Annotated in this window: 105 protein-coding genes, 9 tRNA genes and 1 other RNA gene (2 of these 115 running past the window's edge); 31 read left to right on the plus strand and 84 right to left on the minus strand. The window is 69.4% G+C overall.

Features of this window, described 5'->3' with window-relative positions:
• The 7 genes from rnc to rpoE form a co-directional block, all read right to left on the minus strand.
• Window positions 1-202, minus strand: partial view of a ribonuclease III gene (gene rnc / locus ASE43_RS16750; protein WP_057161279.1) — the beginning only. The gene continues 476 nt to the left of window position 1, outside the view; only the first 202 of its 678 coding nucleotides appear in the window; it begins with the start codon at window positions 200-202; its stop codon lies beyond the left edge, outside the window.
• Window positions 180-563 carry a DUF4845 domain-containing protein gene (locus ASE43_RS16755; RefSeq protein ID WP_057161280.1) on the minus strand — a complete coding sequence of 128 codons (384 nt, stop codon included), beginning with the start codon at window positions 561-563 and terminating at the stop codon, window positions 180-182. The genes rnc and ASE43_RS16755 overlap by 23 nt, the downstream gene beginning before the upstream one ends.
• Window positions 564-627: 64 nt before the next feature.
• The gene (lepB, locus tag ASE43_RS16760) at window positions 628-1,413 is read right to left on the minus strand and encodes a signal peptidase I (RefSeq protein WP_056173480.1); all 786 of its coding nucleotides are present in this window, start codon (window positions 1,411-1,413) and stop codon (window positions 628-630) included.
• Window positions 1,414-1,518: 105 nt separating this feature from the next.
• The gene (gene lepA, locus ASE43_RS16765; RefSeq protein ID WP_056173477.1) at window positions 1,519-3,312 is read right to left on the minus strand and encodes a translation elongation factor 4; all 1,794 of its coding nucleotides are present in this window, start codon (window positions 3,310-3,312) and stop codon (window positions 1,519-1,521) included.
• Between the two features lie 106 nt (window positions 3,313-3,418).
• Complete coding sequence (locus tag ASE43_RS16770) at window positions 3,419-4,933, minus strand: DegQ family serine endoprotease (protein WP_057161281.1); 1,515 nt, start codon at window positions 4,931-4,933, stop codon at window positions 3,419-3,421.
• 142 nt (window positions 4,934-5,075) lie between these two features.
• A complete protein-coding gene (locus ASE43_RS16775; RefSeq protein WP_057161282.1) occupies window positions 5,076-5,942 on the minus strand; it encodes a sigma-E factor negative regulatory protein in 867 nt (288 codons plus the stop codon).
• Window position 5,943: 1 nt separating this feature from the next.
• Complete coding sequence (gene rpoE / locus ASE43_RS16780) at window positions 5,944-6,546, minus strand: RNA polymerase sigma factor RpoE (RefSeq protein WP_056173469.1); 603 nt, start codon at window positions 6,544-6,546, stop codon at window positions 5,944-5,946.
• A gap of 240 nt (window positions 6,547-6,786) precedes the next feature.
• Between rpoE and ASE43_RS16785 the strand changes: the two genes are divergently transcribed.
• Window positions 6,787-8,838: a 3-hydroxyacyl-CoA dehydrogenase NAD-binding domain-containing protein gene (locus ASE43_RS16785; protein WP_057161283.1), complete on the plus strand. Its 2,052-nt coding sequence runs from the start codon at window positions 6,787-6,789 to the stop codon at window positions 8,836-8,838.
• A gap of 614 nt (window positions 8,839-9,452) precedes the next feature.
• Here the strand turns inward: ASE43_RS16785 and ASE43_RS16790 are convergent.
• The 13 genes from ASE43_RS16790 to ASE43_RS16850 all read right to left on the minus strand — a co-directional run bounded on the left by ASE43_RS16790 (window position 9,453) and on the right by ASE43_RS16850 (window position 20,708).
• On the minus strand, window positions 9,453-9,818 hold the full coding sequence (locus ASE43_RS16790) for a PilZ domain-containing protein (RefSeq protein ID WP_055909722.1): 366 nt from the start codon (window positions 9,816-9,818) through the stop codon (window positions 9,453-9,455).
• Window positions 9,815-10,789, minus strand: coding sequence for a DNA polymerase III subunit delta' (locus ASE43_RS16795; protein ID WP_056173464.1), 975 nt, complete (start codon window positions 10,787-10,789; stop codon window positions 9,815-9,817). Before ASE43_RS16795 ends, ASE43_RS16790 begins: the two co-directional genes overlap by 4 nt.
• Window positions 10,786-11,424: a dTMP kinase gene (gene tmk, locus ASE43_RS16800; RefSeq protein WP_057161284.1), complete on the minus strand. Its 639-nt coding sequence runs from the start codon at window positions 11,422-11,424 to the stop codon at window positions 10,786-10,788. Before tmk ends, ASE43_RS16795 begins: the two co-directional genes overlap by 4 nt.
• The gene (gene mltG, locus ASE43_RS16805) at window positions 11,421-12,566 is read right to left on the minus strand and encodes an endolytic transglycosylase MltG (protein WP_057161285.1); all 1,146 of its coding nucleotides are present in this window, start codon (window positions 12,564-12,566) and stop codon (window positions 11,421-11,423) included. The genes tmk and mltG overlap by 4 nt, the downstream gene beginning before the upstream one ends.
• Window positions 12,563-13,405 (minus strand): aminodeoxychorismate lyase, encoded by an 843-nt coding sequence (gene pabC / locus ASE43_RS16810; RefSeq protein WP_057161286.1) that lies wholly within the window; start codon window positions 13,403-13,405, stop codon window positions 12,563-12,565. Before pabC ends, mltG begins: the two co-directional genes overlap by 4 nt.
• Window positions 13,402-14,757 carry an aminodeoxychorismate synthase component I gene (locus ASE43_RS16815; protein WP_057161287.1) on the minus strand — a complete coding sequence of 452 codons (1,356 nt, stop codon included), beginning with the start codon at window positions 14,755-14,757 and terminating at the stop codon, window positions 13,402-13,404. The genes pabC and ASE43_RS16815 overlap by 4 nt, the downstream gene beginning before the upstream one ends.
• Window positions 14,758-14,950: 193 nt before the next feature.
• Entirely contained in the window at window positions 14,951-16,189 is a 1,239-nt protein-coding gene (fabF, locus tag ASE43_RS16820) for a beta-ketoacyl-ACP synthase II (RefSeq protein ID WP_056173449.1), read from the minus strand.
• Window positions 16,190-16,351: 162 nt separating this feature from the next.
• Window positions 16,352-16,591 carry an acyl carrier protein gene (acpP, locus tag ASE43_RS16825; RefSeq protein WP_031373652.1) on the minus strand — a complete coding sequence of 80 codons (240 nt, stop codon included), beginning with the start codon at window positions 16,589-16,591 and terminating at the stop codon, window positions 16,352-16,354.
• 117 nt (window positions 16,592-16,708) lie between these two features.
• Window positions 16,709-17,455, minus strand: a complete 747-nt coding sequence (fabG, locus tag ASE43_RS16830) for a 3-oxoacyl-ACP reductase FabG (protein ID WP_056173446.1) — start codon at window positions 17,453-17,455, stop codon at window positions 16,709-16,711.
• 108 nt (window positions 17,456-17,563) lie between these two features.
• Entirely contained in the window at window positions 17,564-18,511 is a 948-nt protein-coding gene (gene fabD / locus ASE43_RS16835) for an ACP S-malonyltransferase (protein ID WP_057161514.1), read from the minus strand.
• 188 nt (window positions 18,512-18,699) lie between these two features.
• A complete protein-coding gene (locus ASE43_RS16840) occupies window positions 18,700-19,695 on the minus strand; it encodes a beta-ketoacyl-ACP synthase III (RefSeq protein ID WP_056173443.1) in 996 nt (331 codons plus the stop codon).
• A gap of 205 nt (window positions 19,696-19,900) precedes the next feature.
• Window positions 19,901-20,095: a 50S ribosomal protein L32 gene (rpmF, locus tag ASE43_RS16845; protein ID WP_056173439.1), complete on the minus strand. Its 195-nt coding sequence runs from the start codon at window positions 20,093-20,095 to the stop codon at window positions 19,901-19,903.
• A gap of 85 nt (window positions 20,096-20,180) precedes the next feature.
• Window positions 20,181-20,708 (minus strand): YceD family protein, encoded by a 528-nt coding sequence (locus ASE43_RS16850; protein ID WP_056173437.1) that lies wholly within the window; start codon window positions 20,706-20,708, stop codon window positions 20,181-20,183.
• A 126-nt stretch (window positions 20,709-20,834) separates the two neighbouring features.
• Here ASE43_RS16850 and ASE43_RS16855 point away from each other — a divergent pair, with 126 nt between their 5' ends.
• From ASE43_RS16855 to ASE43_RS16865, 3 genes are all read left to right on the plus strand, one after another.
• Entirely contained in the window at window positions 20,835-21,200 is a 366-nt protein-coding gene (locus ASE43_RS16855) for a hypothetical protein (protein WP_056173434.1), read from the plus strand.
• 11 nt (window positions 21,201-21,211) lie between these two features.
• Entirely contained in the window at window positions 21,212-21,805 is a 594-nt protein-coding gene (locus tag ASE43_RS16860) for a nucleoside triphosphate pyrophosphatase (RefSeq protein ID WP_057161288.1), read from the plus strand.
• Window positions 21,806-21,899: 94 nt separating this feature from the next.
• Window positions 21,900-22,418 (plus strand): tetratricopeptide repeat protein, encoded by a 519-nt coding sequence (locus tag ASE43_RS16865; protein ID WP_056173428.1) that lies wholly within the window; start codon window positions 21,900-21,902, stop codon window positions 22,416-22,418.
• Window positions 22,419-22,464: 46 nt separating this feature from the next.
• Here the strand turns inward: ASE43_RS16865 and ASE43_RS16870 are convergent, their stop codons facing one another.
• The gene (locus ASE43_RS16870) at window positions 22,465-24,297 is read right to left on the minus strand and encodes a glycosyltransferase family 39 protein (RefSeq protein ID WP_057161290.1); all 1,833 of its coding nucleotides are present in this window, start codon (window positions 24,295-24,297) and stop codon (window positions 22,465-22,467) included.
• 241 nt (window positions 24,298-24,538) lie between these two features.
• On the opposite strand from ASE43_RS16870, the gene ASE43_RS16875 reads away from it, so the two are divergent.
• From ASE43_RS16875 to ASE43_RS16890, 4 genes are read left to right on the plus strand one after another with little or no spacing between them, the layout of a single operon-like run.
• Window positions 24,539-25,465: an AAA family ATPase gene (locus ASE43_RS16875; protein WP_162250600.1), complete on the plus strand. Its 927-nt coding sequence runs from the start codon at window positions 24,539-24,541 to the stop codon at window positions 25,463-25,465.
• 5 nt (window positions 25,466-25,470) lie between these two features.
• On the plus strand, window positions 25,471-26,436 hold the full coding sequence (locus ASE43_RS16880) for a DUF58 domain-containing protein (protein ID WP_057161291.1): 966 nt from the start codon (window positions 25,471-25,473) through the stop codon (window positions 26,434-26,436).
• Window positions 26,429-28,408 (plus strand): DUF3488 and transglutaminase-like domain-containing protein, encoded by a 1,980-nt coding sequence (locus tag ASE43_RS16885; RefSeq protein WP_057161292.1) that lies wholly within the window; start codon window positions 26,429-26,431, stop codon window positions 28,406-28,408. The genes ASE43_RS16880 and ASE43_RS16885 overlap by 8 nt, the downstream gene beginning before the upstream one ends.
• Window positions 28,405-28,905, plus strand: a complete 501-nt coding sequence (locus tag ASE43_RS16890; RefSeq protein ID WP_056173413.1) for a Slp family lipoprotein — start codon at window positions 28,405-28,407, stop codon at window positions 28,903-28,905. Before ASE43_RS16885 ends, ASE43_RS16890 begins: the two co-directional genes overlap by 4 nt.
• A 240-nt stretch (window positions 28,906-29,145) precedes the next feature.
• On the opposite strand, the gene ASE43_RS16895 is transcribed toward ASE43_RS16890, so the two are convergent.
• The 5 genes from ASE43_RS16895 to dnaX form a co-directional block, all read right to left on the minus strand.
• Complete coding sequence (locus ASE43_RS16895; RefSeq protein WP_056173411.1) at window positions 29,146-29,499, minus strand: histidine triad nucleotide-binding protein; 354 nt, start codon at window positions 29,497-29,499, stop codon at window positions 29,146-29,148.
• Between the two features lie 115 nt (window positions 29,500-29,614).
• The gene (recR, locus tag ASE43_RS16900; RefSeq protein WP_057161293.1) at window positions 29,615-30,211 is read right to left on the minus strand and encodes a recombination mediator RecR; all 597 of its coding nucleotides are present in this window, start codon (window positions 30,209-30,211) and stop codon (window positions 29,615-29,617) included.
• Between the two features lie 10 nt (window positions 30,212-30,221).
• Window positions 30,222-30,458: a hypothetical protein gene (locus ASE43_RS16905; RefSeq protein WP_056173406.1), complete on the minus strand. Its 237-nt coding sequence runs from the start codon at window positions 30,456-30,458 to the stop codon at window positions 30,222-30,224.
• Between the two features lie 19 nt (window positions 30,459-30,477).
• Window positions 30,478-30,798: a YbaB/EbfC family nucleoid-associated protein gene (locus ASE43_RS16910; RefSeq protein ID WP_056173402.1), complete on the minus strand. Its 321-nt coding sequence runs from the start codon at window positions 30,796-30,798 to the stop codon at window positions 30,478-30,480.
• An 89-nt stretch (window positions 30,799-30,887) separates the two neighbouring features.
• On the minus strand, window positions 30,888-32,789 hold the full coding sequence (gene dnaX / locus ASE43_RS16915; protein ID WP_057161294.1) for a DNA polymerase III subunit gamma/tau: 1,902 nt from the start codon (window positions 32,787-32,789) through the stop codon (window positions 30,888-30,890).
• Between the two features lie 221 nt (window positions 32,790-33,010).
• Here dnaX and ASE43_RS16920 point away from each other — a divergent pair.
• Both ASE43_RS16920 and ffs read left to right on the plus strand, forming a co-directional pair.
• Window positions 33,011-33,103: transfer RNA gene (locus tag ASE43_RS16920), tRNA-Ser, on the plus strand.
• Between the two features lie 81 nt (window positions 33,104-33,184).
• An RNA gene (gene ffs / locus ASE43_RS21405) (signal recognition particle sRNA small type) lies at window positions 33,185-33,281 on the plus strand.
• A gap of 575 nt (window positions 33,282-33,856) precedes the next feature.
• Here the strand turns inward: ffs and ASE43_RS16925 are convergent.
• The 6 genes from ASE43_RS16925 to ASE43_RS16950 all read right to left on the minus strand — a co-directional run bounded on the left by ASE43_RS16925 (window position 33,857) and on the right by ASE43_RS16950 (window position 37,653).
• A complete protein-coding gene (locus ASE43_RS16925) occupies window positions 33,857-34,288 on the minus strand; it encodes a molybdenum cofactor biosynthesis protein MoaE (RefSeq protein WP_057161295.1) in 432 nt (143 codons plus the stop codon).
• Window positions 34,289-34,291: 3 nt separating this feature from the next.
• The gene (locus ASE43_RS16930; protein ID WP_056173394.1) at window positions 34,292-34,534 is read right to left on the minus strand and encodes a MoaD/ThiS family protein; all 243 of its coding nucleotides are present in this window, start codon (window positions 34,532-34,534) and stop codon (window positions 34,292-34,294) included.
• Window positions 34,531-35,043, minus strand: a complete 513-nt coding sequence (gene moaC, locus ASE43_RS16935; protein WP_057161296.1) for a cyclic pyranopterin monophosphate synthase MoaC — start codon at window positions 35,041-35,043, stop codon at window positions 34,531-34,533. Before moaC ends, ASE43_RS16930 begins: the two co-directional genes overlap by 4 nt.
• A 74-nt stretch (window positions 35,044-35,117) precedes the next feature.
• Window positions 35,118-36,122, minus strand: a complete 1,005-nt coding sequence (gene moaA, locus ASE43_RS16940) for a GTP 3',8-cyclase MoaA (protein WP_157500080.1) — start codon at window positions 36,120-36,122, stop codon at window positions 35,118-35,120.
• A 23-nt stretch (window positions 36,123-36,145) separates the two neighbouring features.
• A complete protein-coding gene (locus ASE43_RS16945; protein WP_057161298.1) occupies window positions 36,146-36,904 on the minus strand; it encodes an MBL fold metallo-hydrolase in 759 nt (252 codons plus the stop codon).
• The gene (locus ASE43_RS16950; protein WP_056173383.1) at window positions 36,904-37,653 is read right to left on the minus strand and encodes a 3-deoxy-D-manno-octulosonic acid kinase; all 750 of its coding nucleotides are present in this window, start codon (window positions 37,651-37,653) and stop codon (window positions 36,904-36,906) included. Before ASE43_RS16950 ends, ASE43_RS16945 begins: the two co-directional genes overlap by 1 nt.
• A gap of 22 nt (window positions 37,654-37,675) precedes the next feature.
• On the opposite strand from ASE43_RS16950, the gene ASE43_RS16955 reads away from it, so the two are divergent.
• Complete coding sequence (locus tag ASE43_RS16955) at window positions 37,676-38,740, plus strand: glycosyltransferase family 9 protein (RefSeq protein ID WP_057161299.1); 1,065 nt, start codon at window positions 37,676-37,678, stop codon at window positions 38,738-38,740.
• Between the two features lie 251 nt (window positions 38,741-38,991).
• Here ASE43_RS16955 and ASE43_RS16960 read toward each other — a convergent pair whose 3' ends face one another.
• From ASE43_RS16960 to ASE43_RS16970, 3 genes are all read right to left on the minus strand, one after another.
• Complete coding sequence (locus tag ASE43_RS16960; protein ID WP_157489220.1) at window positions 38,992-40,002, minus strand: hypothetical protein; 1,011 nt, start codon at window positions 40,000-40,002, stop codon at window positions 38,992-38,994.
• Window positions 40,003-40,376: 374 nt separating this feature from the next.
• Window positions 40,377-41,045 carry a hypothetical protein gene (locus ASE43_RS16965; protein ID WP_056173375.1) on the minus strand — a complete coding sequence of 223 codons (669 nt, stop codon included), beginning with the start codon at window positions 41,043-41,045 and terminating at the stop codon, window positions 40,377-40,379.
• A gap of 13 nt (window positions 41,046-41,058) precedes the next feature.
• Window positions 41,059-41,469: a DUF6165 family protein gene (locus tag ASE43_RS16970; protein WP_056173372.1), complete on the minus strand. Its 411-nt coding sequence runs from the start codon at window positions 41,467-41,469 to the stop codon at window positions 41,059-41,061.
• Window positions 41,470-41,566: 97 nt separating this feature from the next.
• On the opposite strand from ASE43_RS16970, the gene ASE43_RS16975 reads away from it, so the two are divergent.
• A tRNA-Ser gene (locus ASE43_RS16975) sits at window positions 41,567-41,657 on the plus strand.
• A gap of 270 nt (window positions 41,658-41,927) precedes the next feature.
• Window positions 41,928-42,632: a PP2C family serine/threonine-protein phosphatase gene (locus ASE43_RS16980; RefSeq protein ID WP_056173368.1), complete on the plus strand. Its 705-nt coding sequence runs from the start codon at window positions 41,928-41,930 to the stop codon at window positions 42,630-42,632.
• Window positions 42,633-42,932: 300 nt separating this feature from the next.
• Here ASE43_RS16980 and dnaQ read toward each other — a convergent pair whose 3' ends face one another.
• From dnaQ to ASE43_RS16995, 3 genes are read right to left on the minus strand one after another with little or no spacing between them, the layout of a single operon-like run.
• The gene (gene dnaQ / locus ASE43_RS16985) at window positions 42,933-43,652 is read right to left on the minus strand and encodes a DNA polymerase III subunit epsilon (RefSeq protein ID WP_056173365.1); all 720 of its coding nucleotides are present in this window, start codon (window positions 43,650-43,652) and stop codon (window positions 42,933-42,935) included.
• A 19-nt stretch (window positions 43,653-43,671) separates the two neighbouring features.
• Complete coding sequence (gene rnhA / locus ASE43_RS16990) at window positions 43,672-44,130, minus strand: ribonuclease HI (RefSeq protein WP_235567166.1); 459 nt, start codon at window positions 44,128-44,130, stop codon at window positions 43,672-43,674.
• Between the two features lie 44 nt (window positions 44,131-44,174).
• Complete coding sequence (locus tag ASE43_RS16995; RefSeq protein ID WP_162250599.1) at window positions 44,175-44,876, minus strand: methyltransferase domain-containing protein; 702 nt, start codon at window positions 44,874-44,876, stop codon at window positions 44,175-44,177.
• 122 nt (window positions 44,877-44,998) lie between these two features.
• On the opposite strand from ASE43_RS16995, the gene gloB reads away from it, so the two are divergent.
• From gloB to ASE43_RS17010, 3 genes are all read left to right on the plus strand, one after another.
• The gene (gene gloB / locus ASE43_RS17000; RefSeq protein ID WP_057161300.1) at window positions 44,999-45,778 is read left to right on the plus strand and encodes a hydroxyacylglutathione hydrolase; all 780 of its coding nucleotides are present in this window, start codon (window positions 44,999-45,001) and stop codon (window positions 45,776-45,778) included.
• Window positions 45,775-46,995: a lytic transglycosylase domain-containing protein gene (locus tag ASE43_RS17005; RefSeq protein WP_057161301.1), complete on the plus strand. Its 1,221-nt coding sequence runs from the start codon at window positions 45,775-45,777 to the stop codon at window positions 46,993-46,995. Before gloB ends, ASE43_RS17005 begins: the two co-directional genes overlap by 4 nt.
• Before the next feature lie 127 nt (window positions 46,996-47,122).
• Entirely contained in the window at window positions 47,123-47,914 is a 792-nt protein-coding gene (locus ASE43_RS17010; protein WP_057161302.1) for an enoyl-ACP reductase, read from the plus strand.
• Window positions 47,915-48,856: 942 nt separating this feature from the next.
• Here ASE43_RS17010 and ASE43_RS17015 read toward each other — a convergent pair.
• The 15 genes from ASE43_RS17015 to ASE43_RS17085 all read right to left on the minus strand — a co-directional run bounded on the left by ASE43_RS17015 (window position 48,857) and on the right by ASE43_RS17085 (window position 63,420).
• Window positions 48,857-50,848, minus strand: a complete 1,992-nt coding sequence (locus ASE43_RS17015) for a peptidylprolyl isomerase (RefSeq protein ID WP_056173348.1) — start codon at window positions 50,846-50,848, stop codon at window positions 48,857-48,859.
• A 196-nt stretch (window positions 50,849-51,044) separates the two neighbouring features.
• Window positions 51,045-51,121, minus strand: a tRNA-Asp gene (locus ASE43_RS17020).
• 80 nt (window positions 51,122-51,201) lie between these two features.
• A tRNA-Val gene (locus tag ASE43_RS17025) sits at window positions 51,202-51,276 on the minus strand.
• An 11-nt stretch (window positions 51,277-51,287) separates the two neighbouring features.
• The gene (locus ASE43_RS17030; RefSeq protein ID WP_056173345.1) at window positions 51,288-51,560 is read right to left on the minus strand and encodes an HU family DNA-binding protein; all 273 of its coding nucleotides are present in this window, start codon (window positions 51,558-51,560) and stop codon (window positions 51,288-51,290) included.
• Between the two features lie 221 nt (window positions 51,561-51,781).
• Window positions 51,782-54,214, minus strand: coding sequence for an endopeptidase La (lon, locus tag ASE43_RS17035; RefSeq protein WP_057161303.1), 2,433 nt, complete (start codon window positions 54,212-54,214; stop codon window positions 51,782-51,784).
• A 247-nt stretch (window positions 54,215-54,461) separates the two neighbouring features.
• Window positions 54,462-55,754: an ATP-dependent Clp protease ATP-binding subunit ClpX gene (gene clpX, locus ASE43_RS17040; RefSeq protein WP_056173339.1), complete on the minus strand. Its 1,293-nt coding sequence runs from the start codon at window positions 55,752-55,754 to the stop codon at window positions 54,462-54,464.
• 186 nt (window positions 55,755-55,940) lie between these two features.
• Window positions 55,941-56,567 carry an ATP-dependent Clp endopeptidase proteolytic subunit ClpP gene (gene clpP, locus ASE43_RS17045; protein ID WP_056173335.1) on the minus strand — a complete coding sequence of 209 codons (627 nt, stop codon included), beginning with the start codon at window positions 56,565-56,567 and terminating at the stop codon, window positions 55,941-55,943.
• Between the two features lie 166 nt (window positions 56,568-56,733).
• Window positions 56,734-58,032 (minus strand): trigger factor, encoded by a 1,299-nt coding sequence (gene tig, locus ASE43_RS17050; RefSeq protein WP_056173332.1) that lies wholly within the window; start codon window positions 58,030-58,032, stop codon window positions 56,734-56,736.
• Window positions 58,033-58,203: 171 nt separating this feature from the next.
• Window positions 58,204-58,833 carry an alpha-ketoglutarate-dependent dioxygenase AlkB gene (locus ASE43_RS17055; RefSeq protein ID WP_057161304.1) on the minus strand — a complete coding sequence of 210 codons (630 nt, stop codon included), beginning with the start codon at window positions 58,831-58,833 and terminating at the stop codon, window positions 58,204-58,206.
• A gap of 35 nt (window positions 58,834-58,868) precedes the next feature.
• Window positions 58,869-58,954, minus strand: a tRNA-Leu gene (locus ASE43_RS17060).
• Window positions 58,955-59,043: 89 nt separating this feature from the next.
• Complete coding sequence (locus ASE43_RS17065; RefSeq protein WP_157500027.1) at window positions 59,044-59,358, minus strand: DUF2845 domain-containing protein; 315 nt, start codon at window positions 59,356-59,358, stop codon at window positions 59,044-59,046.
• Between the two features lie 194 nt (window positions 59,359-59,552).
• Window positions 59,553-60,389 (minus strand): methyltransferase domain-containing protein, encoded by an 837-nt coding sequence (locus tag ASE43_RS17070; protein ID WP_057161306.1) that lies wholly within the window; start codon window positions 60,387-60,389, stop codon window positions 59,553-59,555.
• A 70-nt stretch (window positions 60,390-60,459) separates the two neighbouring features.
• On the minus strand, window positions 60,460-61,713 hold the full coding sequence (locus tag ASE43_RS17075; RefSeq protein ID WP_057161307.1) for an MBL fold metallo-hydrolase: 1,254 nt from the start codon (window positions 61,711-61,713) through the stop codon (window positions 60,460-60,462).
• Window positions 61,706-62,404 carry an NAD-dependent epimerase/dehydratase family protein gene (locus ASE43_RS17080; RefSeq protein ID WP_057161308.1) on the minus strand — a complete coding sequence of 233 codons (699 nt, stop codon included), beginning with the start codon at window positions 62,402-62,404 and terminating at the stop codon, window positions 61,706-61,708. The genes ASE43_RS17075 and ASE43_RS17080 overlap by 8 nt, the downstream gene beginning before the upstream one ends.
• Entirely contained in the window at window positions 62,401-63,420 is a 1,020-nt protein-coding gene (locus ASE43_RS17085; protein ID WP_057161309.1) for an NAD-dependent epimerase/dehydratase family protein, read from the minus strand. Before ASE43_RS17085 ends, ASE43_RS17080 begins: the two co-directional genes overlap by 4 nt.
• Before the next feature lie 140 nt (window positions 63,421-63,560).
• On the opposite strand from ASE43_RS17085, the gene ASE43_RS17090 reads away from it, so the two are divergent.
• Entirely contained in the window at window positions 63,561-64,160 is a 600-nt protein-coding gene (locus ASE43_RS17090) for a TetR/AcrR family transcriptional regulator (protein ID WP_200956280.1), read from the plus strand.
• A 95-nt stretch (window positions 64,161-64,255) separates the two neighbouring features.
• On the opposite strand, the gene ASE43_RS17095 is transcribed toward ASE43_RS17090, so the two are convergent.
• The 10 genes from ASE43_RS17095 to ASE43_RS17140 all read right to left on the minus strand — a co-directional run bounded on the left by ASE43_RS17095 (window position 64,256) and on the right by ASE43_RS17140 (window position 70,551).
• Window positions 64,256-64,873, minus strand: a complete 618-nt coding sequence (locus ASE43_RS17095) for a hypothetical protein (protein WP_057161311.1) — start codon at window positions 64,871-64,873, stop codon at window positions 64,256-64,258.
• A gap of 212 nt (window positions 64,874-65,085) precedes the next feature.
• On the minus strand, window positions 65,086-65,721 hold the full coding sequence (locus ASE43_RS17100) for a GNAT family N-acetyltransferase (protein ID WP_057161312.1): 636 nt from the start codon (window positions 65,719-65,721) through the stop codon (window positions 65,086-65,088).
• Window positions 65,722-65,898: 177 nt separating this feature from the next.
• Window positions 65,899-66,354, minus strand: a complete 456-nt coding sequence (locus ASE43_RS17105) for a hypothetical protein (protein WP_157500029.1) — start codon at window positions 66,352-66,354, stop codon at window positions 65,899-65,901.
• Between the two features lie 124 nt (window positions 66,355-66,478).
• Entirely contained in the window at window positions 66,479-66,994 is a 516-nt protein-coding gene (locus ASE43_RS17110) for an HIT family protein (protein WP_057161314.1), read from the minus strand.
• 126 nt (window positions 66,995-67,120) lie between these two features.
• Complete coding sequence (locus ASE43_RS17115; RefSeq protein ID WP_057161315.1) at window positions 67,121-69,205, minus strand: alkaline phosphatase D family protein; 2,085 nt, start codon at window positions 69,203-69,205, stop codon at window positions 67,121-67,123.
• Window positions 69,206-69,646: 441 nt separating this feature from the next.
• Window positions 69,647-69,946 carry a hypothetical protein gene (locus ASE43_RS17120; protein WP_157500031.1) on the minus strand — a complete coding sequence of 100 codons (300 nt, stop codon included), beginning with the start codon at window positions 69,944-69,946 and terminating at the stop codon, window positions 69,647-69,649.
• Between the two features lie 168 nt (window positions 69,947-70,114).
• Window positions 70,115-70,190: transfer RNA gene (locus ASE43_RS17125), tRNA-Lys, on the minus strand.
• Between the two features lie 50 nt (window positions 70,191-70,240).
• A tRNA-His gene (locus ASE43_RS17130) sits at window positions 70,241-70,317 on the minus strand.
• 39 nt (window positions 70,318-70,356) lie between these two features.
• Window positions 70,357-70,433 (minus strand) — tRNA-Arg (locus tag ASE43_RS17135).
• 41 nt (window positions 70,434-70,474) lie between these two features.
• Window positions 70,475-70,551: transfer RNA gene (locus ASE43_RS17140), tRNA-Pro, on the minus strand.
• A 155-nt stretch (window positions 70,552-70,706) separates the two neighbouring features.
• On the opposite strand from ASE43_RS17140, the gene ASE43_RS17145 reads away from it, so the two are divergent.
• Window positions 70,707-71,465, plus strand: a complete 759-nt coding sequence (locus tag ASE43_RS17145) for a Bax inhibitor-1/YccA family protein (protein ID WP_056173284.1) — start codon at window positions 70,707-70,709, stop codon at window positions 71,463-71,465.
• A 64-nt stretch (window positions 71,466-71,529) separates the two neighbouring features.
• Here ASE43_RS17145 and ASE43_RS17150 read toward each other — a convergent pair whose 3' ends face one another.
• The 4 genes from ASE43_RS17150 to grxC form a co-directional block, all read right to left on the minus strand.
• The gene (locus ASE43_RS17150; protein WP_056173281.1) at window positions 71,530-72,873 is read right to left on the minus strand and encodes a Na+/H+ antiporter NhaC family protein; all 1,344 of its coding nucleotides are present in this window, start codon (window positions 72,871-72,873) and stop codon (window positions 71,530-71,532) included.
• 425 nt (window positions 72,874-73,298) lie between these two features.
• The gene (locus ASE43_RS17155; RefSeq protein WP_057161317.1) at window positions 73,299-74,312 is read right to left on the minus strand and encodes an isocitrate dehydrogenase; all 1,014 of its coding nucleotides are present in this window, start codon (window positions 74,310-74,312) and stop codon (window positions 73,299-73,301) included.
• A gap of 253 nt (window positions 74,313-74,565) precedes the next feature.
• Window positions 74,566-74,901: a carboxymuconolactone decarboxylase family protein gene (locus ASE43_RS17160; protein ID WP_223621702.1), complete on the minus strand. Its 336-nt coding sequence runs from the start codon at window positions 74,899-74,901 to the stop codon at window positions 74,566-74,568.
• Window positions 74,902-75,093: 192 nt separating this feature from the next.
• Window positions 75,094-75,381: a glutaredoxin 3 gene (gene grxC / locus ASE43_RS17165; RefSeq protein WP_056173270.1), complete on the minus strand. Its 288-nt coding sequence runs from the start codon at window positions 75,379-75,381 to the stop codon at window positions 75,094-75,096.
• Window positions 75,382-75,611: 230 nt separating this feature from the next.
• On the opposite strand from grxC, the gene ASE43_RS17170 reads away from it, so the two are divergent.
• The 7 genes from ASE43_RS17170 to ASE43_RS21935 all read left to right on the plus strand — a co-directional run bounded on the left by ASE43_RS17170 (window position 75,612) and on the right by ASE43_RS21935 (window position 84,114).
• Entirely contained in the window at window positions 75,612-77,255 is a 1,644-nt protein-coding gene (locus tag ASE43_RS17170) for a M48 family metalloprotease (RefSeq protein ID WP_057161318.1), read from the plus strand.
• 194 nt (window positions 77,256-77,449) lie between these two features.
• Complete coding sequence (phoB, locus tag ASE43_RS17175; RefSeq protein ID WP_055909545.1) at window positions 77,450-78,157, plus strand: phosphate regulon transcriptional regulator PhoB; 708 nt, start codon at window positions 77,450-77,452, stop codon at window positions 78,155-78,157.
• Window positions 78,158-78,168: 11 nt separating this feature from the next.
• Window positions 78,169-79,518 carry a phosphate regulon sensor histidine kinase PhoR gene (gene phoR, locus ASE43_RS17180; protein WP_056176400.1) on the plus strand — a complete coding sequence of 450 codons (1,350 nt, stop codon included), beginning with the start codon at window positions 78,169-78,171 and terminating at the stop codon, window positions 79,516-79,518.
• Between the two features lie 40 nt (window positions 79,519-79,558).
• Window positions 79,559-81,658 carry a polyphosphate kinase 1 gene (gene ppk1, locus ASE43_RS17185; protein ID WP_056173265.1) on the plus strand — a complete coding sequence of 700 codons (2,100 nt, stop codon included), beginning with the start codon at window positions 79,559-79,561 and terminating at the stop codon, window positions 81,656-81,658.
• Window positions 81,655-83,184 carry an exopolyphosphatase gene (ppx, locus tag ASE43_RS17190; protein WP_056173262.1) on the plus strand — a complete coding sequence of 510 codons (1,530 nt, stop codon included), beginning with the start codon at window positions 81,655-81,657 and terminating at the stop codon, window positions 83,182-83,184. Before ppk1 ends, ppx begins: the two co-directional genes overlap by 4 nt.
• A 96-nt stretch (window positions 83,185-83,280) precedes the next feature.
• A complete protein-coding gene (locus ASE43_RS17195; RefSeq protein WP_057161319.1) occupies window positions 83,281-83,661 on the plus strand; it encodes a hypothetical protein in 381 nt (126 codons plus the stop codon).
• Between the two features lie 240 nt (window positions 83,662-83,901).
• Complete coding sequence (locus ASE43_RS21935; RefSeq protein ID WP_157498902.1) at window positions 83,902-84,114, plus strand: hypothetical protein; 213 nt, start codon at window positions 83,902-83,904, stop codon at window positions 84,112-84,114.
• A 48-nt stretch (window positions 84,115-84,162) separates the two neighbouring features.
• Here ASE43_RS21935 and mdoH read toward each other — a convergent pair whose 3' ends face one another.
• From mdoH to ASE43_RS17230, 6 genes are all read right to left on the minus strand, one after another.
• Window positions 84,163-86,067, minus strand: a complete 1,905-nt coding sequence (gene mdoH, locus ASE43_RS17205; RefSeq protein ID WP_057161321.1) for a glucans biosynthesis glucosyltransferase MdoH — start codon at window positions 86,065-86,067, stop codon at window positions 84,163-84,165.
• The gene (locus ASE43_RS17210) at window positions 86,064-87,584 is read right to left on the minus strand and encodes a glucan biosynthesis protein G (protein WP_057161322.1); all 1,521 of its coding nucleotides are present in this window, start codon (window positions 87,582-87,584) and stop codon (window positions 86,064-86,066) included. The genes mdoH and ASE43_RS17210 overlap by 4 nt, the downstream gene beginning before the upstream one ends.
• Before the next feature lie 457 nt (window positions 87,585-88,041).
• A complete protein-coding gene (locus ASE43_RS17215) occupies window positions 88,042-90,207 on the minus strand; it encodes a prolyl oligopeptidase family serine peptidase (RefSeq protein ID WP_082607350.1) in 2,166 nt (721 codons plus the stop codon).
• Between the two features lie 82 nt (window positions 90,208-90,289).
• The gene (locus tag ASE43_RS17220) at window positions 90,290-92,107 is read right to left on the minus strand and encodes a hypothetical protein (protein ID WP_057161324.1); all 1,818 of its coding nucleotides are present in this window, start codon (window positions 92,105-92,107) and stop codon (window positions 90,290-90,292) included.
• 28 nt (window positions 92,108-92,135) lie between these two features.
• A complete protein-coding gene (locus ASE43_RS17225; RefSeq protein ID WP_057161325.1) occupies window positions 92,136-93,065 on the minus strand; it encodes an ABC transporter ATP-binding protein in 930 nt (309 codons plus the stop codon).
• 36 nt (window positions 93,066-93,101) lie between these two features.
• A complete protein-coding gene (locus ASE43_RS17230; protein ID WP_056173241.1) occupies window positions 93,102-93,512 on the minus strand; it encodes a GntR family transcriptional regulator in 411 nt (136 codons plus the stop codon).
• A 194-nt stretch (window positions 93,513-93,706) separates the two neighbouring features.
• Between ASE43_RS17230 and ASE43_RS17235 the strand changes: the two genes are divergently transcribed.
• Window positions 93,707-94,888 (plus strand): glycosyltransferase family 1 protein, encoded by a 1,182-nt coding sequence (locus tag ASE43_RS17235; protein WP_057161326.1) that lies wholly within the window; start codon window positions 93,707-93,709, stop codon window positions 94,886-94,888.
• A 5-nt stretch (window positions 94,889-94,893) separates the two neighbouring features.
• A complete protein-coding gene (locus tag ASE43_RS17240) occupies window positions 94,894-95,436 on the plus strand; it encodes a phosphatase PAP2 family protein (RefSeq protein ID WP_157500085.1) in 543 nt (180 codons plus the stop codon).
• Window positions 95,437-95,575: 139 nt separating this feature from the next.
• On the opposite strand, the gene ASE43_RS17245 is transcribed toward ASE43_RS17240, so the two are convergent.
• The 5 genes from ASE43_RS17245 to creB form a co-directional block, all read right to left on the minus strand.
• On the minus strand, window positions 95,576-96,460 hold the full coding sequence (locus ASE43_RS17245; protein WP_057161328.1) for a carbon-nitrogen hydrolase family protein: 885 nt from the start codon (window positions 96,458-96,460) through the stop codon (window positions 95,576-95,578).
• On the minus strand, window positions 96,457-97,065 hold the full coding sequence (locus ASE43_RS17250) for a GNAT family N-acetyltransferase (protein ID WP_057161329.1): 609 nt from the start codon (window positions 97,063-97,065) through the stop codon (window positions 96,457-96,459). Before ASE43_RS17250 ends, ASE43_RS17245 begins: the two co-directional genes overlap by 4 nt.
• Before the next feature lie 127 nt (window positions 97,066-97,192).
• On the minus strand, window positions 97,193-98,569 hold the full coding sequence (gene creD / locus ASE43_RS17255; protein ID WP_057161330.1) for a cell envelope integrity protein CreD: 1,377 nt from the start codon (window positions 98,567-98,569) through the stop codon (window positions 97,193-97,195).
• 185 nt (window positions 98,570-98,754) lie between these two features.
• Window positions 98,755-100,203 carry a two-component system sensor histidine kinase CreC gene (gene creC, locus ASE43_RS17260; RefSeq protein WP_057161331.1) on the minus strand — a complete coding sequence of 483 codons (1,449 nt, stop codon included), beginning with the start codon at window positions 100,201-100,203 and terminating at the stop codon, window positions 98,755-98,757.
• A gap of 9 nt (window positions 100,204-100,212) precedes the next feature.
• Window positions 100,213-100,890, minus strand: coding sequence for a two-component system response regulator CreB (gene creB, locus ASE43_RS17265; protein WP_057161332.1), 678 nt, complete (start codon window positions 100,888-100,890; stop codon window positions 100,213-100,215).
• Window positions 100,891-101,059: 169 nt separating this feature from the next.
• Here creB and rlmJ point away from each other — a divergent pair, with 169 nt between their 5' ends.
• On the plus strand, window positions 101,060-101,923 hold the full coding sequence (gene rlmJ / locus ASE43_RS17270; RefSeq protein WP_057161333.1) for a 23S rRNA (adenine(2030)-N(6))-methyltransferase RlmJ: 864 nt from the start codon (window positions 101,060-101,062) through the stop codon (window positions 101,921-101,923).
• A 19-nt stretch (window positions 101,924-101,942) separates the two neighbouring features.
• Here the strand turns inward: rlmJ and ASE43_RS17275 are convergent, their stop codons facing one another.
• The 4 genes from ASE43_RS17275 to ASE43_RS17290 all read right to left on the minus strand — a co-directional run bounded on the left by ASE43_RS17275 (window position 101,943) and on the right by ASE43_RS17290 (window position 104,835).
• Complete coding sequence (locus ASE43_RS17275; RefSeq protein WP_057161334.1) at window positions 101,943-102,389, minus strand: GNAT family N-acetyltransferase; 447 nt, start codon at window positions 102,387-102,389, stop codon at window positions 101,943-101,945.
• Window positions 102,389-103,369: a DUF1963 domain-containing protein gene (locus tag ASE43_RS17280; protein WP_057161335.1), complete on the minus strand. Its 981-nt coding sequence runs from the start codon at window positions 103,367-103,369 to the stop codon at window positions 102,389-102,391. Before ASE43_RS17280 ends, ASE43_RS17275 begins: the two co-directional genes overlap by 1 nt.
• A 109-nt stretch (window positions 103,370-103,478) precedes the next feature.
• The gene (locus ASE43_RS17285) at window positions 103,479-104,393 is read right to left on the minus strand and encodes a cation diffusion facilitator family transporter (protein ID WP_057161336.1); all 915 of its coding nucleotides are present in this window, start codon (window positions 104,391-104,393) and stop codon (window positions 103,479-103,481) included.
• Between the two features lie 91 nt (window positions 104,394-104,484).
• On the minus strand, window positions 104,485-104,835 hold the full coding sequence (locus tag ASE43_RS17290) for an MmcQ/YjbR family DNA-binding protein (RefSeq protein ID WP_056173206.1): 351 nt from the start codon (window positions 104,833-104,835) through the stop codon (window positions 104,485-104,487).
• 50 nt (window positions 104,836-104,885) lie between these two features.
• Between ASE43_RS17290 and ASE43_RS17295 the strand changes: the two genes are divergently transcribed.
• Window positions 104,886-105,440 carry a GNAT family N-acetyltransferase gene (locus ASE43_RS17295; RefSeq protein ID WP_056173204.1) on the plus strand — a complete coding sequence of 185 codons (555 nt, stop codon included), beginning with the start codon at window positions 104,886-104,888 and terminating at the stop codon, window positions 105,438-105,440.
• A gap of 156 nt (window positions 105,441-105,596) precedes the next feature.
• Window positions 105,597-106,646: a class I SAM-dependent methyltransferase gene (locus ASE43_RS17300; RefSeq protein ID WP_056173199.1), complete on the plus strand. Its 1,050-nt coding sequence runs from the start codon at window positions 105,597-105,599 to the stop codon at window positions 106,644-106,646.
• Between the two features lie 65 nt (window positions 106,647-106,711).
• Here ASE43_RS17300 and ASE43_RS17305 read toward each other — a convergent pair whose 3' ends face one another.
• Entirely contained in the window at window positions 106,712-107,137 is a 426-nt protein-coding gene (locus ASE43_RS17305; protein ID WP_056173195.1) for an organic hydroperoxide resistance protein, read from the minus strand.
• Between the two features lie 126 nt (window positions 107,138-107,263).
• Window positions 107,264-107,737, minus strand: a complete 474-nt coding sequence (locus ASE43_RS17310; protein ID WP_056173191.1) for a MarR family transcriptional regulator — start codon at window positions 107,735-107,737, stop codon at window positions 107,264-107,266.
• 572 nt (window positions 107,738-108,309) lie between these two features.
• On the opposite strand from ASE43_RS17310, the gene mfd reads away from it, so the two are divergent.
• Window positions 108,310-110,800: the 5' portion of a transcription-repair coupling factor gene (gene mfd / locus ASE43_RS17315; RefSeq protein ID WP_057161337.1), read on the plus strand. 974 nt of this gene lie beyond the right edge of the window; only the first 2,491 of its 3,465 coding nucleotides appear in the window; it begins with the start codon at window positions 108,310-108,312; the stop codon falls past the right edge of the window.

Here is a 110,800-nt window from a genome sequence, read left to right on the forward strand (position 1 = left end):
CACGCGTGAGCGCGCCCTCGTCGGCCTGCGGCCAACGCACGTACAGGGCTTCGGCGACGATCAGATTGACCAGCGAGTCGCCGAGGAACTCCAGCCGCTCGTTATGCGGCGCACCGGCGCTGCGATGGGTCAGGGCCTGCTCGAGCAGGCCCGGATTCGCGAACCGGTGTTCGATGCGATCAGTCGGCGGCACCGCTACCACGACGTAGATCCTGCTGGGCTTCGAAATGGCCGACCACGTCGAGGTTGGCGATCAGCGGGCGGCGCACTTCGTAGTTCACCAGGATTTCGTAGCCCGAATCCTTGCGCTGGATCTTCACGTGCTCGTCCTTCACGTTGTCGGCATAGCTCACGTACAGCCGGCGGAAGAACAGCTTCTTGATCTTGACCGGATCCTGATCGGAGATGCCCGGCTCGGCGGCCAGACCGGTCAAGGCGCGCTTGACGCCGTAGTACTCGGTGTACATCGGGATCAACTTCATGCCCATGTAGACGAATACACCGACCACCGCCAGCACGATGACGAACCCGATCAGGGTCATGCCGCTCTGATTACGCTTCATCCGATCATCCCCCGTCGTAAGACGCGATTTGTTGATTGTCACCCTACCGCGACGGCGGGTGCCGTCACGGAATACTGTTGCCGATACGCGAGAAATCCACGCCCCCATCGACGTTCATCCAGATCAGGAACGCCTTGCCCCTCAGGTTCCGCTCCGGCAGGAAACCCCAGTATCGGCTGTCCTCGCTATTATCACGATTGTCGCCCATCACAAAATAGTGACCGGCCGGAACCACCCAATCGCCCTCTCCTTGATCGAGCAACGGCAAATTGGTCCGCTCCAGGACGCGGTGCTCGCGCCCGAGCAGATTCTCCGCCAGTTCCTGCGAGCCCGTCATCTCGGTGCCGTTGCCGTGCCCCTCGTAGGTGCCGATCGGGGTGTACTTCAGGACCTCGCCGTTCACCGTCACCTGATTGTCGTGATAGCTCACGCGGTCGCCGGGCAGGCCGACCACGCGCTTGATCCAGTCCTGCTCGGGGTGGTGCGGCGGCTTGAACACGACCACGTCGCCGCGCTTGGGCTCGCCCAGCGACACGACCTTCTGGTTGCTGATCGGCAGGCGCAGGCCGTAGGTGAACTTGTTGACCAGGATGAAATCGCCGGTCAGCAGGGTCGGCATCATCGAGTTCGAGGGAATCCGGAACGGCTCGGCGATGAAGCTGCGCAGCACCAGCACCACCAACAGCACCGGAAAGAAGGCCTTGGAGTAGTCGACCAGGACCGGCTCCTTGCCGTCGTCCAGCAAGCCCTCGCGCGCGGCGCGGCGCTTGGCCAGGAACAGTTTGTCGAGCAGCCAGACGGCGCCCGAGAACAACGTCAGCGATACCAGTGCGATTTCAAACCAGCGCATGCAAGCTCCTTCGGAGCGGGGATTCGGGATTAGGGATTGGAGCTTGGGATAGCCGGGAAACGTGCACTCGGCCGTATCCCGAATCCCGAATCTCGAATCCCGGCTTCATTTGTTGTCCACCTGCAATACCGCCAGGAACGCTTCCTGCGGAATCTCCACGCGCCCCACCTGCTTCATGCGCTTCTTGCCCTCTTTCTGCTTCTCGAGGAGCTTCTTCTTACGGCTGATGTCGCCGCCGTAGCACTTGGCCAGCACGTTCTTGCGCATCGCCTTGACCGTGCTGCGGGCGATGATCTGCGAGCCGACCGCGGCCTGGATGGCGACGTCGAACATCTGGCGTGGAATCAGTTCGCGCATCTTTTCGGAGATCTCGCGGCCGCGGCGATCGGCGTGGGCGCGGTGGGTGATGATGCTGAGCGCGTCGACCTTGTCGCCGTTGATCAGCGTGTCCACGCGCACGAACGGACCGGCCTGGAAGCGCAGGAACTGGTAGTCCAGCGAGGCGTAGCCGCGCGAGACCGACTTGAGGCGGTCGAAGAAGTCCAGCACCACCTCGGCCATCGGCAGCTCGTAGCTGATCTGGACCTGGTTGCCCATGTAGGTGATGCCGATCTGGCTGCCGCGCTTTTCCTCGCACAAGGTGATCACGTTGCCGACGTAGTCCGGCGGCGTGAGGATGTTGGCGCGGATGATCGGCTCGCGGATCTCCTCGATCATGTTGACCTGAGGCAGCTTGGCCGGATTGTCCAGCGGCATGGTGGTGCCGTCGGTCTTGAGCACTTCGTAGATCACCGTCGGCGCGGTGCTGATCAGGTTGAGGTCGTACTCGCGCTCCAGGCGCTCCTGCACGATCTCCATGTGCAGCATGCCCAGGAAGCCGCAGCGGAAGCCGAAGCCCATGGCCTCGGAGCTTTCCGGCTCGAAGCGCAGCGCGGCGTCGTTGAGGCGCAGCTTCTCCAGCGCCTCGCGCAGGTCCGGGTAGTCCTCGGCGTCGACCGGGAACAGGCCGGCGAACACGCGCGGCTGCATCTCCTGGAAGCCCGGCAGCGGCTTGCTGGCCGGATCGGAGGCCAGAGTCAGGGTGTCGCCGACCGGCGCGCCGTGCACGTCCTTGATGCTGGCGTTGATCCAGCCCACTTCGCCGGCGCCCAGCTTGGGCAGATCCTTGCGCTTGGGCGTGAACACGCCGACCTTGTCGACCAGGTGGGTGCGGCCGGTCGACATCACCAGGATCTTGCTGCCCGGCACGATCTCGCCCTGCATGACCCGCACCAGCGAGACCACGCCCAGGTAGTTGTCGAACCAGGAGTCGATGATCAGCGCCTGCAGCTTGTCGGTGTCGCGCGGCTTCGGCGGCGGGATGCGATGCACGATCGCTTCCAGCACGTCGACCACGTTGAGGCCGGTCTTGGCGCTGATCGCGACCGCGTCCTCGGCGTCGATGCCGATCACCGCCTCGATCTCGGCCTTGGCGCGCGCGATGTCGGCGGTGGGCAGGTCGATCTTGTTGAGCACGGGCACCACTTCCAGGCCCTGCTCGACCGCGGTGTAGCAGTTGGCGACCGACTGCGCTTCCACGCCCTGGGCGGCGTCCACCACCAGCAGCGCGCCTTCGCAGGCGGCCAGCGAGCGGCTGACTTCGTAGCTGAAGTCGACGTGGCCGGGGGTGTCGATGAAATTGAGCTGGTAGACCTGACCGTCCTTCGCCTTGTAGGGCAAGGACACGGACTGCGCCTTGATGGTGATGCCGCGCTCGCGCTCGATCGGGTTGGAATCGAGCACCTGCGCTTCCATCTCGCGCGCCTCCAGGCCTCCGCAGAGCTGGATGATGCGGTCGGCCAGGGTCGATTTGCCGTGGTCGACGTGAGCGATGATGGAGAAGTTTCTGATCTGCTGCATGCGGGACGGCGCGAAGCTCACCGGTTCCAGAGAGTTAACGGGAGATTATCGCATACCGCGCCGTACCCATGCCCCGCGCCCGCCCCAGGGCGGGCGCGTGCCCACCTCAGCCGGCTTTCGCCTCGGCGGTGACCGCGATGAACTGGGTCGCCGCGCCGCGGCGCACCAGCAGCATCACGGTGTCGCCCGGACGCACCCCGGCCAGCTCGCGGTTCAGCGCCGAGGCGCTGCCGACTGCGGTGCGGCCGACCGACAGCACCACGTCGCCCGGGCGCAGCCCGGCCTCGCCCGCGGCCTCGCCCGGCGTCTGCACCAGCACGCCCTCGCCCGCCTTCAGGCCCAGGCGCTGGCGCGCGTTCGCGGCCAAATCCTGGCCGACCAGGCCCAGCGCGTTGCTGCCGCCTCGGCCCGGGGCCGCGGCGCTGTCGTCGTTGGCGGCCGGACCGGGCGCGCCGGCGACCTCGGCGCCCAGGGCGCCCAGCACCACTTGCTCGGTCAGGACCTTGCCGCCGCGGTTGATCTCCAACTTGACCTTGGCCCCCGGCGCCAGTGCGCCGATCAGCGGCGGCAGGTCGCTGGAGGTGTTCACCGGGCGGTCGTTGACCGCCAGGATCACGTCGCCGAGCTGGATCCCAGCCTTCTCGGCCGCGCCGCCGGCCTGCACGCTGTTGACCAGGGCGCCGCGCGAATCCGACAGGCCCAGGCCCTTGGCGCTTTCAGAGGTGATCGCTTGCACGCCCACGCCGAGCAGGCCGCGCTGGACCTTGCCGGTCGCGCGCAGCTGTTCGGCCGAGTTCATCGCCACGTCGATCGGGATCGCGAAACTCACGCCCATGTAGCCGCCGGAGTTGGAGAAGATCTGCGAATTGATGCCGACCACCTCGCCGCTGGTGTTGAGCAGCGGGCCGCCGGAGTTGCCCTGGTTGATGGCGACGTCGGTCTGGATGAAGGGCACGTACTGCTGGTCGGCGTAGGGATTCATACGGCCGACCGCGCTGACGATGCCGGCGGTGACCGAGTGATCCAGGCCGAACGGCGAACCGATCGCGATCACCCACTGCCCGGGCTTGGTCAGGCTGGCGTTGGCCAGGCGCAGGAACGGCAGGCTCTTGGCGTCGATCTTGAGCAGGGCTACGTCGGACTGCTCGTCGCTGCCGACCACCTTGGCGGTGAACTCGCGGCGATCGGACAAGGTGACCTTGACCGTGTCGGCGCCGTCGACCACGTGATGGTTGGTGAGCACATAACCGTCCTGCGAAATCAGGAAGCCGGTGCCCAGCGAATTGCCGCCGCCGCGCGGACCGCGCGGGCCCTGCGGACCGCCCGGCATGTCGGGGCCGAAGAAGCGGCGGAAGATTTCCGGAATCTCCTCCTCGTTCGGCATCTGACCCTGGCCGCGGCTGGCACGGCGCGGCGCGATCTCGGCGCGCACGTTGACCACGGCCGGACCGACCCGCTGCACCAGGGCGGTGAAATCGGGCAGACCGCTGACCAGCGGCGCCGAAGGCGTCGCGGCCGGCGGCGGCGCGATCGGAGTGCTGGGAGTCTGCGCGGTGCAGGCGGCCGGCAGCAGGGCGACCAGGGCAGTGGTCAAGGCGATAGAGCGAAGCGGACGAGTCATGGAATCGGCCTCGAAGGTTGCGGAGATTTGGCCGCGCGGCCGCCGGGCCGCGCGTGATCGGGGGAACGACTGAGAGAGTGCGGGCGGATGCGCGGCGCGGCGAGTCAGGCACGCGGGCTTCGCGCTCCGCCGCCGCGGCCGCTTACGGCTGCGGCATCCGGCTTTCGGGTTCGGGCGCCGGCGGCGGCTGCACCGGCGCCGAGTCGGACGCGCTGGGCTCGAAGGGATAGAACGAACGCGCGCTGGCGCTGCTGCTGCCGTAGCTGGCGGTGAAGCCACCAGTGGCCGGATAGTTCGGCAACACCGCGCGTGGCCACGGCCGCGACGGCGCGTCGCTGTGCTGGGGCCGGAACGGATTGGCGGCGGCGCCGGCGCTGGCGCTGGCGGCCGCCACTTCGATCGCGGGCGCGGCGGCGACGGCCTGGGTCTGGGTTTGGCGACGCAGGGCGGCGCGCTGGGTCTGCCCGCGCGAGCTGCGGCGTTCGGCGATGCGGCGCGGCACTTCGGCCACCGCGACCGCGGCGGCACCGAGACCGGCGGCCTGCTGCTCGGGGCTCTGCGGCGACGGCGCGGCCGGTGCGCTGCCGGCATCGGCGCTGGCGACCTGGGTCTGCGGCGCGGCCGCATCGGGGGCGCTGTCGTTGGCGAACGGACGCGCCACGAACAGGGCCGCCACCGCCACCGAGGCGGCCAGGGCGCCGCCGATCCAGCCGCGACGGCTGGCCGGAGCGGCCGCGGGTGCGGCGGCCTGCGCGGTCGCGGCTTCGGCGGCGATCGCCGCGGCGACGCGGTCGGCGAAATCCGGCGCGGCGATGCCGGCGGCCTGCCCGCGCAGGGCATCGCCGCACAACTGCCAGCTGCCGCAGGCGCGGCGCCATTGGGCGTCATGGCTCAGGCGCTTGAGGGCGAAGCGGGCGGCATCGCCGTCGAGCTCGCCGTCGAACAGTGCGCTGAGGGCTTCGCGGTCGGTGGGAATGCCGTGCTCGTTGGAGGCTGCGTTGGACGTCATATCAGTGGGCGCGCTCGCGGGTGTCTTGGTTATCCAGCAGGGGCCGCAGCTCGATGTCGATCGCCTCGCGGGCGCGGAAGATCCGCGAACGCACGGTGCCGATCGGGCAGCCCATCTTCTGCGCGATTTCCTCGTAGCTCAGGCCGTCCACCTCGCGCAGGGTGATCGCGGCCCGCAGTTCCTCCGGCAGGGATTCGACCGCGTGCATCACCGTGCGTTCGATCTCCTGGCGCAGCAACTCGTGTTCCGGGGTGTCGCTGTCGCGCAAGCGGATGCCGGTCTCGAACTGTTCGGCGTCGCCGGCGTCGATGTCGTCGGTCGGCGGCCTGCGGTTCTGCGCGACGAGGTAATTCTTGGCGGTGTTCACGGCGATCCGGTGCAACCACGTATAGAACTGCGCATCGCCCCGGAAGTTCGGCAGCGCGCGGTAAGCGCGCAGGAAGGTTTCCTGGGCAACGTCCTGGCATTCGCTCCAGTCCGGTATGTAGCGCCCGATCAGCGCGGTGATCCGATGCTGGTACTTGCGCACCAGGGCATCGAAGGCCGTGCTATCGCCACGCTGGACACGCCTGACCAGCTCTTGGTCCAACTCATTCTCGGCCATGCCGCGCCGGCACTCCTGTCAGCTCGGCCGTGGCCGAACAATGGGACAACCCTGTCGGGAGAAAGTTCAATCACGATCATAAATGGGGCCGGGGCCGCGCCGGCGCAACCGCCAAGGGTCACGCCGCGGCGTGCGCCGGGGGCCGCTCGGAGCCGAGGCCTGGGAGCCGCCGATTTGACGGCGACGAAACAACCTCGGGATGATAGCGGGATATTCCATACCTGAACGGATGGTGCAGTCATGATGGCTGGCCTCGACGGACTTCGTTTCCAACATTGGCAGACCGAGCTGCGGGAGGACGGCATCCTGCTGCTGTCGTTCGACCGCGCCGGCTCGTCGGTCAACACCTTCGGACAGGACGTCCTGATCGAGCTCGACGCGCTGCTGGAGCGGCTGGCGCTGGACCCGCCCAAGGGCGTGGTGCTGCGTTCGGCCAAGGCCTCCGGCTTCATCGCCGGCGCCGACATCAAGGAATTCCAAACCTTCGACGAGAAGGGCACGGTCGGCGACGCGATCCGGCGCGGCCAGCAGGTGTTCCAGCGTCTGGCCGAACTGCCCTGCCCCACGGTCGCGGCGATCCACGGCTTCTGCATGGGCGGCGGCACCGAAATCTCGCTGGCCTGCCGCTACCGCGTCGCCAGCAGCGATCCCTCGACCCGGATCGGCCTGCCGGAAGTGAAGCTGGGCATCTACCCGGGCTGGGGCGGCAGCGTGCGCCTGCCGCGCCTGGTCGGCGCGCCGGCCGCGTTCGACATGATGCTCACCGGCCGCGCGCTGTCGGCATCGAACGCGCGCGCGATCGGCCTGGTCGACAAGGTGGTGGAAGCGCCGCTGCTGGTCGACGCCGCGGTCGCGCTGGCGCTCAAGGGCACCCAGCGTCCGTTCAAGCAGCGCTTCATGGGCTGGGCGACGAACAGCTGGCTGGCGCGCAAGATCCTGCCCGGCATGCTGACCAAGCAGGTCGCGCGCAAGGCGCGCAAGGAGCACTACCCCGCTCCGTACGCGCTGATCAACACCTGGGCGCGCAGCAGCGGCGGCGTGCAGGCGCGCCTGGCGGCCGAGCGCAAGTCGGTGGTCAAGCTGGCCTCCACCCCAACCGCGCGCAATTTGATCCGGGTGTTCTTCCTGCAGGAGCGGCTCAAGGGCCAGGGCGGCAAGGATCATGGGATTCAGCGCGTGCACGTGGTCGGCGCCGGCGTGATGGGCGGCGATATCGCGGCCTGGTCGGCCTACAAAGGCTTCGAAGTCACCCTGTCCGATCGCGAACAGCGTTTCATCGACGGCGCCCTGACCCGCGCCCAGGAGTTGTTCGCCAAGCGGGTCAAGGACGAGAGCAAGCGTCCGGCGGTGGCGGCGCGCTTGAAGGGCGACCTAGCCGGCGAAGGCGCGGCGCAGGCCGATCTGGTGATCGAAGCGATCATCGAGAAGCCCGAGGCCAAGCGCGAGCTCTACGATCAGGTCGAGCCGAAGATGAAGCCCGACGCGCTGCTGACCACCAACACCTCGTCGATCCCGCTGGTCGAACTGCGCGACCACATCCGCCGTCCGGCCCAGTTCGGCGGCCTGCACTATTTCAATCCGGTGGCGCTGATGCCGCTGGTCGAGATCATCCGCCACGACGCGATGGCGCCGGAGACGGAGCAGCGCCTGGCGGCGTTCTGCAAGGCCATCGACAAGCTGCCGGTGCCGGTGGCGGGTACGCCCGGCTTCCTGGTCAATCGCGTGCTGTTCCCGTACATGCTGGAAGCGGCGACCGCGTTCGCCGAGGGCATCCCGGGCCCCGCCATCGACAAGGTCGCGGTGAAGTTCGGCATGCCGATGGGGCCGATCGAACTGATCGACACCGTCGGCCTGGACGTGGCCGCGGGCGTGGGCGCGGAACTGGCGCCGTTCCTGGGCCTGAGCGTGCCGGCGGCGTTGAGCGGCGTGGAGCCGAACAAGCGCGGCAAGAAGGACGGCCAGGGCCTGTACAAGTGGGAAAACGGGCGCGCCCAGAAGCCCGAACTGCCCAAGGACTATCAGACCCCGTCGGACCTGGAGGATCGCCTGATTCTGCCGTTGGTCAACGAGGCGGTGGCCTGTCTGCACGATGGCGTGGTCAGCGATGCCGACCTGCTGGATGCGGGCGTGATCTTCGGCACCGGCTTCGCGCCGTTCCGCGGCGGCCCGATCCAGTACGTGCGCGAAACCGGCGCCGATGCGCTGCTGGAACGCCTGAAGATGCTGCACGCGCGCTACGGCGATCGCTTCGCGCCGCGGCCGGGTTGGGATTCGCCGGCGCTGCGTCCGTGAGGGGCGCGGCGCTGGCGTCAGCAGCCTGCGTTGCCGAGGCTGCCATGGCCCTCGCCGCACCGCGGCACAAACCCGAGTGGGCGCTTCACAGCATGCGCTGACCACCGCATTGACGCGGGCCGCTGTGGCGGCGCGACGGTACGGTTCGTCTTGGGCCCATCGCAGCGTACGAGCTGACGGCGCGAATTCGTAACCTCGCGCGCCCTCACCCCACCCCCTCTCCCGCCAGCGGGAGAGGGGCTGAAGGCGGCATCGAATAGGTCCCCTTTCCCGCTTGCGGGAGAGGGGCTGAAGGCGGCGTCGAATGGAGAGGGGCTGAAGGCGGCGTCGAATGGGTCCCCTCTCCCGCTTGCGGAGAGGGGCTGAAGGCGGCGTCGAATGGGTCCCCTCTCCCGCTTGCGGGAGAGGGCTAGGGTGAGGGATGAGCGCGAAGCGCGAATGCGCTTTATCCCGAACCTGGCCTTTGCGGTCGCGGTCCCGATTCAGGGGTATTCACACGCGGACGCACATCGCGGCCGGTGCCGCTCCCGGAGGAAACGGACCCTCGATGCGAATGAGGACTCACGGTCGCGGCTTGCGCCGCTCCTGCACGGAGCGGATGCAGAGACGACGCGTTACATCGTGTGGGTGGCGCGATCCGCGGTCAGCGAGCCGGCCAGCAAGGCTTCGATCTTGCCCTTCACCGCATCGCCTTCGGCGGTCTCGGCGAACTGCACGCCGATGCCGGCCGGGCGGTTGCCCTGGGCGCCGGTGGGCGTGACCCACACCACCTTGCCGGCCACCGGCAGGCGCTCGGTGGATTCGGGCAGGGTCAACAGCAGGAACACCTCGTCGCCGAGGAAGTAACGCTTGGGGGTGGCGACGAAAATGCCGCCGTACTTCAGGAACGGCATGTACGCGCCGTACAGCGCCGCCTTGTCCTTGATCGCCAACGACAGGATGCCCTGCCTGGCTGCGCCCGCGCCTGCCGCTCCGCTCATCCCCGATGTCCTCCAGCGGCCCGCGCGCCGTCGGGCGCGCGCCAAGCCATCAACAATTCGACTACCGCCAGGTCCGCGCGCACCGTCGTCCGCAACAGATCGCGGGTGCGATTGGCGCGATCGAACCAGGCCGCCAGACTGCGCGTTCGCACCGGGTCGGTCAAGCCGGAGGCTTCGGCCAGGGCGAGATCCGCAGCATGGCGCAGACGCAGCGCAGCGTGCTCGTCGCCGACCCAACGCGCGGCGATTTCCGAAGGCGAGGCGTCGCCGCGCGCGAGCTTGCTCAGATCGGCGGCGACGTCGCGACGCAGCTTCAGGCCGTCGCCCTGCAACCACTCGTGGGCCAGGCCCGGATGGCCGCGCGCGGCCTCCAGCGCTTCGCGCGCGGCGGTCTCGGCGTGGCCGGCGGCCTTCAGCCAGGCCAGCGCCTCGTCTTGCGGCGGCAAACGGAACTCCAGGCGTTGGCAGCGGCTGCGGATGGTCGCGCTCAGACGCAGCGGATGCGCGCTGACCAGCCACAGGTAGCGGCCGGGCACCGGCTCTTCCAAGGTCTTGAGCAAGGCGTTGCCGGCGGCGTTGTTGATGGCATCGGCCGGGTCCAGGATCGCGACCTGGGCGCCGCCGTACTGCGGCGTCAGCGACAGGCGCTCGGACAGGCTGCGGATCTGTTCGATCACGATCTCGGTGCGCAGGCGCGTGCCTTCCTTGTTCGGAATGAAGGACACGGTCTGGAAATCCGGATGGGTGCCCGCCGCGTACAGCAGGCAGCCGCGGCAATGCCCGCAGGGCTCGCCCTGCGCGTCGCGATCGCGGCACAACAGGCGCTGGGCCAGACGCTCGGCGACCGCGCGCTTGCCCAACTGGGCCGGGCCGCAGAACAGCAGCCCGTGGCCGAGGCGGCCGGCGTCGAGCGCGGCGGTGGCCTGCTCGTAGACCCGGCGCTGCCAGGGCGCGAACGCGGGCGCGCTCACGACTGCGCCTCGATCAATTGCCGCAAGCGCGCCACCGCCTGCGCGGCGACCGCATCGGCGGGCTGGCTGGCGTCGATCACATGGAAGCGATGCGCCTGCGCTTGCGCGCGCGCGCGATAGCCGGCGCGCACGCGCTCGAAGAAGTCCTCGCGCTCGGCTTCGATGCGATCGACAGCGCCGCGTCCGCGCGCGCGCTGCAGGCCGATCGCGACCGGCACGTCCAGCAGCAGCGTGAGCGCGGGCTCGATCCCGACCACGCGGCGTTCGAGTTCGGCGATGAACGCCGCGTCCAGACCCCGACCCTCGCCCTGGTAGGCGTAGCTGGCGTCGGTGAAACGGTCGCTGATCACCCAGGCGCCGCGGCGCAGCGCCGGCAACAGGGTTTCGCGCACGTGCTGGGCGCGGCCGGCGAACACCAGCAGCAGCTCGGCCTCGGGCGTGGCGGGTTCGTGATGGGGGTCCAACAGCAGGCCGCGGATCTGTTCGGCCAGCGGCGTGCCGCCGGGCTCGCGCGTGCACACGACTTCGACGCCGGTCGCTTCCAGCGCATCGCGCAGCGCGGCCAGCACGGTGGATTTGCCCGCGCCCTCGCCGCCCTCCAGGGTGATCAGGCGCGGCTGGACCTGCAGGCTCATCGGCGCGTGCTCTGCGCCGGCGTAGGCGGCGTGGGAGTGGGCGCGGTCTCGGCCTCTTGCGCTTCTTCCAGCACCGCCTTGCCCTCCTCGGGCTGGCCGCCGCGGCGCTGCGCGCGGTAGCGCTGCAGGTACAGACGTACGTTGGCTTGATGCTGGGCGTAGGTGGCCGCGAATAGGCTGCTGCCGCTGCCGTCGCCGGAGGCGACGAAGAACAGCGCGTCGCCGGGCGCCGGATTGGCGACCGCCTTGAGCGCGCCCGCGCCCGGCATCGCGATCGGCGTCGGCGGCAGGCCGGTGCGGGTGTAGGTGTTGTAAGGCGTGTCGGTCTGCAGGTCGCGCTTGCGGATGTTGCCGTCGTAGCCGGCGCCCAGGCCGTAGATCACGGTGGGGTCGGTTTCCAGCTTCATGCCCAGCTTGAGCCGGCGCTCGAACAGGCCGGCGATCTGCGGGCGCTCGGAGGCGATGCCGGTTTCCTTCTCGACGATCGAGGCCAGGATCAGCATTTCCTCGCGGCTCTTGAGCACGCTGTTCTTGTCGCGGCCTTCCCAGGCCGCATCGAGCGCCTTGTCCATGGCGTCGCAGGCGCGCTTGAGCACGTCCAGGTCGCTGTCGCCGCCGGTGTAGAGATAGGTCTCGGGCAGGAAGCGCCCTTCCGGATGCTGGCCCGGCCGGCCCAGCGCCTTCATCAGCGCCGCATCGTCGAGCTTGGCGGCTTCCTGCTTCAGGTCCTGCTTGCGCGCCAGCGCCGCGCGCAGATCGCGCAGGTTCCAACCCTCGATCACGGTGAAACGATGGCTGACCACGCGGCCGTCGCGCATCGCGATCAGCAGCTCGCGCGGCGTGGTGCCGGGCTCGAGCGCGTACTCGCCCACCTGCAGGCGGCCGGCGGCGCCCAGGTGCTTGGCCAATGCGCGCCACTCCAGCGCGTCGCCGCCGCTCACGCCGGCCTCGCGCAGCTTGCGCAGCACCACCGGCAGCGAGTCGCCGCGTTCGACGATCAGGCTTTGCCCGGCCTGCAGGCCGGACAGCGGAGCGTCGGCGAAGCGCACGTAGCGCTGGAACAGCCAGCCGCCCGCGACCACGGCGGCCAACACCAGCAGCAGGAAGAAACCGCCGACACGGCGCTTGGTTTTACGACTCACGACACCTCCGAGCCCGGCGGGGCTGCAGATTCGAATGCGGGATGCGACTCGGCCAGGCGGCGCTGCAGGCCGGCCACCGCGGGATGCGAGGGCCATACGCGCTCGCCCAGGCGGGCGACCGGCAGGATACCGCGCACGGCATTGCACAGGAAAACCGCGTCCGCGCTTTCCAGCGCGTCTTGCGACAGGGTCGCGGTTTCGGCCGCGGCTTCGCCCAGGATCGCCAGCACCTGCTCCCGGCACACCCCGGCGACGCCGCAGCGGTCCACGCTGGGCGTCCACCAGCGGCCCTCGCGCAGCACGAACAGGTTGGCCGCGGTCGCGCACACCACCGCGCCTTCGCCGTCGCGCATCAGGCCTTCATGGATCTCGGCGGCGTCCCATTCGGCGCGCGCCAGGACCTGCTCCAGGCGGTTGCAGTGCTTCAACCCGGCCAGCGCCGACGGCGTCGCCAAGCGAGTCTCGCACCAACGCAGACGCAGCCCCTCGGCCGGTGCCGGCGGCGGCAGCGGATGGGTGGACAGCAACCAGGTCGGCGGCGCATCGGTCGGCGGCGCGTACCCTCGCCCGCCCGCTCCCCGGCTCACGATCAGCTTCAGCACCGCATCGGCGCCGTCGAGCAGGCGCTCGGCCTCGGCGCGCACGTAGTCGGGACGCGGCAGCGGCAGGCGCAGGCGCGCCGCGCCGCGGTTCAAGCGCCGCCAGTGCGCGTCCCACCACGGCAGCTGGCCGCGATGCGCGCGCAGGGTTTCGAACAGGCCGTCGCCATAGGCGTAGCCGCGGTCCAGCAAGGGCAGCGCCTGCGCGGCTCGCTCGCCGACGTAGACGCGCGCGTTCATCCGGCCACGCCCAGCGCGCGCAGCATGCCGCGCGCCTTAGCGCGGGTCTCGTCTAGCTCGCGCTGCGGATCGGAGTCGGCGACGATGCCGGCGCCGGTGCGGAAACGTAGCTCTTGGCCTTCCAGCTCGGCGCTGCGGATCAGGATGTTGAGGTCGAGGTCGCCGTCGCGGTTGAGCCAGCCCATCGCGCCGGTGTAGACGCCGCGACCGCCGCCTTCGAGCTCGGCGATGATCTGCATGCAGCGCACCTTGGGGCAGCCGGTGATGGTGCCGCCCGGAAATACCGCACGGATGGTCTCGCCCGGGCTCGCGTCCGTGCGCAGGCGGCCGCGCACGTTGCTGACGATGTGGTGGACGTGGGCGTAGCTCTCGACCGTCATCAGTTCGTCGACTTCGACGCTGCCCGGTGTGCACACCCGGCCCAGGTCGTTGCGCTCCAGATCGATCAGCATCACGTGCTCGGCGCGCTCCTTGGGATGCCCGACCAGCTCGCGGATGCGCGCCAGGTCGTCGTCGCCGGCCACGCGCGGGCGGGTGCCGGCGATGGGCCGGGTCTCGACCACGTCGCCGCGCACCGATACCAGGCGCTCGGGCGAGGCGCTGACCACGGCCCAGTCGGGGCCGGCGAACAGGCCGGCGAACGGCGCAGGATTGTGCTGGCGCAGGCGCTGGAACAGGGCCGCGGGCGCCAGCGGCGCGTCGAAGCGCGCGCGCCAGCCGCGCGAGAGATTGACCTGGAATACGTCGCCGGCGAGCAGGTAGTCGAGCACGCGCGCAACGCCGTCGGTGTAGCGCTGCGGCGCGTCTTCCTCGATCGTCTGCGGCGGCTGCCATTCGGGCAACGGCGCCAGCGCGGCCACGCGCTCGATGTCGGCGACGATCGCATCGAGCATGTCCGCGTGATCGGTCTCGGCCAGCACGATGCAGTCGCCGCTGGCGCGGTCGCGCAGCAGCGCGGCCGGGCAGCGCAGGGCCAAGGCCACCGGCAGGCCGCCCGGCGCCGCCGGCAGGCGCAGCACCGGCTCGACCTGCGCGGCCAGCTCGTAGCCGAACAGCAGCGCCCAGCCGCCGCGGAACGGCCAGCGCGGCTCGTCGCGCGCGACCCGCTGGGCGCGCCAGTCGGCGTCGAGCGCGGACAGGAAATCGCCGGCGCGCGCGCCCCCGTCCTGGTCGCGCACGGTACCGTCGGGGTCCAGTTGCAGCGACGCGCCGTTAGCGGCCAGCAACAGGTCCCAGCGGCCCTGCGCGGTGCCGTCGGCGCTGGATTCCAGCAGCATGGGATAGCGCTGCGGCGCCAGGCGCTGCAGAGACAACAGATCGACGGTGGCGGGCAGCGCGCGGGTCAGCAGCATGATGGTCGAACCTTATACCGGCGCGGCGCGAGCGTGCGAGTGCGACGCGGAAGCGAACCGGCCGCGAGCGGCGATCCGCTCGCGGCGTCGTCGCGGCGCAAAGCCGATACGCGCGGAAATCCGGCGGGCGCGGCGACAGGTCCGGTGCAGAGGCGACCGGACCTCGCCGCGGCGAGCGCCGAGGGTGCGCGGATCAGATCCGCTTGAACACCAGGGTGCCGTTGGTGCCGCCGAAACCGAAACCGTTGGAGACGGTGACGTCGACCTTCTTCTCGCGCGCCACGTTGGGCACGTAGTCCAGGTCGCAACCCTCGCCCGGCTGGTCCAGGTTGATGGTCGGCGGGATGATGCCGTGGTGCAGCGCCAGCACCGAGTAGATCGCCTCGGCGCCGCCGGCCGCGCCCAGCAGGTGGCCGGTCATCGACTTGGTCGAGCTGACCATGGTCTTGTAGGCGTGGTCGCCGAGCGCGCGCTTGATCGCCAGGGTTTCGGCCAGATCGCCCAGCGGGGTCGAGGTGCCGTGGGCGTTGAGGTAGGCCACGTCCTCGGGATTGATCTTGGCGTCCTTGAACGCGGCCGCCATGCAGCGCGCCGGGCCTTCGCCGTTCTCGCTGGGCGCGGTCATGTGGAAGGCGTCGGAACTGGCGCCGAAACCGGCCAGCTCGCAGTAGATGCGCGCACCGCGCGCCTTGGCGCGCTCGTACTCCTCCAGCACCAGGATGCCGGCGCCGTCGCCGAGCACGAAGCCGTCGCGGTCCTTGTCCCAGGGGCGCGAGGCGCGGGTGGGATCGTCGTTGCGCGTCGACATCGCCTTCATCGAGCAGAAACCGCCGACCGAGGTCTGCGAGGCGCCGCGCTCGGCGCCGCCCGCGATCATCACGTCGGCGTCGCCGTACTGGATCATGCGCATCGCCATGCCAATGGAATGGTTGGAGGTGGCGCAGGCCGAGACGGCGGAGAAATTGGGGCCCTTGATGCCGGTCAGCAGCGAGACCTGGCCGGGCAGCATGTTGATGATGGTGCTGGGCACGTAGAACGGCGAGATCTTGCGCGGGCCGCCCTCGTGGTACTTGATGGTCTGCTCCTCGATGCCGAGCAGGCCGCCGATGCCCGAGCCGATCAGCGCGCCGATGCGCTCGGCGTTGGACTCGTCCACGACCAGGCCCGCGTCCTCCATCGCCATCATCGAGGCGGCGACGCCGTAATGGATGAACTCGTCCATCTTCTTGGCGTCCTTCGGACCGACCCACTTGCCGATGTCGAAGTCGCGGACTTCGCCGGCGATGCGGGTGGTGAAGTTGGACGCGTCGAACCAGGTGATCGGACCGATGCCGGAGCGGCCGTTGACGATGCCGTCCCAGTTGCTGGCCAGATCGTTGCCAAGCGGGGAAACGATGCCGAGGCCGGTGATCACTACGCGACGGTTGGACATGGAGCACTCCGTACTGTTGACGCGATTGTTGACGCGGGTTGCTGACGCTACGCCGGCGTATCCACCGGCCCTAAAAACGCGGGGCCGCAATGCGGCCCCGGTTTGGTTTTGCCGACGACGCCGGCGGTCCGCTCGCGCTGGCCGCCGCGCCGCCTACGCCGATTACGACTTGACGTGCGCCTTGACGTAATCGATCGCCTGCTGCACCGAGGTGATCTTCTCGGCCTCTTCGTCCGGGATCTCGCACTCGAATTCTTCTTCGAGCGCCATCACCAGCTCGACGGTGTCGAGCGAATCAGCGCCGAGGTCGTCGACGAACGAAGCGTTGTTGGTGACTTCTTCTTCCTTAACGCCAAGCTGTTCGACCACGATCTTCTTGACGCGTTCTTCGATGCTGCTCATGAGTTTGTGCTCCTCCCGTGAGGGGTTTTCGATGGAATAGTCTAATGGAATCGGGGGCGTTCGCGAGCATGCGCGAAACCCCTTTTGGTTCAATCGTTTACGCTTGGCAACGACGGCTCATGGCATGTACATGCCGCCGTTGACGTGCAGGGTCTCGCCGGTGATGTAGGCCGCGCTGGGGCCGGCCAGGAACGCCACCGCGCGGGCGATGTCGGCCGGTTCGCCGAAACGGCCCAGCGCGATCTGGCCGAGCATCGCGTTTTTCGCGTCCTCGGGCAGCGAGCGGGTCATGTCGGTGTCGATGAAGCCGGGCGCGACCACGTTGACGGTGATGCCGCGGCTGCCGATCTCGCGCGCCATCGACTTGCTGAAGGCGATGATGCCGGCCTTAGCCGCGGCGTAGTTGGCCTGGCCGGCGTTGCCGGTCACGCCGATCACCGAGGCGATATTGACGATGCGGCCCTTGCGCGCCTTCATCATCGCGCGCATCACCGCCTTGCTGGTGCGGAACACGCTGGTCAGGTTGGTGTCGAGGATGGCCTGCCAGTCCTCGTCCTTCATGCGCATCAGCAGGTTGTCGCGGGTGATGCCGGCGTTGTTGACCAGGATCGAGATCGCGCCGATGTCCTTGCCGATCGCGTCGATCACCGCCTCGATCGAGGCCGGGTCGGCGACGTCCAGGGTGCGGCCGTGGCCGCCGTGCGCGGCCAGGCGCTCGCCGATCGCGGCGGCGCCGGCGTCGCTGGTGGCGGTGCCGATCACGGTCGCGCCTTGCGCGGCCAGTTCGTCGGCGATCGCCGCGCCGATGCCGCGGCTGGCGCCGGTGACCAGGGCGATTTCGCCCGCTAGGGGTCCAGTGCTCATGTAGTGCTCCGTTTCTTTCTATTCGCTGCGGCGACGGTTCGGTGCGGCGTCGGCGCGATCATCGCCCGAAACGGGCGGAGCGCGCAGCCAGCCTGACCAGGATAGGGTTCAGGCCTGCGACCAGTCCGCCAAGGCGGCCTCGAAATCGCCGACCGTGCCCAGCGGGCGCGCGTCCAGCGACTTGTCGATGCGCTTGGCCAGGCCGCTGAGGACCTTGCCGGGGCCGCATTCGGCCACGCGCGTCGCGCCGCGCGCGGCCAGGGCCTGCACGCAGCCGGTCCACTGCACCGGCAGATAAAGCTGGCGCACCAGCGCGTCGCGGATCGCGTCGAGCTCGGCATGCGCCTGGGCGTCGACGTTCTGCACCACCGGCAGCGCGGGCTGGCGCCAGCTCAGGCCAGCCATCGCCTCGCCGAGGCGGTTGGCGGCGTCGCGCATCAGCGGGGTGTGCGAAGGCACGCTCACGGCCAGCTTGACCGCCTTGCGCACGCCGCGTTCGGCCAGCAGGGTCAGCGCGGCGTCGACCGCGGCGGCATGGCCGCCGATCACGATCTGGCCGGGCGAGTTGTAGTTCGCCGGCACCACCACGTCCTTGCCGGACACCGCGGCGCAGACTTCCTGCACCAGCGCGTCCTCGGCGCCGAGCACGGCGGCCATCGCACCGGTGCCCGCGGGCGCGGCGTCCTGCATGAACTGTCCGCGCAGGCGCACCAGATGGGCGGCGTCCTTCAGCGACAGCGCGCCGGCGGCGACCAGGGCGGTGTACTCGCCCAGGCTGTGGCCCGACAGCAGCGCCGGCTGCGCGCCGCCCTGGGTCTGCCACAGGCGCCACACCGCCACGCCCGCGGCGAGCAGCGCCGGCTGGGTGTATTCGGTGCGGTTGAGCATTTCTTCCGGACCGCCCTGGCTCAGCGCCCACAGGTCGGTCGCGGCGCCGTCGCTAGCCTCGGCAAAGGTTTCGCGGATCAGCGGATGCAGCTCGGACAGATCGGCGAGCATGCCCAGCGATTGCGAGCCCTGTCCGGGAAACACGAAAGCGAGGGAGTCGTGGCTCATCGAGTCGTGGCGCGAACGCCGGTCCAGTTCGTCAAGGACCGGCATGATACGAGGCAAACCGCGTCATCGTCTGTACTCGCGCGTATCGTGACGCATTGCGACAGTTTCCAAAGACGCGAATTCAGGCGCGAAAACGAACGCGCCCGGCAAGCCGGGCGCGTCGGATGAGGCGGCGAAGACCGAGCCGGTCAGTAGCGCAGCAGCGCCGAGCCCCAGGTGAAACCGCCGCCGAAGGCCTCCAGCAGCACCAGCTGGCCGCGCTGCACGCGGCCGTCGCGCACCGCTTCGTCCAGCGCCAGCGGCACCGAGCCCGAGGAGGTGTTGCCGTGCTTGTCGACGGTGACCACCACGCGCTCCATCGGCATGTCCAGGCGCTTGGCCGTGGCTTCGATAATGCGCAGGTTGGCCTGATGCGGAATCAGCCAGTCGATGTCGTGGCGGTCCAGGCCGTTGGCTTCCAGGGTCTCCTCGACCACCGAATCCAGCGCCTTGACCGCGTGCTTGAAGACCTCGTTGCCGGTCATCATCACCTTCACGCCGGCGTTGTGCTCTTCCGGCTTGAAGCCGACCGAGACGCCGACCGGGTTCCACAGCAGTTCCTTCTTGCCGCCGTCGGCGTGCAGATGGGTGCTGAGGATGCCGGTTTCGCTGTCGGCCTTGAGTACGACCGCGCCGGCGCCGTCGCCGAACAGCACGCAGGTGCCGCGGTCGCTCCAGTCGATCATGCGGGTCAGGGTTTCCGAGCCCACCACCAGCACGGTCTTGGCCGCGCCGGACTGGATGAACTTGTCCGCCACCGTCAACGCATAGACGAAGCCCGAGCAGGCGGCGTTGACGTCGAACGCGGGGCAGCCGTTGGCGCCCAGGCGGTGCTGCAACAGGCAGGCGGTGGACGGGAAAATCAGGTCGGGCGTGGTCGTGCCGAGCACGATCAGGTCCAGGTCCTGCGCGGCGACGCCGGCGGCTTCGAGCGCGCGCAGCGAGGCGTGGTAGGCCAGATCGCAGGTGGTTTCGCCTTCGGCGGCGACGTGGCGTTCGCGGATGCCGGTACGGGCCGCGATCCACTCGTCGCTGGTGTCGACCATCTTGGCGAGGTCGTCGTTGGTCAGGATCTTTTCCGGCAGATAGCTGCCGGTGCCCGCGACACGCGAATAGATCCGGTCTTGCTTGCGCTGCTCAGTCATCACCACTCCGCTGCGGAACCGTAGCCAGGCCCGATCGGGCCATTCCGCCAGACGCGCTGGCGGCGGAACCCCGCCGTGGCGGCCGCAGGTCCCGCGTGCTGGGTAAGCACGTGTTGGTTCCGCGCGCTATGACAGCGGCGGCCGGATCGGCGACGGCCCCGCGCGCCGCTGGTGCGTGCGCGCGGCGCGACGGGCGAAGCGAAGATTACTCTTCGTCGGCGACCTTGGACTGGGTGTTGATCACCTTCTTGCCGCGGTAGTAGCCGTCGGCGGTGACGTGGTGGCGGATGTGGGTCTCGCCGGTGGTCGGGTCGGTGGCCAGCTGCTTGCTGGTCAGCGCGTCATGGGCGCGGCGCTGGCCGCGGCGGGACGGGGAAACGCGGGACTTCTGGACAGCCATGGTCTTGCTCCAAGAGAAACTGTGGAAACTGAAACTGAGAGTTTGCGGTACTGCCCGGGCGCGTCTTGCGGAGCGCCGCGGTGGATCAGTTCGATTTGTTCTTCAACGCCGACAACGCCGCGAAGGGATGGGTGCGTTCCTGTTCGGCCTCGGTGGCCGGCCAGTCCCGCTCCATCGCTTCCGTGCCCGGAGCCATCGGCACCACCGGTACGGCGAGGATGAGTTCGTCCTCGACCAGTTCGATGGTCCGCAGCTGGCCGTCTTCCGGCATCAGCAGCGGTTCGTAACCCGGCGGCAGCCCGGCCTCGTCCGCTTCCTCGCGGATCAAGCCCAGGCGCTGCACGATCTGCACCGGCAGCAGGAACCGCTCCAGGCTGCGCTGGCATAGCAGCGGCAACGCCGTATCGATCTTCAACTCGACGTAGGGCACCTGCAGTTCGTCGTTGGCGAAATCCAACGAGAACGTCACGTCACCCTCGGTATCGAGCAGACTGTCCTGCAGCCGCTTGAACGACGACAACGGCACGCGCCCCTCGACGCCGCGCCTTGCGGCCACCAGGCGCCAGGCATCGAGTACTTCGGGCACCCGCCCGGCTGGCACGTCCGCTGACATAAGCCGCGGAATGTTAGAGACCCAACCCCCTGATGTCAAACCGGAAATCCAGGCCTGGCGGGGATTTGCCGCCGGCTGGGCCCTCGGGTCAGACTTCGGCTTTCCCTGCGTTCAGCCGACTCCGCCGTGACCACCACCCTGATCCTGCTTCTGGCCGCGCTGGCGGCCGCCGCCGTGGTCGCGTTCGGCCTGCGCCGCGGCTCCGGCCGCCACCAGCGCGCGGTGCGCGAGCTGCTGGACGCCGCCGATGCCCTGGAAGCCCGCCTGCGCACGGCCCGGGCCGAGATCGAGGCGGTCGCCGGCGACCTGACTCTGGACCCGGTCGGCGACGCCATGCGCGAAATGCTGCGCCAGCGCCTGTGGCTGCGCGACCACGGCAATTCGGCCAGCCCCGAGCAGCTGGCCGAGGTCCGGGCCTCGATCGACGCCGCGCGCGGCCGGATCGAGCAGCAGCTGTCGCAGATCGAGCGCGCGCGCGCGCCGCTGGCCTGAACGCGGCCGCCATGCCCGCCTCCCCGCCCCCGGCGCCGCTGGTGCTGGCCTCGACCTCGGTCTATCGGCGCGAGCTGCTGCAGCGCCTGCGCCTGCCCTTCGACTGCGAGCGCCCGCGGGTCGACGAGACCCCGCGCCCGGGCGAATCGCCGCTGGACCTGGCCCAGCGCCTGGCCCGGGCCAAGGCCGAGGAGGTCGCCGCGCGCAGGCCCGGGGCCTGGGCGCTGGGTTCGGACCAGGTCGCCGAGTTCGACGGCCGCCCGATCGGCAAGCCCGGCGACCGCGCCGGCGCGATCGCTCAGCTGGCGTCGATGTCGGGGCGCGAGGTGCGCTTCCTGACCGCGCTGAGCCTGGCCCGCGGCGGCCAGGCCACGCAGGGCGCCCTGGACGTCACCGTGGTGCGCTTCCGCGCACTGAGCCGCGCCGAAATCGAACGCTACGTCGACGCCGAGCAGCCCTACGACTGCGCCGGCAGCTTCAAATCCGAGGGACTGGGCATCAGCTTGTTCGACGCGATCGACAACCGCGACCCCAGCGCCCTGATCGGCCTGCCGCTGATCGAAACCGCTCGCCTGCTGCGCGTGGCCGGCTACGCCCTGCCCTAGTCCGGCACCGCTTCGACGCAAACGCAGCCACGCGCGCCTCACGGGCGAGCAGACCTTGGCTATGCTCGCGGCACTATCCAGGGGGAAAACCAGCATGAAGATTCGCACCGCAGCCGTCGCGGGAGTTTTGTTCGTCTCGGGTATCGCGGTGGGCACCGCCGCGCAGAAGGTCGCGGCGCCGTCCTACCGCGACAAGCCCAAGCCCGATGCCGCCATGGCCCTGCTGCAGACCGCCACCGCGCTGGCCGGCAAGGGCAGCTGGGAACGCATCGCGGTCGGCCGCGTCTACTACCTCGGCGGCCATAAGGCCGAAGGCCAGGCGCTGTTCGACCAAGTGCTGGCCGGCAAGCCCGAGGACACCGACTTCTACCGCATCGCCCGCGTCTATCGCGAGGCCGGCGAGTGGGACAAGGCCAAGGCGATGTTCGATCGCTTCCTGAGCGTGAACGACGGCGACGAAACCAAGCTGGCCGAGATCGGCGCGTATTACCTGATCCAGGGCGATCGCGCGGGCGCAGAACGTCTGTTCGACCGTTCGTTCAAGGCCAAGCCCGATCTGTGGGCCACGGTGGCCGCCGCCGGCGGTTATCTGGACGTCGCGCCGCAGGAGTGAGCGCACGCGCGTCGACGCGCGCGCAGCGCGTCGGCGCGGTTCCGACTCAGGGCGCCGCGTCGACCAGTTCGACCGGCTGCTCCGACCAGGTCTCGACGCTGCCGTCGCGCCCGCGCAGGCGCAGACCCAGCCAATGCCGGCCCGGCGCCACGCCCGCGTCCAGCGCGACCTGCGCGGTGAACCCCACCTGCGGCTGCCGCGGATCGCGCGAACGCGCCCAATAGGCCTGCACGTCCAGGCGTTCCAGGCCGTAGTGCGCCTGCGCGACCACGCGCCCGTCGAGGGTGACCTCGACGCTATCCAATCCGACCCCGTCCTTGAACGCCCAACCGCGCAGGTCGAAGCGGCGACCGATGCGCGCGCGCGATTCGGGCGTGTCGATCCAGGCCATCGCCGGCGTCGTGCACGCGCCCGTGCGCGGACGGTCCAGCGCGAACAGCAGGAACCGCTGGCGGCCATGATCGACGTTGAGCACTTGCGGCGGCGGCAGCGGCCCGACCATCGCGCACAAGGCCTGGTAGCGATCGAGCAGGTTCTTGTACTCGACCTCGCTGGCGCCCACCACCAGCAGCACCGGCGCATCGCCCCAGTCGGCGCGCCCCGCGCTGCTCAGGCCCCACAGTTGCAGCTGCGGCGCGCGGCCGTGCTTGTGATTGAGCGGATGATCGAGCACCGCGATGCGCGGATCGCGCAGGGCGAAACCCAGCTCGGCGGCGACCTTGAAGTTGTCGGCGATCAGGCGCGTGCCGGCCGGCATGCGCGCGCGTCGCGCGCGCACGCTCGCGGCCAGCTCGTCCCAACCGGCGAAGTTGCTCGGATACCACTTCTGCGCCGCGCTCAGCGCGCGCACCTGCGGCACCGACACCGCGACGTAGTAGCCCAGCATCGACAACAGGCCCAGCGCGGCCGCGATCCAGGTCAGGCGCCGCGCCCAGCGCGGCCACTGTGCCAGCAGCGCCGGCAACAAGGGCAGCAGTGCGAAATAGCCGGGCAAGGGCCAGTGGAAACTCACGCGCTCGGTGTCGGCGAAGAAACCCAGGGCGAAGAAACCCAACACCAGCAGACCGCCCAGCAGGGCGAAGTAGCGCGTCGCCTGCGCGTGGGCGCGATAACCGCGCTTGGCCGCCAGCATCAGCGCCAGGAACAGCGGCGGCGTGACCAGCAGAGCCTGGATCGCGACGAACCACAGGCCGTCGCCGTGGAAGGCCCAGGGATGGCGATCGACCAACTGGAAACGCAGGCCGGCCTCGGCGTTCTCGACGTTCCAGAACACCAGCGGCGCCCAGGCCGAAGCGCCGATTGCGATCGCGGTCAGGGTGCGCACGTCGCGCAAGGCGCGGCGGCCATCGGCCAACATCAGCAAAGCCAAGAAACCCACGCCGATCACGGCGATGAAACGGTAATGGCTGAGCGCGCCTATGCTCAGGCCGGCGGCCAGTTCCAGCGCGGTGGCGGCATCGACGCGACGCAGCAGGCGCGCACCCGCGTCCATGCACAGCAAGGTCGCCAGCGCCATCGCCGCGTCCGGCAAGGCCAGCAGGCCCAGCGTGCCGCCCAAGGGCAGCAGCAGCGCGAAACAGGCCGCCTGCCAGCCAGCGCGCATACCGTATTCGCGCGCGGCGATGCGTTGCACCAGCAAGGGCAGCAGCGCGGCGATCGCCAGGAACGGCGCGCGCAAAGCCAGGGTGTGTTCGCCGCCGATGGTGGTGCCCAGGCGCGCGAGCCAGGCGGTCAGACCGGGCAGGTCGGAATAGGCCGCGGCCGGATGCCGCCCTTCCCACCAATAGAAGGCCTCGTCCACGAACAAGGGCAGGCGCGCGGCGACCAGCAACTTGAGCGACAGGACCAGCGTCCACAAAACCCAAAAAGTGCGGCGCATCACAAGGTCCCGATGGACATCGACCTCGTTCGCATCCGCCTGGTTTGCAGCAAGCTGTTCCGCATCCCGCATCGACTCGCGACCTCGTTACACTCTGATGGACTCGACGCGGGCGGACGTGGCGCATAGGCGCCCTGCCCGTCGCGCACCGGACGCAGCGGCCGCAATGCGGCGCGCTCCGGATTTTCGACGCGATTCTCAGGAGACGAGCACGATGGCGGCATCCCCCACGACGGCATCCATGCTAACCGATGGCCTGCGCGACGCCCTCGATCGCGCGCAAGCGCAGGTCAACGGCCTGGTGCTGGGCAAGCCGCACGAAGTCCGGCTCGCGTTCGTGGCCCTGCTGTCGGACGGCCATCTGCTGATCGAGGACCTGCCCGGACTGGGCAAGACCACGCTCGCGCACGCCCTGGCCGCGACCTTGGGGCTGGAGTTCCAGCGCGTGCAGTTCACCTCCGACCTGTTGCCGGCCGACGTGGTCGGCGTGTCGGTGTTCGATCCGCAGGCGCGCAGTTTCCAGTTCCATCCGGGCCCGGTGTTCACGCAGGTATTGCTGGCCGACGAGATCAACCGCGCGCCGCCGCGCACCCAAAGCGCGTTGCTGGAGGCCATGGCCGAGCACCAGGTCACCGTCGACGGCACCACCCATGCCCTGCCCGATCCGTTCTTCGTGATCGCGACCCAGAACCCGGTCGACCTGGCCGGCACCTATCCGCTACCTGACTCGCAACTCGACCGCTTCTTATTGCGACTGGCGCTGGGCTACCCGGGCGAGGCCGCCGAACGCGACCTGCTGGCCGGCGCCAATCGCCGCGACCTGATCGCCCAGACCCTGCCGATCCTGGGCAGCGAGGACGTGATCGCGGCGCGCGGCGCGGTCAACGCGGTGCACGCCAGCGACGCTTTGATCGGCTATGTGCAGGCGCTGCTCGCGCGCAGCCGCCGCCATCCGGGCGTGCGCGTGGGCCTGTCGCCACGCGCCGGCCTGGCCCTGCTGCGCGCCGCGCGCGCCTACGCCCTGCTGCTGGGCCGCGCGCACGTGCTGCCCGAGGACGTGCAGGCGCTGTTCGCGCCGGTCGCCGCGCACCGCCTGGTCGCCGACGCCGATGCCGGACACGACGGCGCCCTGGCCAAGGCGATTCTGCACGCGGTGCCGGTGGACTGAGCGCGATGGCGGACCGTCCGCGCCCCGGCCTGCGCGCGCGCCTGCGCAAGTTCGCGCGACCGCGCGATCCGGAGGCCTTGCCGGCGACCTTCCACCGTGGCCGCGTGTACGTGCTGCCGACCGGCTTCGGCTTGTTCTTCGCGGTCGCGCTGATGTCGATGCTGCTGGGCGCGCTGAACTACAACAACAATCCCGCGCTGCTGCTCGCTCTGCTGCTGTCCGGCGCCGGGCTGGCCAGCCTGATCGCGGCGCAGATGCAGCTCACCGGCCTGAGCGTGGTCGCGATCGACGCCGAACCGATCGCCGCCGGCCAGCCGCTGCGCGTGCGCGTGCACGCCAAGGCGCCGCCCGAACGCGCGCGCCGCGGCCTGCGCGTGGACGACGACGGCGACAGCGATGCGCTAGCGCCGCTGGACCTGGACGCCGGCAGCGGCGAGGCCGAACTGAGCTTCGCGACGCGCCAGCGTGGCTGGTTTGAGCTGCCGCGCCTGCGCGTATCGACCACACGTCCGCTCGGCCTGGCGCGCGCCTGGGCCTACGTCTGGCCGGACGCGCCCTTGCTGGTGTATCCAGCCCCGGAACCGCACGGCCCTCCGCTGCCGACCGGCAGCGGCGATCAGATCCAGACCCGCCTGCATCCCAGCGGCGACGACGTCCATCACCTGCGCGGCTACCGTAGCGGCGACGCGCGTCGCGCGATCGCGTGGAAACCTTCGGCGCGGCGCGACGCGCTGCTGGTGCGCGAATACGAACAGCCGCTGGGCGCCGATGTGGTGCTGGACTGGCGCGCGGTGCTCGCGCTGGGCTACGAGGCGCGGATCGCGCGCCTGGCGCGTTGGGTCGACGAAGCCGAACGCGACGGCCGCCGCTATCGACTGATGCTGCCGGGGCAGCCCGAGCTGGGCCCCAGCAGCGGCGGCGCGCATCGTCATGCCTGCCTGCGCGCGCTCGCGCTGATGCCGCATGCCTAAGTCGAACTCGCCCTTGCTGGATTCGGGCAGCCGGGCCTGGACCCTGTCGACCGCGGCCGCGTGCATGCTGCCGCTGCTGTTGCAGCTCACGCCGCTGCTGGCCGCGCTGATCGCCGCCTGCGGCATCGCGATCGCGCTGCTGGCCTGGCGCCGCCCGCTCAACTTCGTGGTGCGCGCGCTGCTGGCGCTGGTGCTGATCGGCGCGGTGATGATGCAGATGAACTTCGGCATCGGCCGCGACACCGGCTGCGCGCTGCTTGCGGCGATGCTCGCGATCAAGCCCGCCGAGACCTCGACCCTGCGCGATGCGCGCAGCCTGATCGGCTTCGCCCTGTTCGCGCCGTTCGGTACCTTCCTGCTCGACCAGGGGCCCTTGTCGCTGGTGCTGGGCCTGATCGCGGCGCTGCTGGCGCTGGCGACGCTGCAACGCCTGGCCGAGTTCGAATCCGGCGAACGCGTGCGTCGGCTCGGCCATTGGCAGCGCCTGGCCGGGATCGCGCGCCTGGTCGCGATCGGCCTGCCGCTGGCGCTGGCGGCGTTCTGGCTGTTTCCGCGCCTGGGCACCCCATTGTGGGGCGTGCCCGACCGCTCGCTGAGCCGGCCCGGCCTGTCCGGCAGCATGACCCCGGGCGGCTGGGCCGAGTTGATGAACGACGAAACGCCGACCCTGCGCGTGCGTTTCAACGGCGCGGTGCCGCGACCCTCGCAGATGTACTGGCGCGGCCCGGTGCTGTGGGACTTCGACGGCCGCGAATGGACCCAGCCGCGGTGGTATCGCGGGCTACCGCCGGCCCAAACTCAACCGGGCGACGCGCGCTGGGACTACGAGATCGAACTCGAACCCACCGACGGCCGTCAGTTGGTCGCGCTGGACCTGCCGCTGGCGGCGCCGCCGGATACCCGGTTGTCGATCGATCACGGCTTGTTCACCGCGCGCCCGCTGACCGCGCTCAGCCGCTGGCGCCTGCGCTCGGCGCCGCCGCTGAGTTATCAGCCGCAGTTGCAAAGCGTGCTGCGCGAGGCTGCCCTGCGCCTACCCGAGGGCTACAACCCGCGCACCCGCACGCTCGCGCTGCGCTGGCGGCGCGAGCTGGGCAGCAACGACGCGGCGCTGGTGCAGCGCGCGCTGGACTGGGTCCATCGCGAATTCGCCTACACCCTGGACACGCCCCTGCCCGGGCGGCATGCGGTCGACGAATTCCTGTTCGACTACAAAGCCGGCTACTGCGAACACTTCAGCTCGTCCTTCGTGGTGCTGATGCGCAACGCCGGCATCCCGGCGCGCGTGGTCACCGGCTATGCCGGCGGCTATCGCAATCCGATCGGCGACTATTGGCTGGTACGACGCTCCGATGCGCACGCCTGGGCCGAAGTCTGGCTGCCGCAGCGCGGCTGGGTGCGGGTGGATCCGACCGCCGCGGTCGCGCCCGAGCGCGTCTACGACACCCTGGCCGACCGCGCCCCGGGCGCCAACCTGCTCGGCGGGCTCACGGCCACCCCGATCTTCAATCTCGGCGACTGGGCCCGGCGCGGTTGGAACGACTTCGTGCTCGGCTTCGACGCCAACCGCCAGCAGAACCTGCTGCGCCCCTTCGGCATCGACAGGCTCGACACGGGCCGCTTGGTAGCCTTGTTCGGCCTGGCGGCAGGCCTGACCCTGCTGTGGATGGTGTGGCTGAGCAGCCGTGGCCAGCGCGAACGCGACCCGGTCCTGCGCGCCTGGCATGCGCTGGGCCGCCGTTACGGTCGCCTGGGTCTGGCGCGCGAACCGCACGAGCCGGCCCAGGACTGGACCGACCGGGTGGCCCGCAGCCGACCGGACCTGGCCCCGGCGCTGGCGGCGCTCAGCCACCGTTTCGCCGATTGGCGGTACGCTGTTGCGGAACCCGGGCGGCGCGACGCCCGTGAGAAGCGCGAATTGATCAGGGCGCTGCGCGCGCATCGCCCGGGCCCTAATGGAGAAGGCCGATGAGCATCCGTCTTACCCCCCGCCTGGTCCTGCTGGCCGCGAGCGTCGGCCTGCTGGCCGCCTGCGCGACCCAGCCGCAACCGCTGCAGGGCGCGTTCAATCCGATCACACCGGCCGACGCCACCGCCAACGACAGCACCGGCGCGACCGTGCGCTGGGGCGGCCGCGTGGTCGAGGTCGACCCGCAGGCCAACCGCACCTGCTTCGTGATGATCTCCACCCGCCTGGGCAGCAGCGGACGCCCTTACTGGGCCAACGACGACATCGGCGGCCGCTTCCTGGCCTGCCGTACCGGCTTCTACGATCCGGCCTTGTTCGAGAAGAACCGCGAAGTGACCTTCACTGGTCGCATCAGCGGCTACGAGAACCGCCGCATCGGCCAGTACGACTACCGCTTCCCGATCGTCGACGCCGAAGTGGTCTACCTGTGGCCGGTGCGCGAACAGGTCGACGTGGTGATGACGCGTCCGGCGCCGTGGCCGTGGTGGGGTTGGTGGTGAACCCAGCCGCATCGCGCGGATAAGGAAAACGCCCGGGATTTCCGGGCGTTTTCGCTTGCGTCTTCGCACGATGTCCGCCGCCCAAGTCGCAGCGATGATCGCGTCCGCACGCACTGTGGAAGCGGCGTAAGCCGCGATTGAGCCCCAAACCACGACGCATGCCCGACACAGCGATCGCGGCTTGGGATCGAAACAAATCCCTGTCTGACGCCGCTCGCACAGAGCGCCAGGATCTTTCCGTCAGCGCGGCGTACCGAAGCGCCCAAGCTGGGCGCCGGCCAGCAGATGCAGGTGGATCTGGAACACGGTCTGGCCGCCGTCGCCGTTGCAGTTCATGACGATGCGGTAGCCGTCCTCTGCGAAACCTTCGCGCTGGGCGTACGCCGCCGCGGCATGCGCGAGGCGGCCGACCACTTCGGCCTGTTCGGGCTGCAGGTCGTTGAGGGTGGGCACGTGGGTCTTGGGCACGAACAGCACGTGCACCGGCGCCTGCGGAGCGATATCGCGGAACGCGATCAGGTCGTCGTCTTCGTAGACGATATCGGCGGGGATTTCGCGGCGGATGATCTTGCCGAAGATGGTGGGGTCGGTCATTGGGAGGCCGGGATTCGGGATTCGGGATTCGGGATTCGGGATTACGGTACACGGACCCGGTGGTTTTCGCTTCGGCTACGTCCAATCCCGAATCACTAATCCCGAATCCCGGCTCTCAACCCATCTCACTGCGGCTGCCGAACGCATGCGACAGGGTGCCGCGGTCGACGTATTCGAGTTCGCCGCCCAAGGGCACGCCATGCGCGAGCCGGCTGGGGCGCACGCCGTGCTGGCGCGCGAGCTGGGCCAGGTAGTGCGCGGTGGCCTCGCCTTCGACGGTGGGGTTGGTGGCGACGATCAGTTCCTGCACTTCGCCCTCGGCCAGGCGCGCGGCCAGGCCGTCCAGGCCGAGTTCGCGCGGACCGATGCCGTCGAGCGGACTGAGACGGCCCTGCAGCACGAAGTACAGGCCGCGGTAGCCGGTGGCCTGCTCGATCGCGAGACGGTCGGCGGGCGACTCCACCGCGCACAGCAGGTGGGCGTCGCGCGCGGCGCTGGCGCAGGTGGCGCAGACCTCGGTCTCGCTGAAGTCGCGGCAGCGGCTGCAATGGCCTACGTGTTCGATCGCCTCGGCAAGCGCGTTCGACAACCGCTGACCACCGGCGCGCTCGCGCTCGAGCACGTGGTAGGCCATGCGCTGGGCCGATTTCTGGCCCACGCCGGGCAGCACCCGGAAGGCCTCGATCAGTTGCTCCAGCAGCGCGCTGCTCATGCCGGCGAACTCACTCGGACGGCGTGAACGAAGTGCTGCGCGGCGTCGGCTCGCGATTCATCGCGCGCACGACGTTGAGGCAGACGATCGCGCCCAACAGCGGCAGCAGCCAGACGAAGGCCGACTGCAGGCCCTTCTGCGCGCCGGTCAGGTCCGGCTCGCGCCAGATCGCCCAGGTCGTGTACAGGTCCAGGCCGAGCAGGCCCGAGGCGATCAAGCCGGCGGTGATACCCAGATGCAGGTTCATGGAGATGCGTTCCGGCGACTCAGAACGGCATCTTCATGCCGGGCGGAATCGGCATGCCGGCGGTGGCGGCGGACATCTTGGCCTGCGATTCGGCGTTGACCTTGTTGACGGCGTCGTTGAACGCGGCCGCGACCAGATCCTCGGCCATTTCCGGATCGCTGAGCACGCTGGGATCGATGCGCACCTTGCGGCACTCCATGCGGCCGGTGATGGTCACGCTGACCATGCCGCCGCCGGCGTTGCCGGTGACTTCGATCTTGGCCAGTTCTTCCTGGGCGCGCTGCACGTTTTCCTGCATCTTCTGCGCTTGTTGCATGAGTTGGGCGATGTTGCCGCGCATGGTGGTCTACCTGTCTCGTGGTGATGGGGAACCGCGTCGCGCGCGGGCGCGACGCGATGACACTGGAATAGGGCCGGCCGGGGCCGTCCTCAAGCCTCGTCGAAGGGACGGATCGAATCCGGTACGACACGCGCGCCGTGCTGCGAGATCAGGCGCTGCACGTCGGGATCGTTCATGAACGCGTCCTCGGCCGAGGACTGGCGCTGATCGCGCGCGCGCTCGTTGCGCTCGCGCAGCGACTCGCTGGACTGGGCGGATTCGAAACGGATCTGCGGGGCCACGCCCAGGCGCGGCGCCAAGGCGTCGGCGACCATTTGGATCAGGGCCGGCGCGCGCAGGTGATCGTCGTCGGCGGACAGCGACAGGCGCAGCGCGCCGTCGGCGTAGGCGATGAAGCCGGCATGCTCGGCCAGCAAACGGGCCGGACCGCGCAGGCCGCTGCTGGCGACCAAGTCGTGCCAGGCCTCGGCATCGGCGATGCCGGCGCTGCCGCTGCGCGACGCAGCCGGCGCGGTGTACGCGGGTGCGGCGTCGCGCGCCGCGACCGGTTCCGGCGGCGCGGGCGGACGGCGCGGCGGTGCGACTGCCTCGGGCGGCTCCGCCCAGGGCACGTCGTTGCGCGCAACCGGTGCACTGGTCGCTTCGGCTCGCGACGCTTCGATGCGAGGCGCTTCAATTCGGGGCGCTTCTACCGGGGGCGCTTCTACTGGGCGCGCTTCCATTCGGGGCGCCTCCGTCCGCACCGGTTCGGCGCGCGAGGGGGGCGCGGGACGCTCGTCGAACGGCGACGCCGGCGGCGCGGCGCGTGTTCGCGGCTCGGCCAGGGCGGCGGCCGCCGCGGCGGCACCGGAGCCGCGCGCGCTCTCGCCCGCGCCGGACGCAGCGGGCGCAGCACCGCGCCCGTCCTCGCTGGCCGCGGGACGGAAGGCCAGCATGCGCAGCACGCTCATTTCGAAACCGGCGCGCGCGCTGGGCGCCAGCGGCAGATCGCGGCGGCCGTTGAGCGCCATCTGATACCACAACTGCACGACCTCGGGACGCAGCCGCGCGGCCAGCGCGTCGACGTCGACGCCGTCGGTCTCCATCGGCGCCTCGGGCACCAGCTGACGCACCTGTACGCGGTGCAGGGCCTCGCTCAAGGTGTCCAGCACCCCGCCCCAATCGGGCGAGAATTCGGCCAGGGCCGCGACCTCGGCCAGCAGCGTGTTGCCGTTGCCGTCGGCCAGGGCCTGCAGCAGCGCGCCGACGCGGGTACGGTCGACCGTGCCCAGCATGGTCGCGACCGCGCCGTCGCTGAGCTGGCCGCCGGTGTAGGCGATGGCCTGGTCCAGCAGCGACAGACCGTCGCGCAGGCTGCCATCGGCGGCCTTGCTGAGCTGGCGGATCGCGCCGGGCTCGGCGGCGATGCCCTCGGCCTCGAGGATGCGACCGATCTGGCCCGAGATCTGCGCCTCGTCCAGGCGCTTGAGGTTGAACTGCAGGCAGCGCGACAGCACCGTCACCGGCAGCTTCTGCGGGTCGGTGGTGGCGAGCAGGAATTTGACGTGGCCGGGCGGCTCTTCCAGCGTCTTCAACAGGGCGTTGAAGGCCGACTTGGAGAGCATGTGCACTTCGTCGATCAGGTAGACCTTGACCCGCCCGCGGCTGGGCATGTACTGGGCGTTGTCGATCACCTCGCGCACGTCGTCGACGCCGGTGTTGCTGGCGGCGTCGATCTCGAGCAGGTCGATGAAGCGGCCGGCGTCGATGTCGCGGCAGGAGTTGCACTCGCCGCAGGGGTCGGCCGAGGTGCCGCGCTCGCAGTTCAGCGACTTGGCGAAGATGCGCGCGATCGTGGTCTTGCCCACGCCGCGGGTGCCGGTGAACAGGAAGGCGTGGTGGACGCGGCCGGAATCCAGCGCATTGGTCAGCGCGCGCACCACATGCTCCTGCCCGACCAGTTCGGCGAAACGCTTGGGGCGCCATTTACGGGCGAGGACGAGGTAGGACATCGGACCCTTTGGTTGCGTGTGCTTGCTTGCGTCGGTACCGCCGCGCGCCGCGGCCGTAGGCCCTGTCGCAGCGGCCGGCGCGGCGCGGGAACGGATCGGTCCATTGTGCCACGGACGTTCGCGACGGCCGCCACCGCGACGCCGCGACTTGTGGACGACCGCCGCGACGGCTAGAATTCCCGGCCCTGAGCCCGGCCGGATGTCGCTGTCAGCCCAGGCCCGGAGAGGTGTCCGAGTGGTTGAAGGAGCACGCCTGGAAAGTGTGTAAGCGGCTAAACCCCGCTTCGCGGGTTCGAATCCCGCTCTCTCCGCCAGATTTCCAGCTATGTCGTTCAGATTCTGTCGCCGCGTCATGCGACACGTCTCGCGCCAGATGCGCACGTCCTATGGTGGCCCCGTCGGCCCCTCGCGACGCTAGGTCGAAAATCCCGCCAGGGCCGGAAGGCAGCAACGGTATCGACTGATGCGGGCGCCGAGGTCAGCCGGCGGGGCCGCCACCTTTTCGGGGCGGCCTCATGGGGCGATGCCGAGCGGTTCAGCGCTTTTGCGCACGGGAACCGTCGCGCCTTAAGCCGTCCCGGAGCCGTCCGTGGTGAGCGGGTCGAACCTGGACCGCGGATTCGCGCGGTGGCAGAAGCAAATCCCCCTCAATCCCCCTTTTCCAAAGGGGGAAGACAAGCGGAGCCGCCCGCGACTCCGACAGCCGTTCGTGGTGAGCGGGTCGAACCTGGATCGCGGATCGCGCGGTGGCAGAAGCAAATCCCCCTCAATCCCCCTTTTCCAAAGGGGGAAGACAAGCAAAGCCGCTCGCGACTCCGATAGCCGTTGGCGGCGAGCGGGTCGAACCATGGACGGCGAGCCCGCGCAGCTCCAGGCACAGGCCTGCTTGAGGTAAGAAAGCGCGGATGCCAGGGCGCCGTCAGCGCCAGCGCGTTCAGCGCGACCGTCGCCCGCGGCTGGCGGCATCGCATCGTCCACCTCTCCGCCATGATCCGAATCTCTTCGCGTTGGGGTAGGAGCGGTGTCAGCCGCGACCGCACCTTCGTACTTGCGACGAACAACACGCCCTACCCCTGCGTCTGCGGCGGCTCCGGATGCAACCAACCCGCGTCGCCTTCGGGGTAGCGCTCGTGCTTCCAGATCGGCACCCGCGCCTTGGTCTCGTCGATGATGTAGCGGCAGGCGGCGAACGCGGCATCGCGATGCGCGGCGCTGACGCCGACCCAGACCGCCAGTTCGCCCACGCCCAGGTCGCCGACGCGGTGCACGCAGCGCGCCTCGACGATCGCGAAACGCTCCAGCGCCTCGGCCAGGATCTTCTCGCCCTCGCGTTCGGCCAGCAGCGCATAGCTCTCGTAGCGCAGACCCAGCACCGCCCGCCCTTGATGATGGTCGCGCACCCAGCCTTCGAAACTGGCGTAGGCGCCGGCCTCGTCGCGCATCAGCCATTCGCGCGTGGCAGCCGGGTCGAACGGGGTTTCGGACAAACGAAAGCGCATCGCTCAGCCCCCCGACACGGGTGGAATGAAGGCCACTTCGCTGCCGGCGCGTGGCGCGTCGTCCCAGTGCGCGAACGCGCCGTCGACCGCGACCCGCAAGCGCTCGGCGGGCAGCGCGAAACCATGGCGCTCGCGCAGCGTCGCGTACAGGCCGCGCAGATCGGCGGCGTTGGTGTCCACGCTCTCGTCGGCACGGCCGGCGGCATCGCGCAGGCTGGCGAAATACAGCACGGTGAGCCGGTTCACGCCGCGCTCCCGAAGTCGCGCTTGCCGCCGGACTTGGCGAGCAGCTTGGCCGGCCCGATCACGATCCGGTGCGACAAGGCCTTGCACATGTCGTAGACGGTCAACGCCGCCACGGTGGCGCCGGTCAGCGCCTCCATCTCGACGCCGGTGCGATGGACGGTGCGCACCTGGCATTCGATGCGCAGGGAATTTTCGTCCAGCCAGTCGATCGCGATCCGGCAGCCGTCGATCGGCAGCGGATGGCAGAACGGAATCAGCTCGGCGGTACGCTTGACCGCCAGGGTGCCGGCCACGATCGCGGTATCGACGATGCCGCCCTTGGCGCTGCGCAGCCCGTTGGCGCGCAATTGCGCGGCGACCGCGGCCGGAAAGCGCACCCGGCACTCCGCCTGCGCCTCGCGCGCGGTCGTGGCCTTGGCGGACACGTCGACCATGGCGGGGCGACCGTCGGAGTCCAGATGTGTCAGCGCGGAACGCGTCGGTGCGGGCTTGGCTTTGCGGGCTTTCAAACGATGGGCTCCGGCAGGACGGGACGCCTAGCGGTATCGGTGGATCGGGCAGCGGCCATGATACGCCGCGCGCTTCAACCGCCGACCAGGAACATCTCCACGTGCCGACTCGGGCGTGGCGCGTCGGCGGCGCGCAGTTCGCTGTAGCGGTCGGCGCGACGCGACCACAGCTCGGCCACGCGTTCGGCCAAGCCGAACTCGCCCAGGGCCAGGGTCGGGCGCAGATCGACGCCGTCGGCGGCGAACAGACAGGTGTAGAGGCGGCCGTCGGCGGACACCCGCGAGCGGTGGCAGTCGCCGCAGAACGGCGCGCTGATCGAGGACACGAAGCCGACTTCGCCGGCGCCGTCGGCGTAGGCGTAGCGCGCCGCGACTTCGCCGCGGTAGTGCGCGTCCAGCGCGCGCAGCGGCCAGCGCTGGTGCAGGCGGTCGCGCAATTGCGCCGAAGGCACCACGCGCGCGGCGTCCCAGCCGTTGCAGGTGCCCACGTCCATGTATTCGATGTAGCGCAGCACGTGGCCGCTGCCGCGGAAGCGTTCGGCCAGGGGCAGCACCTGGTCGTCGTTGACGCCGCGCTGGACCACGCAGTTGAGCTTGATCGAGTCGAAGCCCGCGGCCTGGGCCGCGTCGATGCCGGCCAGCACCTGGGCGACCTCGCCGCGGCCGCCGGACAGGCGCCGGAACAGCTCGGGTTCCAGCGCGTCCAGGCTGACCGTGAGCCGGCGCAGGCCGGCCTCGCGCAGGGCGCGCGCCTGGCGCGCGAGCAGCGAGCCGTTGGTGGTCAGGGCCAGATCGTCGAGGCCGTCGATCGCCGCCAGCCGCGCGATCAGCTCCGGCAGATTCTTGCGCAGCAGCGGCTCGCCGCCGGTCAGGCGCAGCTTGCGCACGCCCACGCGCACGAAGCCGCGCACCAGTGTTTCGATCTCGTCGAAGCTCAGGCGCGAGGCGGCGTCCAGGCCGTAGTCGTCCGGCACGCGCTCGGCCGGCATGCAGTAGGGGCAACGGAAGTTGCAAGCCTCGATCACCGACAAACGCAGGTCGCGCAGCGGACGCCCGTAGACGTCCTGCGCCCATGGCATCTGCTTCGGATCCGGCAACGCGCTCACGACGGCGGCACCTGCTCTGCGCTGGATTCGGCCAGGGCGACGCATTCGCCCGGTCGACCCACACGATACCCCCGTGCGGCCAGGGTGTCGCCTTCGCCGGCGCTGGCGTAGTGGTAGAGCAGGCAGCGCGCGAGCAGTTCGCGCGGATATTCGCGCTCCAGGTCCTCGATACCGCTGTGCGAAGGGTTGCCGTGCAGGGCGCAATCGTGGGCGATCAGCTCGCCGGCGTCGGCGTACTTGGCCAGGGCCTCGGGGATCGGCCGGGTGTCGCCGGTCCAGACCACGCTGCCGCGCAGGCGCAGGCCGAAGGCGGTGTCCGGCCAGTGGTGGCGGGTGGCGAAGACTTCCAGGCGCACGCCCTGGTGCCAGAACGCGGCGCCGACCGGGATCACCTGGAACGCGTCCCAGAAATTCACCCCGCCCTCGGCCAGCGCGTTGGGATAGTCGCCCACGCGCTGGTGCAGCAGCGGCACCACCGGTGCGGGTACGTACAGTTTGACCCGGCCGCGGCGCTCGGGATCGAAATAGGTCGAGACGAACAGGCGCTCGAAGCCGGCGACGTGGTCGAGGTGGGTGTGGGTGATGAACAAGGCCTGCGGCGCCTGCCCGTAGTGGGCGAGGTAGGCGGTCAGGCCCTCGCCGCCGCAGTCGATGGTCAGCCAGGGCGCGCCGTCGCGCTCGATGGTCGCCATCGCCGAACCCAACTCCACCGCGGATGCGTTGCCGACGCCGTGCAGGCGCAGATGCCAGCTCATCAGTATCCCTTGTCCCAGGCGCGCTCGTAGGCCGCGCGCAGACGGCCGTAGTCGCGTTCGACCTCTTCCGTCGAACGCGCGCCGCGCAGTTTCAGCAGCGAGCGCTTGAGGCGGGCCAGGTTGCGCTCGCGCCAACCGGTCGCCGGTATGTGCAGGTGGCCGCGGTCCAGATCGATCACCCAGCCGCGCCCGGTGGGGTCGAACAGCAGGTTGTGGGCGTTGAGATCGGCGTGGTCCAAGCCGACGCGATGGCAGCGCGCGATCAGCCGGCCAGCCTCCTCCCAGGGCGCGCCGTCGCCGGCGACCGCGGCGCGATCGGCCAGCGAGCGCACGTCGTTGAGGCGCTCCAGCAGGATCGCGGCGTAGTAGTAGAAGCCGTCGCGGCGATAGTAGGCGGCGATCGGACGCGGCACCGGCAGGCCCTTCTCGGCCACCGCGCGGGTCAGGCGGAATTCGGCGAAGCTGCGCGTCTCGTTGGCGCCGCGCCACCAGTAACGGTCGCGGTTGAAGCGCGCGACCAGGCCGCCGCGCAGGTAGCGCCGCAGCAGGCTGGGGCCGAACGGAGCGTCCACGAACCAGGCCCCGCCGCGACCGCCGCTGTCGACCGGGCGCGCGCGTTCGCCCCAGAAGGCAGGCGAGAACCATTCCGGGCTCGCTTGCCGCACCCGGGTGCGGTCGAACAGAATCGCGCCGTAGCCGCTGTCGTCGCGGAACGGCGTCAATCCTTCGGCGGCGTCGTAGCCCGTCATCCGCCGGAGTCTAACAAGTCACGTGAACAACGCACCCCACTCGATCTGCCTGCTGCGGCTTTCCGCCCTCGGCGACGTGACCCATGTGGTTCCGCTGGTGCGCACCCTGCGCGAGGCCTGGCCGCGGCTGGAGTTGACCTGGGTGATCGGCAAGGGCGAGCGCCGCCTGCTCGACGGCCTGGAAAACGTGAGCTTCGTCGAATACGACAAGAAGGCCGGCCTGACCGGCATGCGCGCGCTGGGCCGCGAGCTGCGCGCGCGGCTGGGCGAACGCCGGCATTACGACGCCCTGCTGCAGATGCAGGTGGCCGCGCGCGCGAACCTGCTGTCGGCGTTCGTGCCGGCGCGGCGCCGGATCGGCTATGACCGCGCGCGCGCCAAGGACCTGCACGGCCTGTTCGTCAACGAACGCATCCCCGACCGCCCCGGCATCCACGTGCTGGACGCGATCGGCAGCTTCTGCGAGCCGCTGGGCCTGCGCCAGACCCAGGTGCGCTGGGACCTGCCGGTGCCGGCCGAGGCCTACGAGTGGGCGCGCGCGCAATGGCCGGACGACGGCCACCCTACCCTGCTGATCTCGCCCTGCTCCAGCCACGCGCTGCGCAACTGGCGCAGCGAACGCTATGCCGCGGTCGCCGACCACGCCGCCGCGCGCGGCTGGCGGGTGGTGCTGTGCGGCGGCCGCAGCGAGCTGGAGCGCCGCACCGGCGACGAAATCCTGGCGGCGATGAGCGCGCCCGCGCTGGACCTGATCGGCAAGGACACCCTCAAGCAATTGCCGGCCCTGCTCGCGCGCGGCCAGCTGCTGATGACGCCCGACTCCGGGCCCATGCACATCGCCAACGCCATGGGCACCAAGGTGCTGGGTCTGCATGCGGCCAGCAACCCCGCACGCAGCGGCCCCCACAGCGACCGCCGCTACTGCGCCGACCGCTACGACGACGCGGCGCGCAAGTACATCGGCAAGCCTGCGAGCGAACTCAAGTGGGGCACCAAGATCGAGCACGACGGGGTCATGGATCTGATCTCGGTGGAGGATGGGGTCGCGGCGTTCGAACGTTATGTCGCCGATCATTCGGCGGGCTGAGACCGCGGCACAGGAGCCGCGGTTTCGCTACGAATGACACGAGTCGACCTGAGCGATGGCATGAGCTGAATCCACTCGGCTTCGCTGTGATGGATGTGCGGGCGCGTTTAGCCGCGCGCTGCTGAGTTCCCATCGCACCCGCTTGCGAATATGCATCGGCTCGATCTGCGCAGCCCAAGCAGCACCGCGGCAGCGGCGCCCTCACCCCAACCCCTCTCCCGCGAGCGGGAGAGGGGCTTGAAACCAGCGACTTATTTGACGCGCGACAGCCCGCGCCAGGTGTTGTTGCCGCCACCCATCGCTGCGTCGGGCGAGCCGATCCAGAAGTTGAGGTTCAAGAAATCCTCGTCGTCCTGGTAGACGTAGCCGTTAGCCAGCGCATAGGGCCAAGGCAGATTGGTCGGCGAGAACACGCCGTAGCCGAAGCCCAGGGTCGGGAACGAGGACATCAGCGGCGTGGGCGTGCCGCCGTCGTACTGGCAGGTGTAGGTCCACCAGTTGCCGCCCAGGTTGAAGCTGGGGAACACGCCGCCGCTGGACCAGTTGGCGTTGGCCCAATCCTCGTTGTCGTGACGGCGCAGCACGCGACGCGAACCCGGCGGGCAGAACATGCCCAGGTTCTGCACCGCGTAGTCGTACTGGTTGCCCCAGTTCGCCAGCGGCTTGAACGCGAACGACGCGTCCCAGCTCAGGCGGCAGAAGCGCCAGGTGGTGTTGCTGTTGGACACGGTGGCGCCGATCCAGCCCCAACGCGAATTGGCGTTGCGGCGGTCTTCGTCGTCCATGTGCATCTGCACCAGCACGTGCGGCGACGGGCACGAGGCCTTGTCGGGGATCACGCCGACGCTGTAGAGCAGATTGAACAGCCAGTCGAACCAGCCGTAGCGGCCGACCTTGGCCGCCGCGCGCTCGACGCTCATGGCGACGAAGCCCGAACGCGCCTGCGCCGACTGCCCGTCCTTGGCCGGTTCGCACGGCCCGTCGAAGCCTAGTGCGCGGCAGTAGATCAGCGCGGCCTTCTCGCCTTCCTCGGCCATGAAGCGCTCGGGATCGACCTTGGAGGTGTCCGGATAGCGCTTATCGAGGTCCTCGATGTAGGCCAGGTGCTGCTTCACCGCCTCCGACACCGGCGGTTCGTTGCGCTTGAACTCCTGCTCTTCCTTGGGGGTTTCCTCTTCGGATTGGTCGGCCATCGCCACCAGCGGCGACATCGCCAACAGCACCGTCATGCACAGCGTCCCTAACACGTGTTCCTTTTTCACGTTGTTGCTCCTTGATTCGTCCATCCATTGATCGATCGGGCCGGTCCGTGGGCGAGAGGCCATCCAGACCTGCCCGCTGTCGCACCGTCCGGTTCGCACGCGTGGCGCGGACCGGAACGACGCGCGGCCACCCTAGCGGCAGTCGCCGGCGAAAAATGGGCTGCGGTTCCGCGCCCCGGCCAATCCGGTTGGCCGGTCCGGCGCGTGAAGGTCGGCTGCGGCAGGCCGGCGGCGTGCGGCGCTACCGATGGCGGGCAGGCTGACGAGACTCGCGCTCGCCGGGGCACTCTGGGTTGCGTCGGGCCTGCGGCAGCCGGTGCAGGCTGGCGACGCGCGCCAACCCGCGTGTGCAGGCCGCCGGCGTCTGCCGGCGATCAGTCGTTCGCGCCGACCTGCAGGCGTCGCCAGATCGACAGCTGGGTGCGCTGGCGCCGGCGTTCGCGGTACACCGCCGCGACCAGGGCCAGCGCGATCGCGAGCGCGGCGATGCCGACCTGCGCGTTGCTCCAGTAGCGGTAGCCGCCAAGCGCCGCGTCGATCGCGACGAACACCAGGGCCGCGGCCGCCGCGTTGCAGGCCAGGCTGCACAGCACCTTCATGCGGTTCAGCGCCTGCCGCGAGGACGGATCGACCGCCTCCAGATACTCGCGCATGCGCCGGTCGACGTCGTGGAACACCGAGGTCGACATGTGCGCGGCGTCGGGCAGTGTCAGGCCCTCGTCGCGCTGCAGGCGCTGGGCCAGGAACGCGATCGCCGGCGCCCAGGCCTGGCGCAGCCGCGGCCAGACGATGGCCTGGGCGAAGGCATAGACCAGACGCCCGAGCGGGCTCAAGGCCAAACCCAGCACATAGGCCCCGGCGAACCAGGTCGGCAGGGTCAGTTCCGGCGCCTGCGCGCGCAGCAGGCGCAGGCTATCCGGGTAACGCAGGGCCAGCGCGGTCAGCAGCAGGCCGCCCGGACACAGCCAGGCCAGCAGGTCGTCGTAGAGCCAGGCGCCGGCGGCGCGCGGCCCGGGTTCGCGTCCCTGCGGCGAGGTCGGCATGCGCCGGACCGACTCAGGGCGCGGCGGCGCCGCTTTTGTAGTCCTCGTAGGACTTTTCCTCGACGTAGCTGGAACCCAGCGCGAGGTTGATGTCCTTCTTGATCCGGGCGCGCTCGTCGTTCTCGAAATAGACGCTGCGCGCCAGGCGCACGAACTCGGCGTCGAAGGCCTGGGCCTTTTCCTTGATGCGGATGTCGTCCTCGATCACCCACAGGCGCTCGTTCACGGCCTTGAGCTCGGCGCGCAGGCGCACGATGTCGTGGCCGGCGGCCGGATGGGCCATCCAGGTCTGCTCCAAGGCCGACAGCTCGTTACGCACGTTGGCCAGCTTGGCCGGGTCGCTCATGCGCTCGGACTTGATCTGCAGGATGGCGATCTTGTCCAGCAGTTCGCCGAAGGACACCGGAACCAGGATTTCGGACATGGCAGCGTTTCGTTCAGAGGGGCCACAGTGTAGCCGCCCTGACGCATGCCTTGTCGGAAGGCTTCGCGCCCCGTATCATTCCCGGCTCACTGCACCCGGAGAGGTGGCAGAGTGGTTGAATGTACCTGACTCGAAATCAGGCGTACGTTTATAGCGTACCGGGGGTTCGAATCCCCCCCTCTCCGCCAGATTATGCAAAGCGGGCCCGACCGGGCCCGCTTTTTTGTTGGCCGTGGCCCTGCCGGCGGCGCCGGATCGTGCGGGAATAGCGCCGAACCGTGCCGCACAGCATGTTTTTTACGCGATGATGCGCGGCTCCGGTCATGTTTCGTTACTGCAACACCGGGCATGGTCGTGAGGGGGAATGCGACCGTCGCTTGCCGCACGGCCGCTACGCCCCGATGATTCCGTTTACTACTCGAAGAGCCTCCGACAAACGCGACCGGCATGATCGACTCATGATCGAATTCGGACACCTGACGCATGTCGGCCTGCGCCGCGAGCTCAATGAAGACACCTATTACGGTGACAGCGAACTGGGCCTGTGGCTGGTCGCCGACGGAATGGGCGGGCATGAGTACGGCGAGGTCGCCAGCGCGCTAGCGCGCGAGGCCATCGTGCGCGAAGTCCGCGACGGCACCCCGCTGGCCCAGGCCATTCGGATCGCCGACGAGGAGATCATCCGCACCTCGCGCCGCCGCAACGACGCCCTGCCCATGGGCACTACGGTGGTCGCCGCGCGCGTCAACGGCAACCGATTCGAGGTTGCGTGGGTGGGCGACAGCCGGGTCTACCTGTGGCGCGACGGTCAGTTGGCCCAGCTCTCGCAGGACCACAGCTACGTCCAGGAACTGATCGCCAACGGCGCGATCACCCACGAGCAGGCGCGCAGCCATCCGCATCGCAACGTGGTGACCCAGGCCCTGGGCGTGACCGACCCGCGCAATCTGAACGTCGAGACCATGACCGGCGAGCTCCGCCCCGGCATGCAGCTGCTGCTGTGCAGCGACGGCCTGACCGAGGAAGTCGACGACCGCAGCATCGCGCGCGTGCTCGCGCACAACGACTGCAGCGCGCAGGAATGCGTGGACAGCCTGGTCGCGGCCGCGCTGGACGGCGGCGGCTCGGACAACGTCACGGTGATCCTGGTCCGCAGCCACTAGGCATCGCCGATGGCGATGCTGCGGTTGTCACCGCAGTCTACGGCCGCCCCCCATTCCGATTCGACTCGTAGGATGCGGTGAGCCACAGGCGAACCGCATCGCCACGTAGCAGGCCGGATGACGATGGTGCGGTTACCACCGCACCCTACGGCCGCCACCTCATTCCGATTCGACTCGTAGGATGTGGTGAGCCACAGGCGAACCGCATCGCCACGTAGCAGGCCGGATGACGAGGGTGCGGTGACCACCGCCCCCTACCCTTGCACCCTCTCGTGCCTGCGCAAAGCAGCGAGGGCGCCCCTACGTCGTCGCGGGAGCCTCCATCGCGTCCCACAAACACTTGCCCGCCTTCTTGCGCAGCTTCTCCAGGCGCGCCTCGTGCGCGGCCCGTTCCTCGCTGCTGATCTGCACGCGCGGACGCGGCGCGCTGGCGTCCAGATCGAACACCGCTGCCGCGGACTGGCCGCCGCCGTCCTCGCCCTGGCCGAAGCCCAGATCGCTCTGGCCCGAGGTCAGGCCGATGTAAACCTCGGCCAGCAACTGGGCGTCGAGCAGCGCGCCGTGCAGTTGGCGGTGCGCGTTGTCCACGCCCAGGCGCTTGCACAGCGCATCCAGCGAATTGCGCTGGCCCGGAAAACGCTGGCGCGCGAGCAGCAGCGAGTCCTCGATGGTGGCGCGGTCGCCGAGCTTGCCGTACTGCGGCCCGGCCAGCGCCAGTTCGTTGTCGAGAAAGCCGACGTCGAAGGCCGCGTTGTGGATGACCAGCTCGGCGCCGTCGATGAAAGCCAGGAACTCGTCGACGATGGTCTCGAACTTGGGCTTGTCGGCCAGAAACTCCAAGGTCAGGCCGGTGACTTCCTGCGCCCCGGGCTCGAATTCGCGCTCGGGGTTCAAATAAGTGTGGAAGGTCCGGCCGGTGGGGCGGCGCTCGACGAACTCGACGCAGCCGATTTCGACCACGCGGTTGCCGCGCTCCCAGCTCAGGCCGGTGGTTTCGGTATCCAGGATGACTTGGCGCATGGGTCGATTCTCGCCGAACTCAGCGCGCGACGCTGCGGTAGCGCTGGGCCTGGGTGCGCGCCAGCACGTCGACGCGCTCGTTGTCGGGGTCGCCGGAATGGCCCTTGACCCACTTCCATTCGACCTTGTGGCGCAGGTTGGCCTGGTGCAGGCGCTCCCACAGATCGCGGTTCTTGACCGGGTCGCCGCCGGCGGTCTTCCAGCCGCGCCGCACCCAGTTGCCCATCCATTCGGTGATGCCCTTGCGCACGTACTGCGAGTCGGTGTGCAGGGTCGCCACGCAGGGCTCGATCAGCGCTTCCAGGGCCATGATCGCGCCCATCAGCTCCATGCGGTTGTTGGTGGTGTCGGGCTCGCCGCCGGACAGCTCGCGCTCGCGGCCCTTGTAGCGCAGCAGCGCGGCCCAGCCACCGGGCCCGGGGTTGCCGAGGCAGGCGCCGTCGGTGTGGATGTCGACGGTTTTGGTTTCGGTCGCCAGTGCGTGATCTTGCAAAGCCTGCGGTCCTGTCTGAGGGCCGCGCATTATCGCCGCTGCGGCGCGCAACGGCGCGCATTCGTTCCGACCATCGCGCCGCCGGCCTGCCAGCGTAAATTGCGCAGCCGCGCCGGCGGGATCAGGGCATGCACGCGCTTGGACACGGTCAGGCCGATGCCCGCGCGCAGACGGTCGGCGGCGCCGATACCGACCGCGCCGTGCGCGGGCCGCCACAGCGGGCCCAGCCATTGCAGGCTCACCGAGTCGGAGGCGAAGCCGGCGCCGCGCAACATCGCCTGCCAGGCGCCGGTGTTGTAGGCGTGCAGGCCCGAACGCGCCCAGCGCGCGCGGTAGGGGCTCCAGGGATTGAGCGCGGCCAGCCACAGGGTGCCGCCGGGCGCGAGCACGCGCGCGCACTCGTCCAGCAGCGGCATCGGGTCGATGCCGTCGTCCAGCACGTGCTGCAGCAGCACCGCGCCCAAGGCCTCGCTGGCCAGGGGCAGCGGCAGCGCGCTGCGGAAGGCGCCGTCGAAGCCCTGGCCCTGGCGGCGCAGGCGCACCCCACGCGTGCTGGTGCCGCCCGGCGGCGAGGTCGCGTCGACGCCGATCCAGGCCCAGGGCATGGCCTGACAGCCGGCCAGCACCCGCGCCATCGCCGCGGATTCGACATCGAGCAGGCCCTGGCCGGCGACCCCACCGAACCAGGCGAGGGCGGCATTGGGTTGACGGCCGGTGGACAGGGCGGGCATGGTCGCCATTCTGTCGGAACATCCATTTGAAAGCGCGGTCCTTCGCAGGCCCGGCGGCGCGGCCCTGTTCAGTTGCATGTTCAGCGGAGCGCGGCGCGGCCGGCCGCCCAGGAGCTCAACGAATGCGATTGCTGGCTCTGCCCGCCCTCAACGACAACTACATCTGGGCGCTGTCGGCCGACGACGAGTCGGCGCTGATCGTCGACCCCGGCGACGCCGCACCGGTGCTGGGTGCGGCCGTGCATGGCCTGCGCCCGACCGGGATCCTGCTGACCCACCACCACAACGACCACATCGGCGGGGTCGAGGCCATCCTCGCCCACTGGCCGGGCATCCCGGTGTTCGCGCCCGACGACGACCGCATCGGCGCCGCCACCGCGCGCGTCGGCGACGGCGTGCGCCTGCACCTGGGCGGCTGGAGCGCGCGCGTGCTCGCCGTGCCCGGCCACACCCTCAGCCACATCGCCTATCACCTGGAGGACGTGGGCGGCCACGGCCTGCTGTTCAGCGGCGACACCCTCTTCAGCCTGGGCTGCGGCCGTCTGTTCGAAGGCAGCCCGGCGCAGATGCACACCTCGCTGTCGCGCCTGGCCGCCCTGCCCGGCGACACCCGCCTGTGCTGCGGCCACGAATACACCCTGTCCAACGCCGCCTTCGCGCGCGCGGTGGAGCCGTCCAACCCGGCGCTGCTGCGCCGCATCGAGGAAGCCCAGGCCATGCGCAACGCCGGACGTCCGACCCTGCCCAGCACCCTGGCCGACGAAGTCGCAGCCAATCCCTTCCTGCGCGTGCATCAGCCCGAGGTGCGCGCGGCCGTGGCCCGGCGCCTGCGCCGCGAACCCGAGGACGACATCGACACCTTCGCCGAATTGCGGCGCTGGAAAGACGGGTTCCAGGCATGAGCCGGGCCCGCAAGGCCGGTCGCCTCGCCGCGGTCGCGTTGGCGCTGGCGGCCGCATGCGGCGCGCCCGCGTTCGCTCAATCCGCCGCCGCTGCCGCATCCACGCCGGCCGCGGCCGCCGAGCCCGCGCCGCAAGTCGCGATCCCCGGCCCGACCCGCAACGGCCGCGAGATCTACCAACGCTTCCGCGAAGGCCTGGCCGATCCGACCTGCGAAGCCGGCGCCAGCACACGCTGGCGCCAGCACTTCGCCACCGCGCCCAAGCGCCTGGCCGCCAGCAACGACGACACCCTGCCCTTGTTCGGCTACGTGGTCGACGCGCTGCGCGAGGCCCACCTGCCCACCGAGTACGCGCTGATCCCGTTCGTCGAAAGCGGCTACAAGCCGGGCGCGCGCAGCGCCGCCGGGCCGGCCGGACTGTGGCAGATGATCGCGATCACCGCGCGCAATCACCGCGTGCCGATCCGCGCCGGCTACGACGGCCGCCTGTCGCCGGTGGATTCGACCCAGGCCGCGGTGCGTTATCTGAAAACCCTGCACGGCATGTTCGCCGGCGACTGGCGCCTGACCGTGATGGCCTACAACGCCGGCGAATACCGCATCCTGGGCGCGCTCAAGCGCAACGGCCAGGTCGCGCGCAACGCCAAGCCCGAACAGCTGACCGGCCTGTCCGACATCACCCAGGCCTATGTGCGCAAACTGCATGCGCTGTCCTGCCTGATGGAGCAGGCCGACGATCGCGAGGAATGGCTGCGCGCGTTGGACCGCCCGGTGCCGCGCCTGCAAGCGGTGACCGTGCCCGACGACGTCGCCGACATCGCCGCCTGGGCGCGCCGCAGCGGCCAGGACGCGGCCCAACTGCAACGCCTCAACCCGGTCTTCGCCGGCGGCCGCATCGGCCAGGCCGGCGCCGCGCGCGCGCCGCTGCTGGCGGTGCCCGCGGGCGCGATCGGCGGCGTCGACGGCGACCAGGCGCAGGCCACCAGCACCGCCAGCGTGCCGGCCGCGGCGACGGAGCAGGCGCCCGCCGCCGACACCGGCAGCGCCGGCGAGCCGCGCCGCCACACCGTCGCCCGCGGCGACAACGCCTGGACCATCGCGCGCCGTTACGGCATCGGCGTGGCCGACCTGCTGCAACGCAACGGCCTGGGCGCCAACGCCGTGCTCAAGCCCGGCCAGGCCCTGCTGATCGATACGCCCGGGGCGAAAGCGCCGTGAACCGTACCGGATCGTCCGTCGCCATCGCGCGGGTACACTAGAGTCTTTGCTCGACCGCGCACCGGTCGGGCGGTTCCGACGCGCGGCCCACGACGGCCGCGTCCACCGCAAGTTTTAGGGAGTGCACATGGGTTTCCTGCAAGGTAAGCGCGCATTGATCACCGGCATCGCCAGCGAGCGTTCGATCGCCAGCGGCATCGCCGAGGCCATGCACCGCGAAGGCGCGCAACTGGCGTTCACCTACCAGAACGAGAAGCTCAAGACCCGCGTGGAGAAGGCCGCCGCCGAGTACGGCAGCAACATCGTGATCCCGCTGGACGTCACCAGCGACGAGCAGATCGCGGCCTGCTTCGCGCAGCTCGGCCAGCACTGGGACGGTTTCGACATCCTGGTCCACGCGATCGCCTACGCCCCGCGCGAAGCCATCGCCGGCCAGTTCCTCGACGGCCTGACCCGCGAGAACTTCGGCATCGCCCACGACATCTCGGCCTATTCGCTGGCCGCGATGGCCAAGGCCGCGCGCCCGCAGATGCAGGGCCGCAACGGTTCGATCCTGACCCTGAGCTACCTGGGCGCCGAACGCGCGCTGGCCGGCTACAACGTCATGGGCGTGGCCAAGGCCAGCCTGGAAGCGACCGTGCGCTACCTGGCCTACAACCTCGGCCCGGAAGGCACCCGCGTCAACGCGATCTCGGCCGGCCCGATCAAGACCCTGGCCGCGGCCGGCATCGCCGGTTTCCGCAAGATCCTCGGCCACGTCGAGGAGAACGCGCCGATGCGCCGCACGGTTACGATCGAACAGGTCGGCAATGTCGCCGCCTTCCTGTGCTCGGATCTGGCCTCGGGCATGACCGGCGAGATCACCTATGTCGACTCGGGGTACAACATCCTGGGTATGACGGGGATCGATAGCGAGTGAGTGGGGGCTGCGCTTAGGCGCGCGAGCGATAAAGAAAAAGCCCGGCGCGATGCCGGGCTTTTTCTTTGCGCCATCCCAACCTGATGCGCTGCCCTCATCCGCCCTTCGGGCACCTTCTCCCGCACGCGGGAGAAGGAACAGCGAAGTCGCCTCAGAGCTTTAGCCACTCTTTCGCTGGCGGGGAGAGGAACCACGCCTTGCGAGTCATCGGCTCACGCGGCACCGCAAGCGCGCAGCCCTAACCGCAAGCGCTGCCCTCATCCGCCCTTCGGGCACCTTCTCCCGCACGCGGGAGAAGGGACAGCGAAGTCGTCTCAGAGCTTTGGCCCCTCTTTCGCTTGCGGGGTGAGGAGCCACGCCTTGCGAGTCATCGGCTCGCGCGGCGCCCCAAACACGCAGCACTAACCTCAAACGCTGCCCTCATCCGCCCTTCGGGCATCTTCTCCCGCACGCGGGAGAAGGAATAGCGAAGTCGTCTCAGAGCTTTGGCCCCTCTTTCGCTGGCGGGGTGAGGAGCTACGCCTTGCGAGTCATCGGCTCGCGCGGCACCGCAAGCGCGCAGCATTAACCTCAAGCGCTGCCCTCATCCGCCCTTCGGGCACCTTCTCCCGCGGGCGGGAGAAGGGATAGCGAAGTCGCCTCAGCGCTTTAGCTCCTCTGCCGCTTGCGGGGTGAGGGGCCGGCCTTGCGAGCCATCGGCTTGAGCGGCACCGAGCGCCCGATCGCCGTGCGGTCGGGCTGAGGTGCGAGTCGTCGCCGCAAGCGCGCAGCAGCCCGACCTCACGCGCTGCACACGTCCGCCCTTCGCGCACCTTCTCGGCTTTGCGGTTCCTTCGGTCGCCGCAAGCGGGAGAAGGGAATCGCAAGAGGCGCCATCAAGAACCCAAAAACAAAAAGCCCGGCGAGATGCCGGGCTTTTCGTTGCGATAACGCCAGTACCGATCAGAGATTCTGATCGACCACCGTCACCTTCATGCGCTTGCGCTGCGCGGCGACCAGCGCCTTGATGTCGTCGGCGCCGCTGATCTGCGCCAGCTGGGTCTGCATCTGTTCGCGCTGCGGCGGCGGAACCTGGGCCAGATCGCCCGGGGTGACCTTGCTGACCGCGAACAGCACCGCGCGGCCGTCCGGCAGCATCGCCCTGCCCGGGGTGACCTTGCCGGCCGCGGGCGGCGCGACCGCGAACACGGCCTCGCTCACGCTGGGGTCCGGAATCGGCGCGCCGCGCGGCAGGTTCGGGATCGCGTGCGGCGCCGGCAGTTGCTTGGAGGTCGCCACCGCCTCCAGGGTCTCGCCGCCACGCAGACGCGCCAGCAGCGCGTCGGCTTCCTTGGTCGCGGCCTTGGTGGCGCGGTCGGCGCGCACCGCCGCGATCACCTGATCGCGCACCTGCGCCAGCGGCTGCGAACGCTCGGGCGTATGCGCGGTCACGCGGATCAGCACGCTGTTACCGGGAGCGATCTCGATCGGATCGCTGACCGTGCCGCCCTGGATCAGGGCGTCGGAGAACGCCGCGCGCAACAGCGCCGGGTTCGCGGCCAGGCCCTGGGCGCCGCTGCGCGCGCCATTGCGCGTGAGCGGGCCCAGCTTCTGCACCGGCAGCTTCATCTCGCGTGCGGCCGGCCCCAGCGAGGACGGATTCTTGTAGACCAGATCGACCAGGCGGCCGGTGAAGTCGCTGACCACGCGTTCGCTGTCGGCCTCGGCCTGCTCGCGCGCCAGGGCTTCGCGTGCCTGCTCGTAGGTCTCCGGCTGGCCGGCCTTGACCTCGCGCACCTGGATCACGTGCCAGCCGAAGTCGGTCTTGACCGGGCCCACGATCGCGCCCTGCGGCGCGGCGAACAGCGCCTGCTCGAACGGCGCCACCATCATGCCCTTGCTGACCCAACCCAGATCGCCGCCGCCGGCCTTGGAGCCGGTGTCGTCGCTGTTGGCGCGCGCCAGCGCGGCGAAGTCGGCGCCCGCGGCCTTGGCCTGTGCGGTCAACTGGGTCGCTTTCTGCTCTGCGGCCTTCTGCGCCGCGGCGTCGGCGCCGTCGGCCACGCGCACCAGGATGTGCGAAGCCAGACGCTGCTCCTGAGCGACGAAACGGCTCTTTTCCAGCTCGTAGCGCTTGCGCAGGGTGTCCTCGTCGGCCGGCGCCGGCGGCGGCACACTGGCTGCGTTCACTTCCACGTATTCCAGGGTCACGGTTTCCGGTGCGCGGTAATCGGCGCTGTGGCCCTGGTACCAGGACTGCAGTTCGGCGGCGCTGACCGCGCCGGTGTCGGGCGCCGGCTGCGGCAGCATCACCAGGCCGACGTCGCGGGTCTCGCCCATCAGGCGGATCAGGCGGTCCAGCTCGGCCGAGGTCACGAACTCGCTCTCGACCAGGCCGCCGGCCAGCAGCGACTGCTGCAGCGACTGGCGCACGGTTTCCTGGAACTGGGTCGGCGTTTGCGGCGGCACCTGCGAGGCCAGGGCCAGACGATAGCGATCGAGATTGAACTTGCCGTCGACCTGGAACGCCGGCACTTCGGCCAGAGTCTTCTTGACCAGCGCGTCGCTGACCACCAGGCCTTCGCTCTTGGACGCCAGTTCCTGCACGCGCCGATCGATCAGCAGGTCCAGGATCGCCAGCTTGTTTTCCTTGCTCTCGAAATCGCGCGCATCGAAGGCCTCGCCCTCGGCCGCGCGGCGGCGCTGGCGCTCCTGTTCGAAAGCGGTGCGGAAATCGGTGGAGTCGATCTTCTCGTGCTGCCACAGCATCGACACCGGCCACCACGACGGCGCGCTCTGCCAGTACGAGGGCGGCACATCGATATGCGCGACCGAGGTGTCGGTGCGCGCGCCCATGTACTGCTCGATGCCGACGAAGGCGAAGGGAATGATCAGCAGGCCGAGGATCGCGGTGGCGATCCAGCCGGAAGTCTTGTCGCGAAGTTTCTGCAGCATATCCGGGTCGCGTAGGTCGTAAGCCGGACAGTTTAGCGCGCTTGAGGCCGGGCGCGCGGGCCTGGCCGGCCCGGGCGGGGCCGCCGGTTCCGGACCGGGGCGAAATCGCGAACGGCGTCGAAGCGACCGGCCTGGAACCCGGATCCCGGAGCGCGGGCAAAAAAGAAGGCGCCGTTTCCGGCGCYTTYGGCRAAACTGGCGGAGTGGACGGGACTCGAACCCGCGACCTCCGGCGTGACAGGCCAGCATTCTAACCGACTGAACTACCACTCCGCACTTTTGAAACTTTTGGCCTTTCGCCTCGCGGCACTGCCGTTTCCGGCGGGCGGCTTAGCAGTAGGGCCAGTTTGATCTGGTGGGTGCTGAGGGTTTCGAACCCCCGACCCTCTCCGTGTAAAGGAGACGCTCTACCGCTGAGCTAAGCACCCGAGCGAGTCGCTTAGTTTACAGCATCCTTCAGCGCCTTGCCAGCCTTGAACGCCGGGTTCTTCGAGGCCTTGATCTTGATGGTGGCGCCGGTCTTGGGGTTGCGGCCCTGGCGCGCGGCGCGCTTACGGACCTGGAACGTACCGAAGCCCACGAGCGTGACGGTGTCGCCCTTCTTCAGCGCCTTCGTGATCACGCCGATAACGGCGTCGACGGCGTTGGCTGCGTCGGTCTTGGACAGCTCGGCAGCATCGGCGACGGCGCTGATGAATTCACCCTTGTTCATTCTTTGGACTCCCTGTGCGGTGTTACCGCGTGTTCTGAGAATCGGCGTGGCGCGCTGCGCGAGCGGGCCACGCCGATCGAGTTTGCCGCGCCTACTGCGTCTGTGGCAGCTTTCGCGCGGTTGCGGTCGTTATACCAGCGGCATTTTGGGGGTGCAAGCCTGAAAGCTAATAACGACGGGCCTTCCAGCCGATTCGATCGCTTTCCGACCAACGGAATCCGTCAATGCTTGACGTCCGGCTGAGGCGATGCTTGTCCGCCATCGCGCACCGGAACTTCGGCCGGACCGGCCACCGGCGTCGGCGTCACCGGACGCTCCAACGCGATGTCCAAGACCTCGTCGATCCAACGCGCGGGCACGATCTTCAAGCCTTGCGTCACGCTCTTGGGCAGGTCGGCGAGATCCTTCTTGTTCTCGTCCGGAATGATCACGGTGCGGATGCCGCCGCGCAGCGCGGCCAGCAGTTTTTCCTTGAGCCCGCCGATCGGCAGCACGCGTCCGCGCAGGGTGATTTCGCCGGTCATGGCGACATCGGCCTTGACCGGATTCTTGGTCAGCATCGACACCAGCGCGGTGGCCATGCCGATGCCGGCGCTGGGGCCGTCCTTGGGCGTGGCGCCCTCGGGCACGTGCACGTGCACGTCGTGCTTCTGCAGGAATTCCACGTCGATGCCCAGGCGTTCGGCGCGCGCGCGCACCACCGACAGGGCGGCCGAGGCCGATTCCTTCATCACGTCGCCGAGCTGGCCGGTCAGCAGCAGCTGGCCCTTGCCCGGCACCAGCGTGGCTTCGACCTGCAGCAGGTCGCCGCCGACTTCGGTCCAGGCCAGGCCGGTGACCAAGCCGACCTCGTTCTGCTCCTCGGCGCGGCCGTAATCGAAGCGACGCACGCCCAGGTATTTGTCGAGATTCTTCGAGCCGACGTTGACCGAACCGTCCTTGCTCTTCTTGGCCTTGGGGCCGGCCAGGGCGATTTCCTTGACCACCTTGCGGCAGATCTTGGAGATCTCGCGCTCAAGATTGCGCACGCCGGATTCGCGCGTGTAGTAGCGCACGATGTCGCGCACCGCCGACTCGGCGATCTTGATTTCGTCGACCTTCAAGCCGTTGGCCTTGATCTGCTTGGGCAGCAGATAGCGCATGGCGATGTTGAGCTTCTCCTCCTCGGTGTAACCCGGGATCCGGATCACTTCCATGCGGTCCAGCAGCGGGCCGGGAATGTTCAGCGAGTTGGAGGTGGCGACGAACATCACCTCGCTCAGGTCCAGATCGACCTCGAGGTAGTGATCGTTGAAGGCGTTGTTCTGCTCGGGGTCCAGCACTTCCAGCAGCGCCGAGGACGGATCGCCGCGGAAGTCCATCGACATCTTGTCGATCTCGTCCAGCACGAACAGCGGGTTCTTGCTGCCGACCTTGTTGAGGTTCTGCACGATCCGGCCCGGCATCGAACCGACGTAGGTACGGCGGTGGCCGCGGATCTCGGCCTCGTCGCGCACGCCGCCCAGCGACATGCGCACGAACTTGCGGTTCGTGGCCTTGGCGATGCTCTGGCCCAGCGAAGTCTTGCCCACGCCCGGCGGGCCGACCAGGCACAGGATCGCGCCCTTCATGTTCTTCACGCGGGTCTGCACCGCGAGGTATTCGAGGATGCGTTCCTTGACCTTCTCCAGGCCGAAGTGGTCGGCGTCGAGCACGTCCTGCGCGGCCTTGAGGTCCTTGCGCACCTTGCTGCGCTTCTTCCACGGCACGCCCAGCAGCCAATCCAGATAATTGCGCACCACCGCGGCCTCGGCCGACATCGGCGACATCTGCTTGAGCTTGTTGAGCTCGTTGCGGGCCTTGGTCTCGACCGGCTTGGGCATGCCGGCTTCGGCGATCTTGCGGGTGAGCTCGTCGATGTCGTTGGGCGCGTCGTCGATCTCGCCCAGCTCCTTCTGGATCGCCTTCATCTGCTCGTTGAGGTAGTACTCGCGCTGGCTCTTCTCCATCTGCGACTTGACCCGGCCGCGGATGCGCTTCTCCAGCTGCTGCACGTCGATTTCGCCGTCGACCAGGCCGACCAGCTGTTCCAGGCGCGCGCCGACGGCGTGCGTCTCCAGCAGCTTCTGCTTGTCGCCGATGCGCACGCCCAGGTGGGCGGCGATGGTGTCGGCCAGGCGGCCAGGCTCGTCGATGCCCGACAGGGTCTGCATCAGCTCCGGCGGCAGCTTGCGGTTGGTCTTCACGTACTGCTCGAACAGGGTCATCAGCGAGCGCGCGATCGCCTCGATCTCGCGCTCCTCGCGGTCGATCGCGGGCTCGACCACGTGGGCCTGGCCGGCCAGGGCGCCGTCGCGCTCGGCCACGGCGTCGACCTCGACGCGCGACACGCCCTCGACCAACACCTTGATGGTGCCGTCGGGCAGTTTCAGCAGTTGCAGCACATGCGCCAGGGTGCCGATCGCGTACAGGTCCTCGGCGCCGGGATCGTCGGTCTCGGCCGACTTCTGGGCGACCAGCAGGATGCGCTTATCGGACTCCATCGCCAGGTCGAGGGCGCGAATCGATTTGTCGCGGCCGACGAACAGCGGGATGACCATGTGCGGGAACACGACGACGTCGCGCAGCGGCAGCACCGGCAGATCCAGCACGTCGCGTTCGGTGGGTTCGGTCATGACAGCTCCGGGGGGAGAAAACACTTGAAAAATACTGGAAATCCGGCAGGTAGAACCGGACGCCGTCGATGGCGTCCCCGACCGGGATCGCGGGCGATGCAGCCCCTTGCGACGGTTATGGGGGCCTGCGCCATAGGATGCAAGCGGCCCGCGCTTCGCAGCGCGGGCCGTGCAGGAAAACCGTCATGGAATCAGCCGGTTACAGCCGATATGCGACGCCCGTTCGGGAACGTCGCTGGGGCCGCGTTCAGTCCGCGGCGGCGACCTTGGGCGCGGCGGCCGGCGGGGTCTGGTAGATCAGGTAAGGCTCGGACTTGTGGTCGATCACCGACTCGTCCACCACCACCTTGCTGACGTTCTCCAGCGAAGGCAGTTCGTACATGGTGTCCAGCAGCACCGACTCGACGATGGTGCGCAGGCCGCGCGCGCCGGTCTTGCGCTTGAGCGCCTTGCGCGCGATCGCAGTGAGCGCGTCGGCGCGGAACTCCAGCTCGACGTTCTCCATCTCGAACAGCTTCTTGAACTGCTTGGTGATCGCGTTCTTGGGCTCGGTCAGGATGGTGACCAGGGCCTGCTCGTCCAGCTCCTCCAGGGTCGCGACCACCGGCAGGCGGCCGACGAACTCGGGGATCAGGCCGAACTTGATCAGATCCTCGGGCTCGACCTCGGCCAGGATCTTGCCGACCTCGATCTTGCGCTCGCTGCTCTTGACCTTGGCGCCGAAGCCGATGCCACCGGCCTCGGTGCTGCGCTGCTGGATGATCTTGTCCAGCCCCGCGAACGCGCCGCCGACCACGAACAGGATGTTGCGGGTATCGACCTGCAGGAATTCCTGCTGCGGGTGCTTGCGGCCGCCCTGCGGCGGAACGCTGGCGACCGTGCCTTCGATCAGCTTCAGCAGCGCCTGCTGCACGCCTTCGCCCGACACGTCGCGGGTGATCGAGGGGTTGTCGCTCTTGCGCGAGATCTTGTCGATCTCGTCGATGTAGACGATGCCCTGCTGCGCCTTCTCGACGTCGTAGTCGCACTTCTGCAGGAGCTTCTGGATGATGTTTTCCACGTCCTCGCCGACGTAGCCGGCTTCGGTCAGCGTGGTCGCATCGGCGATCGTGAATGGCACGTTGAGCAATCGCGCCAGGGTCTCGGCCAACAGGGTCTTGCCCGAACCGGTCGGACCGACCAGCAGGATGTTGGACTTGGCGAGCTCGACGTCGTCGTTCTTCTGACGGCTCTCGATGCGCTTGTAATGGTTGTACACAGCCACCGCGAGGGTGCGCTTGGCGCGCTGCTGGCCGATCACGTACTGGTCCAGCACCTCGAGGATCTCGCGCGGCTTGGGCAGGTGGCTGCGCGCCGACTGCGCCTTCTCCTCGAGCTCCTCGCGGATGATGTCGTTGCAGAGCTCGACGCACTCATCGCAGATGAACACGCTCGGGCCCGCGATCAGCTTGCGGACCTCGTGCTGGCTTTTGCCGCAGAACGAGCAATAGAGAATCTTGCTGCTATCGCCGGTGCTGCGTCCCTGTCGATCGTCGCTCATGCTTTTGCCCAAATGGTGCGGTGTTCTCGGAGCGCGCCCGCTCGGGCCGCGTCCGCAGTTACGTGGTGCGTTGTCGGCCCGAGGATAACACAGCGCTCCGGCCCGTCCCCGGGCCGGTCGCCATGTTCATTGCCTGCCGAAAACAGGAGTTCGATCAACGGCTTGCGCGCGGGCTCGGGCCCGGCCTCAGGCGGCCTGGATCGAGTCTTCCGGACGCCGCTCGAGCACCTGGTCGACCAGACCGTACTCGCGCGCAGCCTCGGCGCTCTTGAAGTTGTCGCGCTCGGTGTCGCGCGCGATGGTCTCGATCGGCTGGCCGGTGTGCTTGGCCAGCACCTCGTTCAGGCGCTGACGCAGGGTCAGGATCTCGCGCGCCTGGATCTCGATATCGGTGGCCTGGCCCTGCGAGCCGCCGGAGGGCTGGTGGATCATCACCCGCGAATTCGGCAGCGCGTAGCGCTTGCCCTTGGCGCCGGCGGCGAGCAGCAGCGCGCCCATGCTGGCGGCCTGGCCGATGCAGATCGTGCTCACGTCGGGCTTGATGTACTGCATGGTGTCGTAGATCGCCATGCCCGCGGTGACCACGCCGCCCGGCGAGTTGATGTAGAAGCTGATGTCCTTCTCGGGGTTCTCGGCCTCGAGGAACAGCATCTGGGCGACGATGACGTTGGCGACATGATCGTCGACGCCGCCGACCAGGAAGATCACCCGCTCCTTGAGCAGGCGCGAATAGATGTCGTACGCGCGCTCGCCGCGGCTGGTCTGTTCGACCACCATCGGTACGAGGTTCAGGGCTTGGATTCGGTTGTCCATCTCGACGGCACCTATGGCTGACGTTGAATGCTTTGCAGAGCCTTCGGCGGTACCGAAGGTTCCCGGGTAGGCCCAACTTGGGGCCTGGCGGGCCTCTACGCAAGGGCGTCCCGGGTTCGGGACGCCGGCCTGGCGCGTTCGCTTCCTGCGGGATCGCCGCCTGGACTTACTGGCGGATCGCTTCGCTGAACGAGAGCGGCTGCTCGGTGTGCTGGGCGCGCTCGGCGATCCAGTCGATCACCTGCTCTTCCATCACCCGGCCCTGCAGGCTGTTCATCAGCTGCGGGTCGTTGCGGTACAGCTCGATCACCTGCTGCGGTTCCTCGTAGGTCGAGGCGATCAGCTTCAGGGTCTCGTTGACGCGGCGCGGGTCCAGCATCAGCTGGTTGCGGCGCGCGATCTCGCCGACCAGCAGGCCGACCAGCACGCGCTTCTGCGCGCTGTCCATGAAGGTCAGGTAGGCGTCGGCCGGGGCCTCGATGTTGCGGCCCTGGCGGCGCGCCTGCTCGACGGTCTGGCGGGCCATGTCGCGGGCCTCGCCCTCGACCAGCTTCGGCGGCATTTCCACGTGCTGGTAGGCGGCGATCAGCTGCTCGCCCACTTCGCGGCGCAGACGCGTCATCAGCGCGCCCTTGAGCTCGCGCTCCAGGTTGCTGCGGATGTCGGAGCGGAACTGCTCGGTGTCGCCGCTCTTGATGCCGAAGCTCTTGATGAAGGCCGCGTCGACCTCGGGCAGCACCGGCTCGGACACCGTGGTGGCCTTGAGGTGGACCTCGACCGTGCGGCCGGCGAACTGCGGCACGCGCCATTCGGCCGGGAACTCGATCGGGGCGACCTTCTCTTCGCCGGCCTTGAGGCCGACCAGAGCTTCTTCGATCGCCGGGAACATCGCGCCCGAACCGATCACGGTCGCGCCGCGCTCCACGCCCTCGGCGGGGATGCGCTCGTCGCCGACCTGCGACCAGGTTTCGATCTCGACCGCGTCGCCGGCGGCGGCGGCGCGCTCGATCGGGTTCCAGGTGCGGCGCTGCAGGCGCAGGTTCTCGATCATCGCGTCGATGTCGGCATCGGCGACGTCGGAGGTGTGGCGCACGACATTGAGCTTGGCGACGTCGATGTCGCCGAAATCCGGGACCACTTCGAAGGTGGCCACGTAGGCCAGCTCGCCGCCCTCGGCGGCCGCCGGCTCGATCATCGGGTTACCGGCGATCTGCAGCGACTCCTGGCGCACGGCATTGCTGAAGCCTTCGCGCAGCAGGCCGTCGAGCACTTCGGCGCGGACCTGCTCGCCGAAACGCTGCTCGATCACCTTGGCCGGCACCTTGCCGGGACGGAAACCCTTGATCTTGGCGCCGCGCGCGATTTCGCGCAGGCGACCGCCGACCTGGCTCTCGAGGCGATCCGCCGGGAGACTGAAGGTCAGACGGCGTTCCAGATTACCCAGCGATTCGACCGAAACTTGCATATCCACTCCTGCTACCGCGACGGCCCGTCGCGGCACGATGTTGAAGACCTGTCCGACCGCTGGCCGGGTCTAGGCCCTCCAGCGGAACTTACTAGTTTCGCCGATTACGGGCCGCGCTGCCAGCCGGGCGTCCGAAGGTCGCCTGGCGGCACGGATCGTACGGGTGCCGGCTCAGCGCAGGATGCGACGGAAGGTCAGGTTCACCCGCGGTCCGCAGGGCCGGGCGAGCTTGGCGATGCCGTGCAGCCAGTGGCGCTGTGTCTGGCCGCGCATCAGCAGCAGGCTGCCGGAGTCCAGGGGGATGCGCACCGGCGCGACCGCGCTGGGCGGCGCCCCGCGCGCGAGGCGGCGCTTCATCACGAACACCCGGCGCTCGCCCAGGCTTAGCGAGGCGATGGTCGGCGCCGGGCCCAACTCGGTCTCGTCGTCGGCGTGGAAACCCATGCCGTCGCGGTGATCGCGGTAGTAGTTGAGCAGGACGCTGTTGAATTCGGCCCCGCTGGCCCGCTCCACCCGCTGTTTCAGGTCGGCCAGCAAAGGCGTCCAGGGGCGCGGCCGCAGATGCAGGCCGGAATAGGTGTAGGCGGCGTCGGCATCGCCGTACCAGGCGCTCAGGCGCGGCTGCGCGACCTCGCGCCCGAACACCACGATGCGCTCGGCGCGCCAGGGCACGTCCGCGATCAGCTCGGCCAGCACCTCGGCGTCGGGCCGCCCCAGGTCCAGGCGCGCCAGCAGCGCCACATCGGCGCCGTCCATCGTCAGGGTCTGGAAACCGTCGGCCGGGGCGAACAGGTCCTGCATGCGCGGTGGGCGCTCCTCAAGGCCGGCGCCGGGGCTGGTGCGAAAGGCGGGACTCGAACCCGCACGGGGGTTACCCGCTGGAACCTAAATCCAGTGCGTCTACCAATTCCGCCACTTTCGCGTTCGCGCCGACCCGCAACGCGGGCCGGGCATTCTAGGCGCGCGGCGGCGCCTTGCGCAAAGCGGTCGCGCGCGAAGCGTGCCCGACGCTCAGTCCTGCGCCTGAATCGGGGGCGCGGCGACGGGCGCGGAGCCGTAGACCTCGTCGATCGCCGCGACCTTGCCGTCCTTGATCGTGATCAGCGTGGTCTTGCCGTCGCGGTAATACTCGAAACGCTCGCCGACCTCGGCGCCGCGTTTGTTCTCGATCTTCTTGATCCGGCTGGGCGCGCCGGCGACCTGATAGACCTGCCCCACCCCATCGCCGGTTACGAGCACCCGGTTGCCGAACGCGACCGTGTCGGCGGCCCAAACCGGCGTCGACAAAGCCAACCCCACCACCAGTCCCAACCCTAGCGTGCGCATGACCGCCCTCCTCTTCCGTGGATGCTGTCAGGCTACCCACACCACCCTAGCGCGGGCTTAACCGCTGCCCGCGATGCGACGAACCGGTTGCCGACCGAGCTCTCCGGACTAGCGGGCCTCTGCCGCCTCCGTTTGCTTCATTTCCCGATATCGCCTCAGGCGCGACTCGCTCGCGACAGCGGCGACCGCTGCAGTCAGCGGCTGCGGAACACCGCGATCCGGTCGCTCGGCGGCCGCGCGTCGCCCGCAAGCCAAGGCTCGGCGGCTACTACCGCGGTGCAGGGCCCCAGCGTGCAGACGCGGATCGCGCGCGATCGCGCCTGCTGCGCGATCGCGTCCAGCACCTGGCGCAGGATCGCGCCGGTGAACGGCGTGTACAGATAGAAGACCGTCGCGTGGCCCAGATCGACCGCGCGCGCATCCGCGCAGGCGAACGTGGCGCGCGTCAGCGCCAGCTCGGCCGCGCAGGCTTGCGCACTGGCCACATAGGCCGGCTCGATCTCCACGCCGTGCGCGCGCGCCTCGGTGCAGGCCGCGACCAGCAGCGGTACATGGCCGAGGCCGGCGCCGAGGTCGAGCACCACATCGTCGGCGCACAGCGACAGACGCCGCAGCAGATCGAAGACATGCCGCGCCGGCGTGGGCTGATAGAACACCATCTCCTCCGCCAGCGCGCCGATCTCGTCGCCGGGCGCAGGCAGGCGCAGCACGCCGCTGACGAGTTCGTCGAGGGGGTCGTAATGCTCGCCGCTCGCGGTTGCGATGGCGAAATCGCGCTCGGCCCAGTCCGGCAGCTCGGCGCCGCCGCCGTCGCGCAGGGTCTCGCGCAGACGCTCGCACAGCGCGCGGTCCAGCGCTTCCAGGCGCAGCCGCAGGGCTTGCGCTCGCGCGCGCTCGGGCTCGTCGCCGCCGCCAAGATCGGCAGCGCGTTCCAGGCGGTCCAGGGCCTGCGCGCGCTCGCGCAGCGCCTGCGGGTCCAGCAGGGTCGGATCCCGCTCCAGGGTGTCCAGCAAGGCGTGCAGTGCGGTCATCGAACGGCGGATGCGGTGGGATCGCGAAGCCTAAAGGATGCCGGCGCCGCCGCGCGCCGGCCGCGCGCACCTAGGCGCGGCCCGCACAGGCCTCGATCCGCACGCGCTCGCTCGGATCGCCCGAACGCGTCGCCATCAGCGGCCGTTCGGCGGCGCTATGCCAGGCCACGCGCGGCCACCACGGCGCGATGGCCGCGCTGCGTCCGGGTTCCAGCATCTGCCCAGGGCGAGGCGTCAGCACCTGGATGTCGCCGCAGCGTGCGGCGGCCAGGACCCGCTCCACCGGTTCGGTCCAGGCGTGATTGGCTTGCTGGATCAGCGCCCAATGCACCGGAATCAGCGCCTTGCCGCGCACCAGCCGGTGCGCCTCCACCGCCAGCTCCGGTCCCAGGTGGGTGTCCGGCCAGTGCGCGTCGTACTGCCCGGCCTCGATCAGGGTCGCGTCGAAGGGGCCGAGGCGCTCGCCGATCAACGCCAGCTGATCGTGGAAGCCGGTGTCGCCGGAGTACCAGACGCGATGGCGCGCGCCCGCGATCGCATAGCCCGCCCACAAGGTCTGATTGGACTGGCCGAGGAACCGACCGGACTTGTGGCGCGCCGGCGTCGCGGTCAGCTCCAATCCGCGCACGCGCGCCGACTGCCACCAATCCAGTTCGACGATGCGATGTTCGGGGATGCCCCAGCGCGCCAGATGCGCGCCGACGCCCAGCGGCACCACGAATACCGTGCGCCAGCCCCGCATGGCTTGGACGGTGGTGCGATCCAGATGATCGTAATGGTCGTGCGAGATCAGCACCGCGTCGATGTCCGGCAACTGCTCCAAGGCCACGGGCGGACGGAACCAGGGCTGCGGGCCGGCCCAGCTCAGCGGCGAGATGCGGTCGCTCCACACCGGATCGATCAACACGTTGCCGCCGTCGATCTGGATCAGCGCGGCGGCATGGCCGAACCAGGTGATGCGCAAGCCCGACGTCGGCGGCCGCGCCAGTTCGGCGGCTGAGGGACGAACGACGGCGACGGCGCCGTCGGGCTGCGCGGCGGGCGTGGCCGGACCGAACAGCAGGCGTCGCCATGCGCCGTCGGTGTCGGCCCACAGCGGCTGCGGATTGCGGAACTGCGTTCCGTCCCATTGCGCCGACGCCTGCGCGCGGGCCAGACGCGCGCCTGCGGGCTTGGCGCCGAACGAGGCGCAGCCGCCGATCAGCGCGGCGGCCAGCAGGGCCAACAGCAGACCGCCCGCGCCCACGCCCAGCCATGCGCCCCACTTCAGCCAGCGGCGTCGGCCGCGCGCGGCGGACGCACCCTGCGCGGTGGTCCTAGCCATTGGACGCATCTCCCGACCCGGCGGTGGCGTCGGCCGCGGTCTGCGCCGTCCAGCCTCGGATCGTGCGGTTATCGAGCAATTCCTGCGCGGCGCCGTGCTTGGCCACGTCGAGCAGGCATTGCGCCAAGCGGTCGCAGTCGACGCTGTAGTCCTCGCTGAACAACGACACCAGAGCGCCGATCGGGGCGAACCACCGGCCCGGATCCTTGCGCGCCACGCTGCGCGCGGTCGGCCGGATGTAGCCCGGCCGGAAACGGTAGATCTCGCCGCCCAGCTCGCCCAACTTGCGTTCGGCGCGGCCCTTGATGCGCGCGTACAGCGCGGACGCGCGTTCGTCCGGATCGGCGCTGCGCCCGCTGACGAAGCAGAACCGGATGCGCGGATCGACGCCCCGCATCGCCTTGGCCGCGGTCAGCGCGTAGTCCAGGGTGATCCGCACATACTGCGCCTGCGACACCTGGGCCTGCGAAACGCCCAGGCACCAGATGCAGGCGTCGGCGCGCAACAGGTCGACGGGGATCGTCTGGTAGTCGGTGAAATCGCTGAGCACCGCCTCGATCAGTTTCGGATGCGCGCGGCCGAGCGTGCGCCGCGTCAGCACCACCACCCGTTCGATGGCGGGATCGGCCAGCGCCTGCCGCAGCACCTCGCTGCCCACGAAGCCGGTCGCGCCGGTCAGGATCAGTCTCATGCCGCCTCCGCCGCCAGCAGGCTCTGCGCGCAATCCACGACGGTGTCGCGCGCCGGCCGCGGCCGGTAGCCGAGCACGCGCTGCGCTTTGTCCGAACGGTAGATGTGGCGGCGGCCCAACATCGGCAGCAGCTGCCTCATCTCGGGGACGAAGTTCGCGCCGATTCTGACCAGCCAGTTCGGCAGACGGCGCGTGGGCACCTTCGCGGCGCGCTCGCCCAGACGCGCGCGCAGGGTCTGCGCGATCTCGCGCATCCACAGGAATTCGCCAGCGGCGATGAAGCGCTGCCCCGCGGCCTGCGGCGCGCTCATCGCATCGACATGCACCCGGGCCAGGTCGCGCACGTCGACCACGCAGAAGCCGACGTTGGGGATTCCCGGCATCCTGCCCTGCAGCTGGCGCTGGATCAGCGCGACCGAGCCCAGGTTCTCGGCCGTCAGCACCGGGCCGAAGATCGCGCTGGGCAGCACCGTGGTCAGCTCGGTCGCGCCGGCGTGCGTGGCCATGTAGTCCCAGGCCGCACGCTCGGCCAGGATTTTCGACAGCCGATACGCGTTGAGGTCCGGGTCCTGTTCGCTGGCCCACACGGTCTCGTCGTTGTCGGTGTCGCCGCTCTGCAGCCCCTGATTGACTGCGGCGCAGGACGAGGTCATCACCACCCGTCTCGCCCCGGCCGCGCGCGCGGCGCCGAGCACGCGCAGAGTGCCTTCTCGCGCCGGCGCGATCAGCGCCTGCGGATCGTTCGAGGACGCCGTCGTCATCGGCGAAGCGACGTGCAGTACGTACGCGCAACCGGCGGCGGCCGCGTCCCAGCCTTCGTCGAGGGTCAGATCGGCGATGGCGAATGCGAGCCGGTCGCCGGGATCGACCTGTCGGCTGACGGCGGCGCGCACCGCCGCTTCCTTGGCTGGGCTGCGCACGGTGGCGCGCACGCGGTAGCCGCGCTGCAGCAGTTCGACGATGCACCAGCCGGCGACGAAGCCGGTGCCGCCGGTGACCAGGACGGTTTCGTTCACGTAAGCGCTCCACCCCGTCCTGCCGGATCCGCTCCGGCCTCCCGAACGGGCTATGTCTACACATGTATACATCGCTTGCGACGACTTGTCTACACCTGTAGACTCAAGCCATGAAAACGCCCCGCCCCCAGCCCGCGCCCGTGCCTGAAACGGCCCCCGTCCGCCGCCGCGACGCCGCCGCCACCCGCGCCGCGATCCTGGCCTCGGCGCGCCGCGCCTTCGCCACCTCGGGCTACGACGGCGCCGGCGTACGCGAAATCGCCGCGGGCGCCGGAGTCACCGCCATGCTGGTCAACCGCTACTTCGGCTCCAAGCAGCAGTTGTTCGCCGAGGTGACCGAGCAGACCATGACTCAGGGCAGCCTGATCGCCAGCGGCATCATGGATGCGCCCAACCCCAGCCACGCCCTGGCCAGCGCACTGGTGAAAATGACCCGCGCCGATGCGGTGCCGCTGGACGGCTTCCTGATTTCGTTCCACTCCGCCTCCAGCCCGGATGCGGCGCGCATCGGCCGCGAGAAGGTCGAAGAGCACCATTGGCAGACCGTGACCCGCGCATTGCGCGGCGAACTGAGCGGCGAACGCGCGGCCCTGCTGCTGTCGGTGATTTCCGGCTTCCAGGTGATGCGCCAGATGATGGGGCTGTCGGCCCTGGCCAACGCCAAGGAAAGCGAACTGACCGACTTGCTTGCGCGCGTGTTCGACTGCCTGATCGAGCCCGACCAGACGCCGGGCAAGTAACCGCGGTCGGCGCGGCGCCCGCGGACCGCGTGCGCTGCCGCGCGTCCGCCCAACCGACGCCCGCGGATCGGCCGGGAAGAAGAAACGCGCCGCGCTTATCGGGTGCTGGCGGTCGCGGCTTTCGCGTCGCGGCCGATCACGGCCTCGCTCGTTTTCGAGACCTGGCCCGGATGCCACGACAGCGTCCAGCGGTAGCGACCCGGCTCCGGGCAGGGATTGCTGGCCGCACGCTCTATCGAGCGCTTGCAGATCGGCGAATCGCGGAGGACGTCGAAGGTGACCTGGATGCGGTCGCCAACGATCGCCAAGGCACGCACCTCGCCGGGCACGTGCAAGGATGCATTCCATGCGTATCCGCTCTGGCGGCCACGTCGCTTCAGATCCGCCATGTAGTCGTTATCGAGCGAACTGGGACGCCAGAACGAATCGTCCTTTCGCATCGGTGTCATTACGATAATGTCGTTCTCGCAGTCGAAGTTCGCGCCGAGGCAGGTCGCCGTCTGCAGATAAACGACCTCGTCCACGCCGTTGCGATCGAAGTCCGCGATCTGGACGTGGCGCGCCGCATAGTCGAACTGGATGTCGTCGCCCGCTTGGGCCTCCGCCGAGATATTGGCCGCGCGCACCGCCCCGCGGCTATCGATGGCGCCCGCGACGCCGCTGAACCCCGCGACCAGTGCGGCAACGACCGCGATTCCTTGCAGCTTAGGCATGACACCTTCCTTGTCCGTCGTAGCCGCATTCTAGGGCGGCTACGCGAGCGCTAGGCACCGGTTCGGCGCGCGGCCGCACGGCTCGCCACAGGGCGCCGGACTTCGCATGCCTCGTATGGGTAGACGCCTTGTCCCTTGTAGCGGCCTAGCGGCTCCGGCTCCGCCGCCCTGGATGGCCAAACGCCGCCAGGCCGGCCCGCCCAGCCTGGCGCTCAACTTTCCGGAATGGTCGCCGCGGCGAAGGGCGCCAACACCGTCCAGCCCAGGTTGGCATAGAGGCCGCGGCCGTCCGCCGTGGCCACCAGCAGTGGCCGGCTCGCAAGGGATGTTCGCGCGGCGCCCAGCGCGCTCATGACCGCGATGCCCAATCCTTTGCGCCGGTGATCCGGGTCGGTTTCGATCCGATCGTAAATGAAGACCTCCGAGGTCTCCGCCGCGCAGCCGCTCGCGGCCAGGCCGCCATCCGGGGCCAGGACGCGGGCGCGAGTGACCGGGCCGGTGCGATGGAGGTCCATCCGGTAGCCATCCGGCAGCGGCTTGGGATACGGGCCGACGGCCGCCGTCGTCATGAAATAGTTCGCCGGCTGCATCTCCCAGCGTGCCGGCAGCGCGCTACGCAGCGCTTCGTCGGTGCCGCACAGCTTCAAGTAATGGCGTGGCGCCGTAAGTTCGTGCGCGAGTTCCCGCAGGCCATCGCACAGCTTCGGGAATACCCAGCGCCGGGTTTCCTTTTCCGAGTGGGTATCCACCCGATAGCCCCCGTGATCGCGCACCGGGGCCGGGGCCCCTCGGGCGATGGAATGCGCTGTCTGCCAGGCGAAAACGAGTTCGGGGTCGATAAGGGACAAGGGGGTAACCGATCGTAGGTGGCGCCCGCACGATGCATGCTTCGCGACGGGCGGTGTAGTGCGGACGCATGGCCGCGTACGCTTGCAAGTCCGCAACTAGAGCATCGGACCGTCTCAAGGCCTAAGACGGCAGCCATGGAGCCGCCAAACTGCGCGGCGACTTCGGCCACGTCATCGCTAGGCCGGCATGCCGGCACTGATCAATGCGTGGAACGCGATGCCCATGCTGATGGACAGCAGCCACAGCGCCGCACCCTCGAAGATCCCTTCGATCCGCTTCGCGCCTTTCTGGGAATAACCGACCCGTTCGCGCGTGCGCAACAGCTCATGCCCCTGCCTGATCCGATCCATCAGCGAGAACTGCACGAAGAAGGCCATCAGCGCCGACAGGAACATGAGCGCGGCCGCGACCATGATCTTGATGAAGAATTTCTTGTCGCCGTCGACGAACTGGACCAAAGCGATCAGGCCGGCGGCAGCGGTCATGGCGATCGTGCCCAGCTGCTTGAGGTAGTCGAAAGACAGCGTAACGGCCGTGTCCAGGCTGACCTGCGGCGCCGGCTCCTGCGGTGGGTGTTCCATTGGAATTCCGAACTCCTGTCCTTCAGTCTGACTATCGCGCTGCCGGATCACGCCGCTTCCGCGCTCTTAAGCAATGCTCGCTTGGATCTGAGCGCCTCAGCATCGGCACCGTTCATGGCCCTGCCCCTAAGGCCACTATCGGCCAGAAGAAGCAGATCCTCAACCGCAAGCCCAGCTACTCAGGCAGATTCGAACGAATCAGCTTCGCGGTCGCAATCAGCTGGGCGGCAGGAACGCGGACCCGCTCCCGGCGCTGCGCATCTCCGCCGGGATCGTGCAGCGTTCCCTTCTGACGTCCGGCGCCGTCGAAGGTGGCGAGTTGAGGCGGGCCTATGCCCCAATCGCTGCCGCGCTGGCGCGGCACGACGTGGAAATGGAAGTGCGGCGTCTCCTGCCCGCTGAAGACCCCGTTGTTTTGAAACGTGAGTATTCCGAGCGGCCGATACGTCCTGACCAACGCCTCCGCGACTCGCTTGGCCGCGGCCATGACCGCGCCGCATTCCGGGTCGGAAAGATCCAGTAGCGTCGCAACGTGCCTGCGTGTAATGACGCAACACTGGCCGACCTCGAACTGCCAGGGATTGATCACGGTGAGCGTATGTTCGCCCTCATCCACGACCGCCCATCGTTCTTCGCGCCCCGCCATCCCCTCGCACAGGTCGCAAGGGTCTCTGATCGGTAGTTCGATCAATTTCCTACTCCCATCCAGTCGGCGGGTCGATGCAGGAACGATTGTAGTGCCACGTTGCGGCTAGCAAGCTGTCTTTCAGAGAGGCGGAGTCCGTCGCCAGCGCAGGCATCAGCGCAATGGCGCGCCTCACACCGCCAGTCCGGGATCGCCCTCCAATATCGTCTGCCGCATCCGCGGCCGCTCGCCCGGCCGCCACAGCGGCACCTCGTGGCGGACGCGATACCGCAAGGGCCCGCCGTCGGCGCCGGGGCTGCGCTCGAGGGGCCTGGGGATGCAGACGAAGTCGGTCGCCATCGTGCCGGCGTCCACCCGCACGGTGGTGTAACCGTGTCCGCCCATGTCGACGAAGGACAGATGCGGCGCCAGGTCGGGATTGCTCGCCGCGTGCGCCTTGCGCAGGTCGCCGCTGCTGGCGAACTCCAGCGCCGAACGCACGCCGTGCTGCAGCAGCAGGTTGACGGTAGGCTGCGGCGCCCCGTCGCCCGGGTTGGCGATGTACAGCGGGCGCAGCGGATTTTCCTTTTTCTGGTTGTGCTCGTTGGCTTCGGCCATGCCCGGGGCGGAGATCGAGCCGGTCACGAAGGTCACCCCCACCGGCTCGAACGCCGCAGGCGGCAAGGCCTTGGCCGCGTAGCCCGCCCAGAAGCTGTGGCGGTCGCCAGACACGATTGCGAAACCGGTGATGCCGGCATCGCGCACCGCGTCGAAGATCTCGGCGCGCTCGTGATAGGCGCAACCCCAGTCGCCGGTGGCCATGAGGGCAAAACCCGCGCCCTCGGGATACTTGCCCAGCGCCGCCGGCAGGTTCTGCGGATCGACGCGCCAGTCGGGGGTTCCCAGCGAATTGCCCCAGATCTTCCAGGTCGCCGTCGCGCCGCGCAGGCGCGTCAGGAACCAGGCCTTCTGCTTCGCCCCCAACATCGTCTGCGCGGCTTCGCCCACGCGGTAATTGGCCACGCTCTTGGCGCCGAAGGACAACGTCGCTGGCGGATGGCCGTCGGCGTAGTCGCGGCCGCCGTCGAGTTGCCGCATCAGCTCCTCGGGCACGAAGCCCAGCGTGTCGTCTTCGAACAGCGGATTGATTTCGTCGTGATTGCCCGGATCGCGCGAGCGGAAGCTGCGCTGGTCGGTCACCAGCAGGTCGATGTGCCGGCCCCAGCGCAAGCCGCGATACGCGATCAGACTGTTGATCGCGGCCAGGTTGTTGGCTTCGGTGCCCAGCCCGTCGTCGTCGAAGTCATGGACCAGCGTGTCGACGACGCTAGGCGCATCGAAGACCTCCAGCGCGGCGCCCGGCGCTAAAACGCGCGCCGGCTGGTATTCGAACCAGGCCTGGTTCGCCGCGACCTTGAGCGTCTGCGCGGGCACCCAGCCCTCGCCGCCAGGGAATTCCTGGATCGACTGCCAGCCCTGCCAGGAAAACTCGTGGTTGTCCCATATCGCCACGAACGGCCAGCGCGCACGCGCATCCTGGATGTCGGGATCCTGCAGGTAGGCGTGGTAGAGGACGCGATAGTCCTGCAGCGAGTCCGGCACCCAGAAGCGGTTCTTGGCGACCGTCTTGCCCTTGGGAAACGTGATCGGAAACTTGATGAGACGGTCGTAGCGATGACCGTTCTTGACCTGGTCCGGGTATTGCACGACTTCGTAGACGAAATCGCCCAGGTGCAGCACGAAGCCGAGCCGGTCCCCTGGCGCGGCGCGCTCGTCTTCCCAGATCATCCGCCGATAAGCGTTCTGGGCCCCCTCGCAGATGGTCTGGCAGCTGACGAAGGCGAAGCGCGCCGGGCGCGCATCGTCGGGCGCAGGCGCCGTCAGCGTTCGGCCGATCCGGCTGCCGTTGCCGTCCTCGTCGACGAAGCGGTACCAGTACTCGCCGGCCGGCGGCAGATCGCCGACCAGCACGCGACAGGTCCAGTCGGCCTGGGCCAGCACCGGTGCCGTCGCGGTCGCGATCACGCGCGCGAACGCCGGGTCTAGCGCAACTTCGACCCGCAGCGTGGCGCGCTCGCGGCCATCCGCATAGGGTCGCCGCGTCCACAGCAGGACGCTGTGGTGATCGGGATCGCCCGAGGCGACGCCTTGCGGGAACAGGTCGCGACGCTCGCGCCAGCCGCTGGAGGAAGGGCGCACCGTCGCGCAGCCCCAGGCCAGGGTCGCGCCCAGTGCAGCGGCGAGCTTCAGAAACTTGCGACGGCTGAGTGTCGGCATGTCGGCCCACCGTTTGCGGTGTCGATTCGGCGCAACGCTAGACCCGCAGCCTGCGCGGGTGAGCGTGCCGGAAGTACCGCGGTGCGCGCCTGCCCCCTCGAGAGGCGATGCGAGTAGGCTTCCGCGGCATGCGGACGCTTGCATCCGGCAGGCCGCATGCGATCGCTTTTACCGGTGGTCGCCGCACTGCGATGGCAGCAAGCGCCCAACAGCCCAGCGCACCCGGTTTCGTTTCTCGCGCAGCGGAAAAAATTTGGTGGCTATCAAGGATTCGAACCTTGGACCTACTTGATTAAGAGTTTGGGCACCTCTGCTCTTCAATCAACGACGTAAGCCGCTCCAATTTCCCGACAGAGCCCACCTGCGACACCGTCAGATCAGCATCCCACTGGCCACTTTCCCGGTGTCCGCTTTCGGCCAGAAGCGGACGTCGCACGTTTGTCACGCCTTCCGGACGCGCCGGACGCGGTCAGCGATGTGTCGGGCCCAGCGAGGGCCTGCGACGACGCAGTAGAGAATCCACGTCGAAGCGCCGAGGAATCCTGCAACGGCGAACACAAGGATCAGCCCTTTGCCGATCTCGTTGGCGCCAGCCAATGAGCTGCCGAAAGCCGCCGCCCACGAGCCGAAGCTGATGACGAAAAGACCTGTGGAGGCGATCCGCAGGCGCGCCGTGAAGGGCGTTTCGTATGCTCGAACTCCCATTTCGCATGGTGTCCGCTTAGGGTCGGAAGCGGACATTAGCACCGCCGGCCCGGAAGCGCGCATCCTCCCCCCGGGCACTAGATCAACTACCCCACTTTCCGGGAAACGCACGACCCGCAAGGACAGCGCTCCGCTGTACTCGATCGATTTCCGAGTACCGGGAAAAAGAAAAAGCCCCGGCGTTTCCGCCGGGGCTTTCCGATTTGGTGGGCCGTCAAGGATTCGAACCTTGGACCTATTGATTAAGAGTCAACTGCTCTACCAACTGAGCTAACGGCCCGATACATCAGGAGCGAAATTGTAACAGAAGCTTTTCGGTCCTTACAACAATGGGGTGGCTGAGGGGACTCGAACCCCCGACATCTGGAATCACAATCCAGTACTCTAACCAGCTGAGCTACAGCCACCGTAAAACGTAGACATACAACGTAAATCGCTTGCGAATTTGGCGCGCCCGGCGGGAATCGAACCCACAACCACCGGCTTAGAAGGCCGGTGCTCTATCCAGTTGAGCTACGGGCGCCAGTCCAAACATCTTAACTGACGCCCCAGCCCGGTAGCGGATGGTCGGGGCAGAGGGATTCGAACCCACGACATCCAGCTCCCAAAGCTGGCGCTCTACCAGGCTGAGCTATACCCCGAAGCCGGGACTCTCGTTGCGCGCCAACGCCGCGAAAGGCCGACTAGTTTGGGCGGCGCCATCGCTGCTGTCAACGAGGCGTCGGCTAAAGCGGCCTGCGTGTATGCTCCCGGCATCGTGAACAACCGTTCATTCAGGACTACAGGGGCGACCAACATGCGCAGCGGCAATCCGGCACTCAAGGAATCCACCTTCCTGGACCTGGCCAGCGGCACGGTAGTACAGGGCGACAGTCAGGCCATGAGCTTGAACGGCACGGTCAACAAGACCGGCCTGTTGCTGCTGCTGACGGTGCTGACCGCCGCCTACGCCTGGAGCCAGATCACCATCACCACCGAGGGCGCGACCGGCCTGATGCCGTTCATGCTGATCGGCGGTCTGGGCGGTTTCGTCCTGGCGATGGTGACGATCTTCAAGAAGACCTGGGCGCCGGTGACCGCGCCGGCGTACGCGTTGGTCGAGGGCCTGTTCCTGGGCGCGATCTCCTCGGTGTTCGAGGCGCGCTATCCGGGCATCGTGATGCAGGCGGTGATGCTGACCTTCGGCACCCTGTTCGCCCTGCTGTTCGCCTACCGCTCGGGCCTGATCAAGGCCACCGAGAACTTCAAGCTGGGCGTGGCCGCGGCCACCGGCGGCATCTTCGTGCTGTACCTGGTCAGCTTCGGCATGCGCCTGTTCGGCAAGGAAATGCCCTATATCCACGAGTCCGGCCTGATCGGCATCGGCTTCAGCCTGTTCGTGGTGGTGGTGGCGGCGCTGAATCTGGTGCTGGACTTCGACTTCATCGAAACCGGCGTCGAGCAGCGCGCGCCCAAGTACATGGAGTGGTACGCCGCGTTCGGCCTGATGGTCACCCTGGTGTGGCTGTACATCGAGTTCCTGCGTCTGCTGTCGAAGCTGCAGTCGCGCAACTGAGCGACGCCGCGGGAAACGAGAAAGGGGCGCGATCGCGCCCCTTTTTTTCGCCTCCGCCCTGCCCTCAGCCGCGCTCTTCGGCCGCCTGCGGCAAGGGCTGCGGCGCGCGCTTACGCGAGGACCACAGCATGGCCAGGATGGTGATGCCGCCCAGCAGCCAGCTGTAGTGCACGCTGCCGGCCAGGGCCAGCGGCGAGACCGCGCCCAGCGAGGCGGCCAGCAGGATCTGCGCGCCGTAGGGCAGGATGCCCTGGGTCACGCAGGCGAAGATGTCGAGCACGCTGGCCGCGCGCGCCGGCGGTACGCCGTGCTGTTGGGCGATGTCGCGCGCCAGGCCGCCGCTGATCAGGATCGCGACGGTGTTGTTGGCGGTGAACACGTCGGTGGTGGCCGACAGCGCGGCGATGCTGACCTCGCCCGCGCGCCGGCTCTTGTGGCCGCGCGCGAACTTGCCGATCACCTGGGCCAGCCAGGCCAGGCCGCCGGTGGCCTTCATCAGCGCGCCCAGGCCGCCGACCAGCAGCGACAGCAGGGTGATCTCGATCATGCTCTCGAAGCCGTCCCAGATGTGTCCGGCGTAGGCGGCCAGGCCGAAGTCGTCGGCCAGGAAGAAGCCGAAGCCGCCGGCCACCAGCAGGCCCACGCTCAACACCACGATCACGTCGACGCCGGCCAGGGCCATGCCCAGCACGATCAGGTAGGGCAGGATCAGCCAGGCCGAAACCGGCTCCAGCGGCGCCACCGGCGCGGTTTCGCCGACGAAGCCGAGCACGATCAGGGTCAGCAACGCGGCCGGCAGTGCCAGCTTGAAGTTCTCGCGGAACTTCTCGCGCATGGTGCAGCCCTGGGTGCGGGTGGCGACGATGGCGGTGTCGGAGATCACCGACAGGTTGTCGCCGAAGGTGGCGCCGCCGATCACCGCGCCCAGCACCAGCGCGCGATCCAGGCCGGAGGCGTCGGACACGCCCAGGGCGATCGGCGCGACCGCGGCGATGGTGCCCATCGAGGTGCCCAGCGACAGCGAGATGAAGCCGGCGACCAGGAACAGGCTGGGCAGCAGCAGGGCCGGATGCACGTGGCCGATGCCCAGCGAGACGATCGCGTCGACGGCGCCGATCGCCTTGGAGACTTCGACGAAGCCGCCGGCGAGCAGGAAGATCAGGCACATCAGCACGACATTGCTGTCGCCCATGCCCTCCAGCAGCGTTTCCAGCGGCTTGAGCTTGCGACGCCAGGCGATGAACGCCGCCAGCGCCAGCGCGGGCAGGATCGCGACCGGCGCGCGCAACTGATAGAAGCCCATCGCCTCGCCGTGGGTGGTGAAGTAGATCCCCGCGCCGAAGAACAGCGCCAGGAACAGCAGCAGCGGCGTCAGCGCGAGCGCGCTGGGGCGGACCGGGGCATTCATCGCTTCATCCGTATGGAACTGGCTAGGGTTCTATTTTGCGGTGCAACATGGGCGCTGTCGAGGGCTGTGGCGGCCACAGGTGGGGAGGACGGTTCAGGTGGGGGAACTTGGCGTCCAGCCACCTGCTAGCAACGCCTGGAGCGGGCTGACGCGGACTTGAGGGCGCCGGTGGTGGCCAGACGCCCCTCCCTCTCGCCTGTGCGCGAGCCCAGGAGCGATGCAGCCTCGGCGGCCCTCCCTGCAGCCCACACCCCGATCCGACCGCAGGGCGGCCGGACGGTCGATGCGGCGCGAGCCGATGACGCGCAGCGCCCCGGCCCCCACCCCGCACGCGGGAGAGGGCTACGAAGCCGCTGGGCTTTCATGCGCCGCAAACGCAACGAGGCGCCCGAAGGCGCCCCGCTGCGGTACCGCGTCGGCCTGGATCAGGCGGTGGCGCGGCTGGCGATCGCCTTGGCGAAGGACATGGTGTTGCCCTCGCCGCCCAGGTCCGGGGTCAGCGAGTCCTTGGCTTCCAGCGTGGCGATGATGGCCTCGCGCAGCTTGGTCGCCTTCTCGGGCTGGCCGATGTGGTCGAGCAGCTGCGCCGCGCCCAGCAGCAGGGCGCAGGGGTTGGCCTTGCCCTGGCCGGCGATGTCCGGGGCGGTGCCGTGCACGGCTTCGAAGATCGCCGCGTCGGTGCCGATGTTGGCGCCCGGGGCCAGGCCCAGGCCGCCGACCAGGCCGGCGCAGAGGTCGGAGATGATGTCGCCGAACAGGTTGGTGGTGACGATGATGTCGAACTGCTCCGGACGCATCACCAGCTGCATGCAGGTGTTGTCCACGATCATCTCGTTGCACTGGATGTCCGGGTACTGCTGCGCCACTTCGCGCGCGGTCTTCAGGAACAGGCCCGAGGTCGACTTCAGGATGTTGGCCTTGTGCACCACGGTGACCTTCTTGCGGCCGGTCTTGCGGGCCAGGTCGAAGGCGTAGCGCACGATGCGCTCGGAGCCGCGGCGGGTGATCTTCTGCACCAGGGTGGCGGTTTCGCCGTCCGCGGTCAGCGACTGGCCTTCGCCGATGTAGGCGCCTTCGGTGTTCTCGCGCACGGTGATCAGGTCCACGCCCGAGGGGAAGCGCGACTTGGTGTTCGGGAACGACTTGGCCGGACGCACGTTGGCGTACAGGTCGAAGCGCTTGCGCAGTTCGACGTTGATCGAGCTGAAGCCCTCGCCGACCGGCGTGGTCAGCGGGCTCTTCAGGGCGATGCGATTCTTGCGGATCGAGTCCATGGTCGAGGCCGGTAGCAACTCGCCGTGCTTCTCCAGGGCGACCAGGCCGGCATCGGCGAATTCGTAGGACAGGCCGACGTTCATGGCGTCGAGCACGTGCAGGGTGGCGTCCATGATCTCCGGGCCGATGCCGTCGCCACGGATGACCGTAATGGTTTGCGTCATGAGGGAGTTCTTCCAGCGATAGGGCGCGGCGCAAGCGGCGCGGCGCAAGGTTGAGCCCCGTAATTATGCCGGAAGCGGCCCGTCCCTGCATTCGGCGGCGTATTGGACGATGGTCGGGGTGGCGGACGGCCCGATCCGGCGCGCACCGCCCCTGTGGGAGCGGCGTAAGCCGCGATAGGCCGCCGGTTGCGACGCAAGCTGGAAGCCCAATCGCGGCTTACGCCGCTCCCACAGGTCAGGTAATGGACGGGCCTCAGCCGTGATCGTGCCCCGCCGGCGCCGCCGCCTCGCCCTGCTCCAGCCGGTCGAGGAAATCGACCGCGCGGCGCAGGTGCGGGATCACGATCGAGCCGCCCACCACCAGGCCGACCGAGAAGGCCTCGAACATTTCGTCGCGGTTGACCCCGGCGTCCTTGCACTGGGCGACGTGGTAGCTGATGCAGTCGTCGCAGCGCAGCACCATCGAGGCGACCAGGCCCAGCAGTTCCTTGGTCTTCAGGTCCAGCGCGCCGGGCTGGTAGGTCTGGGTGTCCAGGGCGAAGAAGCGCCGCACGACCTGGTTGGGCTCGGCCAGGATGCGTTCGTTCATGCGCTTGCGGAACGCGGTGAACTCGGCGACGCGGTCGCTTTCGGTACTGTCGTTGCTCACGGAAACTCCTTCAATGATGGGGCGCGCTTGCCGTTCATGGCGTTACCGTTCCGGCTTGCGGATGGTCCGGCCCGTCCATCCCTGGCCGGGCGTTCGCGGGCGTAGGCGGCAGCGCCGCCCGATCGCGCCCACTCACCCCGCCAGCAGCGGCTCCAGCCCGCCCGCGCGATGCAGGGCGATCATGTCGTCGTAGCCGCCCACGTGGGTGCCGCGGATAAAGATCTGCGGCACGCTGGTGCGCCGGGTCAGGCTCATCATCTTCTCGCGCTGGGCCGGGTCCAGGTCGATCCGGACCTCGGTCCAGGACTCGCCCTTGCTCTTCAGGAAGTTCTTCGCGGCCACGCAATAGGGGCAGATCGCGGTGGTGTAGATCACGATCTTCTCGGGCGCTTCGGACGGCGCGGTATCGGTGACGCTCAAGGCGGTTCTCCTGATGAAACTCGGCGGGTGGGTTGCGGTCTGACTATGGGCCCGCAGGGTGCGCCATTAAAGCGCGCCTGCGGAACGCTGTCGTCCACCGCCCCCCTCCATGCGCCTCGGACGGTAGCGAATTAATGGATGATTCACACCGCCGGACGTGGCGGGCCGCATTCTGCCGTGCGAACGTGCACTTGCCGCCCGCGACCACCCCGCGACCGAGGAACACCCGCTTGCGCCGCATCGCCCTGCTTTCCGCCGCCATCACCCTCGCCGTCGCCAGCCTCTGCGCGCCGGCCCAGGAATCGAGCCTGCCCGACATCGGCTCGTCCGCGGGCGAACTGCTGACCCCGGCCCAGGAGCGCGAGTACGGCGCGATGATGCTGGCCCAGCTGCGCCACTACGACTATCTGCTGGAAGACCCGCTGATCAACAGCTGGCTGGACACCCTGGGCACCCGCCTGGCTGCCAGCAGCGACCGCCCGCGCCAGCCCTTCACCTTCTTCGTGATGCGCCAGCGCCAGATCAACGCCTTCGCCACCCTGGGCGGCTACATCGGCGTCAACGTCGGCCTGGTGCTGGCGGCCGAGCGCGAGGACGAGGTGGCCGCGGTGCTCTCGCACGAAATCGCCCACGTCACCCAGCAGCACGTGCTGCGCGGGGTCGAACGCGCCCAGCGCGACCAATTGCCGATCCTGCTGGCGATGCTGGGCGCGATCGTCGCCGCCCAGGCCGCCGGCGGAAACTCCGCCGACGACGCCGCCCAGGCGGCGATGGTGTCGGCGATGGGCCTGATGCAGCAGCGCCAGATCGACTACACCCGTTCCAACGAGTCCGAGGCCGACCGCCTGGGCATCCAGACCCTGTCGCGCAGCCAGTACGACCCGACCGCGATGGCCGATTTCTTCGCCAAGATGCAGGCCAAGTCGCGCAGCAACAAAGCCGGCTACTTCGGCCCCACCCCCGACTACCTGCTGACCCACCCGGTCACCACCACCCGCATCAGCGAGGCCAAGGCGCGCGCCGAGCAGATCGCGCAAAGCACGGTGATCGCGACCACTTCGACCCCGAACGCGACCCGCAGCGAGCGCATCCCCAAGAACGGCTACAGCCTGCCCGGCGACGCGCGCGGCTTGGACAACCCGCTGCTGCCCAGTGCGTTGCGCCTGCAAGGCTATGCGCTGTCGGGCGGCGACACCGGCCTGTTCGAATTCGCGCGCGAGCGCATGCGCGTGCTCAGCGCCGAGTCGGCGCGCGACGCGATCGCCGAGTACGAGCGTCTGGGCAAGGGCGCCAAGCTCGACGAGGCCCAGCGCTACGGGCTGGCGGTGGCGCGCATGCGCGCCAACCAGGCCGGCGCCGCGGCGCCGGTGTTCGCCGAGCTGCTGGACAAGTACCCCGGCCACCTGTGGCTGAGCCTGGCCCTGAGCGAGGCCGAGGCGCAGAGCGGCAAGGTCGCCTCCGCCGACGCCCGCTTCGAATCCCTGCTGCGGCAGATGCCCAACAACCGCGCCGTGGCCCTGACCTATGCGCGCACCCTGTCGGAGCGCAACACGCTGGAATCCGGCAAGCGCGCCCAGGCCGTGCTGCGCCCGCTGCTGGGCAGCGCCAGCGAGGACGCCCTGTTCCAGCAGGCGTTCGCACGCGCCTGTGAGATCGCGGGCGACCCGGTCCGTGCCGGCGAAGCCTATGCGGAAGCCGCCTACCTGGGCGGACGCCCGGAGCAGGCCCTGGTCCAGCTGAACACGCTCAAGAAGCGCCCCGAGCTGGATTACTACGCCCGCGCCCGCATCGAGGCGCGCATCGCCGCGATCACCCCGACCGTGCTGGAGCTGCGGCGCCAAGGCGTGAAGGACGAGGACCTGCGCAGGCGCTGACGCGCCTGGATTCGGGATTCGCAACCGCCGGCCGTGACGATTTGCCCACCAAATCCCAAATCCCGAATCTCAAATCCCGGCCTTTAAGACAGTGTCACGCGGACGTCACAAAACGGTAGTGTACTGGCGCGGTCTCAGGCAGCCCTGCTTGCAGCGGCTGTTCCAAGCCCCGCCTCCACTCCCCCGGTGACCGCGTGCAGAAGCGCATTCTCATAGTCGAAGACGAACCCGCCATCCGCGACATGGTGTCCTTCGCCCTGCGCAAGGGCGAGTACGACCCGATCCATGCCGGCGACGCGCGCGAGGCCCAGGCGGCGATCGCCGACCGCGTCCCCGACCTGATCCTGCTGGACTGGATGCTGCCCGGCACCAGCGGCCTGGAGCTGGCCCGGCGCTGGCGCAAGGAATCGCTGACCCGCGAGATCCCGATCATCATGCTGACCGCGCGCGGCGAAGAAAACGACCGCGTCGGCGGCCTCGAAGCCGGCGTCGACGACTACGTGGTCAAGCCGTTCTCGGCGCGCGAACTGCTGGCGCGCATCCGCGCCGTGCTGCGGCGCTCGCGCGAGGACGACGAGGACGGCAGCGTCGGCATCGGCCCGCTGCGCATCGACGGCGCCGCCCACCGCGTGTTCGCCCAGGGCGACGGCGGCGACCAGGCGGTGCAGATCGGCCCCACCGAGTACCGCCTGCTGCACTTCTTCATGACCCATCCGGAACGCGTGTATTCGCGCACCCAGCTGCTCGACCACGTCTGGGGCGGCAGCGTCTACGTGGAAGAGCGCACGGTCGACGTGCATATCCGCCGCCTGCGCAAAACCCTGGAACCGCACCGCCTCGACGGCATGGTCCAGACGGTACGCGGCGCCGGTTATCGTTTTTCTGCCTCACTCGCCGCGTAAGCTTGGCGGGTATGCCACCCCGCGCCCGATCCGCTTGGTTCCGCACCCTGGGACAGCTGCTGCTGATCCTGGTCGCCGCGGCCGTGGTCGGGCTGCTGATCGGCCAGCCCTGGCCGGTCGTGACCCTGGCCGCGCTGGGCGTGGTCGCCTGGCATTACTGGCGCCTGCGCAGCGTGCTGATCCGGCTGACCGCGCGCCAGCGCCTGACCCCGCCGCTGGGCGAAGGCATCTGGAACGAACTCGACCGCCTGCTGCACCGCAGCCAGGCCGAGATGCGCGGGCGCAAGCGGCGCCTGATCGAAATGCTGCGCGCCTACCGCGCCGCCGCCGCCGCGCTGCCCGACGCGATCGTGGTGGTGGAGCGCAACAGCCAGCGCATCCAGTGGTTCAACGAAGCCGCCAACGGCCTGCTCGGCCTGCGCTACCCGCGCGATATCGGCGGCTCGCTGTCGCAGAAGCTGCAGCCGCTGCAGCTGGCGCATTGGCTGGCCGCGGGCCGTAACGCCGAACCGCTGGAGGCGGCCTCGCCGTGGAATCCGGCCGCGACCCTGAGCCTGCGCCTGATCCCCTATTCGGAAAACCTGTGGCTGCTGGTGGCGCGCGATGTCAGCCGCCTGCTGCAGCTGGAGCAGATGCGCCGCGATTTCGTCGCCAACGTCTCCCACGAACTGCGCACGCCGCTGACCGTGGTGCACGGCTACCTGGACATGCTGGACCCCAGCGAACACCCGGACTGGGCGCCGATGCTGGCCGAGATGCAGCGCCAGTCGCAGCGCATGACCCAGTTGGTCGAGGACCTGCTGATGCTGTCGCGGCTGGAGTCGCAGGACAGCCTGCCGGCCGAAGAGACCGTGTCGATGTCGTCGATGCTGTCCACGCTCAAGCGCGAAGCGATGGCGCTGAGCCAGGGCCGCCACGAGATCGCGATGGAGGACCTGGCCGGGGTCGATCTGTGGGGCTCCAACAAGGAACTGCACAGCGCCTTCTCCAACCTGGTCAGCAACGCGATCCGCTACACCCCGGCCGGCGGTTCGATCCGCATCCGCTTCCGCCCCGAGGACCAGGGCATGGGACGCGGGGTGGTGCTGGAAGTGATCGACAGCGGCTACGGCATCCCGGCCGCGCACCTGCCGCGCATCACCGAACGCTTCTACCGCGTGTCCACCAGCCGCTCGCGCGAAAGCGGCGGCACCGGCCTGGGCCTGTCCATCGTCAAGCACGTGCTCAACCTGCACCAGGCGCGCCTGGAGATCGCCAGCGACGTCGGCCGCGGCAGCAACTTCGCCTGCCACTTCGGCGTCGACCGCGTGCGCAGCCGCGACCTCGCCTATCTCGATACCCTGCCCGACGCCCTGCCCTGATCTTTCCCAGCGCGCCCCACCCGTGAACCTCGAGTCCGCCATGAACGCCGCCCTCACCACCGCGCCGCCCGACGCCAATCACGACGGCGATCCGCTGCGCGATCACAGCCTGTACTTCAATCGCGAGCTGTCGCAGCTGGACTTCAACTTCCGCGTGCTGGCGCAGGCGCAGGACCCGCAGGTGCCGCTGCTGGAGCGCCTGAAGTACTTGTGCATCTCCTGCACCAACCTCGACGAGTTCTTCGAGATCCGCGCCGGCACCCTGCGCCACGCCCAGGACCTGGGCCTGATCCCCGGCGCCGACGGCCTGCCGCCGGCGACCGTGCTGTCGCGCATCCACGACCGCGCCGCCGAGTTGGTCAAGGCCCAGTACGAGTGCTGGAACGAGGTGGTGCGCCCGGCCCTGCGCGACGCCGGCGTGCGCGTGCTCGGCCGCGATTCCTGGAACGCCGCCCAGACCCGCTGGCTGCGCAACTACTTCCGCGAGGAAGTCATGCCGGTGCTGTCGCCGCTGGGCCTGGACCCGGCGCATCCGTTCCCGAAGATCCTCAACAAGTCGCTCAACATCGTGGTGGTGCTGGAGGGCAAGGACGCGTTCGGGCGCGCCGGCAACCTCGCCATCGTGCGCGCGCCGCGCTCGCTGCCGCGCATTATCCAGATGCCGGAGAACGTCTCCGGCGGCAAGCACGACTTCGTGTTCCTGTCCTCGGTGCTGTCGACCTTCGTCGACGAGCTGTTCCCGGGCATGGACGTCAAGGGCGCCTACCAGTTCCGCGTGACCCGCAACTCCGAGCTGCTGGTGGACGAGGAAGAGGTCGACAACATCGCCCTGGCCCTGCGCGACGAGCTGGTCGGCCGCGGCTACCTGCGCGCGGTGCGCCTGGAGATCGCCGAGCAGTGCCCGAAGCCGATCGTGCGCAGCCTGCTGGAGAACTTCGATCTGCCCGAGAACGCGGTGTACCGCATCAACGGCCCGGTCAACCTCAACCGCGTGATCCAGGTCTACGATCTGGTCCAGCGCCCCGAGCTCAAGTTCCCGCCCTACCAGCAGCGCCAGTTGCCCGGTGTGGAGAGCATGTTCGAGAAGGTCGGCAACGGCGACGTGCTGTTGCACCACCCCTTCGACGCGTTCACGCCCGTGCTGGAGCTGATCCGCCAGGCCGCCGAAGACCCCAACGTGCTGGCGATCAAGCAGACCCTGTACCGCGCCGGCAAGGACTCGCCCATCGTCGAGCAGCTGGTCCAGGCCGCGCGCAACGGCAAGGACGTCACCGTGGTGGTCGAGCTGCGCGCGCGCTTCGACGAAGAGGCCAATCTGGGCCTGGCCGATCGTCTGCAGGAAGCCGGCGTGCAGGTGGTGTACGGCGTGGTCGGCTACAAGACCCACGCCAAGATGCTGCTGATCGTGCGCCGCGAGGGCCGCAAGCTGCGCCGCTACGTGCACCTGGGCACCGGCAACTATCACAGCGGCACCGCGCGCGCCTACACCGACTTCGGCCTGATCACCGCCGACCCGGACATCGGCAACGACGTCCACCTGATCTTCCAGCAGCTGTCCGGCCTGGCGCCGTCGCTGAAGCTCAAGCGCCTGCTGCAATCGCCGTTCACCCTGCACGCGGGTGTGCTCAAGCGCATCGACCGCGAGACCAAGCACGCGCGCGCCGGCCGCCCCGCCCGCATCGTCGCCAAGATGAACGCCCTCAACGAGCCGCAGGTGATCCGCGCGCTCTACCAGGCCTCGCAGGCCGGCGTGCAGATCGATCTGATCGTGCGCGGCGCCTGCACCCTGCGCCCGGGCGTGCCCGGGGTGTCCGACAATATCCGGGTGCGCTCCATCGTCGGGCGCTTCCTCGAACACCACCGCGTCTACTGGTTCGGCAACGACGGCGAACCCGACCTGTTCTGCTCCAGCGCCGACTGGCTGGAACGCAACCTGCTGCGCCGCGTCGAGACCGGCTTCCCCATCCTCGACCCTGCCCTGGCCGAGCGCGTCTACGACGAAGCCCTGAGCAACTACCTCGCCGACAACCTCAGCGCCTGGGAACTGCGCGCCGACGGCGAGTACGAGCGGGTCGTGCCGCAAGGCGACGCCATGCCCCATTCCGCACAAGCCACTTTATTGGCGAAAATCTGCGGATGAACGACGCCTACCCGACCACCGCCCTGCCGCTCCAGGACGGCGACCTGCTCGCCGCCGTCGACCTGGGGTCGAACAGTTTCCACATGGTGGTCGCGCGTTACGTGCTGGGCCAGCTGCGCATCGTCGATCGGCTGCGCGAGACCGTGCGCATGGCCGAGGGCCTGGACCGCAAGGGCGGCCTGGCCCCGGAAGTGCGCCAGCGCGCGCTGGAGTGCCTGTCGCGCTTCGGCCAGCGCATCCGCGACGTGCCGCCGCAACGGGTGCGCGCGATCGCCACCAACACCGTGCGCCGCCTGGCCGCGCCGCAAAGCTTCCTGATGCCGGCCGAAACCGCGCTGGGCCACGCCATCGAAGTGGTGGCCGGCCGCGAAGAGGCGCGTCTGATCTACCTCGGCGTCGCCCACGCCCAGCCGTCCAAGCCCGGCGAGCTGCGCCTGGTGATCGACATCGGCGGCGGCTCCACCGAGTGCATCATCGGCACCGGCTTCGAGGCGATCGAACGCGAAAGCCTGCAGCTGGGCTGCATCGCCACCACCCGCCGCTTCTTCGAGAACGGCAAGCTGTCGAAGAAGAAGTGGCGCGACGCGCTGACCGAAGTCACCGCCGAGTTCCAGCAGTTCGCCGGCACCTATCGCGCGCTGGGCTGGCAGGAAGCGCTGGGCTCGTCGGGCACCAACAAGGCGATCGGCGAGATCTGCGCGGCGATGAAGCTGACCAAGGGCGCGGTCACCGCCGAGGCCCTGCCGCAAGTGCGCGACCGTCTGCTGCAGGCCGAACGCATCGAGCTGATCGACCTGCCCGGCCTGTCCGCCGACCGCCGCCCGGTGATCGCCGGCGGCATCCTGGTGCTGGAAGCCGCGTTCAACGCCCTGGGCCTGAGCCGGATGGCGGTGAGCAAGGCGGCGATGCGCGAAGGCGTGCTCTACGACATGCTCGGCCGCGGCGGCGCCGACGATCCGCGCGACGCTTCGGTGGCCGCGCTGATGCAGCGCTACGGCATCGACGAGGGCCAGGCCGCGCGCGTGGAAGCGACCATGCTGCGCCTGTTCGATCAGGTCGCCGGCGCCTGGGCGCTGGACCCGGACGACCGCCTGATGCTGCAACGCGCCGCCCGCCTGCACGAACTGGGCCTGGCGCTGGCGCACAGCCAGTACCACGTGCACGGCGCCTACGTGGTCGAGCACTCCGACATCTCCGGCTTCTCGCGCCAGCAGCAGCAGTTCCTGGCCGCGCTGATGCGTACGCATCGCCGCGGCATCCCCAAGAGCGCCTTCGACGCCCTGCCCGATCGCCTGTTGGCTCCGGCACGCCGCAGCGCCGCCTTGCTGCGTCTGGCGGTGCTGCTGCACCGCGCCCACGAGGGCGACCCGATCCCGCAGCTGGACGCCCACGCCGAGGGCAACACCCTGACCCTGACCGTATCCAAGCGCTGGCTGGATTCGCGCCCGCTGGTGCGCGCCGACCTCGAGGGCGAGCCGCAGGACGCGGCCGGGCTGGGCATCGCGCTGAAGCTGCTGGCGGCCTGAGGCTATCGGTATTGCGAACGCGATCACGCGCGCGCGATTGCGTGCGCGGCGGCGCTCGCCGATGATGCCGACCGTCAGCGCCCCCCGGATCCGACCATGCAGCCTTCCCGCCTTCGTTCCGCCCTGGCCTGGGGCACGCTGATGTTCGTCGCTTCCGCGCTGGGCGCCTGCGACGCTCAACAGAAAGTCGGCGGCGGCGACGCCGATCCGTCCAAGACCACCGCACCGGCTGCGGACGGGGCGACCGCCAGCCGCACCCTGCTCCTGCTCGACGACGGCCGCGTGTACAGCCCGCAGGGCCCGGTCGAACTGCCGCTGGCGATCCGCGCGCTGGGCCCGGCCGCGACCACCGAAGTGATCCTGCAAGGCTGCAAGGCCGACATCGACTACCGCTACATCACCTTCGCACTGCGCACGCTCAAAGCCGGCGGCTACGAACGCATCACCCTCAAGGGCGGCGGCGCGGATTGCGGCTAACGGCGCCACAGCGCGCAGACCGGCCCGACCGCGCGCTTGCGCGGGCCCAAGTCCGGATGACAGGATCGCGACGAGCTCAACGAATCGGGGATCCGGGTGTCCAATCGATACTCTCGCGTTTTCGCCCTCGCGCTGCTGGGCTACGCCGTCGCGCTGACCGGCTGCGGCGACGGCCAGGTCGAAGTGAAGCTTCCGACCGCTAGCGCGCCACGGCCTGCGCTGAAAACACAGACCTTGCACATGCTGGCCGACGGCCGCTTTCGCGGCACGGATGCAACGATCGACTTGGCGACCGCGATGAAAACGCTGGGGCCCGCCGCGACCACCCAGGTGATCCTGTGCGCGCACGGCGCTCAGTTCGAGCAGGTATCGCAGGCATACGCGACGATCCGCAAGGCCGGCTACGAACGCTCGACGATGGCGGTAGGGGACAGCACCGACTGCAAGTCCTGAGTCTCGCGGCGCGGCCGCGCGCCGCCGCAGCGGCGCGCCGTCCGCGACTCAGGCCTGCGGCGCTATCGCCTTGCGCAATTCCGCGGCGCGCTTGAGCACCTGCGGCGGCGCGATCTCCTCGGGCGTGCGGAAGATGCCGACGCGACGCAACCAGCGCCCCGGCGCGCGCGCCGAGGTCAGGGCCACGATCGGGATCGCCAGCAGCAGGCCGGCGATCACAGGCGACATCCACGCCGCCAGCGACGGCGACACCGCATAGGACATGCCCAGCGCCAGCACGCCCAGCAGGGTCGAGCCGCCGTAACTGCGCACCAGCCCCGACAGCGGCAAGGTGCCGTCGTCGCGGCGCTGCGATTCCCAGCCCGAATCCTTGCCCGCCAGCACCTCGGCGATGCCGCGCGATTGCACGTACATGGTCACCGGCGCCATCAGCGCGGCCAGCAGGGTTTCCAGCAGCATGCTCAGCAGGGCGCGCAGCGCGCCACCGCAACCGCGCCGGGTCGCGCCGTCGGTCATCGAAGCCAGATAGCCCATGAGCTTGGGCGCCAGCAACACCGCCATGGTCGCCACGAACACCCAGGTGAAGCGCTCGGGATCCTGCTCGCGCCAGTAGCGGGTGGGCGAGAAGCCCGGCAGCGAAAGCGTGCCCCAGACGAAACCGGCGCGCTCCAGCGGAATCGCCAGGCCGATCAGCATCAGCATCGCCCACATCGGCGCGGTGAAGTAATGGCCGATGCCGATCAGCAGGTGCCAGCGACTCACCCAGTGCAGGCCCTTGGCCGGCAGCACCGCCGAGTGCTGCAGGTTGCCCTGGCACCAGCGGCGGTCGCGCACCAGCATGTCGGTCAGCGAGGGCGGGCCCTCTTCGTAGCTGCCGGCCAGTCCCGGCACCATGTGCAGGGCCCAGCCGCCGCGCCGCAGCAGCGCGGCCTCGACGAAATCGTGACTGAGCACGGTGCCGCCGAACGGCCGATAGCCGCGCAGTTCGGGCAGGCCGGCGTGGGCGGCGAAAGCGGCGGTGCGGATGATCGCGTTGTGGCCCCAGTAGTTGCTCTCGGCGCCGTGCCACCAGGCCACGCCGTGCGCGATCACCGGCCCGTACACGCGTCCGGCGAACTGCTGCATGCGCGCGAACAGGGTGTTGCCGTTGACGATCATCGGCAGGGTCTGGATCAGGGCGACGTCGGGATGGCCCTGCATCGCCACCGCCAGACGCACGATCACCTCGCCCGTCATCAGGCTGTCGGCGTCCAGGATCAGCATCTGCGGATAGGCGCCGCCGTAGCGGCGCACCCATTCGGCGATGTTGCCGGCCTTGCGCTCGGCGTTGTCGTCGCGACGCCGGTAGTACAGGCGCGCGTGCCCGCCGGTGCGTTCGCGCAGGGCCGCGAAGGCCTCGCGCTCGGCCTGCGCGATCGGCTCGCGGGTGGTGTCGCTGAGCACGAAGAAATCGAAGCGGTCCAGATGGCCGGTCGCCGCCACCGATTCGTAGATCGCCTGCAGGCCGGCCATCAGCCGCTGCGGATCCTCGTTGTAGGTCGGCATCAGCAGCGCGGTGCGCACGCCCGGTTCGGGCAAGGCGCCACCGTCGCCCAGGCCCAGGCGCGCGCGCCGGCGCGAGACGATCTGGACGAAGCCGGCCAGGGCGCTGAAGAAGGCCAGCGCGATCCAGGCGAACAAGGCCACGAACAGCACCAGCAGCAGCGCCTCGAGCACGTTGATGCCGTTGCCGCGCAGCACCCACCAGATCTGGTAGGCCGCGATCAGGGTCAGCAGCGCCGAGCCGCCGACGATGTAGGCGCGCCGCCAGGCCATGCCGCGCGGTTCGGTCGGCAGGCGCGGATTGGCCAGCGCGCCCTCGCCCAGCGACTGGATCGGCATCTCCAGCGGCGTTTCCGGCGGCAGGATGGGGGCGAGATCGGCGACGCTCGCGTGCATGCCCGTCGTGCTCATGCGGTCCAACGGTAAAGCCAGATTTCGGACAAGGCGCCGCGCGCGTCTTCCAGGCGCATGCGCAGCTCGACGCTGCGCTCCTGGCCCGGCTCGAGCTCAAACGCCACGCGCCAGCTGCCAGGCGCCGGCATCGGGTGCGCGACCACGTTGGCGACCCGGCCCTTGGACGCGGACACCACCGCGCGCGGTTCGCTGCCGGCCGGCAATCGCGCCAGCGCGCCGCCGGCCAGATCGATCACGATCCGGCGCGCGCCTTTGCCGCCCGCGCCGATGCGCGTGCCGGTAACCGTTGCCAGCTGCGGCAGCCATTCGTGGCGGTCGCACCAATGCAGGCGGTAATCGAAACGGTGCTCGCGCCCGGGCGCCAGGGCCTGCGTCGGGCGCCAGTAGGCGACGATGTTGTCGTGGAATTCGTCCGCGGTCGGAATCTCGATCAGGCGCACGCTGCCCTCGCCCCAATCGCCGACCGGCTCCACCCACAGGCTGGGCCGGCGCTCGTAGTGGGCTTCGCTGTCGGCGTAGTCGGCGAACTCGCGCTTGCGCTGCATCAGGCCGAAGCCGCGCGGCGCACGGTCCTCGAACGCGCTTTCCTGCAGTACCGCGGGATTGTGCAGCGGGCGCCAGATCTGTTCGCCGCGGCCGTTGATCAAGGCCAGGCCGTCGGAGTCGTGCACGGCGGGGCGGTAGTCGTCGATGCCGTTGCGGTCGTTGGCGTCGAACTGGTACATGCTGGTCAGCGGTGCGATGCCGGCGCGGTCCAGGCTCACGCGCGGGTACAGGCGCATGCTCACGTCGAACACGGTCTCCGCGCCCGGCACGATCTCGAAGCGGAACGCGGCCGCGGCGCTGGGGCTGTCCATCAGCGCGTGCACGATCGCGCGACGCGCATCGCGCGCCGGCCGCTCCAGCCAGAACGCGCGGAATACCGGAAATTCCTCGCCGCCCGGATCGGCGGTCTTGATCGCCAGGCCGCGCGCGGACAAACCGTAGGCCTGGCCCTTGGCGACCGCGCGGAAGTAGCTGGCGCCGAGGAAGGCGCAGACTTCGTCGAAATACTCGGGCCGGTTGAGCGGCGCGTGCAGGCGGAAACCGGCGTAGCCCAGATCGTTCTCGCTGGGCGCGCTCACGCCCTCGAAGCGGAACTGCGAGGGCTTATAGATCACCGGCTGGGCGCGGCCGTTCTCGACCTCGTACACGTCGACGCGGTCGCGGAAGAAAAAGCCGCGATGGAAGAACTGGGCTTGGAACGGCAGCCCCAGACCGCGCCATAGCGCCTGATCGGGGTTGTAGCGGATGCCGCGGTACTGGTCGTAACCGATCTTCTCCAGCGAGGCCGGCAGCTGCTTGGACTGCGGTTTGAACGGCTGCGCGGCCAGGGCGCGCGCGAACGCCGGCACGGTGTCCTCGCCGAATGCGGCGGCGGGCGTCGCGGCGGGTTCGGCCGCCGGCGCGTTCGCGCCCCACAGGCCCAGCACGGGCCACGACAATCCGGCCAGGATCACTTCTCTTCGGCGCATGCGCGCTCCTTCCAATAGCGTCTGGACGCGATTGTAGGGAGTGAGTTGTTAAGGCCACCGCGATTTGTGGCGGGTTTCAGCCTCGAAATGTGCCTTCGATTGCAAGTAATCGTTTACAGGGTGCGGGGCGGCGCGCAAGAGCTACGCAGGCATGGCGGTGGTTCGTTCTGAACACGTACTGGCGTGGGCGCGCCGCGGAGCCTAGAGCAAATCCCCCTTAATCCCCCTCCTCAAAGGGGGAGATATGGGCGTGGCGCTTGTTGGTTTTGGCCGTGCTTCGGAGCCGGAGCGAATCCCTCTTAATCCCCCCTCTTCAAAGGGGGAGATATGGGCGTGGCGCTCGTTCGTTGATCCACCCTTCCCCAGGGCGAGATACAAAAAAACCCCGGCTTGCGCCGGGGTTTGGGGGACGAACCAAGACGATTTCGCGTCGGTTCGAAAAATCGGCGACCTGGCGTCAACGCGCGCTGGCGACGGCGGTTGACGCGGCGGTCGCGGCGCCCAGCTCGGCCAGATCGGAGCCGGCCAGGCGCAGGTTCTTGCGCAGGTGCGCGCGCAGCTGCGCATCCGGCGCGCGCGGCGCGGCGCCGCCGAGGCGACGGTGCATCAGGCTTTCCAGCAGGAACAGATAGGCTTCGCGCGTGCGCGGATCGACCAGCTGATGGCCGCCCTGCGCGTCCACGAACAGGCTCACGTCCTTGTCCAGGGCGCGCAGCGTAGCAGCGTAATGCAGCACGCTGCGGATCGGCACGCGCTCGTCGTCGCCACCGGCCAAAAGCAGCACAGGGCGGCGCAGGCGTTGCGCGTTGGCGACCGGCGATTGCGCGCGCAGGCGTTCGGCGATCGCGGCGTCAGCCGGATCCAGCGCCAGCAGGCGCATGGTGGTCGACATCGGAATGCCGCGCGCGAACTGGTCCTGGCTGCGCGCGTACCAGCGCAGCACCCAGCCGAAGTCCGCCGGCGGCACCGCGGCCACCGCGACCTTGAACAGCTCCGGCTGGAAGGTCACGCCCTGCAGGGCCGAGTAGCCGCCGAAAGAAGCGCCGACGATGCCGACGCGCTCGCCGTCGCCGATGCCCTGAGCGAGCAGATAGCGCACGCCCTCGACGATGTCGCGCTGCACGCGGCCGTTGCCGAAGTCGCCGCGGCCGGCGGTCATGTAGTCCAGGCCGTAGCCGGTGGAACCGCGGAAATTGGGCTCGAACACCACATAGCCGCGATTGACCAGCAACTGGGTCTGGGCGCTGAACTCCGGCCGGGTCAGATTGAAGGGACCGCCGTGCACATTGGCCACCAAGGGCGCGCGCGCGGCGTCCACGCCCGGCGGCACCGATACGAAACCGTGCAGGCGCATGCCGTCGGAGGCGCGGTAGGCGAAGGCGATCTTGCGCGCCAAGGCGGACTCCGGGATTCGCGCCACCGTCTGGCGGCCATGACGGAACCCGGCGTCGGCGAGGATTTCGCGGAAGCTTGCGCCGGCGGGATCGTACAGATGCAGGCGTTCGCCCTTCTGCGAGCCCGCACGCTCGTGCACCAGCCAGCGCGCGCCGGCGCCGCTGCCGACTTCGATGCGCAGGTTGCGCCCCGGATAGCGGCGCTCGATCGCCGCGACCCGGCGTTGCGCCTCGGCGGTAAGGCCGTAGTTGGCCGCCACCGTGCTGCGATAGCTGGCGATCAAAGGTACTCCGCTGAGCGGATCCAGCACGACCTGATCCAGGTCCGCTTCGCCGCGCGGATCGGCATGCACGGTGCGCAGGACACCGTCGCCGCCCAGGCGCGCCAGCCGCAGATAGCCATGACCGACCGTGGTGTTCAGCCACAGGCCTGCGCCATCGCTGGCCAAGGGCGAACAGCGCTGCAGTCGCGTGCACCGCATCGCCACGCGCAAGCGCGCGCCGTCCTTGCGGTAGAGCGCATAGCCCTCGCCTTCGACCAGGGTCAGATAGCGCAGGCGCCCGTCGCTGTCGTAAGTGCTGTCGACGATCTCCTGGACGGACTCGTGCAGCAAGGTCTGGCGGCCTTGCGTGTCGACGCGGTACAGCCGCCAACGCTTGGCCAGCCGCGACACCCGTGGCGGGCTTTCCAACACGATCGCGGCGGCCGGCAGGGCCGGGTCCACCGCTTCGAAACTGCGTTCCCAGCGGCCGCCGAGTTTGGCGATCGCGCCCGAGCCACGCTGCCCCGCCGTGGCCAACGCGTACAACTGCTGCGCGGACTGCAGGAACAACCAGCGCCCGTCGCGCGACCAGCTCAGCGCCTGGGCTTCGGTGTGCGCGAGCAACCGTCGCGGCGCGCCGCCCGCGGTCGGCAGCAGCCAGACGCCGCGGTTGCGCTCGCCCTGGAGCAGGTAGGCGACGTTGCGACCGTCCGGCGCCAGCCAGGCGCCCAGCAGCGCCGGGCGGGCCAGGAACTCCGCGCGCGCGTAGCTCGGTGCCGGGCTGCGTGCGCGCTCGACGGCGACCGCCGCGCGCAGCTGCGCGGCTTCGTCGGCATGCGCGCGTGCGCACACGCACAGCAACGCCATGATCAGCGCGTCGCGCAGCACGGTGCGCCACCAGGGTGGGTGAGGCGCACGCGCAGGCGGGCGCGTTCGCGCCGACGGCGCGATCGTACTGGGGCTCATGGGCCTCTCCTGCGGGGCCCGCCTAGGCAGGCCCACGGTTGAATGTTCTTGATCGGTCGGTGCTGGCTCGGCGAGCGACGGCCTAGGCCATCGCCGCTTGCGCCGATGGCAACTCGTCCAGGGTTTCGCGCGGCCGGTAGATCAGCCACAAACTCATCAGCGCCGGCAGGCCGAGCGCCGCGCAGGCCGCCAGCCAGGCGATCCGCGCCGGCCGCGACAAGGCGGTGCGCGGCAGGCGCCATAGCGCCCCCAACACGGACAGCAGCAACAAGGCGCCGGCGATCCACTGGGCCGTGCGCGGCGCTGGCGGCGTCGCCATGTCGCGTTCGGGCAGATAGCCCGAGTGCAGAGCCAGCAGCGCCTTCTGCGCGCGATACAGCAGCGGCGAGGTGTACCAGTTCTGGTAGCGCCAGGCGATCGGGTAATCCAGGCTCAGCTGTCGGCGCGCCACCGGCGTCGTCCGGCCGGCGTCGTCCACGCGCAGCAACTGCTGGTAGGGCAAGACGCCCTCGGCGTTGTGCGAGGCGTAGGTAAACAGGAACGAGACCAGATAGCCGTCCAGCAGCTCCATCAGATCGATGCGCACCAGATCGCCGCTGCGGCCCGGCAGCGCCACGCGTTGGCGCGGCTTGAGCACGCCGTCGTCGTTGTCCAGCTCGCGCAGGTCGTAGAAGTACAGCGCGCGATCGCTCAACAGGACCGCGCTGTCGCCGACCTTGTCCAGGCCGGTCAGAACTTCGCCCTGCGGCAGCCGCGCGCGCGGCAACACGCGGCGCGCGTCGCTGTCGTACTGATAGACCGCATCGCGCGCGACCAACAGGCCCTCGGGACCGGGCTGCACCGGTTGCGGGAAGGCGGCGTCGCCGTCGACGCCGAGGCTGCCGACCGCGCGCTTGTCGACCAGGCTGTAACCCTCGAAACGCATGCGGTCGTGGCTGAATACCCAGCGCTGCCGCTGCGTCTCGTCGTCGAACTCCATCGGCTCGCGGTTGGTCAGTTGGTTGCGTTGCGGCAAGCCGCGCAGTCCGGGGCCGGTGCCGTAGATCTCCGAGATCAGGGCCTGCTCGCGCCACAGTTCGGCCTGCGGGTCGCGACTGCCGGCCAGGCCCATGCGCATCAGGTCCCTGCCTTCGGAGAATTCGGCTTCCTTCTCGCCGCCCGGCGGCGCCACCGCCATGTTGTTGGGATGCGAGCCTTGCGCGATCCATACGAACTCGACGCCGAAGCCGACGATCACCAGCGCGAACCACAGCGCGAACTGCAGCGGGATCGCGGTGAGCAAGGCGGCGGCGGCGTTGCGCGGCGGCGCGCTCAGGTCGGGCTTGAACGCGATCAGCAACATCGCCGCCAACACGATCAGCAGGTACAGCTGCAGCGCGATCGCGCCCAGGCCGGTGGCGCGCGCGATCAGCAAGCCGAACACCAGCACCAGCGCGGACCAGCCGTAGCGCTTGTCGGCCAGCATCGCGTAGCCGCCGGCCAGATAGGCGCACAGCGCCAGCAGCAGGCCGGAGGCGGCCAGCAGCAGGTGACGCAGATCGAGTACGCGCGCGGTCATGAATTCCTGCCAGGCCGCGACCAGCAGCAACGGCAGCAGCACCGCGATCGCCAGCAGCAGCGCGCCGGCGCCGACCAGGGCCAAGGCCACGCGCGCATGCGGCAGCGGCCGGTGCAGCAGGTTCAGCCAGGCGTTCGGGCGTCGGTAGCCGCCCATCTGGTACAGGCCCAGCAGCAAGCCGCTGACCGCGTAGACGATGCCGATGACCTGGTAGACCAGGTAGGACTGCTGCGCCAGATCGACGACCCGGCTCATGAAGCCCAGCACCACCAGTTGCACGGCGGCGTAAGCGATGGCCCAGGCGCGGAAGCGCAGCAGTTCGGCCTTGAACAAATCCCACATGGCGTAGTCCCCGAATATGGCAGCCGCGTCAGCTCGCCGCGTCCGCGGCGGCGGCCGGTGCGGCGTGGTTCTTGGCCAGGAAGCCGTTGACCGCGCGGTCCAGGCTGACCGGCATGCTTTGCACCGAACGCGCGCCGCTGGCGCGCAGGAATTCAGCGAAGTCCTCGTCCTGGTCCAGCACCAGGTAGTGGTGCAGGCCGTCCAGGCGCTGCGCCTGCAGCAGGCCCGGCACGGTGCGCGGATCGGGGCCCTTGAACGGAATGTCGGCGACCCAGTGGCGCACGCGCGCACAGAAGTCCTCCGGCGCCGACATGTTCTTGAGCTGACCGCGCTCGAGGATGATGAGGTTGTCGGCGACGCGCTCGATCTCCTCCATCTGGTGCGAGCAATACACCACCGTGCAATCGTCGCTGGCGTTGCTGTACATCAGCGACTCCAGGAAGGCGCGTTTGGCGACCACGTCCAGGCCCAGGGTGGGTTCGTCCAGCACCAGCAGTTCCGGCCCTTGCGCCAACGCGATCGCCAGGTTCAGACCCGCGCGCTCGCCGCGCGAGAGCTGGCCGACCTTCTGTTCGGGCAGCACGTGGTAATGATCGAGCACGCCGCGGAACGCGGTTTCGTTCCAGCGCGGGTACTGGCGGCGGTGCATGTCCACCACCGCCGCCACCCGCATCCAGCCCGGCAGGGTGTGCTCTTCGTTGACGAAACCGATGCGCTCGCGGTCGCCGGGGGTGAGCCGCTGACTGTCGCGGCCGAGGATGCTGGCCGAGCCGGCGGTCGGCGGCAGGAAGCCGAGCAGGATCCGGAACAAGGTGGATTTTCCGGCGCCGTTGGCGCCGACGATGGCGTGGATGCGGCCGCGCGGGATGCACAGGTCGAGGCGGTCCAGGGCGAGCTTGCGGCCGTAGCGCTTGCTCAGCCCGCAGGTCTGGATCACGTAGTCGTGGCTATCGGACATGGCGGCGGGCCTGGGATCGGAGACGGGCATCGGGGGTCAGGCGGTCTTGCGCGGAACCAGCGCGAGAAACTCCCGCTGCAGGCGCGCCTGCAGTTCCTCCGGCGCATAACCCAGCCCGATCACGTCCTGCATGAAGCGCTGCACGGCCTCTTCCAGGCGGCGCTCGCGCTCGGGTTCGCTCAGGCGCTGGCGCACCGGCGCCACGTACAGGCCCAGGCCCTGGCGCGCCTCCAGCCAACCCTCGGCGGCGAGTTCGGCGTAGACCTTGGCGACCGTGTTGGGGTTGATCGTCAGCTGCTGGGCCAGGCCGCGCACGCTGGGCAGTTGGTCGCCGGGCGCGAGTTCGGCGGTGGCGATCTTCATGCGCACCGCGTCGGCGATCTGCTTGCCGATCGGGCGCGGATCGCCGGTCGCGATCTGGATCATCAGCGGGCGGGTGCGGGCCATGGGGCGCTCCTGGACTGTACTAACTGTACTGTTGTGACTAGTACAGTCGAAACGGCCTCCCCTGTCAATCGGCTTCGTCGGCGTATCCGGGGTTTCGTCGCAAACCCCGGCCATCGCGCGTCATGGCGCGGTCATGGCCCTGACATGGCTGCTTAACGCCTTTCCAACAGGCTTGCCCAAACCGGGAGCCGCGCATGCGCTACGCGATCGTCACCGAGACCTACCCGCCGGAGATCAACGGCGTGGCCCTGACCGTGCAAGGTCTGGAGCAGGGTCTGCGCGCGCGCGGGCATCGGGTCGACCTGGTGCGCCCGCGCCAGGCCCACGAACGCAGCGGCGCCGAATACGAGCTGTTGCTGCGCAGCCTGCCGCTGCCGCGCTACACCGGCCTGCGCGTGGGCCTGCCGGCGACCCGGCGCCTGATCCAGGCCTGGAGCGCGCAGGCGCCCGACGCGATCTATGTGGCCACCGAGGGTCCGCTGGGCTGGTCGGCGCTGCGCGCGGCGCGGCGCCTGGGCATTCCGGTCGCCACCGGTTTCCACACCCGTTTCGACGAATACATGCGCGACTACGGCGCGCCGTTCCTGGTCGGCACCGCGCTGCGCTGGATGCGGCGTTTCCACAACGACGCCGACGCCACCCTGGTGCCGACCCGCGAGCTGGCCGAGTTCCTGCGCGCGCAAGGCTTCGAGAATGTGGTGCGGCTGCCGCGCGCGGTCGACACCGCGCTGTTCGAGCCAAGCCGGCGCAGCGAGGCGCTGCGTCGCGCCTGGGGCATCCCCGACGGCGGCGTGGCCGCGATCTACGTCGGCCGGATCGCAGCGGAGAAGAATCTGGACCTGGCCGTGCGCGCGTTCCGCGCGCTCCAGCAACAGCGGCCCGAGGCGCGCTTCGTCTGGGTCGGCGACGGCCCAGAGCGCGCCAGGTTGCAACGCGAGCAACCCGACTTCGCGTTCTGCGGCGTGCAACGCGGCGCCGATCTGGCCACGCATTTCGCCAGCGGCGATCTGTTCCTGTTCCCCAGCCGCAGCGAGACCTTCGGCAACGTGACCCTGGAAGCCATGGCCAGCGGCGTGCCCACGGTCGCGTTCGACTACGGCGCCGCGCACGAGCACCTGCGCGATGACGAGCATGGCGCCGCGATCGCCGACGGCGACGAGGCAGGGTTCATCGCCGCGGCGGCGCGCATCGGCGGCGACGACGCGCTGCGCGCGGCGATGGCGCGCGCCGGCCGCGCCGCGATCGCCGGCCTGCGACCCGAGCAGGTCGCCGCCGATTTCGATGCCTTGCTGAGCGGACTGGCCGAGACCGCGCCACGCCGCCCGCCGCGGCACGGCAAAACCCTGGCCGTACAAGACGAACGGGAGGTCGTATGAACCGCATGCCCTTGCGCAAACGCTTCAACGCCGGCGATTCGGGCTGGTGCCTGCGCGCCAACCGGGTCTGCGAGCGCAGCGGCTCGCGCGCCTACTTCGCCGCGATCAGCCGCCTCGGCGACGGGGTGTTCTGGTATCTGCTGATGGGCACGCTGGTGGTGGTGGACGGCTACGCCGGCCTGCTGGCCTCCGCCCATCTGGCCGCGACCGGCGCGATCGCGTTGACCCTGTACAAGCTGCTCAAGCGCTGGACGCGGCGGCCGCGCCCGTTCGCGTCCGACACCCGCATCCACGCCTGGGTCGCGCCGCTGGACGAATTCAGTTTCCCCTCCGGGCATACCTTGCATGCGGTCGCCTTCAGCCTGGTGGCGATGGCGCATTACCCGGCGCTGGCCTGGCTGCTGGTGCCGTTCACCGCCAGCGTCGCCTTGTCGCGCGTGGTGCTGGGCCTGCATTACCCCAGCGATGTATTGGCGGCGACGGCGATCGGGAGTGGTTTGGCGGGGCTGTCGTTGTGGTTGGTGCCTGGGGTGTCGTTGTTTGGTTGAGGTGCGGCGCTTCTCTCGCGCGTCATTGGCTGTGCGTTCGTTCGCTTGCGGCGGCCCTCACCCCAACCCCTCTCCCGCAGGCGGGAGAGGGGCTAGAAGCGCGCGGGGGAAAAGGGGCGGCCCGGAGAGCCTCTAGGCCTCAACCCCACTCCATCAACGCCGCCCGCTCGATCGCCGGCGCGCCCTGCCCCGCCCAGTCGCGATCGTTCGCCACCTGCGCCTGCGCGCGGCTGGCGTCCAGCGCGGCGAAATCCAGGTCAGCCACCGCCCAAGCCTGATCGCCGCGGGTGCTCGCGACGATGCCGTCCGCGGGCAGGCCCACGTCCATCGGCGCATAGATCGCGGCTTCGCCGGTGTTGGTGTCCAGCGCCGGGCTCCAGGCCGCGTCGCCCGCGGTCACCGCCTGGGCGACGAAGCAACGGTTCTCCAACGCGCGCGCCAGGCAGCCCACGCGCACGCGGGTGGCGCCGGCCTCGGTGTCGGTGCAGCTGGGCGCGATCAGCACACGCGCGCCGGCTTCGCATTGGGCGCGCACCGGCAGCGGAAACTCGATGTCGTAGCAGACCGCGATGGCCGCGCGCGTCTCGCCCAGCGCGAACACGCGCAAGGCATCGCCGCCCTCGATCACCGCGGCGCGTTTCTCGAAGCCGGTCAGCTGCAGCTTGTCCTGCCACAGCACGCCGCCGTCGGGCGCGAAGGCATAGCTGCGGTTGCGATAGCGCCCGCGACCGTTGTCGAGCAGAAAGCTGCCGGCGACCACGTGCATGCGCAGCTCGCGCGCGAGCAGGCCGTACAGCTCGCGCCAGGCGTCGTGATAGGTCTGGATCGCGATCAGCGAGGCGTGCAGATCGCCCTGGGTGGCGGCGCCGAAACTCGCGCCCAGCTCCAGGGCCAGGTATTCGGGCAGCACCGCCAGTTCGGCGCCGGCGCGCTTGGCCTCGCCCAGCCAGCGCGCCTGCTTGTCGGCGAACTCGGCGAAGCTGCGCGGCGCGCCGATGAGGTACTTGGCGACCGCGACCTTCAACGCTGACGCTCCAGCGCACGCAGCCAGAAACCCAGCGTGTGCGCGACCTCGCCGCGCCCGACTTCGCGCCAGGCCAAGCTCGCGCGCAGCTGCGGCTGCCGACGGTAACCGCGCTTGCTCCAGAACTCGTCCTTGTCGCGCTGAAACGGCGGCCGGCGGCGGTCGTCGGCGGCGCGTTCGACCGCGCAGAAGGCGGTCCAGTCGTAGCCGCCCAGCGAGCGCGCATGCGCTTCGCGCTCGTCGAAGAAGCGATGGCCCAGGCCGCGCCCGCGATACGTCGGCAGCAGCACCGACTCGCCGCAATAGAACACGCGCTCGGGATCGAAGGCGCTGTCAGCGAACGGCGCCCGGAAGGCGTCGGACTCGTCGCTCAGGGGCAGGCCGGTGGACGCGCCGACCACTTGGTCGCCGTCGAAGGCCAGCACCGCGATGCTGCGCCAGGAGCGCAGATAGGTCTGCAGGTACTGGGCTTCGTAGTCGCTGTCGCCGTCGTACAGATACGGCCACTCGCGGAACACCGCGATGCGCAGCCGCGCGAGATCGTCCAGGTAGGGGGCGATCGCCTCGCCTACGACGCAACGTACTTCGATCGGGGACGCATTCATGACAGGCAGTTTAGGCCAAGCGCAGCACGGGACACTCGGCGGCCGACCGGCGCAGCAGCGACCCGATCGGCGGCCATGACACAAAGTGCGGCCGCGGGCGTCTGCCCGCGGCCGCGATATCGCCGAATCAGCGCGCCAGCGGGCGCGAGCCGGCGAGCTGGTACCAGTCGACCTTGCGGGTGATCACCATCACCGCGGCCAGGATCAGGAACAGCAGGCCCGCGCCCATCACCAGCGCGTTGTCCTCCGACACCAGCAGGCCGTACAGCGCCGCGTACAAGGTCGCCAGCATCGCCGCGAAGCCCAGGCCGCGGCCGACGCTGCGCAAGACCGCGCTGAGGTAGAAGCCGAGCAGGCCGATGCAGGCCACGCTCGCGGCCAGATAGGCCCAGGCGAAGGCGATGTGCTCGCTGAGGCTGACCAGCAGCAGGAAGAAGATCGCCAGCGCCAGGCCGACCAGGCCGTACTGGATCGGGTGGATCGGCAGTTGCTTGATCAGTTCGAAGATGAAGAAGCCGATGAAGGTCAGCAGCACGAACAGCAGGCCGTACTTGCTGGCGCGATCGGCCTGCGAGTACACGTTGACCGGATCGACCAGGGCCACGGCGACCGCATCGATGCCGCCGGTGGCGACCGTGTCGGCGCGTTCGCCGCCGCTCATCTCGCCGCCTTCCACGCTGGGCACGGTCTTGCCGTCCAGGAACTGGCGCTGCGCGCTGGTGGCCAGCGAAGACACCTGCCAGTCGGCGTTGAAACCCTGGGCGCCGATGTCGCGGGTGCGCGGCAGGAAGCTGCCGCCGAAGCGTGGATGCTGCCAGCTGGACTGGATCGCGAAGCGGTTGCTCTTGGCCAGCGGCACCAGCGCCAGCGACTCGGTGCCGCCGAGGTTGAAGTCCAGTTGGGTGCGCAGGTTCAACACCTGGCCGGGCTCCGGCACCGCCAGACGCGCGTGCACGCCGCCGCCGTCGCGGCTGGCCATGCCCTCCTCGACCTCGACCGCGGCGCCGTCGATGCGCAGCGCCGGCGTCGACAGCAGGCCGCGCACGTCGGCGAAGCCGTAGCTCAACCAGGGCCGGCCGATCTTGCGGGTGTGCCCGGCGGGCAGCGCGGTCTTGGGCAGCTCGGCGCGAAAATCGGCCTTGGCCTGGGCCTGCCACTCGTACACCCGCACCTCGTGCAGGCCCAACCGGCGCGTGCTGGGCTTGAGCGGGCCGCGCACGTCCAGGGTGGTCGGGAAATAGGTCCAGCGACTGCTTTCCTCGCGCACGACCCGGCGCACGAAGCCCTTCTCGTCCTTCTCGTCGGTTTCGATGAAGTCGGTGTACGGCACCACCAGCACCGGGCCGGTGAAGGCCTGGGCGCCGGCGTAGCTGCGCGCGATCGTCGCCACGGCCTGGTTGCGATAGCTCTGGCGGTCGTTGATCACGCCGCGGATCAGCAGCAGCGGAATCAGGATCGCCAGGGTCATGCCCAGCACCAAGAATATTTTCAACCAAAGTCGCATGTCCCCTCTCCTGTCGTTGCGGTGACGGCAGGATGGGCGCGGCCTGGGTGGGGAGGATGGGGGAACGGTGAAGCGATGGTGAAGTGTTGGAGCGTAGGAGTGAGCTTAGAGGAGTGAGGAGTGAGTAAGTGCGCTATTGGCTTTCGCTCACTCCTCACTCCTCCAACGCTCACTCCTCGCGCGGCCTAGAGGCCGCGCGACAGCACCAGGCTGGCCAGGGCGCCGCCGCCATCGCGGTTGCTCAGCGCGGCGTGGCCGCCGTGCAGGGCCGCGACCTCGGCCACGAAGCACAGGCCCAGGCCGCTGCTGCGGCTGCCGCCGGCTGGGCGCGACAGCGAGTAGAAGCGTTCGAACACGCGCGGCAGGGCGTACTCGGGGACGCCGGTGCCGTGGTCGCCAACGTCGACGCGCTGGGCCTCGCCGTCGCGGTACAGGCGCAGCGCGATCTCGCCTTGCGCGGGCGAGAAGTCGGCGGCGTTGTCGATCAGGTTGACCAGGGCCTGGCGCAGCAGGAAGGGGTCGCCGTCCAGGGTGGGCAGGTCTTCTGCCAGGTCCAGCGTGAGGCGCAAGCCGCCCTGAGCCAGGCGCGGCGCGCATTGCTCGGCGGCCTCGCGCGCGATCGCGGCCAGGTCCACCGGCTCGGGATTGTCCAGGCGCTGGCGGTGCTCGACCGCGGCCAGCGCCAGCAGCTTGTCGATCATCTGCGCCAGCCGGTCGCTCTGGCGGCGGATGCTGGCGGCGAAGCGCGCGCGGTCCTCCTCCGCCATCGGCGCCTCGCCCGGCCGCGTTTCCAGCAGCTCGGCGCTGCCGCGTATCGCCGCCAGCGGGCTCTTCATCTCGTGGGTCAGGGTGTGCACGTACTGCTCGACGTACTGCTTGCCCTCGAGCTGGGTGCGCATGCTCTCCAGCGCGCGCCCGAGCTCGCCGAACTCGCCGACCGAGGCCGGCAGCTCGGCGCGGCGGCCGGCGCTGACCGCGTGCGCGTAACGGCGCAGGCCGTTGAGCTGGCGCGACAACCACCAGGCCGCGAACAGGCCGATCAGTAGCGCGGTGCCCATCAGCACGCCGCCCCAGCGCAGCACCACGCGCTGGCTGCGCTCGATGAAGGGCGCGATGGTGCGGTTGGGCTTGGCCACGGTCAGCGAACCGATGATGCGGCCGGCCGGGTCGCGGATCGGTGCGGCCACGTGCATCACGCTGGAGTTGGGATCGTCCGGATCGCTGGGCGTGGAGCGCGCACCGTAGCGCCCGCGCAGGGTCAGGTAGACGTCGTTCCAGCGCGAGTAGTCGCGGCCCAGGTCGCGGCCGTCGCTGTCGAACACCACGACGCCGCGCGCGTCGGTGATGTACAGACGGTAGTTGGTGGCGCGCTTGCCGAAGCCCCAGATCTCGGCGCCGAAGTCGCGCCCGCGCAGCTCGCGCACGCGCCGGGCGAAGGCGCCGTCGTTGATGCGCCCAGCGATGAAATCGTCGGTGGCCAGTTCGGCCAGCACGTTGGCCGAATCCACCAGGGTGTCTTCCATCGCCTGGCGCACGCCGGGCTTGACCTCGGCCAGGAACACCCGCGTCAGCAGCAGCGCGGCCAGCGCGACGATGCAGAAGTAACCCAGAAAAATGCGCAACCCGATCTTCATGCGCGCGGCTCAGTTCGCATCCAGCGAATAGCCCAGGCCGCGATGGGTGCGGATCGGATCGGCGTCGCCGTCGATCTCGCGCAGCTTGCCGCGCAGGGTCTTGATATGGGTGTCGACGGTGCGGTCGCCGCTGTCCAGGGCGTCGCCCCAGACCCGGTCCATCAGCTGCGCGCGCGACAGCACCGCGCCGGGGCGCTGCAGCAGCGCGGCCAGCAGGCCGTACTCGTAGCGGGTCAGGTCCAGCGGCTGGCCGCGGTAGCGGATGCGCTTGCCTTCCGGATCGTGGCGGAACGCGCCCTCGGCCGCGGCCGGCGCCTCGGCCTGGGCGCGCCCGCGCCGCAGCACCACGCGCACGCGCGCGACCAGCTCGCGCGGGGAGAACGGCTTGGTCACGTAGTCGTCGGCGCCGATCTCCAGGCCGAGGATGCGATCGGCCTCGGCATCGTGCGCGGTCAGGAAGATCACCGGCAGGTCGCGTTCGCGGCGCAGCTCGCGGCACAGGGCGAAGCCGCCGATGTCGGGCAGGCCGACGTCCAGCACCGCCAGGTCGTAGGCCTGACGCTGGGCTTCGCGCAGGGCCTCGCCGCCGGTCAGGCAGTGCTCGGCCTCGAAGCCCTCGGCGCGCAGCGCGTAGAGCACGGTGGCGGCGATCGCGGGTTCGTCGTCGACCAGCAGGATGCGAGGCATTGGTAAGGCCGGGAATCGGGAATGGGGAATAGGGAATCGTTAAGGGCGAAGCATAATGGCTTCGCTCCCCTGCCGCCGGTTCTGTATGGTGCGAGGCGCCGCTCCCTGGCGGACCCCGGCTGTAACGCCCCCCGATTCCCAATTCCCCATTCCCCATTCCCGGCTCTGAATGAACTACCGCCACGCCTTCCATGCCGGCAACCATGCCGACGTGCTCAAACACGTCGCCCTGCTGGTGCTGTGCGACGCTCTCGCGGTCAAGCCCGCGCCGCTGTTCGCGCTGGACACCCATGCCGGGCGCGGGCTCTACCCGCTGGACGGCAATTCGGCGCTGCGCACCGGCGAGGCCGAGGGCGGCATCGCCCGCCTGCTGGCCGAGGCGCCCAAGCATCCGGCGATCGCGCGCTATCTGGGCGCGGTCAAGGCCTGTCGCGCCGAGCACGGCAGCGCCGCCTACCCCGGCTCGCCCTGGCTGCTCGCGCACGCGCTGCGCGCCGACGACCGCATCGCCGCCTGCGAGCTGCAACCCGAGGAAGCCGCCCAGCTCGAACACAACTTCGCCCGCGACCCGCGCATGGCCGTGCACCAGCGCGACGGCTACGCCGCGATGAAGGCTCTGCTGCCGCCCAAGATCGGCGCCACCCGCTACAACCGCGGTCTGGTCCTGATCGATCCGCCCTACGAGGCGCAGCTGGAGGAGTTCGACACCGCCATCGGCGCCCTGCGTGAGGGTCTGGGGCGCTGGCCGCAGGCCTGCTACGCGTTGTGGTATCCGATCAAGCTGCGGCGCTCGCTGCAGCCGTTCTATCGTCGCGCGGCCGCGCTGCCGGCCAAGTCGGTGTTGGCCGTCGAGCTGCTGGTGCGCGCCGACGATTCGCCTCTGCGCATGAACGGCAGCGGTCTGCTGCTGGTCAATCCGCCGTATCAGGTGGACCAGACCCTGGGCGCGGTGCTGCCCCTGCTGAGCAAGGCTCTGGGCGAAACCCCGGCGGCCAGTTCGCAACTGCAGTGGCTGGCGCGGACCGACGCCTGAGCGCGTCGCGGCTGGTCGGCTAGCGCGCGGGCCGCTGCATCTCGACCAGGTCGTAGCCGGGCGCGAAGCCGTCGGCCACCTCGCGCGTGACGACGAAACCGTGGCGGGCGAAGAATGCGCGACTGAATTGAGTGGTCTCGATCACGATGCGCTCGAACGCCGGCTCGGCGGCGATGCGACGCAGACGCTCTCGCAACAGATGCTCGCCGTAGCCACGCCGGTGCAGGTCGCGCCTCACCATCCCCCAGCACAGGCCGGCGACCTCGGGCGCGTCGTCCAGGGCCGCGTAGCCGCCGCATGCGACCAGGCCCTCGCCCGGCGCCTCGATCACGAAGTAATCGTCGATCTCGTCCAGGGTCTGGATGAAATCGGCGCGTTCGAGTTCGGCGAAGTAGTCGGGCACGTTGCTGGTGAACAGCGCCAGGCAGGCCGCGCGATCGGCCGGCAGGTATCGTCGCAACCGCATCAATAGCAATCCCAGTGGTAGGCGACACGGCCGAACTCGCCGCGCTTGAGATCGTCGGGGTCGATGAAGAAGTTGGCGATGCCCGAGTCGCCCCACATCATGACCTCGTCGCTGTCGAGCTGCAGCAACAGCACCTGGCGGTCGCCGGCCTCGCGCGGGTCGCTCTGGGTGAAGTCCGGGTGGCCGCCGAACTTGTGGCCGCTGCGCGACAAGCGCTCGAACAGAGCGTCGGTCAGCGCATCGCTGTCCTGCTCGGGATGCGCCCGCACGTAGGCCTCGACGCGCTCGTCCAGCGACTCGCCGATCGCCGCGGGCCAGCCGCTGTCGTTGCTGCCCAGGCTTTCGCGCTCGGCGATGAAGCGCATCCGTCGAGGTTGGTCCGGTTCGAACGGCAGGCGCTGCTCGCCGCCGGGCCGAGCCGGCGGCGCCACCGCCGGTGCGCTCGCGTCGGGCCAATGCACCACGCGAAATCCCCGCGCCTGCCTCAACGCGTCCATGCCGTCGTGCTTGGGGTCGTCGAAGTTGGCGCCGTAATAGTCGCCGCTGTCGGAAATGAAAAACTGCAACAGGCCCTGTTGCGGCGCGCCGTCCAGACGCGCCTCGGCCAGGTCGACCTGGGCCAGCAGCACCAGCGGCCGGCCACCGGGATCGCGCGGATAGTCGCGGCCCGCGGCCCAGTAGGCGCGGCCGCCGACCTTGCTGGCCTTGAGTTGGTCCTGCGCCATCGGCGTCAGCGCGATATGCCGCACCGGGCGCTCGCTCGCGGCCAGGCGCGGGCGCAGCGAGGCCAGTAGCTCCTCGGCCGCACGCTCGCTAAGCGCCTGCGCGGCGGGGTCCGCTTTCTTGGGCGGGGCCGCGCTCACCGCGTCATGCATCCGCCCCCGCAACTCCGCGGTGTAGGCGTAGGCGGCGTACGCCACCACCCCGCCGACCGCCACCACCAAGCCCGTCGACAACAACACCGCATGCAGCGTTTTCATGCCCGCGTCCCTTCCCTGCCCGATCGCGGCGATTATCGCCCAGCGCCGGCCACGAAAAACGCCACGGGATTTGTGCCCCGTGGCGTCTTTATTCGCGGCCGTCGCGGCGTCAGAGGCCGGCTTTGGTATCCGGCTCGAAGAAGCTCCAGCGCACTTCCGGGAAGGCCTGCTTCATCGCCCGTTCGACCACGTTGATCTGCTCGGTCAGGGCCGGCACGCTGTGCTCTTCGCGCATGCGCGCCTGCACCGACACCATCACCTCGTTGCCCAGCTGCAGGGTGATCACGCTGATGACCTGGGCGATCTCGGGACGGCTGTTAAGGAAGTCGCGGATCTGCTGCTGACGCGCCGGGTCGACGCTCTGGCCGATCAGCATCGCCTTGACCTCGATCGCCACGAACACCGCGACCACGATCAGCAGGGCGCCGATGGCGATGGTGCCGATGGCGTCCCAGATCGGGTTGCCGGTGATCACCGCGGTCATCACCGCGGCCAGCGCGAACACCAGGCCCAGCAGCGCGGCCAGGTCCTCGCCGAAGATCACCACCAGTTCGGCCTGGCGGCTCTCGCGGAACCACTGCCACAGGCTGCGACTGCCGCGCGCCTTGTTGACCTCGACCAGGCAGGCGCGCATCGACACCGCCTCGGCGGCGATGCCGAAGGTGAGCACGCCGGCCGCCCACCACCACTGCTTCAGCGGCTCGGGGTGCTGCAGCTTATGGATGCCCTCGTAGAGCGAGAACATGCCGCCGACGGTGAACAGCATCACCGCGACCAGGAAGGACCAGAAATAGATCGCCTTGCCGTAGCCCAGCGGGTAATCCGGCGACGGCGGGCGCTTGGCCTGGCGCAGGCCCAGCAGCAACAGCAGCTGGTTGCCGCAGTCGGCCAGCGAGTGCACGGTCTCGGCCAGCATGGCGCTGGAACCGGTGAAGAACGCGGCCACGCCCTTGGCCACCGCGATCGCGAAATTGGCGCCCAGCGCGAACAGAATCGCGCGGGTCGAATCACCACCACCTGCCATGGTCGTCCTGCTCGTGAGGTTCGGAAGCGGCGGAGTCTAGCATCCGCGCCTGCGCGCCCCGGAGGCGCGCGTGGCGGTTGCGGCCGGCCGGTCAATCGGCCAGTTCGCGCTGCAGCTTCTTGCTCAGGCGGGCCCGGATCAGCTCGTAGCTGCGGCGCAGCAAAGCCTGCAGCTCGGCCGCCGGCAGGCGCTGCGGCTGCAGCACGTTGACCCAATGCGCGCGGGCCAGGAACGGCGCCGGGCGGAAGCCGGGGCGCTCGGTCAGCTCCAGGAAACGCTCGTCCTCGACCCGGAAACTGAGCCCGCCCGGCTCCGGTCCCTGCAGCCGGCAGGCACAGAACATCCGCCCGCCGACGCTGAAGACCGTCACCTCCTTCCACTTCAGGTCTTCGACCACCCCGGGCCAGGCGCCGACCCAGGCGCGCAAGGTTTTTTCGTCCATGTGATCCCGAAATGAAGCCGCAACGGCTTCCAGTGTGCCAATATCCGGGCATGGCCGCGCGCGAAAGACTCCCGCCTTGGCACGAGCGTCAGCGTCTCCCCAACGGACGCGAGTTGCTCATCCGTCCGATCCGACCGGAGGACGCCGAGCCGCTGCGCGCGGGCTTCGGCTTATTGCAACCCGATGAGGTTCGTCAGCGTTTTCTTTACGCGCTGAAGGAGCTCACCCCGGAGATGGCCGAGCGCTTCACCCGGATCAATCCCAAGACCGAATTCGCCCTGGTCGCGGCCGAACCGCTGCCACCCGGCGAAGCCCTGGTCGGCGCGGTGGCGCGCGTGGCCATCGACGACAACGGCAAGGACGCGGAATTCGCGATCCTGGTCAGCCATTTCATCGCCAACATGGGACTGGGCCGCTATCTGATGACGCGGCTGGTGAAGTGGGCGCGCGGCAAGAAGGTCGAGCGCATCTACGGCGACGTGTTCGAGCACAACCACGCGATGATCGCGCTGGCGCAGTCGCTGGGCTTCGAGCGTGAATTCCAGCAGGACGCGCCCGGCCTGATCCGGGTCTCGCTGGACCTGCGCAAGCCCAGCCCGGAGTGACACCCGCGGCGCCCGTCGCGCCGCCCCCGCCCCTGCTTCCCCGCCTCACCGACCGGTGGCTGTCCGTGCCTGCGCGCTCATCGCGTTGGCTAGCGTGCAAGGGACTGGCGGCAGGCCGTGCCGCGCATCCACGGACGGACCGGGCTGGACGCGGATATGAGCATCGACGAAGCACGCCTCAACGAATTCCTGGGCCGCGCGGTCGGCGACCTGGGCGCGGCCATCAGCGCCAGCCTGGTCCTGATCGGCGATCAGCTCGGTTATTACCGGGCGCTGGCCCAAGACGCCCTGAGCCCGGCCGAACTGGCCGCGCGCACCGGCACCCACGAACGCTACGCGCGCGAATGGCTGGGCAATCAAGCCGCTGGCGGTTACGTGCAGTACGACGCGGCGAGCGGGCGCTATCGGCTCAGCGAGGAGCAGGCGCTGTGTCTGGCGGACCCGGGCGGGCCGGTCGATCTGCCCGGTGCCTACTCCATCGTCGAGGCCGCGTTCCATGCGCTGGAACGCACCAAGGACAACTTCCGCAGCGGCGCCGGCATGGAATGGGGCGAGCACCACCCCTGCCTGTTCCACGGCACCGAACGCTTCTTCCGCGCCGGCTACAACGCGCACCTGCTGGGCGAATGGCTGCCCGCGCTGGACGGGGTGCTCGACAAGCTGCGCCGGGGCGGCAAGGTCGCCGACGTCGGCTGCGGCCACGGCGCCAGCACCACCCTGATGGCCAAGGCGTTTCCGAACACCAGCTTCATCGGCTACGACTACCACCCCGCCTCGATCGAGACCGCGCGCCGTCGCGCCCAGGAGGCCGGCATCGATAACGCCTATTTCGAGGTCGCCGACGCCACCAGCTACAGCGGCCGCAATTTCGATCTGATCGCTTTCTTCGACTGCCTGCACGACATGGGCGATCCGGTCGGCGCCGCGCGCCACGCGCGCGATGCGCTCAAGCCCGACGGCCACTGCCTGCTGGTGGAACCCTTCGCCGGCGACCGCGTCGAGGACAATCTCAATCCGGTCGGGCGGGTCTATTACGGCGCGTCCTCGCAGATCTGCGTGCCGGTGTCGCTGGCACGGCACGGCCCGGCGCTGGGCGCGCAAGCCGGACAGGCGCGCCTGCAGCAGGTGATGAGCGAGGGCGGTTTCAGCCAATTCCGGCGCGCCACCCAGACGCCCTTCAACCTGGTGCTGGAAGCGCGGCCCTAGCGCGCGCAGAAAAAATCCCGGCGCGTCGCCGCGCCGGGATCGGGTCTCGCGGGCGATGGACGCGATCAGACGATGGTCAGGGTCACGTCGATGTTGCCGCGGGTCGCGTTGGAGTACGGGCAGACCTGGTGCGCCTTCTGCACCAGCGCCTCGGCCTGCTCGCGCGGCAGGCCCGGCAGCGAGATCTTGAGCTCGGCCTGGATGCCGAAGCCGGCCGGGATCGGGCCGATGCCGACCGCGCCTTCGATCGAGGTGTCGGCGGGCAGGGCGATCTTTTCCTTACCGGCGACGAACTTCAGCGCGCCGATGAAGCAAGCCGAATAGCCGGCCGCGAACAGCTGCTCCGGATTGGTGCCGTCGCCGCCGGCACCGCCGAGTTCGCGCGGGGTGGTCAGCTTCACGTCGAGCACGTTGTCGGAAGACACGGCGCGGCCGTCGCGGCCACCGGTGGCGGTGGCATGGGCGGTGTAGAGGACTTGGTCGAGGGACATGATCGGACTCCTAGGTGGGGGGCGTTGGGTGGACGAAACCGTCGCCGGTTTCGAAGGTGTTCGGGTGTTGCGTACGGCGGGACTCGATCGGCGACGTGCGCGCAGGCGCCCGCGCCGCTAGCCGGTTCAAAGGTGCTGCATGAGATTGCCGCGCAGCGATTCCAGCTGCGCCTTCATCGATCCGAGCTGCTCGGGCGCGCAGCCGGCCGCGCCGAAGATGCCCATCGGCACCGCGCGTGCCGGTTCCTGCAGCGCGCGCCCGGCCTCGGTCAGCGCGATCACGACCTGGCGCTCATCTTCGCGCGCGCGGGTGCGGTTGATCAGGCCGGCAGCCTGCAGGCGTTTGAGCAGCGGGGTCAGGGTGGCCGAATCCAGATACAGGCGCTCGCCGATCTCCGAGACGGTCAGCTGATCGCGTTCCCACAGCACCATCATTGCCAGGTACTGCGGATAGGTCAGGCCCAGGCCCGCCAGCAGCTTGCGGTAAACCTTGTTCAAGGCCAGCGAGGTCGAATACAGGGCGAAGCAGAGCTGGTCGTCCAGCTTCAACGAGGCGGCCTGCGGGGGCTGGGCGTTCGGGGCGGCGGGCTGCGTGTTCATGGGGTGCAATTTACATAGCGCGCTATTTAATAGCAAGCTATTTTATGAATGAAAGATAAATTTCGCCCGCCTCCGCTTCCTGTGGGAGCGGCGTAAGCCGCGATTGCGCCCTCCAAGCAGCGCCGCCGCTCGGTTCTCGCGATCGCGGCTTACGCCGCTCCCGCAGAGAGCCGCTCCCACAGAGAGCCGGTTCTACACAGAACCGCTCCTACAGCGAGCCACGCCACTAGAGAGCCCTCCCACAGGGGCCCTCCAAAAGACAGCCCTCCCGCATAGAGCCGTCCTAAGAAAAGCCGCCCCCCGGAAGGCGCTCCCGCAGAAGGCCCTCAGCCCCGCCTCGCCCCGGAACCAATCGGCACGACAGCGCCTGCGCTCGCCCGTCTCACGCTCTGCGACGCCGGCCGCGTACAAGAAAATCCCCCGAATACGCACGGGCCGCTCACCGCCCTCGCGTACACTCGGCGCCCATTGCGCTGGCGGCGAAGGCTGCCGGCGCTGCACTCGTTTTGGCCTGCCGCCGCGACGAGCGCCCTCGCCCTCCGTCCTCATCGATCCAGCGTCCGCCGAACCCGATGCCCAAGTTCCCGTTCCCCGCTCCGCCGCTGCCCAAGGCCGGCCAACAACGCGCCTGGTGGCGCGCGCCGGTGTCGCCCTCGGCGCTGGCCTTCCACCTGGCCGCCGCGGCGGCCGCCCATGCCGGCCCGCTGCTCGCGATCGCGCGCGACAACCACGCCGCGCACCAGTTGGAATCCGACCTGCGCACCCTACTGGGCGGCGACGACGAACTGCCGGTGCTGCCGTTCCCGGACTGGGAAACCCTGCCCTACGACCAGTTCAGCCCGCACCCGGACATCGTCTCGCAGCGCCTGGCCGCGCTGCATCGCCTGCCCAACCTGCGACGCGGGATCGTGGTGGTACCGGTGCAGACCCTGCTGCAACGCCTGGCGCCGCTGAAGCATGTGGTCGGCGGCAGTTTCGACGTGCGCGTCGGTCAACGCCTGGACATGGACGCGGAAAAGCGCCGCCTGGAATCGGCCGGCTACCGCAACGTGCCGCAGGTGCTGGACCCGGGCGACTTCGCGGTGCGCGGCGGCCTGCTCGACGTCTATCCGATGGGCGCGGACACGCCGTTCCGGGTCGAGCTGCTGGACGACGAGATCGAGACCATCCGCGCCTTCGATCCGGAGTCGCAGCGTTCGCTGGACAAGTTCGACGCGGTGCGCCTGCTGCCCGGCCGCGAAGTGCCGCTGGACGAGGCCTCGCTCAAGCGCGCGCTGGACGCGCTGCGCGACCGCTTCGATCTGGATACGCGCCGCAGCGGCCTGTACCAGGACTTGAAGGCCGGCATCGCGCCCTCGGGAATCGAGTACTACCTGCCGCTGTTCTTCAACGAAACCGCCACCTTGTTCGACTACCTCGGCGCGAGCGCGCTGCCGGTGCTGGGCGAAGGCGTGCTGGAAGCGGCCGAACAGTTCTGGATCAACACCGGTGAGCGCTACGAACAGCGTCGCCACGATCTGGAACGGCCGCTGCTGCCGCCCGACACGCTGTATCTGTCGCCGGACGCGCTGCGCGAACGCCTCAACCAGGGCGAGCGCGTCGAGGTCTGCGGCGAAGGCCATCCGCAGCGCGAGCGCGCGCTCGCGCTGGGCGACCAGCCGGCGCCGGCGCTGCCGTTGGCGGCCAAGGATGCGGCGCCCGCGCAGGCGCTGAAGTCGTTCCTGGGCAGCTATCGCGGCCGCGTGCTGATCGCCGCCGACAGCGCCGGCCGCCGCGAAGCCCTGCTGGAACTGCTGCAGGCCGCCGAGCTGCGTCCACAGGTGCTGAGCGACTGGAGCGCGTTCGCCGCCGGCGATGCGCGTTTCGCCATCGCGGTGGCGCCGCTGGACGACGGCTTCGCCCTGACCGATCCGGCGCTGGCCGCGCTGACCGAACGCCAGCTGTTCCCCGAACGCGCCTCGCAGCCGCGCCGGCGCAAGCGCGTCGGGCGCGAACCCGAAGCGATCATCCGCGACCTGGGCGAGTTGTCCGAGGGCGCGCCGATCGTGCACGAGGACCACGGCGTCGGCCGTTACCGCGGCCTGATCGTGCTGGAAGCCGGCGGTCAGCCCGGCGAATACCTCGAGATCGAATACGCCAAGGGCGACCGTCTGTACGTGCCGGTCGCGCAGTTGCACCTGATCAGCCGTTACTCGGGTGCCTCGGTCGAAACCGCGCCGCTGCATTCGCTGGGCGGCGAGCAATGGAGCAAGGCCAAGAAGAAGGCCGCCGAGAAGGTCCGCGACGTCGCCGCCGAACTGCTGGAAATCCAGGCCAAGCGCCAGGCCCGCGCCGGCCTCGCGCTGGACCTGGACCGGGTGATGTACGAGCCGTTCGCGGCCGCGTTCCCGTTCGAGGAAACCCCGGACCAGCACGCCGCGATCGAGGCGGTGATCCGCGACCTGGGCAGCAGCCAGCCCATGGACCGCGTGGTCTGCGGCGACGTCGGCTTCGGCAAGACCGAGGTCGCGGTGCGCGCGGCCTTCGTCGCCGCCGCGGCCGGCAAGCAGGTCGCGGTACTGGTGCCGACCACGCTGTTGGCTGAACAGCACTACCGCAACTTCCGCGACCGCTTCGCCGACTGGCCGCTGCGCGTGGAAGTGCTGTCGCGCTTCAAGACCGCCAAGGAGATCAAGTCCGAACTGGAGAAGCTGGCCGAGGGCAAGATCGACGTGATCGTCGGCACCCACCGCCTGCTGCAGCCGGACGTGCGCTTCCCCGACCTGGGCCTGGTGATCGTGGACGAGGAGCAACGTTTCGGCGTGCGCCAGAAGGAAGCGCTGAAGGCGCTGCGCGCCAACGTGCACCTGCTGACCCTGACCGCCACGCCGATTCCGCGCACGCTCAATATGGCCATGGCCGGCCTGCGCGACCTGAGCATCATCGCCACCCCGCCCGCGCACCGATTGGCGGTGCAGACCTTCGTGGTGCCCTGGGACGACGCCCAGCTGCGCGAGGCCTTCCAGCGCGAGCTCGCGCGCGGCGGCCAGGTCTACTTCCTGCACAACGACGTCGAAAGCATCG

Source organism: Lysobacter sp. Root983, from assembly GCF_001429345.1.
Lineage (GTDB): Bacteria > Pseudomonadota > Gammaproteobacteria > Xanthomonadales > Xanthomonadaceae > Lysobacter.

What these genes read in the sequence shown, in the direction of transcription:
- ASE43_RS17145 (WP_056173284.1), top strand. Translation starts at nt 70,707, where the DNA reads ATGCGCAGCGGCAATCCGGCACTCAAGGAATCCACCTTCCTGGACCTG.
- ASE43_RS16925 (WP_057161295.1), bottom strand. Translation starts at nt 34,288, where the DNA reads ATGCGCTTTCGTTTGTCCGAAACCCCGTTCGACCCGGCTGCCACGCGC.
- ASE43_RS16785 (WP_057161283.1), top strand. Translation starts at nt 6,787, where the DNA reads ATGATGGCTGGCCTCGACGGACTTCGTTTCCAACATTGGCAGACCGAG.
- acpP (WP_031373652.1), bottom strand. Translation starts at nt 16,591, where the DNA reads ATGAGCAGCATCGAAGAACGCGTCAAGAAGATCGTGGTCGAACAGCTT.
- dnaX (WP_057161294.1), bottom strand. Translation starts at nt 32,789, where the DNA reads ATGTCCTACCTCGTCCTCGCCCGTAAATGGCGCCCCAAGCGTTTCGCC.
- rpmF (WP_056173439.1), bottom strand. Translation starts at nt 20,095, where the DNA reads ATGGCTGTCCAGAAGTCCCGCGTTTCCCCGTCCCGCCGCGGCCAGCGC.
- clpX (WP_056173339.1), bottom strand. Translation starts at nt 55,754, where the DNA reads ATGAGCGACGATCGACAGGGACGCAGCACCGGCGATAGCAGCAAGATT.
- ASE43_RS17195 (WP_057161319.1), top strand. Translation starts at nt 83,281, where the DNA reads ATGCAGCCTTCCCGCCTTCGTTCCGCCCTGGCCTGGGGCACGCTGATG.
- phoR (WP_056176400.1), top strand. Translation starts at nt 78,169, where the DNA reads ATGCCACCCCGCGCCCGATCCGCTTGGTTCCGCACCCTGGGACAGCTG.
- ASE43_RS16790 (WP_055909722.1), bottom strand. Translation starts at nt 9,818, where the DNA reads ATGAGCGGAGCGGCAGGCGCGGGCGCAGCCAGGCAGGGCATCCTGTCG.
- ASE43_RS16850 (WP_056173437.1), bottom strand. Translation starts at nt 20,708, where the DNA reads ATGTCAGCGGACGTGCCAGCCGGGCGGGTGCCCGAAGTACTCGATGCC.
- ASE43_RS17300 (WP_056173199.1), top strand. Translation starts at nt 105,597, where the DNA reads ATGAGCATCGACGAAGCACGCCTCAACGAATTCCTGGGCCGCGCGGTC.
- ASE43_RS17225 (WP_057161325.1), bottom strand. Translation starts at nt 93,065, where the DNA reads ATGTCCGATAGCCACGACTACGTGATCCAGACCTGCGGGCTGAGCAAG.
- ASE43_RS16980 (WP_056173368.1), top strand. Translation starts at nt 41,928, where the DNA reads ATGATCGAATTCGGACACCTGACGCATGTCGGCCTGCGCCGCGAGCTC.
- clpP (WP_056173335.1), bottom strand. Translation starts at nt 56,567, where the DNA reads ATGGACAACCGAATCCAAGCCCTGAACCTCGTACCGATGGTGGTCGAA.
- dnaQ (WP_056173365.1), bottom strand. Translation starts at nt 43,652, where the DNA reads ATGCGCCAAGTCATCCTGGATACCGAAACCACCGGCCTGAGCTGGGAG.
- tig (WP_056173332.1), bottom strand. Translation starts at nt 58,032, where the DNA reads ATGCAAGTTTCGGTCGAATCGCTGGGTAATCTGGAACGCCGTCTGACC.
- ASE43_RS16770 (WP_057161281.1), bottom strand. Translation starts at nt 4,933, where the DNA reads ATGACTCGTCCGCTTCGCTCTATCGCCTTGACCACTGCCCTGGTCGCC.
- ASE43_RS17030 (WP_056173345.1), bottom strand. Translation starts at nt 51,560, where the DNA reads ATGAACAAGGGTGAATTCATCAGCGCCGTCGCCGATGCTGCCGAGCTG.
- ASE43_RS17210 (WP_057161322.1), bottom strand. Translation starts at nt 87,584, where the DNA reads ATGCGCCGAAGAGAAGTGATCCTGGCCGGATTGTCGTGGCCCGTGCTG.
- ASE43_RS17285 (WP_057161336.1), bottom strand. Translation starts at nt 104,393, where the DNA reads ATGGCAGGTGGTGGTGATTCGACCCGCGCGATTCTGTTCGCGCTGGGC.
- ASE43_RS17305 (WP_056173195.1), bottom strand. Translation starts at nt 107,137, where the DNA reads ATGTCCCTCGACCAAGTCCTCTACACCGCCCATGCCACCGCCACCGGT.
- ASE43_RS16870 (WP_057161290.1), bottom strand. Translation starts at nt 24,297, where the DNA reads ATGCGCCGCACTTTTTGGGTTTTGTGGACGCTGGTCCTGTCGCTCAAG.
- ASE43_RS16860 (WP_057161288.1), top strand. Translation starts at nt 21,212, where the DNA reads ATGCCCGCCTCCCCGCCCCCGGCGCCGCTGGTGCTGGCCTCGACCTCG.
- lon (WP_057161303.1), bottom strand. Translation starts at nt 54,214, where the DNA reads ATGACCGAACCCACCGAACGCGACGTGCTGGATCTGCCGGTGCTGCCG.
- ASE43_RS16865 (WP_056173428.1), top strand. Translation starts at nt 21,900, where the DNA reads ATGAAGATTCGCACCGCAGCCGTCGCGGGAGTTTTGTTCGTCTCGGGT.
- ASE43_RS17310 (WP_056173191.1), bottom strand. Translation starts at nt 107,737, where the DNA reads ATGAACACGCAGCCCGCCGCCCCGAACGCCCAGCCCCCGCAGGCCGCC.
- ASE43_RS16775 (WP_057161282.1), bottom strand. Translation starts at nt 5,942, where the DNA reads ATGACGTCCAACGCAGCCTCCAACGAGCACGGCATTCCCACCGACCGC.
- creB (WP_057161332.1), bottom strand. Translation starts at nt 100,890, where the DNA reads ATGCCTCGCATCCTGCTGGTCGACGACGAACCCGCGATCGCCGCCACC.
- ASE43_RS17220 (WP_057161324.1), bottom strand. Translation starts at nt 92,107, where the DNA reads ATGTGGGATTTGTTCAAGGCCGAACTGCTGCGCTTCCGCGCCTGGGCC.
- fabG (WP_056173446.1), bottom strand. Translation starts at nt 17,455, where the DNA reads ATGAGCACTGGACCCCTAGCGGGCGAAATCGCCCTGGTCACCGGCGCC.
- ASE43_RS16970 (WP_056173372.1), bottom strand. Translation starts at nt 41,469, where the DNA reads ATGTCCGAAATCCTGGTTCCGGTGTCCTTCGGCGAACTGCTGGACAAG.
- ASE43_RS17015 (WP_056173348.1), bottom strand. Translation starts at nt 50,848, where the DNA reads ATGCTGCAGAAACTTCGCGACAAGACTTCCGGCTGGATCGCCACCGCG.
- ASE43_RS17230 (WP_056173241.1), bottom strand. Translation starts at nt 93,512, where the DNA reads ATGGCCCGCACCCGCCCGCTGATGATCCAGATCGCGACCGGCGATCCG.
- ASE43_RS16815 (WP_057161287.1), bottom strand. Translation starts at nt 14,757, where the DNA reads ATGCTGCTGACCCGCGCGCTGCCCGCCACCGTCGATCTGTTGTCTCTG.
- ASE43_RS16840 (WP_056173443.1), bottom strand. Translation starts at nt 19,695, where the DNA reads ATGACTGAGCAGCGCAAGCAAGACCGGATCTATTCGCGTGTCGCGGGC.
- ASE43_RS17065 (WP_157500027.1), bottom strand. Translation starts at nt 59,358, where the DNA reads ATGCGCACGCTAGGGTTGGGACTGGTGGTGGGGTTGGCTTTGTCGACG.
- lepA (WP_056173477.1), bottom strand. Translation starts at nt 3,312, where the DNA reads ATGCAGCAGATCAGAAACTTCTCCATCATCGCTCACGTCGACCACGGC.
- ASE43_RS17005 (WP_057161301.1), top strand. Translation starts at nt 45,775, where the DNA reads ATGAGCCGGGCCCGCAAGGCCGGTCGCCTCGCCGCGGTCGCGTTGGCG.
- ASE43_RS21935 (WP_157498902.1), top strand. Translation starts at nt 83,902, where the DNA reads ATGCTGGCCGACGGCCGCTTTCGCGGCACGGATGCAACGATCGACTTG.
- tmk (WP_057161284.1), bottom strand. Translation starts at nt 11,424, where the DNA reads ATGAGCCTGCAGGTCCAGCCGCGCCTGATCACCCTGGAGGGCGGCGAG.
- mdoH (WP_057161321.1), bottom strand. Translation starts at nt 86,067, where the DNA reads ATGAGCACGACGGGCATGCACGCGAGCGTCGCCGATCTCGCCCCCATC.
- ASE43_RS16910 (WP_056173402.1), bottom strand. Translation starts at nt 30,798, where the DNA reads ATGCGCGGCAACATCGCCCAACTCATGCAACAAGCGCAGAAGATGCAG.
- ASE43_RS16965 (WP_056173375.1), bottom strand. Translation starts at nt 41,045, where the DNA reads ATGCCGACCTCGCCGCAGGGACGCGAACCCGGGCCGCGCGCCGCCGGC.
- ASE43_RS17155 (WP_057161317.1), bottom strand. Translation starts at nt 74,312, where the DNA reads ATGACGCAAACCATTACGGTCATCCGTGGCGACGGCATCGGCCCGGAG.
- ASE43_RS17250 (WP_057161329.1), bottom strand. Translation starts at nt 97,065, where the DNA reads ATGAATGCGTCCCCGATCGAAGTACGTTGCGTCGTAGGCGAGGCGATC.
- ASE43_RS17080 (WP_057161308.1), bottom strand. Translation starts at nt 62,404, where the DNA reads ATGAGACTGATCCTGACCGGCGCGACCGGCTTCGTGGGCAGCGAGGTG.
- ASE43_RS17295 (WP_056173204.1), top strand. Translation starts at nt 104,886, where the DNA reads ATGGCCGCGCGCGAAAGACTCCCGCCTTGGCACGAGCGTCAGCGTCTC.
- ASE43_RS17075 (WP_057161307.1), bottom strand. Translation starts at nt 61,713, where the DNA reads ATGGCTAGGACCACCGCGCAGGGTGCGTCCGCCGCGCGCGGCCGACGC.
- creC (WP_057161331.1), bottom strand. Translation starts at nt 100,203, where the DNA reads ATGAAGATCGGGTTGCGCATTTTTCTGGGTTACTTCTGCATCGTCGCG.
- ASE43_RS17055 (WP_057161304.1), bottom strand. Translation starts at nt 58,833, where the DNA reads ATGCAGGACCTGTTCGCCCCGGCCGACGGTTTCCAGACCCTGACGATG.
- ASE43_RS17010 (WP_057161302.1), top strand. Translation starts at nt 47,123, where the DNA reads ATGGGTTTCCTGCAAGGTAAGCGCGCATTGATCACCGGCATCGCCAGC.
- ppk1 (WP_056173265.1), top strand. Translation starts at nt 79,559, where the DNA reads ATGAACGCCGCCCTCACCACCGCGCCGCCCGACGCCAATCACGACGGC.
- ASE43_RS17235 (WP_057161326.1), top strand. Translation starts at nt 93,707, where the DNA reads ATGCGCTACGCGATCGTCACCGAGACCTACCCGCCGGAGATCAACGGC.
- ASE43_RS16950 (WP_056173383.1), bottom strand. Translation starts at nt 37,653, where the DNA reads ATGACGGGCTACGACGCCGCCGAAGGATTGACGCCGTTCCGCGACGAC.
- ASE43_RS17240 (WP_157500085.1), top strand. Translation starts at nt 94,894, where the DNA reads ATGCCCTTGCGCAAACGCTTCAACGCCGGCGATTCGGGCTGGTGCCTG.
- gloB (WP_057161300.1), top strand. Translation starts at nt 44,999, where the DNA reads ATGCGATTGCTGGCTCTGCCCGCCCTCAACGACAACTACATCTGGGCG.
- ASE43_RS16885 (WP_057161292.1), top strand. Translation starts at nt 26,429, where the DNA reads ATGCCTAAGTCGAACTCGCCCTTGCTGGATTCGGGCAGCCGGGCCTGG.
- ASE43_RS16875 (WP_162250600.1), top strand. Translation starts at nt 24,539, where the DNA reads ATGCTAACCGATGGCCTGCGCGACGCCCTCGATCGCGCGCAAGCGCAG.
- ASE43_RS16945 (WP_057161298.1), bottom strand. Translation starts at nt 36,904, where the DNA reads ATGAGCTGGCATCTGCGCCTGCACGGCGTCGGCAACGCATCCGCGGTG.
- creD (WP_057161330.1), bottom strand. Translation starts at nt 98,569, where the DNA reads ATGCGACTTTGGTTGAAAATATTCTTGGTGCTGGGCATGACCCTGGCG.
- fabD (WP_057161514.1), bottom strand. Translation starts at nt 18,511, where the DNA reads ATGAGCCACGACTCCCTCGCTTTCGTGTTTCCCGGACAGGGCTCGCAA.
- ASE43_RS17095 (WP_057161311.1), bottom strand. Translation starts at nt 64,873, where the DNA reads ATGCCTAAGCTGCAAGGAATCGCGGTCGTTGCCGCACTGGTCGCGGGG.
- ASE43_RS17150 (WP_056173281.1), bottom strand. Translation starts at nt 72,873, where the DNA reads ATGAATGCCCCGGTCCGCCCCAGCGCGCTCGCGCTGACGCCGCTGCTG.
- lepB (WP_056173480.1), bottom strand. Translation starts at nt 1,413, where the DNA reads ATGCGCTGGTTTGAAATCGCACTGGTATCGCTGACGTTGTTCTCGGGC.
- ASE43_RS16890 (WP_056173413.1), top strand. Translation starts at nt 28,405, where the DNA reads ATGAGCATCCGTCTTACCCCCCGCCTGGTCCTGCTGGCCGCGAGCGTC.
- ASE43_RS17215 (WP_082607350.1), bottom strand. Translation starts at nt 90,207, where the DNA reads ATGAGCCCCAGTACGATCGCGCCGTCGGCGCGAACGCGCCCGCCTGCG.
- moaA (WP_157500080.1), bottom strand. Translation starts at nt 36,122, where the DNA reads ATGCCATGGGCGCAGGACGTCTACGGGCGTCCGCTGCGCGACCTGCGT.
- ppx (WP_056173262.1), top strand. Translation starts at nt 81,655, where the DNA reads ATGAACGACGCCTACCCGACCACCGCCCTGCCGCTCCAGGACGGCGAC.
- ASE43_RS17120 (WP_157500031.1), bottom strand. Translation starts at nt 69,946, where the DNA reads ATGTCCGCTTCCGACCCTAAGCGGACACCATGCGAAATGGGAGTTCGA.
- ASE43_RS17115 (WP_057161315.1), bottom strand. Translation starts at nt 69,205, where the DNA reads ATGCCGACACTCAGCCGTCGCAAGTTTCTGAAGCTCGCCGCTGCACTG.
- ASE43_RS16755 (WP_057161280.1), bottom strand. Translation starts at nt 563, where the DNA reads ATGAAGCGTAATCAGAGCGGCATGACCCTGATCGGGTTCGTCATCGTG.
- rlmJ (WP_057161333.1), top strand. Translation starts at nt 101,060, where the DNA reads ATGAACTACCGCCACGCCTTCCATGCCGGCAACCATGCCGACGTGCTC.
- ASE43_RS17070 (WP_057161306.1), bottom strand. Translation starts at nt 60,389, where the DNA reads ATGACCGCACTGCACGCCTTGCTGGACACCCTGGAGCGGGATCCGACC.
- ASE43_RS17280 (WP_057161335.1), bottom strand. Translation starts at nt 103,369, where the DNA reads ATGAAAACGCTGCATGCGGTGTTGTTGTCGACGGGCTTGGTGGTGGCG.
- ASE43_RS16895 (WP_056173411.1), bottom strand. Translation starts at nt 29,499, where the DNA reads ATGACCGACCCCACCATCTTCGGCAAGATCATCCGCCGCGAAATCCCC.
- ASE43_RS17275 (WP_057161334.1), bottom strand. Translation starts at nt 102,389, where the DNA reads ATGCGGTTGCGACGATACCTGCCGGCCGATCGCGCGGCCTGCCTGGCG.
- ASE43_RS16905 (WP_056173406.1), bottom strand. Translation starts at nt 30,458, where the DNA reads ATGAACCTGCATCTGGGTATCACCGCCGGCTTGATCGCCTCGGGCCTG.
- recR (WP_057161293.1), bottom strand. Translation starts at nt 30,211, where the DNA reads ATGAGCAGCGCGCTGCTGGAGCAACTGATCGAGGCCTTCCGGGTGCTG.
- rpoE (WP_056173469.1), bottom strand. Translation starts at nt 6,546, where the DNA reads ATGGCCGAGAATGAGTTGGACCAAGAGCTGGTCAGGCGTGTCCAGCGT.
- ASE43_RS17160 (WP_223621702.1), bottom strand. Translation starts at nt 74,901, where the DNA reads ATGAACGAACGCATCCTGGCCGAGCCCAACCAGGTCGTGCGGCGCTTC.
- ASE43_RS16880 (WP_057161291.1), top strand. Translation starts at nt 25,471, where the DNA reads ATGGCGGACCGTCCGCGCCCCGGCCTGCGCGCGCGCCTGCGCAAGTTC.
- fabF (WP_056173449.1), bottom strand. Translation starts at nt 16,189, where the DNA reads ATGTCCAACCGTCGCGTAGTGATCACCGGCCTCGGCATCGTTTCCCCG.
- ASE43_RS17290 (WP_056173206.1), bottom strand. Translation starts at nt 104,835, where the DNA reads ATGGACGAAAAAACCTTGCGCGCCTGGGTCGGCGCCTGGCCCGGGGTG.
- pabC (WP_057161286.1), bottom strand. Translation starts at nt 13,405, where the DNA reads ATGAACGCGCGCGTCTACGTCGGCGAGCGAGCCGCGCAGGCGCTGCCC.
- ASE43_RS16995 (WP_162250599.1), bottom strand. Translation starts at nt 44,876, where the DNA reads ATGCCCGCCCTGTCCACCGGCCGTCAACCCAATGCCGCCCTCGCCTGG.